This window comes from Paenibacillus periandrae (assembly GCF_022458865.1).
GTDB classification, from domain to species: domain Bacteria; phylum Bacillota; class Bacilli; order Paenibacillales; family NBRC-103111; genus Paenibacillus_S; species Paenibacillus_S periandrae.
In genome coordinates this window covers 115,343-230,685 of sequence record NZ_JAJNMU010000002.1, presented here as the reverse complement: position 1 = coordinate 230,685, position 115,343 = coordinate 115,343, and the positions used below count along the sequence as shown (strand labels likewise).

Below are 115,343 nucleotides of genomic sequence, written 5' to 3'. Positions count from 1 at the left end.
GGTATTTGGGGTTCCCGATCACAAGGACGCACATGGAAGCTCCGCTTACGATGCACATGGAATTGTACAGCAAGCAACACGCCGTATAAAAGAGCTTCAGCCGCAGCTCGTTGTGATTGCTGATACGTGCCTATGTCAATTTACAGATCATGGTCACTGTGGAGTCGTGCATTTTGACGAGCAGAAACAGCGCGCTGATGTGCTTAACGATGAATCGCTTGAATTGCTGGTACGTACTGCGGTTTCACAAGCGGAAGCGGGTGCTGATATTATTGCCCCGTCCAATATGATGGATGGTTTTGTATATGCGATTCGTCAAGGTTTGGACGAGGCTGGATATGATCAAATTCCGATTATGTCCTACTCGGTTAAATTTGCTTCAGCGTTCTATGGTCCTTTCCGGGAGGCAGCTCATTCCGCTCCTCAGTTTGGCGATCGCAAGACGTACCAGATGGATCCCGCTAATGGACGTGAGGCGCTTCGTGAGGCACAGTCCGATGTGCTGGAGGGTGCTGATTTTCTGATGGTGAAGCCAGCCTTGGCTTATATGGACCTCATTCGTCAGCTGCGTGATCAATTCGATCTGCCGCTTGTCGCTTATAACGTAAGCGCCGAGTATTCGATGGTCAAGGCTGCAGCCATGCAGGGCTGGATCGACGAGCGTGCGATCATTATGGAGACGATGATTGGCTTCAAGCGTGCCGGAGCGGATCTTATCATAACTTATTTTGCCAAGGATGTTGCACGCTGGCTGCGTGAATAAAGTACTGTCACGGGTACTACGTACGATCAATAAGGAAGTCAGGAGCTTTTCCCATTCAGCCTCGGTTGTGTGAGAAGGGCTTTCTTTTTTATGAATGAAGTGCGTCCTTGTCATACATTTGTCGGAATCTGAAGGGGCAATCAGTTGTTACATGCTGCTAAATAGGGCATAATATGAGTAGATTAATTAAAGCTTGCGAGGTCAACTTTTCATAAGGAAAGTTCTTGGGAGTATACGGAAATGAGGAAAAGCGGATGAGCTACAAGGATACATTTATCAAGGCTTGTAAAAAGCAGGAGGTAGATACACTGCCGGTATGGTATATGAGGCAGGCAGGACGCTACGATCCGGATTACCGCGTTATTAAGGAAAAGTACAGCTTGCTCGAAATTTGTCAACAGCCGGAACTGGCTGCCGAAGTGACATTGATGCCAGTGAAAAAGCTCGGTGTGGATGCGGCTATATTATATTCAGATATTATGAATCCAGTCGCTTCGATTGGTATTGATTTTGATATTGTCAAAAATATCGGGCCTGTCATCCATAATCCGATTCGTTCTTCTGCTGATGTGGAGAAGCTGCGTCCGATCCAGGTGGAAAAGGACTTATCTCATGTCATTAAAACGATCGAGATTTTGGCTGCTGAACTTAAAGTACCCTTGATTACATTCGCAGGGGCGCCGTTCACAATCGCCAGTTATTTGATAGAAGGCAAGCCATCCAAAAGTTATATTCGGACCAAAGAGCTGATGTACAGCGAGCCTGCGGTCTGGTTTCAATTGATGGATAAGCTGGGCGACATGGTCATTACATACTTGAAGGCCCATATCGCTGCCGGTGCAAAAGCGGTGCAGCTGTTCGACAGCTGGGTCGGTGCTCTATCTCCCAAAGATTTTCAACATTATGTACTGCCTACGATTAAGCGTATTTTTGCCGAGCTTAACCATCTGGATCAACCCAAAATTTATTTTCCGGGCGTTAGCTCGGGCGAGCTCCTGCCTTTTCTGCAAGAGGTAGAGGCTGACGTCATTGGTCTCGACTGGCGTGTATCTGTACCGGAAGGACGTAAGCGTCTGGGATCGAAATTCGCAGTTCAAGGTAATCTGGACCCCTATGTGCTTACTGCGCCTATGTCGGTCATCAAGGAACAAGCCAAGCTTATTATCGATCAGGGCATTCAAGAACCGGGTTATATTTTTAATCTCGGACATGGTTTATTTCCTGAAGCGTCCATTGATAAATTACACGAGCTGACGGAATTTGTTCATTCTTATTCAACATCCGCTTTGGCTGCAGCCAAGCAAGGAAGTGGTGTATAAAAATGTCGCAACAGCGAATTGGTGTATTGGTCATGTCATACGGGACGCCTGAGAGCTTGGATCAGGTGGAGGCGTATTATACACATATCCGCAGAGGAAGACCGCCTACTGCCGAACAGCTCAAGGATTTAACTGATCGCTATGAAGCCATTGTCGGTGGATTTTTTCCGCTCAGAGAAAATACGAATAAGCAGGTAAAGGCACTGGAGGAACGGTTGAACGCTGATCATTCCGATTACTCTTTTGTCTGTTATCAGGGCTTGAAACATGCGGAGCCGTATGTTGAAGATGGTGTAGAGCAGATGGTCAAGGATGGCATTCAGCAGGCTGTCGGTATCGTGCTCGCCCCTCATTACTCTCATATGAGCGTTGGCAGCTATATCAAACGGGCACGAGACAAGGCTGATGAGCTCGGACTTTCTATTCAATTTGTTGAAAGCTACCATCTGCATCCACAGCTTATCCATGCGCTCTCTTTACGTGTCAATGATGCACTGCAGCGTTTTGATGGTATAGAAAAGTCCGATATTCGTGTTGTATTTACAGCACACAGCTTACCTGAAAGCATTCTTGGAACAGGTGACCCTTATACAGAGCAATTGCTTGAAACTGCGCGAGCTGTTGCGGCACAAACAGGTATTACGAATTGGCAGTTTGGCTGGCAAAGCGCGGGTCGTACGGGAGTACCTTGGCTTGGACCGGATATTCTTGATATTTTGCGAACTGTAGTAAAGGAAGAACAGATCCGCAACGTCCTTGTGTGTCCGGTCGGCTTTGTATCTGATCACTTGGAGGTTTTGTACGATCTTGATATTGAGGCCCAACAGGTAGCTCAGGAGCTGGAAATGCATGTGGAGCGTACGGCTTCACTTAATACCGATCCCTTGTATATGGAGACGTTGAGTGATGCGGTTTATTCGCTTTGTGTGAAGAAATAAAGATTAAACCTGGACATATGCACGCAAAAAGCCCGATTCTGAATCGGGCCTTTACTGAAATCATGAATCGATATGTATTTGGCAAGCAAGATCGAAATTCTAGCCTCGCAGCTTGGCAAGATCAAGCTTCATTTCGTTGCCGAGAAAGGTCAATATTTGTCTTTCCTGAAAGTCGCGGATAACCTGCATCAGGATAGGCTTTTGTACACCGGCCATTTGGGAAACCTCATCATAATTAAGCATCATCTTGATCGTTACGATGCTGCCTGAGCGAATACCATTTTTGTTGGCAAGCTTTATGAGGCTTTTGATGACTCTTGACCTTGCATCCAGGAAGGTAAGATCATGAACGTGCTGGTTCGTGTCGCGAAGGCGATTACACAGCTCCTGCATAATACAGAGCGAAATGTCGAAGTTGGATTTTAACATCTCCAAAAAGTTAGGTCCAGAAAGTGCGATCATCACGCTGTCTTCCAAAGTTTCAGCTGAAGCCGAACGCGGCTTGCCATCAATCAATGAGAGCTCTCCAAAGCTATCGCCTGCTTTGAACAGGGAGAGAATCTTTTCTTCACCGGATGCTGCTGCTGTATAAATTTTTACAGAGCCGCTGAAAACAATGTAGAATGCAGAGCCATGCTCTTTTTCATGAAATAAAACAGTATTGGCTTTGAACGTTTTTTTGGAGCAAATATTGGAAATGATCGTTAATTGGGAAGCATTGAGACTGGAAAATAAGGGCACCTTGCGCAAAAAGTCGATCATTGTTTCCCCCCGCTTCGTTTGCCGGAAAATAGTCCGATTTTACTTTCAGTTCGAATAATTATATATCGATTTTTATTGATTTTCAAGACAATTTATCGTAAAGAGAGGGGCATGACATTGAAACCAACCCAACGCGACGATTCACGTTCATCCAAGGCTTTTGCTGAAGCCAAGCAGTTTATTCCGGGAGGCGTTAATAGCCCGGTTCGCGCGTTTAAATCCGTAGGTTTAACCCCGTTGTTTATGGAGCGGGGAGCGGGTTCGAGAGTATTCGATATTGACGGAAATGAGTTTATTGATTATATCGGCTCATGGGGGCCGCTAATTGTTGGCCATAGCCATCCCGAAGTCGTAGAGGCGATTAAAAGCGCTGTTGAATTAGGGACTAGCTTTGGCGCGCCGACCGAGCTGGAAACACGTATGGCCAAGCTGGTCATTGAAAGAATTCCTTCTCTCGACATGGTAAGAATGGTCAACTCCGGTACCGAAGCAACGATGAGTGCTTTGCGGTTAGCCAGAGGCTATACGAACCGTCCGAAGATTTTGAAATTTGAAGGCTGCTATCACGGTCATGCAGATGCGCTGCTGATTAAAGCCGGTTCAGGCGTAGCCACTCTCGGATTGCCCGACAGTCCAGGAGTGCCGGAGAGCGTTGCTGTTAATACCATTACGGTCCCTTACAATGATCTCGATTCCATCCGTCTTGCCTTTGAAAAATACGGTGAGGAAATCGCCGCTGTCATCGTAGAACCGATTGCAGGAAATATGGGGGTTGTACCGCCTCAGCCAGGCTTCCTACAGGGCCTTCGGGATATTACAACGAGTTATGGCAGTCTGCTTATCTTTGATGAAGTCATGACGGGCTTTCGGGTCGGTTTGGGCAGCGCTCAGGGCCTTTATGGAATCAAGCCGGACCTTACCTGTCTGGGCAAAGTCATCGGCGGAGGTTTACCGGTAGGCGCATATGGTGGCAGACGTGATATCATGGAAATGATAGCGCCAAGCGGTCCTATTTATCAGGCTGGAACCTTATCCGGCAACCCGCTAGCTATGGCTGCTGGCTACACTACGCTTCGCTTGTTAGGCCAACCTGGAGTTTATGAGGAGCTGGAGCGCAAAGCGGCTCGATTAGAGGCTGGATTCATCTCCAATGCAAAAGAATTCGGTATAGCCTGCACAATCAATCGTGTCGGTTCGATGATTTGCCCTTTCTTTACAGATCAACAGGTGACGAATTACGAGACAGCCAAGACGTCGGATCTACAGCGATTTAATCGTTACTTTGCTGCTTTACTTGACCATGGGGTGAGTGTGGCACCTTCCCAGTATGAAGGTATGTTTGTGTCAACTGTGCATTCTGACGAAGATATCGAACAGACTATTGCGGCCCATCATGCTATTATGAAACAGCTGTAACTAATATAGCCTAAATAAAAAGGATCAACGCTCGTTGAATGAATGCGAGCGTCGATCCTTTTTTCATTATTTAACAGGTGTTGTAGTGGTTTCTGTTGAACCTCCGGTTGCTCCTCCAGAAGGAGCTGCTGGTGAGGCAGGAGGTGTGCTCACTGGTGTGTTGGTTTTAGTCGATGCATCCCCAGCGGCAGGCGTGTTCTTGGAAGCATCACTTGCTGCAGGTGTGTTCTTGGATGCATCATTTGCTGCAGGTATGTTCTTGGATGCATCATTTGTTGCAGGTGTGTTCTTCGAAGTGTCGTTTGTTGTCGGCGTATTTTTGGAAGCATCGCTTCCAGCAGGTGGAGTCGTATTAGCATTGGGTGCAGAGCTGCCGCCCGTTCCTGATTGGGCTCCTTGCCCCTGTTGATTAGTTCCACCCGTCGCAGGTGATGGATTATTAGAGGCCGGATTCGTTGTGCCTCCAGCAGCTCCTGCTCCTGTCGGATTACTCTCACCTGGCTTAATTGGATCTGTTGTTACCGGATTACCATTACCACCTTGCTGAGTATTAGGATGCGTGGTCGTATCTTTGCCAGTATCCTTGGTACCATGATTAGTAGCAGGAGGTGTTGTTTTGCTGTTGTCTGTGCCTTGTGAAGGCTTGGTCGCATCCGTTTGCGTGTTAGGCTTCGTAGTCTCGTTGGTGCCGGATGGCTTATTGGTTCCAGTATTTGCAGCAGGAGTCTTGGTCTGCTCCGTATCTGTTGTTTTGGCTGGCGTTGGTGTTGTCACAGGTGCCGGATTATTTTTGGCTTTTGCTTTAAGCTCAGCCTGCTCTCTCAAAAAGTCAGGGTGATCGAAAGCACCGCCGGCATTGATTGAAGATAAGCCATCCCAAACCCGGTTGGCTACGGCATCCTCAGGATGATCATAGACGAGAAAAGCGGACGGTAATCTGCGTTCACCGTAACGGCTGGAAGGTTTGGTGACCAACTCGCCGTTCACAACCAGCTCGGAAGAGGCACCCCCATCAAGGAAGCCTGCGTTGACTACATCATCCGCAAGGAACAATTCCTGAATTTCTTTCAACGTCGCTCCAACACTTTGAGTCGAGCGGCCGTCAGCGACGATAAAAATGACGGTTCCATCCGCTTTTTGACCAACTCCGGTCCGTGGCGCACGGCTAATGTCATTGATAGGAAGTGGTTTTCCATTGGCAATAACCCGCGGATAAAAGGAGGCAGCTTCGGATATACCCATTTCTTGTAATTCAAACATATTATATTTACCGACGACGAGTGTACCTTCCTTGGTAAAGCCAACAATATGCTGTGCGACACTGCTATCCTGGTCCGTATAAATCACTTCTCCACCGGAGATAACAGCCCCAATAGCAGCAAAGCCATTACCTAAGCCCTCGGGATCGTCAAAACCTCCGGCATTGACTCCGGCTACAGCGCCAGTGCGTTTTACCATGGAAGAGATTTTTTCACCTTCACCTGGTTTCGCTGGGGTCATGAGACGAATCGATTTGGGATCATACACATACATCCGTTTGCCCTTCCAGAACGTTCCAGAGACGTCTTCTACTTTAATTAACTCATCGATAGTTCGATTCTTGCGAGTGACCGCAGAGGTAGATTGAACTGTAACCATATTAAACTGCTGCTTTTCCTCGGCATTTTCTTCGATAAACTGTCGCATTTTTTGAAGCATGCTGTCACGCTGCTCTGTTCCTACAAATATCCAGGCCCAATCACGATGCTGGGTAATAATGACGGTATTGGCCATCCAGATGCGCATTTCCGTTCCAAGTGGTGTTAAAAACATAAAACTGGAAACCATAAAGGTCAGTATCGTAAATCCCAATAGTGAACGCTTGAACCAACTCCAATCACGAAGCTGCTGTCGGGTGGATTGGAAAAATTGTAGTGCATTACTCAATGTGTAGTCCTCTCCCAAGTTCAAAATAAAATCAATAAATACTATTTATTCTATCATATAATTTGGTGGTTTAATAGAACTCCTCCTATTAATTTGCTACAATGAAATATAAAGTTTTGTGAATTGAGGCGATATTTGCGTGGATAAATACAGTCTGTACGGGATTACACTGGAAACCTTGGTCGTCATGTTTGGTTTTTTACTCGTCTTCGGAGGCCTTGTGGCTTACGGTGTTATTTATATGAAGAAGGTGCGGAAGCCGTGAGGAAGTCTTGGAACAAAAAGGGGGAGTGGCTGGAGCTGTTATTGCCAGAACCTCTGGAAACAGAGCTTGATCTCGGGAATTATATCCGATTGCCCGAGCTTTTTTTGAAAAAGCTGATCAAAAGCGGTGGCATAGCAATAAAAGGACCCCGCGTTCGTCTCAGGCTGTTTCCGAATGAACCCCTACAGGATATGCCGGTATGGGCGCCTTTAGACGTGTTGTATGAGGACGATTTTTGTATGGTTGTCCACAAGCCGGCAGGTATGAGAGTACATGGAGATGGATCAAGGAAAGACAGTGAACAGACGAACTTGGCTGATGCTGTTGCCTTTTACTATGAGAGCACCGGACAGCAGTGCAAGGTGAGGCACATTCATCGTCTGGACGAGGATACGACAGGCCCTGTGCTGTATGCCAAGCATGAATGGGCGCAGCTGATTCTGGATGAAGACATGAGAAATAAATCGATACAGCGCTGCTATGCTGCGATCGTACAAGGACAATCAGCCCTTTTGTCAGGGACTATAGACGAGCCTATCGGTAAAGACCGGCATCATTCAGCACGAAGACGCGTATCCGCGACTGGAGATCGGGCGGTGACCCACTATGAGATTGTTGAGCAATTGGAGCATGGTATGCTTGTCCGACTTCGTCTGGAAACGGGAAGAACTCACCAAATTCGTGTTCATCTCAGCCACATCGGGCTGCCAATATGGGGGGATACCTTATATGGCGGTCCCACTAGTGGAATCAATCGACAGGCTCTGCATGGCGAAAGCTTATCGTTTGAACATCCCCTGACTGGCGAGCACATCAGTGTTACAGCACCCTGGCCGGAAGATTTTCAAAGGCTGTATACGGCACTTCAAAAAATATAGTCATGCTTATCCCCCGAAAACCATATAAATCTAAAGACAACTGAAACTGATTAACCGATGAATACGGTTTGCAAGATTTAGTTTTCGGAGGGAGGACAAGATATTGGCTGAGCAGCAAAATGGATTGCGGTTCGATATTTATGAGCGGGTGCATTTGTCTGAGGGAGTTGCCGGCATTAAACAATTGGAGGATGTGGAGCTGGTTCCCCATATTCAGGTTGTGCCTCAAGGGGATCAGGCTCTTCTAAGAGGTAATTTGCTTCTATCCGGCACCTATGTAGATGAGCAGGATGCCGTGAATCGTACGTTGGAGCACCTGATTCCGGTAGAAATTACATTGCCGTTGAACCGGGTGCATCGTGTTGAGGATATTGCCGTTGAAATTGAGAACTTTGATGTTGATATTCTTTCAGCCCGAAGCCTCAACATTACAGGAGTGTTATCATTGAATGGGCTTGAGGAAGTCATTGTAGCTCCAAGTGCTGATGAGATCTGGAATCATAGTTCGGAGGAGGTGCTTTTTGTACATGAGGCGCCTACACCTGCCAGATCAGAAACCTCCATACCGATAACAACTGAAGCTGATTATACCCAGCCTGCTCAAGAGCGTTCGCCTTCTTCAGCTTACAATGATCCACCGGATGACTTAAGTGGCTTGACGGATGGTGGAGACGAGGAAGAGGAGGTATGGCTCGAGGACGAAAGCGATGAAGCCCTTGATGTATTTCAGAATCAGCAGGCCGATAGCTACGCAAGCAATGCGGCAGAGGAGAAGATAGAGCCAAGAGTTGCTTTTAACGGGAAGACGTCTGACTCGCCTTCTCAACCTGTAAAACCAATCGGTTTGACCTCTTTGCTGCAAAGCTCCTCGTCCGTCAAAGCAGAGCAAAGATTAGCTGAATCGGAGGCAGCACAGAGTGCTCCCCCTCCGAGCGATCGATTGGAATGGAAGAAGCTGCTGCTAAGCTCAACAAGTGAAAAGCAGGAATTCCGCCGCGTTCGGTTGTGTATCGTACAAAAGGAAGAAACCCTGGAAATCATTGCGAAGCGCTATGAATTAAATCCACGTGAAATTGCATTGTTCAATCGACTGGCTGAGCATGAAGTTTCCGTAGGACAAATCGTCTATATACCCAAGTAAATGAAAATGCCCGATCAAACCGGAATAAGGGTTTGAATCGGGCATTTTTGGTTATAATGAGGATAAAACCCTTGGTTTATAGACGGATATGTTATTGACTCCATCGGTAATGTTGTTTATCATAGATGTAATCATATGTTTCAATAACTTGGAAAGGGAATAGTAGGCAGCTAACCCATCAGAGAGCGGAATTGTTACGCTGAGAGGTTCCGTAGGATGTAACTTGCCGAAGTCGCCCTGGAGTTGCAGTATTAAAGGCAGGTCCAAGAGTTCAGTAGTACCATTTCGTATGGTTCATTGAATGCTTGGTTTGCGTATAGATGCTGCCGGTATCAGCCGTTATCTGTTGAAGTGCCGCATAGTGGGCAGTAATTTGTCAGCCCAAGCCTTTTACATATGCGGAATAAAGGTGGTACCACGGAAGCAGATCCTTTCGTCCTTTGCGGCGAAGGGATTTTTTTGTTGCCTATGAAAGTGCAGTGGATGGGTAGAAGGTAAATACTGGCCCAGTCCAGCCTGCAAGTAATGGACGAATAGTATGGATAATGGAGGAACCCGCGATGGAAGAAATAAAAACAACGGAAATGCCGACGACCTACGATCCGAAGGAAGCGGAAAGGAAATGGTACGAGTACTGGTTGAAAGGCGAATATTTTAAAGCAGGGCAGCGTAAGGACGCCGAGACGTATACGATCGTTATTCCCCCGCCGAACGTAACAGGTATGCTGCATATTGGGCACGCGCTGGATTGCACACTGCAGGATATTATGATTCGCACCAAGAGAATGCAAGGCTATGATGCACTCTGGCTGCCTGGATCTGACCATGCCGGGATAGCGACACAAACCAGAGTCGAGCAGAAGCTTCGTGAGGAAGGCATTACCCGCTACGATCTGGGGCGTGAAAAGTTTCTGGAAAAGGTGTGGGAGTGGAAGGAGCATTATGCGGATTCGATTCACCAGCAGTGGGCTAAGATGGGCTTCTCGCTGGATTATTCCCGTGAGCGGTTTACTCTGGATGAAGGGCTGTCTAAGGCAGTTCGTGAAGTATTCGTCAAGCTGTACGAAAAGGGCCTTATTTATCGCGGCAACTATATTATTAACTGGGATCCGGCAGCACGGACCGCTTTATCGGATATTGAAGTTGAACACAAGGAAGTACAGGGTCATCTGTACCATTTGAAATATACAGTCAAGGATAGCGATGAGTTTATTGTCGTTGCCACAACACGTCCGGAAACGATGCTGGGTGATTCTGCTGTTGCCGTGCATCCGGAGGACGAGCGGTATCAGCATTTGATTGGCAAGGTACTCGTCCTGCCGTTTGTCGGTCGCGAGATTCCGATTATTGGCGATGAATATGTGGATAAGGATTTTGGAAGCGGAGCTGTAAAGATTACGCCTGCTCATGATCCGAATGACTTTGAAGTGGGCAAGCGCCATGATTTGCCGCAAATATTGGTCATGGATATTACAGGTACAATGAACGATAAGGCTGGACCTTATCAAGGTTTGGACCGTTTCGAATGCCGTAAGCAAATTGTTGCTGATATGAAGGCATCCGGGGTTTTGGTGAAGATTGAGGATCACGTCCATCAAGTCGGCCACAGTGAGCGCAGCGGAGCTATTGTTGAGCCATACTTGTCCACACAATGGTTTGTAAAAATGAAGCCGCTGGCTGAGCAGGCGATTGCCGCGCAAAATTCGAAAACAGGCGCTAATTTTGTTCCGGAACGCTTCGAAAAAAGTTATTTGCAATGGATCGAAAACGTTCGTGACTGGTGTATTTCCCGTCAGCTGTGGTGGGGTCATCGAATTCCGGCATGGTACAACGATGAAACAGGAGAAATATTCGTATCCCACAGTGAAGCTGAAGCTTCCGTCCGTGCGGGCGGCGGCACGATCCGTCAGGATGAGGATGTACTGGATACCTGGTTCAGCTCTGCGCTGTGGCCATTCTCTACATTGGGCTGGCCGGATGAAACGGAAGATTTGAGCCGCTTTTATCCTACGAGCTTGCTGGTTACGGGTTATGATATTATTCCATTCTGGGTGTCTAGAATGATCTTTACAGCACTCGAATTTACGGATCAAATTCCGTTCAAGGATGTGCTTATCCACGGCTTGGTTCGCGCTGAGGATGGTCAAAAAATGTCCAAATCTTTGGGCAACGGTGTAGACCCGCAGGAAGTTATCGAAAAATACGGTGCTGACGCGATGCGCTTTATGCTGTCAACAGGTTCCACAGCGGGTCAGGATCTGCGTTTCCGTTGGGAGAAGGTCGAGCAGGCGCGTAATTTTGCCAATAAAATTTGGAATGCTTCGCGTTTTGTATTGATGAATTTGACCGGCTTCACGGTAAAGGACATTGATCTGAGCGGTCAATTAGGAACGGCTGATCGCTGGATTCTACACCGCTTGAACGAAACCGTACGCGATGTAACCCGATTGATCGACACCTACGAATTTGGTGAAACCGGGCGTCTGTTAACTAGCTTTATATGGGATGACCTGTGCGATTGGTACATTGAATTCAGTAAGCTGTCCTTATATGGAACTGATGCTGTAGCCAAGAAAAAGACGCAATCCGTACTTGCTTATGTATTGGATCAGACACAGCGCCTGATTCATCCGTTTATGCCTTTCATTTCCGAGGAAATATGGCAGCATCTTCCGCATGAAGGGGAGACCATTACACTAGCTGCATGGCCGCTTTATAATGCGGAGTGGGAAGCCGCTGATGCGGTTCAGGAAATGAACTTGCTTATGGATGTGATCCGTACGGTTCGTAATATTCGAGCTGAGGTTAATGTGCCGATGAGCAAAAAAATCGAATTGCTGATCAAACCGGTAAACGAAGATGCTTTGGTTATCTTGCAGCGTAATGAGGAATATATTCGCAGATTCAGCAACACCTCGCTGTTGGAGATTAGTCTCACTCTGGTGAACCCAGATAAGGCAATGACCGGAATCCTTACAGGTGCCGAGTTGTATCTTCCGCTTGCTGGATTAATCGACATTTCACAGGAACTGGCACGTTTGGAAAAAGAGCTTCAATCCCTTCGTGGTGAAGTGGAGCGGATCGAGAAAAAGCTTGGTAATGAAGGCTTTGTAGCCAAGGCGCCTGCCAAAGTAATTGATGAAGAAAAAGCAAAGCTTGCCGATTATGCAGATAAGCGGGATAAAGTGATCGCTCGTTTAGCAGAGCTAAGGGGATGACTTCGATGAGCAGTACGACGAATAATTCGCAGGTACAATCATCCAATGGTTTTCAGAGTGCGGAAGAAGCGATAGATTGGATCGTCAATTTGGTCAAATTCGGTGTCAGACCTGGGCTTAAGCGTATGGAAAAACTGATGGAGCTGCTTGAGCATCCGGAACGCCGCTTGAAATTTATTCACATTGCTGGCACCAATGGTAAAGGCTCGGTTTGTGCTTACCTGACAGAGGTTCTGAAGCAGAGCGGTTACGGAGTGGGTACCTTTACCTCTCCGTATATCGAGAAATATACAGATCGTATTCGTTATAACGGAGTCAACATCGCGGATGAGGATTTGCTGCTTGTCGTGAACAAGCTGAAGCCGCTTGTCGATCAGGTAGCTGCTTCCGAATTAGGACAGCCAACTATGTTCGAAGTATCCACTGCTGTGGCGATTTATTATTATGCACGAATATCTTGTCCGGATTATGTGGTTTGGGAAACCGGATTAGGGGGAAGACTGGATTCTACGAATATCGTAAAATCTATATTGACAGTAATTACGAATGTTGGCCACGATCATATGGACATTTTGGGAGATACTCTGGAGCTTGTTGCTGCTGAGAAAGCTGCGATTATCAAGGCAGGTGTTCCTGTAGTCAGCGCGGTGAATCAACCGGGTGTGATTGAGGTGGTTGAGCAGGAGGCCAAAGCGAAGAACAGTACGCTATATTTAAGCGGACGCAAATTTCGCTATGAAACCCTCTCAACCAAGGAAAACGAACAGATCTTCAATTTTGATGGACCATTTCGCAAGATCGAACAGGTTGCGATTTCTATGAATGGTGTTCATCAGCTGCAAAATGCCTCGTTAGCGCTAATGACCCTTGAACTGCTGCGTCAATACTATGCGCTGATCGTCGAGGATGAAGTCCTGTTACGCGCAATGAAGGAAACAAGCTGGGCAGGCCGTATGGAAATGGTGTCTACGGAGCCTCGTATTTTAATAGACGGCGCCCACAATCCAGAGGGCGGTGCCGTATTGGCACAAGCACTCCGTGAAACGTACAGCTACAATAAATTGCATTTTGTGATGGGGATGCTGTCCACCAAGAATCATTCTGGTTATTTGCGGCATATACTACCAATGGTGAACACATTAATACTTACGGAACCGGTGTGGCACAAGAAGGAAGAGGCTGCCAAGCTTGCGGAGCTGGCTGCTTCACTTATTCAAGAAATGGGCCTTCCCGATATCGAAATCATTGTAGAGCCTGACTGGAAGGCAGCACTGGAGCTGGTGAAAAACAAAACGACAGAGAATGATCTGGCCGTTGTGTCCGGCACCTTATATTTAATAGGGGACGTCCGATCCTGGATCCTACATCAAACCGATTCTGAAAAAGGCTGGTGAGAGCTGCGTGAATACATCTGAGCACATCCATTTTATCGGTATTGGCGGATATGGCATGAGTGCTATTGCCAAGGTCATGCTTGAAATGGGCTACCGTATATCGGGGTCTGACCTTGCTTCCCAGGAGCTAACGGAAAAGCTCGTTGCCAAGGGAGCAACTGTGTTTATCGGGCATGAGGCAGAGAATGTCAAAGGCGCCGACGTTGTCGTCTATTCGACAGCCCTGTCTAAAGATAATGTGGAAATGGCGGCAGCTGAAGAATGGAATATTCCGATTCTGCACCGTTCGCAAATGCTTGCACGTCTAATGAACGAGAAAAAAGGGATTGCCGTTGCCGGTGCCCATGGCAAGACAACAACCTCCTCGATGATTGCGCTCGTGCTGGAGGAGTGCAAGATGGACCCTACCTTTATCATTGGCGGGGAAATCATGAATGTTGGCAGCAATGCCAAGGCTGGCAAAGGCGAATGGGTCGTTGCGGAAGCCGATGAAAGTGATGGCTCCTTTTTGCAATACAATCCATTGATAGCGCTCGTCAACAACATTGAAGCGGATCATCTGGAAAACTACAATGGTGATTTTGAGAACCTGAAAAAGGCTTATGCGCAGTTTTTGAGTCAGGTGAGCGAAGAAGGCAAGGCTATCGTGTGTAAAGACGATACGTATCTTCAAGAGCTGATACCTGATATAAAAAGCGAAGTCATTACTTACGGTATTGAAAACGATGCCGATTATACAGCCCGCAACATCGAGCTTGGTGATCGCAAGGTAAGCTTTGAAGTCGAACATCAGGGCAGCAGACTTGGATCGATCCAATTGTCTGTACCGGGCACACATAATGTTTATAATGCGATGGCAACATTGATTACCTGCATGGAAGCAGGTTTAAGCTTTAATCAAATTGCGGAAGCCATTACGGATTTCCGGGGAGCTAAGCGTCGTTTTCAAGTGCTGGGCGAAGTGAATGATATTTTGATCATTGATGATTATGCTCATCATCCAACCGAGATTGAAGCTACAATCAGCGCCGCCAAGGCAACTGGCAAAAGGATAGTCGCTGTATTTCAACCTCAAAGATATACGCGCACGTACTTTTTGTTTGACCAATTCAGTCGTGCTTTTTCTGAAGCGGATGAGGTTATCATCACCGATATATATTCACCTGCAGGCGAGCGGCAGATTGAAGGCATAACTTCATCCAAGCTGGTTGAATTGATTCGACAGAACAGCAATCAGAATGTCCGTTATATTCCGAGTAAAGAGGAAGTACAGGCTTTTTTACTTGATCATGTTGAGAGTGGTGATCTGGTAATTACGATGGGTGCCGGGGATATATGGAAGGCTGCCTTAGGCTTAGCACGAGCACTGGATCAACGAGCAGAATCCAAATAAAATAAGACTTAAAAGGAACAAACCGAAGACGTCTGTAATTAGCGTTAAGGTTTGTTTTTTTATTTGGCAGGATGAAGCTGGATGCTGTAAAATAACATTGACATTGATAATGATAACTATTATCATCATATTCAAATGCATACTTGTGAGATAAAGGAGCAGATATGAAAAAAATCAGATACTGCTGTAAAAACTTGAAGCTTGGTTCCAAAAAGGTATACAAATCCATAAAGGAACGGTTTCCCGAAATCAAGCAAAAAAAGCAGGATTGTCTCGGGAACTGCAAGCTGTGCTCCAAGCAATGCTTTGTGATGTTAGGTAAATCCAACGTTATTTATGCTTCGAGTCCTCGTAAATTGTATAAAGAGCTGAAGCAGGTAATAGGTTAAAAAATTACATACGAAAGGACATTTTAACGATGAGCTGGAGCCTATTGTGGATTCTTTCTCCTATTTTGTGTATAGTGGTTGTACTACTCCCACTCTATGTGTGGGGTTTACAACAAAAATAATCCATGGAAGGTGCGTACTCGTATGTTGAATGATTCCTTAAGTACAGCTCTGAACGATCAAATGAATTTCGAATTTTACTCCTCACATGTGTACCTGGCCATGGCTGCTTATTGTTCTGGTGAAAGCTTGGATGGGTTTGCCAACTTCTATATTGTGCAGGCTGAAGAAGAACGATTTCACGCTATGAAAATCTATAAGTTCTTAAATGACCGCGGCAGAAGAGCGGTTGTGATGGGTATGGATAATCCCAAAAATGATTATGTATCCATGTTGGACGTATTTGAGCGTGCTTATGAGCACGAACAGATCGTGACCAAGCGGATTTATGATTTGTCGGATATTGCAATGAATGAACGTGAGCATGCGACAATTCAATTTTTAAAATGGTTTATTGATGAGCAGGTTGAAGAAGAAGCGATGTTTGATACGATCATTAATAAATTGAAGCGTATCGATAAAGACAGTAATGCATTTTTTATGATGGATACCGAGTTTGCAGGTCGAGTGTTTACGCCTCCTGCACCTTAACAATATTTTGGATAAGCACCAGCAGGCAGCTGATTTCCGGACGATCGATTCGTTCAGGAGCCAGCTGTTTTTTTTGTGCCGACGTTTATTGAAAGTCTAGTGTTTTTGTTCTATTCATCTGCTCTCTTTCATAGTCTAATAATACGAATTTGGACAAGGGAGCGAAGTATAATGAGCAAAGCCAAAATGACCTTCCGGTTTGATCAGGAATATAAAAGCAATGTTGGCGTTCCTGAGAGGAAAGCGAAAGAACAGCAGGTAATCCCGCTGCGCCCGGAAGAATACAAGGTCACGCCCGTGGATACGCAGACATTAAACCCATATCCCAATGATTTTGGAGGCTGGGAAAGTTCGTTTGATATGGAAACTAGGCGAGTGGAGAAGCTGATCCGTGAGTCAGGTCCTAGTACTCAGCAGGAGAACAGAAATGAGAATAGCTACAACCTCAAGCATAATTTTGGACGCGAACCCAGATATGAACCGAGACCAGAATCGATAAATGATTCAAATGAACTGAACGTTGAACCGAATCACAGACTGTTGGAAAATGAGGAACTATTGTTCTCGAACGATCCCATACGAGGCGAACCTATAGATCCGATTCGTGATCATCGATGGTATGTGCCGGAGGAGACGTTTTACAGGAGGAGAAAAACAGCCGCCTCATGGTTTAAGGTTGCAGCATCGGTCGTCGGAGCTGTTGCTACGGGTGCGGCATTCGGATTTCTGGTGCTATCAATGTTTTCCCAGGATTCTGGGACCAATAAAACAAACGTAGCAGTGCCTACAGCTGCCAATGTGACGGCTAATAATGCGGCACCGGCCAAAGCAGCACCTACAGATCAAGCTGTCGCGGTGTCTGGAGCAGTGACTCCGTCCAATACTGCTGGCAAAGCAGCAGATCCTGCGGGTTCCATTGCTGCATCGGCATCGATCAGCAGCGGGGCGTTGGCTGTTGTGAACGTGCCTGCAAAAACATTGACCTTCCTGCAAAGCGGTGTATTCTCGACATCACAAGGCGCAGCTGCTGCACAATCGGAGCTAAAGAAAAAAGGTCTTGCTGCGGTAAGCGATGTCGGTGAAAAATTTCCTGTTTATGTAGGCATGGCTTCCAATCGGGATGAAGCTTCAAGGCTCGCTCAACAGTTTCAACAAAAAAATATTGATGTGATCATAAAGAATGTGGATATGCCTGCATTATCGAAAATCAAATGGACAGGCAAGTCAACGGATAACGTGGCGGCCTTTATCACACAAGGCGATAATCTCGTTCAGCAAATAGCCCCACTTACCGTTTCCCATCTAACTGAAGCTAAACTAACGGGAATGGATGCCTCGCAGGTGCAATCCGTCAAAACTGCTCATCAAGCCTGGCTAGGGATGACTTCAGGAGTGAATGAGGGGCTTTCCGAGGAAGGTAAAGCCGCAGTCGCTAAAATCAGCAGCGCAATGAATGCAGCCGTTACATCTTTGGATGAGTATCGCAAAAGCCCATCCGCTGCCACGCTATGGCAAACCCAAAATGCCATCCTGCAGGCTGCGCTCGCTCAAAAGGAATTCAGGCGGGTTATCACGGCATCCTGATGAGGGGGAGGAAGTCCTTCACATCCGACTTTTAAAGCGTATACGTTTAAAGAAAAAACGCCGACCGGCTCAGCTATGGCTGCTGAGGGATTGGCGTTTTTGGTGTGCTTTGAACATACCGATCCAGTAATGATGCTGCTTCGGCACGCGTCATGCCACGGTTCGGCATAAATTGATCGGGTGCAATGCCGTCGATCCAGTTCGCTTGTTGTAAACTATAGATTGATTTGGCTGCCCAATGTTCCAGAGGTACGTCTGCGAACGACGCTGTACCTGCCGTCCCAACGGTTCCAATGGCTGAGGGAAGAGCAAGGCGCTGAAACGTAGCAGCAACCTCTGCACGAGTAATCGGTTGATCGGGACGTAAGGTAGCGTCATCGTAGCCGTTAAGCACATCTGCCATTACGGCTTTGTTCAAGGCGGCATTGGCCCAGTGACCGGTTATATCCATAAACAACGGCAGGGGCGGTTTTACAGGTGCTACACAGCTCTCACCATTCTTATAAACCACACCAGAAACCGTATTGTTGCTGCTGCCGTTTGTACAAACGGAAGGATTCGCTAAAGGCTTCTTAACCGTAGATAAATCGAATATCCGATCCAGCAAAGTCATCCATTCAGCTCGGGTCAGCTCACGGTTAGGTTTGTACAGTCGGCCCACGCCATCCACAATTCCCTGGCTTTTTAATCGAAGTACAGCGTCCCGTGCCCAATGTACACGCATATCGGTGAATACCTCGCTTGGTGTATCCGGTGGCATATAAGATTCAATGCCTTTCTCTATGGCCTGAGCCATAGTCGTTCTTACATCATCGTTTGCGAGTAATGCCGCATCCTGGCGGTTCGAAAGAAAAGCGGTCTCTACGAGTATACTTGGAATGGTGCCCATTCGAACCACATACACAGCGCTTGCCACAAGTCCACGATTTTCTAAGCCAGTAGCATCCACGAAATTGTTCAGAACAACCTTCGCAAACTCTCGACTCTGCGGAGTGAGCTCTGCCATTTCCGGGCTTGCCGGATAGTCTTCCTGTGGATAATTATTATCGTGGTACAATATCAATGCACCGCGAGTTTTGGCATTTCCCGGCATGGCGTTGGCGTGGATCGAGACAAACAAATCAGCTTGCTGCGCATTTGTAAAGTCCACACGTTCTTTAAGTGAAAGAAAAGTATCATCTTCTCTCGATATTGCAGTTTCATAGCCGCGATCTGCAAGCATCTTTCTTAATTTTGTTGCAATATCCAAATTCACATTTTTCTCCAGCAGTCCATTGACACCAACAGCTCCAGAATCCGATCCCCCATGACCAGGGTCAACAACAATTTTTATTGCCCATGACGAAGATGGAGCGGCTAACAAGCAAACAAGCATAAAAATAATAAGAGTATAAGACCGACGCTTCAAACAAGGTTCCTCCTTAAAGTTTTCGTCAGAAAACTGACTACGTAAGCATAACCTCAAAGTTTTCGTCAGAAAACTGACTACGTAAGCATAAACTTAAAGTTTTCGTAAGCAAGGTTAAATGCTTTTTCCAGAGTGTTTTGACTCTTTCATGATGTGTTTTTTTAGTTAGTAGGAAAGAGGCTGTATTTACAGGATAAAGGCTTATGCTATAATACGGTGAGCGCAGTAGCGGCAGCAATTTGACAGCTTCATTTTTTAACATGTAAAGGAAGTGTAGCTATTTATGAAAAAGAATACATTTACTTTCATCTTGCTGCTCATCATAGGATTAGTAGCGGGAAGCCTGGTGGGTCAGCTGCTGGTTTCTGTCCCTGCACTGGCTTTTCTTACAAAGTCGGTTGATCTTACCTGGCAGCCGAAAGCGGATTTGCTGGTGATCAAATATGATCTTCAATTTCAAATGAAGCTTAACTTGATCAGTTTGGTGGGGCTTGTTGCGGCTTTTTGGATTTTTCGCAAATTATAATGAACTTACTTAAACTTTAACCTATTCGAGACAAGGAGTCTATATATGTCGATATTTGACGCAAAAAAAATCATTTTGGCATCGTCCTCGCCGCGCAGGCAGCAATTAATTCAAACGTTGGGTCTTCCTTATGAAATTCGGGTTAGCGATGTTCAAGAGGATACAGAGCCCGGAATGAGCCCAGCTGAAATCGTTGAGCAGCTCTCCGGTCGTAAAGCCGCCGCCGTCTGCGAAATGTTTAAAGCCGAGCAGCGGACAGAAGGAATCGTGATTGGTTCAGACACGATTGTTGTGCTGGGTGATCAGGTGCTGGGCAAGCCGCAGGACCGTAAAGATGCTGCACGTATGCTGGAGGCTCTGCAGGGAAAGGTCCATCATGTTTACAGTGGAGTTGCTTGTATGGATCTGGGTACGGGACGTGAATTGTATGCCCATCGGGTTACAGCAGTTTATATGAAGCCAATGACTTCTTTACAGATTGAAAGGTATATCGATACGAATGAACCGATGGATAAAGCGGGATCCTATGCGATACAGGGGATAGGAGCAACCTTGATTGAACGGATCGAAGGCGATTATTTCAATGTTGTAGGGTTGCCATTATGTCTGCTTGGCGAAATGCTTGGTGAATTGGGCGTAACTGTTCTTTAATCCGGCATCATGCTATAATAAAACTTCTACAAACCTACAATGTCAGGGGGGAACGAATGGAATCGCACAATTTAACATTGCGCGATGTCCCAAACGAAGAACGTCCAAGAGAGCGCATGATGCAGGTTGGGGCTCAAGCATTAAGCAACGCGGAACTTCTGGCAATTTTACTAAGGACTGGTACTTATCAGGAGTCGGCTGTCCATTTGGCACAGCGTATGTTAAGTCATTCCGGTGGATTGCGCAGTCTGGTTGATATGAGCTTGGAGCAGTTAACCGAAATCAAAGGCATTGGTTCGGCTAAAGGACTGCAGATTCAAGCCAGCATTGAATTGGGTCGCAGATTGGCACGCAGTGTGATGAATGAAACCGTTATGGTTCGTTCCCCAAAAGACGTAGCCGATTTAATGATGGAAGAACTGCGTTATTTACAAAAGGAGCATTTTGTATGCTTGTTTTTGAATACTAAAAATCATGTCGTGGGTCAGGAAACACTTTCCATGGGCAGCTTGAATGCAGCTATTGTACATCCAAGGGAAGTATTTCGTGCAGCGATTAAACGAAGCAGCGCTTCGATTATATGTGTACATAACCATCCGAGCGGGGATCCAACCCCGAGCTCTGAAGATATTCAATTGACACAGCGGCTGGTAGAAGCGGGCGAAATTATCGGCATTGAGGTACTGGATCATATTGTTATCGGCGACCAAGCTTTCATCAGCTTGAAAGAGCAGGGGTTGATGTAACAGAATTTAGAAATTGGAACAAACGAAGGGAGTATCAAGCATGTTTGGTGGTTTTACGAAAGATTTGGGCATTGATTTGGGAACTGCTAATACACTCGTCTATGTAAAAGGAAAAGGTATCGTTGTCAGGGAGCCGTCTGTTGTCGCAATCAGGACAGATACGAAAACTATCGAGGCCGTAGGCAATGACGCAAGAAATATGATTGGCCGGACTCCAGGCAATATACGTGCCATCAGACCGATGAAAGATGGCGTCATCGCCGATTTTGATACAACCTCAACCATGATCAAATATTTTATCAGACAAGCGCAAAAGCAGCGTTGGTTGTTTCCGCATCGTCCGAGCGTAATGGTATGTGTGCCTTCAGGGATCACAGCTGTTGAGAAAAGAGCGGTTGAGGATGCAACACGGCAAGCAGGCGCGCGCGACGCGTATACGATTGAAGAGCCTTTTGCCGCAGCTATTGGCGCGGATCTGCCGGTCTGGGAGCCGACAGGCAGTATGGTTGTTGATATTGGCGGAGGCACTACAGAGGTTGCCGTTATCTCATTGGGAGGCATTGTAACGAGCCGCTCGGTTCGCGTTGCGGGAGATGAGATGGACGAAGCCATCACCCAATATATTAAGCGAACCTATAATTTAATGATCGGGGAACGTACGTCCGAGCAAATCAAGATGGAGATCGGCTCGGCCTTGACGATGGACCCTCCGGTTCGTTTTGAAATTCGTGGACGGGATCTGGTTAGCGGTTTACCCAAAACAATGGCGATCACGTCAACTGAAATTACAGAAGCACTTACCGACACTGTGAATAGTATTGTTGAAGCTGTGAAGGTGACATTGGAGAAATGTCCTCCTGAGCTTGCGGCTGATATTATGGATCGTGGTATTGTGCTTACAGGTGGAGGCGGCCTGCTGCTTAATCTGGACAAGCTGTTAGCAAGAGAAACCGGGATGCCTGTGCTTGTTGCCGAGAATCCCCTTGACTGTGTTGCTGTTGGAACAGGCAGAGCACTAGAGCACCTCCATTTATTCAAAATGAGATCAGGCCCAACAAGCAAATCCAGACGATAAATCCAGACGATAAATCCATAAGCGTAAGATTAGAAGGTGGTTATTTTGAAATTACTCGGAAATAAACGATTATTAATATTGCTGCTGGGTTTCATTTGCTTTATCGCATTGATGGGCTTGACGCTTGGAAAGCGGGAGCGAATGAGTTGGCCCGAAAAATTTGTTACCGATACGATCTCCTGGACTCAAGGAATTATTTATAAGCCCGCTGGCTATATAGCGGGTTTCTTTGAGGATATTCGGCAGCTGCGTACGATTTTTGAAGAGAACAAAGTACTGAAGCAAACCTTGACGAAATATGCGCGAGATACGACCAAATTAAATGATCTCGAGCAGACGAACAAAAGGCTGCAGGAGGCTTTAAACTTTACAGAGCGTCAGAAGCAGGCGGGTAACTACACGTTTCGCATTGCAGAGGTTGTGGCCGTTAACCCTGATTTACTCAACAATACAGTAAGTATCAATCTGGGTGAGCAGGACGGTGTCAAGCCGAATATGGCCGTAATGTCTGTCGAGGGATTGGTAGGACGCGTTAAGAAGGTATCTTCTTTTTATTCTACGGTTCAGACCCTTAAAGGCATTGATGATACAGCAAATGAATCCAAAGCGATTTCGGTAACCGTCAAAAATAAGGAAAATGAAAGCTTTGGTGTCATTGTATCCTACGATCCTGGGGAGCAGCTTCTCGTCATGACGATGATCGATCCTAATGACAAGCTGGAAGTTGGGGATACCGTTATTACTTCCGGATTGGGACAGGTTTTCCCTAAAGGGATCGAGATTGGCAAGGTTGTCTCCAGAAAGCAGGGCAACTTCGGCATCTCGCATGAAGCGCTGATTCAGCCGTTTGCTTCCTTTGACCACCTTCGTGAGGTGTTTGTCGTTATCGTCCCGGAGCAGGGGTGAGCTGATCATGCGTAAATGGCTGTGGTTGATCCTGTTGGCTTTGTTTATTTTGGAGGGTACCATACTGCAATGGATCATACCATCGGTATGGCAATCCAAAATCTATGTGGCGCCTCATTTTATCGTTGTGATCGTGATTTATATCGGTCTTTATGTAAATCGGCATACGGCGCTGGTTTACGGTCTTATTTTTGGATTATTGCAGGACTTTATTTATTATTCACCGATGCTCGGTCCGATTTCATTTGCAATGGGCTTGACCGGTTATTTGGCTGGCTTGATGCATCGCCGTCTTCATTCCAACATTATCGTGAGTATGCTCGTTATGGCACTCGGGAATTTGTTTTTCGATTCCATCATTTATGGGCTGTACAGACTGTTCCAAATTAATCATCTGGATCTGCAGTGGGTATTTTTCCATCAGATGCTGCCGACTATGCTGATTAACCTCCTATTCGCGCTTATGGTCTACGTTCCTGTCAGAAAGTTGTTCGAAAGCATGCAGGCTGCAAAGACTGACGCAGAGGAATAATTTTTCATTGAACAAGCAGGAGTTACGTCGAAAAAGGCCGAATTGTATTAGGTGTAGGGAGGTAGGGACGGGGATGGCGGCTGCAAAACATCATGTGATGATTAAAGGTGTAAAAGAAGGTCTCGTATTTCTTCTGGATGACAACTGCGCATTCGAAGAAATTATCGAAGAGCTGCACCATAAACTGGAAAAAACGCATCAAAAAATATTGACGGGACCGATCATTCATGTTCACGTCAAATTGGGTACCCGTACTGCCTCAGCCGAGCAAAAAGATCAAATTCGCAGCATCATAGGTCAAAAGGGAAATTTGTTAATTCAGTCCATCGAGTCTCAGGCGGTGGATCCGGTAGCGATTTTATCCAATACAGGTGATGTGCATTTGGTTAAAGGTATTGTGCGTTCGGGTCAAACGATGGTAAAGGAAGGCAACATTTTGTTTCTGGGTGATGTGAATCCGGGAGGAGAGCTCATTAGCACGGGCAGTATTTATGTGATGGGCTCGCTCCGCGGAATGGCTCACGCCGGTGTGAATGGCAACGATAAATCGATTATCGCAGCTTCTCATTTGAGACCAACCCAGCTGCGCATATCCACTATTATCAGTAGACCTCCGGACGAATGGGGCATGAACGAAGCTTTTATGGAATTTGCTTATGTCAAAGATGGCAAAATGGAAATTGACAAAATCCACCATTTGCATAGATTGGTTATGGAACAGTAACAAGAAGGAGTTGAGCACTATGGGTGAAGCAATTGTCATAACCTCGGGAAAGGGCGGGGTCGGTAAAACGACTACCTCTGCTAATATCGGAACGGCGCTGGCGCTCAATGGCAAAAAGGTTTGTATGGTCGATACCGACATTGGCTTGCGTAATCTGGATGTGGTCATGGGGCTGGAAAATCGGATTATTTATAATTTGATTGATGTTGCTGAAGGACGCTGTCGCTTGGCGCAAGCGCTGGTCAAGGACAAGCGTTTCGATGAGCTGTACATGCTGCCAGCCGCGCAAACTCAAGATAAGAGCGCGATTTCCCCTGAAGCAGTCAGAGAAATTGTTTTGGAGCTCAAACGCGATTTTGAGTATGTCATTATTGACTGCCCTGCTGGTATTGAGCAAGGCTTTAAAAATGCGGTTGCAGGCGCGGACAAGGCTATTGTGGTGACAACACCGGAAAACGCAGCCGTTCGTGATGCTGACAGAATCATCGGTCTTCTGGAAAACGAGAAAATATTTTCGCCCAAGCTGGTCATTAACCGTATTCGTCAAAGTATGGTGAAAAAGGGTGAAATGCTCAGCATTGATGAAATCACCTCCGTTCTGGCGATTGATCTACTCGGTATCGTACCGGACGATGAGTACGTCATCAAAGCGGCTAATATAGGGGAGCCTACGGTTATGAATCCTAATTCTACTGCGGCGATCGCTTATCGTAACATTGCTCGTCGCATTCTGGGAGACACAGTTCCACTCATGCCAATGGAAGAAAAGTCAGGGGTATTGACTAAATTCAAGAAGTTTATCGGGATGGGATGAGCATGTTTTGCTGCAAAAACTAAAAAATATCGATTTGTTGATCGTAGCCATTCTTTTGTCATTCATGGTTATTAGTACGCTGCTTGTTTATAGCGCAACGCTCGATGATCCCAATATCGTGTTCGATATGAAAAAAACGATTACGATTTATATTATTTGCATATTGGCCTTTCTCGGAGTGGCCTTGGTTGATTATCGTGTTTTATTAAAAATATCGCCTTATTTTTATTTGACAGGGCTTGTGTTGCTCATTTTGGTCTATTTATTTGGTATGGAAATCAATGGTGCCAAAAGCTGGTTTCAGCTTCCGGGTAAATTGCTGTTCCAGCCTGCGGAATTTATGAAGCTTATGCTCATTCTTGCTCTAGCCGCGTTCATGGCCAGAAGGCAAGGGGAAAAGCTGCTTTTTTTGACAGACATAGTGCCTATAGGTTTTATCGTACTCATTCCTTTTGTCATGGTGCTGATTCAGCCGGATTTGGGAAATGCTATAATTTTTCTGGTTGTTTTGGTCGGAATGCTGTGGATAGGTAACATTAAGTATACGCACTTTTTAATAGGCATTTTATTGGTGATAGCGGGACTGTTTTTATTTTATTACCTATTCACTCATTTTCATGATCCGATTCAGCAATATTTGAAGATGCAGGGTAAAGGACATTGGGTTACCCGGATTGATACCTTTATAGATCCAGATAATGCTTCCAAGGATCACAGCTTCCAGGTGGTCAATTCGATCAAAGCAATTGGATCGGGAGGCTTGTCAGGGGAACGATATTTGCAAGGTACCTCGGTCCACCGCAATTTCATTCCTTACGCATATTCCGATTCGATATTTGTCGTATTGGCTGAAGAATTCGGATTTGTCGGTTCATCGGTGCTGCTGCTGCTGTATTTTGTGCTTATTTATCGGATGATTCTCATCTCGATTCAATGCCATGATAAAGGCGGAGCTTATGTTATTGTTGGCGTGGTGTCGATGTTCGTGTTTCAAATTTTTGAAAATGTCGGGATGCTGCTGGGCATTATGCCTTTGACAGGGATCACACTCCCGTTTATCAGCTACGGGGGAACATCATTACTTTTGAACATGATGAGTATGGCTGTTGTGGTCAGCATACGGATTCATCAGGAAAAAGAACCTACATTTCGAGCGTAGAAAAAAGCACCTGTAGAGGTGCTTTTTTTGTGCGAACACAACAATTATGTGCAATTCACATGGAGTTTCTTGCTATAATAAAGGCAGGTAAACCATGGGGCGTAGAAGAAGTGGCGAAAGGCTGTGATTTACATCAGGCATATTTTGTTGTCCAAATATTTTTCGCGATTGTTCTGGTACAGCGTATTCATTGTCATATTTCCTGTTATAGTGCTTGGTGGCTTTTCCTACTATAAATCCTCGGGTATTACGCTTCAAAAAGTGAATGAAGGCAATGCGCAGGTTACGCTGCAAACCAAGCTTTAAGCTATGTACAGTGGCCATTAACCGTTCCGGCACCTCAAAGAGCGTTTCGGCACCCGATTCCGCCTGCGGGCAGGGTCAGCGATTTTCCGGCGATTACCGCTAATCGTTTTGGACAGGGAACGGCTTTGTATGTAGCTGCTCCGATTTTTAAAGCGTATTGGAACAACAACCATTTTTGGCTGCGGCGAATTATGAATAACTTGTTGAACCATTATGATACGTCTCAACCCTTTAAGGTTGAAGCGCCGACCACCGTGGAAGCTAATTTGATGGAGAAGGACGGAGTCCGTTATCTTCATTTGATCAATTTTCATAACGGTCACACAGGCAGCCGCAAGCAAGCTTTGTATGATCCTATTGAATCCATTACTCCTGTTCATGATATTAAAGTCACGCTCCACAGCTCTGGAATTACAGAAGTTGTACAGCAGCCGGAAGGGAACGTATTGGAATTGAGACAAGCAGATAAGGGATATGAAGTGACAGTTCCTAGGCTGCATATTCACAGTGTGCTGGAAATCCGCTGATTCGTTTATCAAAGAAATAACATAAAGGCAGCTTTTGCAGAGAGTATGATCTGCAAAGCTGCCTTTTGATATGATAATCCGTTCCAATCTCAGCCTATACGTATTAACCTTTGATGCCCGTAGTAGAGATACCCTCGACAAAGTATTTTTGCGCGAAGAAGAATACGAGGATACAAGGAACCACTGCGACTACCGACATCGCCAGCACCTGATTCCAGGCTACACTGGTCGAATTATCAAGGGCCATACGCAGACCGAGGGCCACGGTGAAATTTTTCACACTGGTAATATAGATCAGCGAGTTGAAGAAATCGTTCCATGTCCATATAAACTGAAAGATCGCCGCCGAAATCAAAGCAGGCATCGCCAGCGGCAGCAGAATACGGACAAGAATGACGAAGGAATTGCAGCCATCCATTTTGGCCGATTCATCCAGCTCCCTTGGCAGTCCGCGGAAAAATTGAATGATCATAAAAATGAAGAACGCACTGGTCGCCAGCATCGCCGGAACGATAAAAGGCAGGTAGCTGTTCAGCCAGCCGAGTTTTTTGAACAAAATATATTTGGGTATAATGACGACGGCATTCGGCAGCATGAGCGTAGAAATCATCAAGGAAAACAACAGCTTCTTCAATGGAAAGTTAAATCTGGCAAAGCCGTAAGCAACGATGGTGCTGGAAATTACCGTAAAGATTACAGTTGGAATCACAAGCTTAAACGTGTTCATGAAGAACAGGCTGAACGAATATTGACCGGAGCCTACCCAACCCTTTGTATAGCCGTCCCACAGGAACTGATTGGGCCAAAGGCTCAGCGAGCCGAATATTTCTTCGTTGGATTTAAAGGAAGCGGTGAACAGCCATATTAATGGATAAATCATAATGAGTCCGAATATGCACATCAGCAGGAACGTAATCGAATTTCTGACTGATTCTGATTTCATCGTTTATCGCCTCCATCTTCATAATGAGCCCATTGGGAGGACGATTTGAACACTAGTGCGGTGAAGAGCATAATGATGGCAAACAATACCCAGGAAAGGGACGAGGCATAGCCCATTTTCAAAAACTTGAAGCCTTCATCGTACAGCTTCATTCCGAACAGATAGGTTGATTTTAAAGGTCCGCCATCCGGTAAAATAACAAATGCACCGGTAAACTCCTGGAAAGCATTGACGATTTGCATGATCATGTTAAACAGCAGGATCGGCGTCAGCAAGGGCAAGGTGACGGAAAAAAACATTCGTACCTTCGAAGCTCCATCGACGCGGCCAACCTCATACAGCTCGCTTGGAACCTGCTTTAAACCCGCCAGGAACAGAACCATTGATGAGCCAAACTGCCATACATTCAGCATGGAGATCGTGTACAGCGCGATATTCGGGCTGCCGAGCCAATCGACACCAGGGATATGGATCGTAGCCAGCAATTGGTTAACGATACCTTCCTTCATGAACAGGAATCTCCACAGAACGGCGATAGCCACACTTCCCCCAAGAATCGAAGGTAAATAATAAACCGTCCGGAATATATTGACGCTGCGCAGCTTGGCAGTCAAAACCACGGCAACAAACAAGGCGAATGCGAGCTTAGCAGGAACGGCAATCACCGCATAGATGAGTGTTACCTTTAAGGATTGGTAGAACATATCGTCCTTGGTGAACATGTCAATGTAATTTTTAAGGCCAATAAATTTGGGCGGATTGATAAGATCAAACGATGTGAAGGAGTAGTAAAAGGACATCAAGAATGGATATAGCTCCAGGCATAAAAAGCCCAGCAACCATGGACTGATGTAAAGCAGGCCGATATATTGGTATTTCCTCTTTATATGAACAGTAGGCTTCGTTGCTGCCATTTCCTCACCCCGTGCATGGTCTATTTGAAGTAGAAATGCCGCTGGTTGTCAGCGGCACTTCCTAAATGTGACATTGAAGCTGTATGTGACAGTTACTTTTTCAATTCTTTCAATTTGTCTGTATACCGTTTGACCAGCTCATCAGCTGCTTGCGCAGGAGTTATTTTGTCGAAAGCGACTTTTTGAATAATATCTTTGCCAATATCTCCAAGCTGAGAATTTTGCGTGATAGCATTATCGGGAACAGCCTGATTTTTAGCAGCAAGATCAACAGCGTCAGCTACATTTTTGTCCAGCTTATTTGCCTCGACAATAGCTTTTTTGGCAGGCTCCAGTGCAGGTACAGCCCGAACATCCCCAAGAATTTTGGCAGCCTCGGTATCGCTCAACAGCCAGTTTGCGAACTTAAGTGCTTCTTCCTGACTCTTCGATTGCTTATTGATACTCAATACCATGGAAGGACGGATAACGGCAGCACCGGTTTTGGAATCCTTGTACGCTGCTGGCAGAACGGATTGGATTTCTGTGCCTTTAGGCAGTGTATCTTTAAATTTGATAACCTCACTGCTCCAGCCTTCAATAGCTACCATTTCCTGATTAATCCATTTTGGATTTTGGTCAGTTTTACCGGAAAATAACTGGCTTTCGCCAAGCGGCTGGAATACACCTGCTTTATACGCTTTTTGAATCCAATCAAAGGCTTCGGTTGCCTGTTCCTTGGTGAAGGCTATTGTATAGTCATCCTTGACCATTGGACTATTGGTTTTTTGTCTGAGCATGGAAGAAAACATAACCTGTACGACACCAAGATCGGAGTTCATCAGATACATTTTGCTATCCTTCTCATGCAGCTTGCGACCTTCCTCCAGCACGCTGTCCCAGGTCCAGGCTTGATCGGCTTTAATACCCAGCTTATCTGCCAGCGTCTTGTTGAAAACTAAGGTTCGCCCGTTCGTACCCATAGGCAAGCCAATGACCTTGTTATTGTAGGTTGTGAAGTTTTTCAGATAAGTGGCGTCAAAGCCTTTGAGATCCAACGATTTTTGATTCGATAAATCTAGCAGAAGCTCGCTGCCGCTGCCAAGCTCAGATAGCCAGGGCTGATCCAATTGGATCAGATCGGGCGCTGTGCCACCGGCCAACTGCGTTTTCATTTTTTGCTCGTAGCCGTCAAAACCGCCATATTCGGCTTCGATGGTCACATTCGGGTTTTTCGTTTTGTACAAGCTAATCGCTTCCAAGGTTGCCTTGTGACGGGAATCGCTTCCCCACCAGGCAAATCTTAAAGTAACCGGTTTGCTGCTGTCGGTTTGACCTGCATCCTTGCCTTGGGATGGACTTGCTGGTTCTGGTGTACAACCGACCATGCTGGCTGAGAGCAAGGATATAGCAACAGCCGAGCCCCATAATTTCTTCATATGATTCATGTTCTGATCCCCTTTATGTTCGATTATTCAGCTTCAAGCAGTTACAGGTCCTATTATAACAACGAGCCTGTCAGCTTTAAATCCATCTGATTTGATAAAAGGTTTGAATATTTGTCTATAATGCTGGTGAAGGCAATAGGATTTGGGGTGCTTGATTTGCTATTAGTTTTCATTATTTGTCATCGTATTGTTTGCAGTTCATCGTTCCTCTATAATAAACCCAACACAATTGGGAGCATTCGAATAGGTAAAACCCCAAGGAGGACTCACATGTACACACTGCTGGTCGTTGATGACGAGACGAAGATACGTAATGGCATATGCAACTATTTCCCATGGAACGAGATCGGCTTCGAAATCATCGGGGAAGCGAAGAATGGACGGCAAGCGTTGGATATGATCCTCAAGCAGCAAGTGGATGTGGTGCTGAGCGATATCAAAATGCCTGTCATGTCAGGCGTAGAGCTGGCCCAGGAATTGTTTAGCAGAGAGATCAGTACCAAAGTTGTGTTTCTGACGGGCTACAAGGAATTCGATTATGCGCAAAAAGCCCTCATGTATGGCGTCAAAAGCTATATTATCAAGCCGACCAAATATGAGGAACTGCTGGCGACCTTTAGTCGAATCAAGGATGAGCTGGATCGCGAAAGACAGCAGGAGTTGACAATGCCTGTACCACTCGCAGCGGATGCAACGGTTCAGCTTGCTGAGGCGCCAGAAGATCCGATAGAGGAACAGGGCTATCATGAAAAGAAAATTGCTGCTATCAAAGCGCACATCATGGAATGCTATCGGGATGTGACCTTAGAGGAAGTCGCGGGCTTGTTCCATATGAATCTGTACTATCTCAGTAAATATTTCAAAAAATGGTCGGGGCAAAATTTCTCGGAGTACGTGATTTCCGTCAAAATGGAGAAGGCCGCGGAGCTTTTAAAGGATTTTTCCTACAAATCCTACGAAATCGGCAGTGCTGTCGGCTACGATAACGCGAAAAATTTTTCAAGAGCCTTTAAGCTCTACTTCGGTAAAAGCCCTCGTGAGTTCCGCGATTCCCCTCCATGATGCTATCCCTTACATGTCAGGGCAAATGATCCGTAAAGAATGGAAGGCGAACACATGAAAAACAAATTTTTTATTAAGCATTTGTCGATGTTCCTGCTTCCTTTGCTCATCCCGCTTACGATTTTGGGAACTTTGTCGCTTCTCATTACGCAAAATTATATTAAGGAAGATATCAATAAAAATTCGGTTAACGTACTCAAGCAAACGAAGGAAAATATAGAATTGATTTTAAGTGAAACCGACCCGATGAGTCTTGTATATGGTTATGATTTGAAGGTCATTGAAGCGTTAAGCTCGATTATGAAAAATAGCTCTTTGACGCATGAAGAGCTGATTTCCTTTGATATTCTGAAAAGCTTTCTGAGTGCCCCGGCTAACGCGCGGCCCTATATCGATTCCTTTTACATTTATATGCCTAATGCCACAGGCCGTTTTATTTCCTCCAAGCAGGGGTTATCCGATTTGCAAACCTATAATGACAAGGAGTGGTATTCGCATTTTATTGAAAAAGACGAGAAGGTCAAGCTGTGGATTGAGCCGCGCAAGGTCAAGCAGTTCGAGTTTGAATCCATGACTACGCCGCTTGTCACCATCTATCAACGGATTGAGTCGACGAACGGGGTTATTGTCCTGAACATTCGCCCGATCTACATTGAAAATGTTTTGAAGTCCTTGTCCACCTTTCCGGAGCAGTGCATTCTGGTAGTGAATGAGAATAATCAAATTATTTTTAGTGATCGCCAGCCTGAATACCTCAAGGAATTGAATATGGAAAGCATCAATAAGTCGAATGAGGCCTTCTATACGATCAAGCTTGCTAATGAATCCTATATCATATCCCAGCTGAATTCAGCCCGCTACGGCTGGAAATATATTTCAATTGTTCCTCAGCGCGCGTTGTACGAGGTGCCGTTCCGAATTATTCAAATCACAATGCTGCTGCTGCTTATTTCGTTCATGCTGGGTCTCGTTCTTGCCTATTATTTGACTAGTAACCGGTATAAGCAAATCGCTAATATTATCGATATTATTGACTCTGCTGAAAAGGGCAACCCGCTGCCCTCACTTCCGGAAGGAGTAAAGGATGAGTACGCATATATTGTACAAAATATCGTAAAAACATTTATAGAGCAAAGCTACCTGAAGGTCCAGCTCTCCGAGCGCAGATACAAGCTGCAGGTAGCCCAGTTCACCGCTTTACAGTCGCAAATCAATCCGCATTTTCTATTTAACACGCTGGAGGCCGTGAACTGGGAAACGATCGCATTAACAGGAAAGCCGAATCAGGTTACGAAAATTATTGACAATTTATCGGAGATCCTCCGCTACTCCTTAACCAATCCGGAAGAACGGGTATCCTTGCAAACCGAAATAAAAAATGTGAAAAGCTATCTGGAAATCCAGAAGTACCGGTATGAGGATAAATTTGATCTGGAATGGGACTACGATCCCAAGGTAATCGGCTTTCGGGTCATGAAGCTGTTGCTGCAGCCTTTAATTGAAAACAGTATTTATCATGGGATCAAAGAAAAGGAAGGACATGGCTTGATCCGAATTAAAATCAGGCTTAAGGAGTCAGCACTGCATATTGCTATTGTGGACAATGGTTTGGGGATGCATAGAGATACGCTTCAGATGCTCAGAAAAAATGTAGAAACCCAGCACGAATATTCGGAGCATATCGGGCTTTTCAATACTAACAAACGGTTGAAATTGGCCTATGGAGAGGCGCACGGTATTACTATACGCAGTAAAGAAGGATGGGGCACAGCCGTTTATCTGAAAATTCCGATGACTCCGGCTAACATGGACTCTAGTGACCATGCAGACTGTTCTTAACATGGTGAGGTTCGAACTTTGGCTCTGTATCTCAGATACAGGGCTTATTTATTGAGGACCCTGCTTGCTTGTTATATTCGAGTGTACAGGCTCATAGGATGAAATATACAAGCCCTATTGGATGCAGGAGGATTATCGACATGAAAACACGGGATAAAATGAGCCATCGGCACATGGAGCAGCTGCGAGAGTCTTCGGAGCGTTGGAATGATCCTGAATATGTGTGGAAACGTAAATGGATGCAGGAATATTCGGAGCAAGCACAAGCAGATCCTGAAGATGGGGGCGGCTGGCCGTTTCGCCCTAATGCCAATTCGATTCGAATCAAGCTGGTGATCAGCTGTGCGCTGTTTGCAGCCGTCTGGGGATTGTTTCAAATAAATCATCCATGGGCCAATATTGCCAAATCTCATATTGAAGCGTCGTTAAATGAATCTTTTGATTTTCATATGGTTACTTTATGGTATGAGAGACAATGGGGAGGGAATCCGTCGCTGCTTCCTGCCTGGATGCCTGGCAAGCAGCAGGAGGCACAGAAGGTGTCGGCTCTTAAAAAGCATTATTTTACTCCAGTGAAAGGAATGGTCATTGCTCCTTATGAATCGAGTCGATTGGGGGTCACGCTTGAAACGAAGGCGGATGCGACGGTAGCGGCTCTGGATACAGGCTTGGTTATTTACAAGGGCAATAAGGATGAGACGGGCTTGACCGTTGTTATACGGCATGCGAATGGCCTTGAGTCTGTGTATGGCTGGATTGAAGCAAAGGTCGAGCTTAACGATTGGATAAAGGGAGGGGAAACGATAGGTAAGGTTTCTGCCAACACCTCCAAGCAGGCCGGCTATCTGTATTTCGCCATTTCCAAGGATAATCGGTATATGAATCCGATGGATGTGGTTGCTTTTGATTAGGTGGAATCGTTGGATCGGTGTGCCTGTTCGTATTCATCCGCTGTTTTCAATTGTCATGCTGCTATCCGTAGCTGGTGGTTATTTTATAGAAATAGCTACTTTGTTCGGAATAGTGCTAGTTCATGAAATGGGTCATGTGGTAGCTGCCAAAGGGTTTGGCTGGCGCATCAAGGAGATACTGCTGCTGCCTTATGGCGGTGAGGCTGTGGTTGAGGAGCTTGGCAATGTACCGGTTTGGCAAGAGGTGATCGTCATCATCGCAGGACCGCTGCAAAATATAGGGATGATGCTGATTGCTTATTTGCTGCAATGGATGGGCCTGGTATCGGAGCAATGGAGTGCCTATTTTATTGAAGCAAATCTGTTTATTGCCTTGTTTAATCTGCTTCCCATCACGCCGCTTGATGGAGGAAAACTGCTGGAATCGCTGATGAGCCTATGGATGCCTTACCATCGTGTCATCACGATCAGCAACTCCTTAAGCCTTGTGCTTAGCCTGCTGGTGACCATTATCTCCATCCTGCATGTAATACGTGGAGGCGGTATTCAGCTGAACCTGCTCATGATTGGCTTATTCCTGCTCTATTCGAACTGGTACAGCTATAAAGGCAGAGCTTACCATTTCATGCGCTTTTTACTGCATCGCGAAACGGCGTTGGTTCGATTAATGGGGGCAGGAACGATGGCTCAACCTATCGTAGTTAATGGGAGTCGACGTATCAAGGATGTCGTTCGTTTATTTATGCGTGAACGATATCATCTGGTTTATGTACTTGACGAATATGGATCCATAAGAGCCGTTGTATCGGAGCAGCCGCTGCTGTATTCCTATTTTAATGAGTCCAAGCGGGGATGTGCGATTTCTGAGCTTTTCATGTAAAATGGAAGGCGAGGTGGAAAAGATGAAGCAAATTCTGGTTCAATGCGGACAAGATCAAATTGAAGTAGCTGTGTTAGAAAATGGCAAGCTGGCTGAGTATGACAACGAGTCTCGTGGAACCGAGCAATTGGCTGGCAATATGTATTTGGGGCGTGTTATGCGTGTGCTGCAAGGTATGCAGGCCGCATTTTTGGATATAGGACTTGAGAAAAATGCTTTTTTGTACATCGACGATATGCTTCCTGCTCATCTGGATAAACAGCCTCAGCAAAAGCCGTTGGTCACCGACCTTGTTCAGGAGGGACAAACCTTGCTGGTTCAAGTGGTGAAGGAGCCGGTTGGAACCAAGGGCGCACGTGTGACGACTCATCATTCGATTCCAGGCAGATGGGGAGTTTATATGCCGGAGGCGGATTATATAGGCGTATCCCGGAAAATTGCCAATGAAGAGGAGCGGCTGCGTCTCAAGCGGGCTGCGGAAAGCAAGGTGCTCCCGGGAGAAGGCTTTATCGTACGAACAGCGGCACAAGGAGTTTCGGAGGCGACGATTGCGGCCGATTTGGAAGAGCTTCGACAACGCTGGCTGGAGGTAGAGAAGCTGGTTGAACAGCCAGGTGTCGTGCCGCGGAAGGTGTACAGCGATTTTGGGCTTCTGTCCAGATGGATTCGGGACGGGTTTAGTGAGGACATCAAAGAGCTTTGGATCGATGATAAAGAAATTCATCAATCCGTCGTTTCACTGCTGCGTACATCAGCTCCTTCGTTGTGTGACCATGTCCGTTTGTATGAGAGCCGGCCAATATCGCTATTTGCGACTTATCATGTGGATGAGCAGCTGCAAAGCGGCTTTAAACGAAAGGTATGGCTTGACAACGGCGGTTATCTGATTGTTGATTACACGGAGGCACTGACGGTCTTTGATGTCAACACGGGCAAATACACGGGTAGTGTCAGCCTAGAGCAGACGGTGTACGATACGAATTTAATGGCAGCCAAGGATATTGCAAGGCTGTTGAGATTACGGGATATCGGTGGATTGATCGTCATCGATTTTATCGACATGGGTCTGGAATCGAATCGACAGCAGGTTTTGGAGCTGCTTGTAGAGGAAACACGCAAGGATCGAACCAAAACGGTCGTTGTCGGTTGGACAAGGCTTGGACTCATGGAGCTGACCCGCAAAAAAATAAAGACAGGTACAGATAAGCTTCCTGTGAGCCGCTGCAAAACTTGTGATGGCAACGGCTGGATTTGGACCAAATGACCGTTATTTTAAGCCAAGAAGTAAGTCTTGCTTTGTTAAGTTCACTGTGATAGAATATTCGAGTATGTTGCAAAACATGCTGTAACCGCGCGAAACGGGTTTAAGTATGTGTAGGAGTAACTACACATCACCTGTGTATAGGCGAGTCTGAGACATGAAGGAGGTGCAATAATATGTACGCAATTATTGAAACAGGTGGTAAGCAATACAAGGTTCAAGCTGGAGATGTTCTTTACATCGAGAAATTGAATGCTGGTGAAGGCGATTCCGTTACTTTTGACAAAGTTTTGGCTGTGTCTAAAGAGTCTGGTTTGGTTCTTGGAGCTCCATTGGTTTCCGGAGCTGCTGTTTCCGCGAAAGTGGAAAAGCACGGTAAAGGTGAGAAAATCATCGTTTACAAATACAAAGCCAAGAAAAACTACCGTCGTAAACAAGGTCATCGTCAACCTTACACTAAAGTTGTGATTGAAGCTATCAACGCTTAAGGATCAGCAGATGATTCGTGTAAAGATTAGACGCAAGCCTGACGGTCGGATCTATTCGTTTCAAGTAAAAGGTCATGCCATGTATGATGAGCCTGGCAAAGATATTGTCTGTGCAGGTGTATCTGCTGTTACGGTAGGTACGGTCAATTCGGTCGAAGCATTGCTCGGAATTCAAATGAAGACGAAAGCCAAGCATGGCTATTTGGATGTTGAGCTTATTGAGCTTGCGGATAACGTAGTGGCTGAAAAGGTACAGATGCTGCTTGAGTCGATGGTTGTCATGCTGCAAACTATTAAACAATCGTACAGTGCGTATATAGATTTGCAAGAAAATACGAAATGAAGGAGGTTGACACCATGTTACAATTAAATCTTCAGATGTTTGCATCCAAGAAGGGTGTAGGTTCCACAAAGAACGGTCGTGACAGTATCGGTAAGCGTCTTGGCGCTAAGCGTGCTGACGGACAAGGAGTTAGTGCTGGAAGCATCTTGTACCGCCAACGCGGAACTAAGATTCATCCGGGAAATAACGTAGGTATCGGTTCTGATGATACGTTATTTGCTCTAATCGAAGGCGTTGTGAAGTTCGAGCGTTATGGTCGTACTCGCAAAAAAGTAAGTGTTTATCCATTTGAAGTCGCTCCGGTGGCTGCAGCTGTAGAAGTATAATACGTCATCGACGATAGCCCCGGCGATTCAGTGTCGCCGGGGATTTTTCTATATTTGGAGTGGATCGGAGAGGTTGGAATGGGTTCGAATCGACCGTTCAACGAAGAATGCTTCAGCAATCAGAGTGACAATGGAGCCTTGTTAATGGGTGACGAGAGAGAATCTGATCAGGATCTCCGATTGATTCGCTTGTTTAACCACTATCGGCATGATTGGATGAATGAGATTCAATTAATATTCGGTTATGTCAAGCTGCGCAAGTATGATAAGCTGGAGAGCTTGATGCAAACCATCAAAGTGAAGGTTCAACGGGAAAGCAACATCTCGAAGCTGGGAGTTCCAGAACTTATCGTGTATATATTCTCGGTACAGGCCGAGGTGAAGGAATTAAAGCTGGAAGTCGAAATGGAGCACGAAATCCATTTAAATGAATTATCGATCGATTGTAAAGAATTGACCCGGTTGCTGATTGCAGTCATTGAAGTTTTTAAAGAGCATGCGGTCGTTCACCATGAGCATGAAAATGGTTTACTTCTAAAGCTGACACAAACCGTTGGCAAGCTGACCATAGATGGTCATTATCCTTGTGACAAGACTGGTAATCAGCTGCTGCCTGCTCTCGAACGAGTCGGGCTCCAATCGGTTATGAATATGACATGGAAAACAAATCAATGGGATGGACATTCTATAGGAGTGAGCATCGAATTACTGTTGAACATATAAAGAGGTGTAGGCATGTTTATCGATAAAGCGAAGATTTATGTTAAGGGCGGCGATGGTGGCGATGGTCTCGTTGCATTCCGCAGAGAAAAGTATGTACCGGATGGAGGGCCTGCCGGAGGCGATGGAGGTAACGGAGGCAATGTTATTTTCCGCGTGGATGAGGGTCTTCGTACATTGGTTGATTTCAGATACCAAAAGCATTTTAAAGCGGATCGTGGAATCAAGGGTCGGAACAAGACAATGCATGGCGCTAATGCTGACGATCTAATCGTAAGAGTACCTCCGGGTACAGTCGTCATTAATGATGATACTCACGAAATTATGGCAGATTTAACGCGTCATGATCAGGAGGTCATCGTAGCCAAGGGTGGTCGCGGAGGTCGTGGTAACGCCAAGTTTGCAACAGCGAACAATCCCGCTCCGGAGATAGCCGAGAATGGGGAAGAGGGCCAGGAGCGTTGGCTTGTGCTTGAGCTTAAGGTTATGGCGGATGTAGGGTTGGTAGGCTTTCCAAGTGTAGGGAAATCAACACTGCTGTCTGTTGTATCTGCAGCCCAGCCTAAGATCGCTGCTTATCATTTTACTACGCTGACTCCGAACCTGGGAGTTGTGGATGTAGGAGATGGTCGGAGCTTTGTGATGGCCGATTTGCCTGGATTAATTGAAGGAGCTCATGAGGGCGTAGGTCTCGGTCATGAATTTCTGCGGCATGTAGAAAGGACGCGAGTTGTTGTTCATATTATCGATATGGCGGCTACGGATGGTCGTGATCCTTTTGATGATTGGCAAAAAATCAACAATGAGCTAACACTTTATAGTGCCAAGCTCGGTGAACGGCCGCAAATTGTTGTCGCTAACAAAATGGACATGCCGGACGCAGAAGTATATCTGGAGGAGTTTACACGGCAGCTTGCTGAAGCCGATCCGTCAATCCGTGTGATCCCTGTATCAGCAATCACCAAAAATGGGGTTCAGGAGCTCTTGTACAAAGTGGCGGACCTGCTGGAAACCATTCCGGATATGCCGCTCTTGGAGGACCTGGTTGATCTGTCTGAGCGTAAAGTGTTCAAGTTTGAAGCGCAGGATGACGAGGAATTCACCATCCGACGTGAGAATGATACGTTTGTTATAGAGAGTCCAAGTATTGAAAAGCTGATCAAAAGAACGAACTTCAGCACACAGGAAGCCGTTGAGCGTTTTGCGCGGATTTTACGTAAAAAAGGTATTGATCAAGCACTTAGAACTCGTGGTGCTGTAGATGGACAGACGATTCAGATTGGTGATTTTGAATTTGAGTTTGTTGAAAAAGAATAGTAAGCACGATAAGAGGAGTTCCACTGCACATGAGTTTGATGTGCTGCTGGCATTTCTCTTATTTTATGTCAACTGCTTATAGATTTTTCGTGAATGTCTGTGTATCATTATGATGTAAGTTAAACTTACATAAAAAAGTTGGAAATGCTTGAAAAGAGAGTGGTTCGGGAGGTATTATAGAATGGAAGCGAAAAATTTTAAAAAATCAGGTCATTTCCCAAGTTTGATGTCAGCATTTCTTTATTTTGATGTTAGCTTTATGATTTGGGTGTTATGCGGTGCGTTGGCTTTATATGTAACCAAGGATTTTGGACTAACGGATGCGCAAAAAGCAACTATGGTTGCGATCCCGACATTGGGCGGTTCAATATTCAGGATTCCGATGGGAATATTGGCTGATCGTATCGGAGCTCGGAAAGCAGGCATTATCGGTATGCTGCTAACGATCCTGCCGCTTCTTTGGGGCTGGCTCGGTGGAACGACCTTTAATCAGGTGTTGGCACTCGGGTTTTTGCTGGGGATAGCAGGAGCAAGCTTTGCCGTTTCTTTATCACTTGCAAGTCGCTGGTACCCGCCGCAGTATCAAGGCTTGGCAATGGGTATTGCCGGTGCAGGCAATAGCGGTACGGCACTGGCAACCTTCTTCGGTCCGCAGCTGGCAGGGAGTATTGGCTGGCACAACGTATTTGGACTTGCGATTATTCCGTTAGTGCTGGTATTGATCGCTTACATGCTGATGGCGAAGGATAGTCCGAATCAACCGGTACCCAAAGGACTTTTTGATTATTTATCAGCATTTAAACATAAGGATACGTGGTGGTTCAGTGTCTTTTATGCAATTACGTTCGGAGGTTTTGTTGGATTTTCCAGTTACTTCAGCATTTTCTTCTATGATGTGTATGGAGAAGGTGTGGTCGCGGGCGGTTTGTCGAGAATTCAAATTGGTTATCTCGTTACGATCACGGTCATTGCCGGCAGTCTTTTTAGGCCTATAGGTGGTTACATAGCAGATAAAGTTGGGGGCATGCGATTTATGCTGATTCTGTATTCCGTCATCTGTGTATGTGCATTTCTTGTGTCGACGATGCCAGACTCCTTTATGGTGATGCTGCTCATTACGAGTGTGATGATGGCTTGTCTGGGCATGGGTAATGGATCTATATTTCAATTGGTGCCGCAGCGCTTCGCCAAAGAAATTGGAGTTGTCACAGGTATTGTCGGTGCCGCAGGCGGGTTAGGTGGATTTCTGCTGCCTAATAATATTTTAGGACCTTTAAAGCAGGCTACCGGATCTCACGTTTCTGGATTTATGGTGGTCGCCTCAATCGTTCTGGTCGTGACGTTAGCGTTCTATGCGGTGTCCCGCAGCTGGCGAAAAGCTTGGGCCAAGTCAGGATCCGGCGTAAATTATTAATGATCAGGGCGATAAGGTGAGTGATCGGAGTGAATGAATTACTAACGGTCTTCTGCTTACGCATTTGGCGTTTTAGTCATTTTTGAGGGAGTTGACACCATGAAGCAATGGATTAAAGCGGTAGGAACCGGACGAACAGGGTCGCGTGATTTGACTTATGATGAGGCGGTAGCTGTGGCTCATGCCATTGCTCGCGGCGAATCTACGGATGCACAAACAGCGGCGTTTTTAATGGCAATGCGGATGAAGGGGGAAGCGGACGAAGAAATGATGGGCTTTGTCGATGTATTTCGCAAGTACTCGCTGCCTTATCGTTCCTTCTCCAATTCTTTGAATTGTGCGGGCCCTTATGATGGCAGACAGTATTTTCCGGTTACGATTCCCGTCAGCCTGCTAATCGCTTCCGTTGGATTTCCACAGGTGCTCCATGGAAGTCAATCTTGGCCTCCAATGTTGGGTAGTTCTTTGAAGGAGCTTCTGGAGGGCATAGGGATCCAGGTGGAGCTGGAAGCCAGAGATTGGGAGGACATCTTCATGAGCCTGCATATTGGTTTCATATGGACAGATCTGATTTGTCCACCCTTTGGACGAGTGAGGCAGGTTCGAGAGCAGATAGGATTGCGAACCTTCTTTAATACCGTGGAAAAAGTAATCAATCCTGTCCATTCACAAAATTTAATGATCGGTGTACACGACAAAACGGCGATGGATCATCTGATACATCTCCTGCCGAGGTCGGGGTTTGAAACGGCCTATATAGTACAAGGTATTGCGGGCTCTGAGGATTTGCCGATTCATAAAAGCAGTGTTGTTCGTAAGGTGACACCTTGGGGTGACGAGTCCAATATTATTGACCCTTTAACATTCGGATTTCGTGGTGACCCGCTAGAGAAATGCGGGAAAGATGAACAAATTGGACTTTTAAATAGGATTATTCAAGGGGATGATTCCGATGATATCCGCAATGAACGTGAGCATGTTGTGTTTAATGCAGGATTGCGCCTGTACTGGTTTGACAAGGTAGGTTCGTATGAAGAAGGCTTTCAGCTCGCTCGCTCCCTGCTGCAGCGCAAAGAGGCATTTAAAATTCTAGTCAAATGGCGGGATCTCAGTCATAAAAGCGAGTTTCGTTCACATGGCTGAGGTCGAAGGCTGCTCTGGAGGAAGTGTCAACAAAAAAACCGTATGGACAGTCAAGTCCAAACGGTTTTTTATCGTTTTTATTTTTGCAGTATTTATAAGTTTGTCAGTTCATTTCGGGATCGACCAAGGCTGTCCAATGAACCTCTGGAGCGGAATGCTGATCAAATCCAGCGGTGCCAACCCAGATATGATCAGTTGGACCATGCTCGAAGTAGTGCTCCAGCAATCGGTGGAAAATAAACGGGATTTCTCGATCAAGTACTTGCTCGCGTGGAATCCAGTGCAGTACCCCTTCCTCGGTCTGGATGACATCCCGGCGGGTGGTATGAGCTGTGTAAATAAATTGCTGGCGAATTTCCTGCTGATTGAGTCGGATCAAAATGTACTGCAGCTTTAGATCGATGATTTCTTCTTCCTGTAAGCCTGTTTCCTCGCATACTTCACGTAAGCAGGCATTGCGCGGAGAACTGATCTCTCCGGGATCGAGATGGCCGCCTACGGCTGCCCACATTCCCGGATTTAATGTACGTGTCGGGGACCTTTTCATCATCAAAAGATCGTTGTCATGAAACAACATGGCAGTTGCCATTATACGTGCACGAATCATCAATTTGCTCCTTTATGGGGTCGTTTCAAAAGTCGTCTTTTTGAACTCCACTATTTTAGATATATGAGAGGCCCAGCGTCATGCTTGTTTATTGATTTTACCAACTTTACCATGAATGCACTTGTTTAGGAAGGCGACAGATGTGGAGACTTTATGAAAAAGACTGGCTATTTGCAAAAGCCTATTGCCTCAAACCGTTGTTTTCGATATAATGTCCACTAGGTAGAAACATTCGTCTTTATGGAGAGGATTTTTACGCTGTCGGATAAAAAAAAGGGTGACACGAAGCCAAATGAGCATGAGCGTTACTATTTGGTCAGGGAAGACATTTTACCTGAGGCCTTGCTCAAAACCGTGCAGGCCAAGGGACTGCTGGCCCGTGGGAAGGTAAGAACGATTCATGAGGCTGTGGAAAAGGTCGAATTAAGCAGAAGCGCCTTTTATAAGTATAAGGACGGAATATTTCCGCTCAGCAAGCTGGATCGGGAACGAATCGTGACGATTTCGATGGATCTGGAGCATCGTTCAGGCATTTTATCCAAAGTGCTGGCGATGATAGCCGGACTTGAGGGTAACGTACTAACGATACATCAAACAATTCCGCTGCAAGGCATTGCCAATGTGGTCATTTCAGTGGAGACTTCATTAATGGAAGAAAATGTAGCGTTTGTGCTGGAGATGCTGCGAGCACAGGAAGGCGTTAGTCGTGCCGCTTTGGTTGGGCAGGGGTAGCGGTAGAAGATTGAAGGTCGAAGGAACGGTTGCAAATATAAGGAGGCTATCATATGAAATCTATTCAAGTAGGGCTGCTCGGTCTTGGGACTGTAGGAACAGGTGTTGTCCGTATTATCAAGGGACACCAACAGGATTTGATGAGCCAAACCGGTGCCTCCATCGAGATATCCAAGATATTGGTTCAGGATAAAAGCAAGCTGCGTGACATTGAGGTCAGCTCTGAGCTATTGACGGAAGATCCACGTGATGTTATTGAAAACCCGGAAATTGATATCGTCATTGAGGTGATGGGCGGTATTGAGCTGGCCAAAGGCTATATTCTTGAGGCACTGGACAGAGGCAAGCACGTTGTTACTGCTAATAAGGATTTAATGGCGCTGCATGGACAGGAGATTTTGGCGAAAGCGTCTGAAAAAGGCTGCGACGTTTTGTATGAAGCAAGTGTGGCAGGCGGGATTCCGATCATTCGGACCTTGGTGGAGGGCTTCTCTTCTGATCGCATTACGAAGATTATGGGAATCGTCAACGGTACGACCAACTATATCCTGTCAAAGATGAGTCAGGAGGGCGCTGCTTATCTTGATGTACTGAAGGAAGCGCAGGATCTCGGCTATGCGGAGTCTGACCCTACCTCAGATGTCGAAGGCTTTGATGCAGCACGCAAAATGACGATTCTTGGCACACTCGGTTTCCATGCCCATGTTTCTTTAAGTGATGTGAAGGTTCGTGGTATCAGTCAAGTATCCAAGGAAGATATCGCTTACGGCAAGCGCCTTGGGTATGAAGTGAAGCTGCTTGGGATCGCCGAGCGCCAGGACGATTATATCAGCATCAGCGTACAACCGACGATGGTGAAGAAATCGCATCCGCTGGCATCAGTGAACGGGGTTTTCAATGCGGTGTATGTCCACGGTGAAGCCGTAGGAGAAACTATGTTCTACGGTCCAGGAGCGGGCGGTATGCCTACAGCAACCTCCATTGTCGCGGATCTTGTGGCGGTAGTTCGCAATTTAAAGCTGGGCATCAACGGCCAGCGTGCGTTGGCTCCATATAAAGAAAAGAAGCTGAAAACCGATGAGCAGATTGCTTCCAAAAACTTCATTTTGCTGCACGTAGAAGACAAGGCAGGTGTGCTTGCCCAAATTACACAAGTGTTCGCCCAGCATGAAGTCAGCCTTGAGTCTGTATTGCAGCATCCGAACGAAACGAATCCGAAAGCGGAAATTATCATTATTACTCATGATGCGAATCAGGCGGCAATGAAAAATGTGTTAAAGCAGTTCGAAGGTATGGACGTGGTTCACGCGATCAAAAGCGTTTATCGGGTGGAAGGCTAATCATATCATTCAAGAAGCTGAAACGGAAAAAGGAGTCGTACGATGGGTATACAAGGCGGTAAGGTACGCGTAAAAGTGCCGGGAAGTACGGCGAATCTGGGCCCTGGATTTGACACGCTCGGTATGGCGCTTGATCTATATACTTGGATAGAAATGAGTACAGCAGCACAAACCAGCATCCATCTGCTCGGAACCGGGATGGAAGGAATTCCTACAGATAAATCAAATCTGATCTATAAGGTTGCGCAGATGGTATTTGACAAAGCCGGAGTCACGCACCCGGAGCTGGAAATTTCGATGTATAGCGATATCCCGCTCACGCGTGGTCTTGGCAGCAGCGCAGCAGCGATTGTAGGCGCGCTGGCATGCGCCAATGCGGTGATTGGCAGTCCACTGTCGGATGACACCTTGTTCCAGATGTCGACGGCACTGGAGCATCATCCCGACAATGTCGGCGCTTCGCTGTTCGGCGGACTTGTCGTCGCCTTCTGGGACGGCGAGCGCGCGGAGTATATCCGCGTCGAGCCGAATGAGCAGCTGGAAGTGCTGGTGGCCATTCCACACTTCCAGCTGTCGACAGAGAAAGCGCGGCATGTCCTGCCGCGCGAGCAAAGCCTGACGAATGCCGTGTTCAACGTCGGCCATTCGTCCGTGCTCGTAGCCGCCCTCTGCACCGGGCGGCTTGACATGATCCCGCGCGCGATGAAAGACGCGCTGCATCAGCCATACCGAGCCCCGCTTGTACCGGGGCTCGCGCACATCCTCGCCGAGGCGACGAACCATGGCGCCCTTGGCGTCGCTTTAAGCGGTGCCGGTCCGACGATGCTTACGCTGGTCGACCGGAGCAGCTCCCGCAAGGCGGAGCTGGAGCAGTTCCTGCAGGGCACGCTGCAAGCCGAAGGGATCGAGGCTACCTTGATGTGGCTGAACCCTGCGTCACATGGCGTGCAGGTGTTGACACACTTTGATGAAGGGTGTACATTATTTGAAAACATCAAAGGAGACGTTCGCACATGAAGCGAATTGCACTTTTGGGTCCCGGTACATACACCGAGGAATCGGCACGCCATTTTTTGGACAGTGCTGTCTGTGAGTACGTTCCTTGCAAGCTGATTGACGATGTGTTCATGTCAACGGTAAACGGAATAACGGACTATAGTGTCATTCCGATCGAGAACACCTTCGACGGCTCGGTCAGCCTTCATCTGGATTGGCTCGTTCACGAGGTGAACCTGCCGATGCAGGCAGAGTGGATTTACCCGATTTCCATACAGCTGATGGCTGTGGATGCACCGGGTGATACGCTGGAAGCAAGCTGCAGCGGCTTGAAAAAAATCGTTTCGCACAGTGTGACGTTAACCCAATGCCGCCAATTTTTGCGTAAGTATTTGCCTCATGTGGAATTGGAGCAGGTTAGCAGCAATGGCGAAGCCGCAAGACTCGTGCAGGAGCTTGGCAGTTCGGAGGTAGCAGCGCTTGCTCCCCGTTCGGCTGGCGCACTGTATGGGCTCCAGACATGGGCACAGGATGTGCAGGACCATCAGAAAAACTTTACCCGATTTGTTCTGGTTGGACAAGACCCGATTGAACTGAAGGACAACTACAGATCTCACAAAACGACAATTCTCGTCACGCTGCCTGAGGATTATCCGGGAGCTTTGCATCAGGTGCTTTCAGCTTTCGCCTGGCGCAGGATCAATCTATCCAAGATCGAATCTCGGCCAACGAAGAAAAAGCTGGGCAATTATTACTTCTATATCGATATTGACGCATCACTGGATTCGGTATTGCTCCCGTCAGCCCTTCAGGAAATTGAAGCGATAGGCTGCCAGGTTCGCATATTGGGTTGCTATCCCACCTATTCTTATAAACCTACACACGCGGAGGTGTAATTGTTGTTATGGCACAAGTCATTTATTTAAACGGCAAGTATGTGAGCAAGGAAGAGGCAACAGTTTCTGTATACGATCATGGATTTTTGTACGGGGACGGTATTTTTGAAGGGATCCGGATTTATAATGGAAATATTTTTAAATGTAAAGAGCATTTGGATCGCTTGTACGATTCGGCCAAATCCATCATGCTCGACATTCCGTTTCCTCAGGAAGAAATGCAGCAGGTACTGATCGAAACCATTCGCAAAAACGAGCTGCAAAACGGATATATTCGTCTTGTCGTCTCCCGTGGTCCCGGTGACCTTGGGCTAGACCCGCGCCGTTCACCGAAAGCGAATGTGATTATTATCGTAGAACAGCTTTCGATTTATCCGGAAGAGGCTTATGTGAATGGATTAAAAACCGTTTCAGTATCCACACGTCGTAACGTGCCCGATGCCTTGAATCCCAAAATCAAATCATTGAACTACCTGAACAATATTTTGGTGAAAATTCAAGCCAATCTGGCTGGCGTAGGCGAGGCCATCATGCTCAATTCCCAAGGCTATGTAGCTGAGGGCTCGTCCGACAATATTTTCATCATCAAAAGAGGGGTTGTTTTCACACCGCCTTGCTACTGTGGCGCACTTGAAGGCATTACCCGTGCTGCTATTATCGAAATTTGCGAAAAGCTGGGCTACAAGGTCAAAGAAGAGCCGTTCACCCTGCATGATGTCTATGTGGCTGACGAGGTGTTCTTTACTGGAACAGCTGCAGAGGTTATTGCCGTTCGCGAGGTGGATGCTAGAACAATTGGCGAAGGCAAAGCAGGCCCTATCACTACGCATCTGCTTAAGGAATTCCGCAAGCTGGTTGATGTCGACGGTGTGAAGGTATACGAATAATTTGTTTTGAAGCAGCTCTCTGTTTCCACTTTTTTAGTGGAGACAGGGGCTTTTTTGTGTGATCCTGCATGGTGGAGGTTGAACATGTGCAGGTAAAGGTGACAAGCCTTCAATTTTTCTTGCGTTTAATCTTAGTTTTTTTCCTTTAATGATGGTCAAATGCCTACTTCGGTGCATAAACTGTAAGGTCATTTTGTTTTGGCACGTGCAGGATCAGGATAACGCCAAGGAGGTTTGTGAATTGAAAATTCATATGGTGAAGAAAGGCGACACGCTCTATGAAATCGCCAAGAAGTACAACGTCGATCTCGACAAGCTGATTGCCAACAACCCGCAAATTGAGGACCCGAATGTGATTGATGTGGGAATGAAGGTGAAAATCCCCAATGCGCCAATGCCAGTCATTCCGCCAACCGATTATTTGCATAAGCATGTGGTTGTGCAAGGGGATACGTTGTGGAAGCTGGGAAAATCATGGAATGTTCCCCTGCAATTGTTGATTACCGCAAATCCGCAGCTGAAAAATCCGAATATTTTGATGACAGGCGAGGTAGTGTACATTCCCAAGGTAAAGCCGCATCACGAATCCCATGATCATGAAAATGATCATCCGCATCAGCCAGAACATGAGGCGCAGCACCATCATGCCCACCCATCCCATCATCTTAACAAACCGAACACAGCCCCCGTCCCAGTACCAGTTCCAATACCTGCACCAGAGCCAATCGCGGTAGCACCCGCACCCGTAGTTGAGCAGCCAGAGGTAGTAAAACCGCCTGTCAAGCCTATTGCGATGCCTGAACCACTCCCCAATATTGAGTTTCAAATGCCGTTAAAGCCACCAGCTCCATACCCGGAATACTTACAACCTGAAGCTCAAGTGCCGCCTGTCAAGCCAATGAAGCCGATGCAGCAAGAACAGCCACAGTTCCTGCAGCCTGAAGCTCAGGCGCCAAATATGAAGCCGATGCAGCAAGAGCAGCCGCAGTTTCTACAGCCTGAAGCTCAGGCGCCAAATATGAAGCCCATGCAGACTAATCAATGGGCTCAGCCGATACAGCAAGAGCAGCCGCAGTTCCTGCAGCCTGCAGCTCAAGCACCGGCTGCAAAGCCGATACAAACTAATCCATGGACAGAGCCGATGCAAACTAATCCATGGACAGAGCCGATGCACTCTAACCCATGGACAGAGCCAATGCAGTCCAACCCTTGGACAGAGCCGATGCAGTCTAATCCATGGACAGAGTCGATGCACTCTAATCCGTGGACAGAGCCGATGCAGTCCAATCCATGGACAGAGTCGATGCACTCTAATCCGTGGGCACAGCCGATGCAGTCTAATCCATGGACAGAACCGATGCACTTTACTCCATGGATGCAGCCGATGGTGGAATCCGCAAACGATTATCCATGCGCAGACAATTATCCGAGTTATGTACAGGGTGCACAAGCACAAGCACCGATGTGGGGGTATCAGCCGCATGATATGAATTTGTTTCATCAATATCAGGAGCCTTCTGCAGAAGTATTTGCTCACGATAACATGAATGCACCCATGCAGCCTATGTGGTCGGCGCCTATGGTTTCTCCTATGGCTGTAGCACCTAATGTGGCGCCTATGGTTTCTCCTATGGCTGTAGCACCCAATGCGGCGCCTATGGTTTCTCCTATGGCTGTAGCACCTAACGCCGCGCCTATGGTTTCCCCTGCGGCTGTAGCGCCTAATTCACCTAACATGCCTGTGGAAGCTGCATTTGGCGGTATGCCGAACTATCCCTTCTACCAACAACCGCAATCGTCTGCAGGTGGTTGTGGTTGCGGCTGCGGAGGTCCTGTGGCCCACACTCAACATCATCAAGTAATGCCTTATTCATATGACATGCCGAATGCGCAAATGCCCTACGGCGCTTGGCCAAATGCTCAAGCACCGGCAGGTTTTGGAGAAATGCCAGGCTATTCTCACGGATATGAACCTATGAGTGTAAATACCGCGGCTGCTAACTCTGCATATCCAGGCTCCGTATATCCGATGTCCATGCATCCACAGATGATTCAGCCTTACGGATGGTCCCCATATGGTGCTGGTGTGCAAGATTGCGGCTGCAACAGCAAGTATGAACTGGAGCAGCTGCTGAGACAACAAAGTGAAGCAGAAGCGAAAGCAAAAGCCGAAATCTCTACGCAATCTGATTCTGTAGACGCAAATAAAGTAACTATTCAAAATACAACTAACAAGAAAAAAGCTTCAGTCTCCTCGAGAACCACGAAGCCAGCGCAAAGAAACCGCAGATCGACCAACAAAACAAGTAAAGCCGCATCGAATTCTCCATGGCTGGTCAGATAACGAATAAATCGATTTCTCGAAACTGCTGCTTGTCACCTAAGAGTGATAAGCGCAGTTTTTTTGTTGCTTCCATCATGAGTAAGGCAATATCAACCCTTAGTGTATAAAGAATGGACTGGAGGGGAAAATAGGTAATAAAAACCTCGCAGGTTCGGATATTTTACAGAAGGGGCGGGTACAGATGGTTATCCTTGCATTCCTCAAAAATCTCAAAAAACGATTGCAAAAAAGCTTGCGCTGGAAGCGTCGTTGGATGAATTTAACGATATTTTGGCTCGTTGTCAGCGCATCCGCTGCTGCTTATGTGTGGCATTATTCAACGCAATCCACAATGTCCTTACAATCGGACGAGCAGTCGCAGATGGTTATGGGCCATACCAGCAGTCAGCCTGAAAAGGAAGTGATGGAGATGATCAGCCAAATCAAAGCTCAACGGGAAGCTTTCACTCAAAAATTATACGTTTGTGGTGAAGAACTGCAGCCGATAGGCATGATGAGTGCAGACGAAATATTGGCATACCATAGGAGCAGTCCTGAGGCAACAGTCAGTATGGATGCGAATGGACGCATTTATTTCAGGGAAACCATAGAGGACTTGTCGCCGCGCTGCAAAGAAAATGCTTATTTTGGAATGGACAGCGGGGGGAATTTATCGTTGTTTGAAGGTGTTCCAGGGGTAGGTGGCGGCAGTGTGATCCAAACCTTCTTTCAATTAAATATTGAGCACCTTAAAAGCAGTCTGCCAAACAGTGCAATCAAAGAGCTTTATCGGGGTATTCAGGTGAGAGATTTATCGGAGTATAACAGTGTTTTGTCAACGTTCAGCGATTACGCGGTCGATGCACCCGGACAAGCTCTCAAGATTTCGCCAGCCCCATAGATAAGCAGCAAAATCACGATATATATAGATTAACAGCACAGTCTGTTCAGTAGTTTTAAGCTGAATGGACTTTTTGGCGTGTTCATTGGAAGCGATATCTGCTATAATGGAACACATATGTTCGCTTTTGGCAGGCTGGGAGTGGGTAAGCGATGCGAATTATGGGAATTGATCCCGGGATTGCAATTGTTGGATTTGGTGTTATTGATAAGCAGGGTAGTCGGCTTGTTCCCGTACAGTATGGCTGTATTCAGACAGAAGCTCATACGGATAGTGCTCTTCGTCTCAAGACCGTTTATGACTCGATGGTCCAATTGATTGATAAATATAAACCGGATGCCGTTGCCATCGAAAAATTGTTTTTTAATCGTAATGTTACGACAGCGATGACAGTCTCACAGGCTCGGGGTGTGCTCATTTTGGCAGCGGTCCAAAAAGGGCTGGAAATTGGCGAATACACACCACTTCAGGTGAAGCAAGCTGTAGTCGGTTACGGCAAGGCCGAAAAAAAACAGGTTCAGGAGATGGTTAAGCTGTTTCTTCATTTGTCAGCTGTACCCAAGCCTGATGATGTGGCGGATGCTTTGGCGATTGCGATTTGTCATGCACATTCGGCTGTACTTTTACAAAAGATAAATGAGGTACGTAAACCATGATCGATTTTTTAAGAGGCATAGTTGTACATAGAGAACCGGATTATTTGGTACTGGATGTTAAAGGTGTAGGCTATCGGGTATTCTGCACGAATCCTTATGCCGTCCAGACGAAGGATGGAGAAGAAACGACTCTGTTTATTCATTATCAGGTCCGCGAGGATGCGCATCTGCTATTTGGCTTCCCTACCCGTGAGGAACAATCGTTGTTTCGCTTGCTTTTGGAGGTGAATGGCATTGGGCCCAAGGTGGCGATCGGGGTACTGGCCGGAGGGAGACCGGATGTTATCGCGGCTATGATCCAACAAGAAAATATTAGCTTTCTGATGAAGCTGCCCGGGATTGGACGTAAAACCGCTCAAAGGATGATCCTCGATTTGAAGGATAAGCTTGGCGTTATTTCGGCTGGCGATGATTCGATGCTGGCCATCACAGGTACAGGTCATCTCGCAGTGCCGTCCCAAGGAGCCAGCGTGTGGAGTGAGGCCAAGACGGCTTTGCTTGGGCTGGGCTACACGGAAGCAGAGGCAGACCGGACAGGTCAGCTTATCAAGGCTAAGCTCAAGGGTGATGAAACCGTTGATATCGTGATCAAGCTTGCGCTGCAGGCTCTGTTCCAGCAGTCATTGCGGTAAAGTTTTTTTTGGCGATGAAAGGAGACACCATGATGGACGACCGGATTATCTCGGCCAATCTGATGATGGAAGAAGAACAAATGATGGAGTACAGCCTGCGTCCGCGCTATTTGGCTGAATACATCGGGCAGACTCAAGCCAAAAACAATCTGAAGATCTACATAGATGCTGCCAAAATGCGTAAAGAAGCGCTGGATCATGTATTGCTGTACGGCCCTCCCGGACTCGGTAAAACCACGTTATCGAACATTATCGCTAATGAGTTGGGCGTAAACATTCGTACGACATCAGGACCGGCAATCGAACGTCCTGGAGATTTGGCCGCGATATTGTCGAATCTGCAGGAAGGCGATGTGCTGTTTATCGACGAAATTCACCGTTTGAACCGAACCGTCGAAGAGGTGCTTTATCCGGCGATGGAGGATTACGCGCTTGATATTATTATCGGTAAAGGACCCAGCGCTCGCACCGTCAGATTGGATTTGCCCGCCTTTACTCTAATCGGCGCAACCACAAGGGCGGGATTATTGTCCGCCCCCTTGCGTGATCGATTTGGTGTTATCAGCAGATTGGAATACTATACGATTGAAGAGCTGACTTTCATTGTGAGCCGGACAGCTGATATTTTGCAGGTGCAGATTATTGGCGAAGCCGCGCGTGAGATTGGAATGCGGTCTCGGGGAACGCCGCGGATTGCTAATCGTCTGTTGAAGCGTGTGCGTGATTTTGCCCAGGTTAAGGGAGATGGCATCATTACAATGGATATCGTAAATGATGCATTGATCAGTATTCAGGTAGATCATCTTGGATTGGATGAAATCGATCACAAGATGCTGCGCGCCATCATTCTCAGCTTTAAAGGCGGACCTGTGGGCTTGGATACGATCGCAGCAACAATAGGAGAAGAAAGTCAAACGATTGAGGATGTGTATGAGCCTTATTTGCTACAGATTGGGTTTCTGCAGCGCACACCACGTGGTCGGATGGCGACACATACTGCTTATCAGCATCTTGGATTGCCTATTCCAAAAAGCTCACCGTAAAAAGGGGGAAACACGGTAATGGGAAAGCACCGGTACCAACTGCATATGAGCGGTTGGGGGAAATCGACACAAAAGCTTCGGTATAAAGCAAGCCTGCTCTTACTTATGAGCTGCACATTGTGGATGCTGGCAGGTCATATGGCTACAGCTTATGCAGCAACCGTCGTACCCAAATTGGATCTGATTAGAATAGCGTTATTTATCGATACAGGAAAATATAGCGCAGCTACGCCGGATGTTACTTTATCGGCAGATAAAGGGCTTGATGTCAGCTTGAGAAATGCTGCGGGTCTGAAGCCGCTATTTGCGACCTCAGATAAAAGCCTGCTGCGCGTGGAGCTTGATTCTTACAGTGTGATGGTGCTGGAAACACCGGATGCGAGTTTGGCCCGTACACTCACCAAAAAGCTGACCGATTTAAAGCTGGATGCAAGTATCAGCGTTCGCACAAAGCTCGGGAAACCAGCATACCAATTGGAGCTGGGCCCTTATACAACCAAGGAGCTGGCGGCCGCTGCGCTCACCAAAGCCAGGACGGTGGCGGATTTGACTGCAGCCAGCAAAGGCTATACAGCAGCAGTAAAGGGGCCTCTGCACTGGATTGCAGGCAGCTACGCAACAGAAGCTGAGGCACAGGCGCAGGCCGCAGTCATCGGACAAGCCGGCTTGGATGCCGACATAGCGTACCTGGATGCAGCCGCAGGTGCACCTGCCTTTGCTGTTCTGGTAGCCGCCGCATTGGATACGACTGAGCTGAATGCTGCCAAGCAGCAGTTCAGTACCGTACCTGGTATTTCCTTGCAGCCTGTCGATGCAGGTCTTACGTATGTGATCACACGAACGCTCGCTGACCCTTCATCCACTACAGGCGGAACGATTCAGCGGCTCCTTTTGGGAGGAACAGGCGTTAAGCTTGCCGTAGCATCGAAATCAGCTGAAACCGTAACTGTCCTGGAACGATCGGAGCGGAGTTACCGGGGGCTGATTGAATTGTCGCGTCTCAACAACAAGCTTGCTGTTATTAATGAGCTGCCTTTCGAGCAATATCTGGTCTCGGTCGTGAGCTCGGAGCTGAGCAAGGAGTGGCCGCTTGAGGCTTTGAAAGCACAGGCGGTTGCTGCGCGAACCTTTGCATTAAAGCAGGGTATCAAATATCAGATTGCCCATCTCACCGATACGACTCTGGACCAGGCTTATAAGGGTGCAGGTGCCGAATTCGCCACTGCCTCGCAAGCTGTCATGGCAACTCAAGGAGAAGTCATCATGGAGCAGGCGGGTTTGATCTCACCTTTGTTTTATTCGAATGCAGGTGGAATGACAGCTGAGTCAATCGAGGTATGGGGGAATAAGGTCAACTATTTGAAAAGCGTTGCTACTCCCGATGAAGGAGCAGAGAAAGGCAAGGCGGTTTGGTATCGGATCGTGCTGCCAAATGGGAATAATGGCTACATTCATTCTTCCTATGCAAGGGATACCGGGCAAAAAAATCCGGCCGGTCTGCCTTACTATGAATCAACGGGTACGGACATTGCCGTACGTCCTGCTCCTTATGTAGATAATACGGCTAATCCTGCTGCCTTCAAGGTTAATATTGGAGACCGTTTCGTTGTGTTTGATCAAGCTGTGGAATCCAATGCTTACTCATGGATCAGAGGTCCCTATGATGCGGACAAGCTAAAGGAAAAAGTGAACACCGTGCTGAAGAAGCCGATTACGGGTGCTCTTGACCGATTGGAAGTGAAAGGACGCGGAGCATCAGGCCGTGTCATTGAAATGACAGCTAATGGCCAGCTTTTGGAGCCTGATTATCCGGATGCGCTGCGTACACTATTTAACGGTCTGCCCAGCACCCGGTTTGAAATTGAGGAAACAGGAAGGTATACTGTATTGGGAGCAGATAGTACGGTACGCAATCAATCGGCTGCCATGCCTAATGTGATGGTTATCGGTGGAACTGGCACTGCGAAGCCTGCTGCTGATACGCAGCTGTTTGTGCTCAGTGGCGACAACAAAGTACGAATGACGAATAAAACATCCCAGTATGTTTTTAAAGGAACCGGTAATGGTCATGGCCTTGGCATGTCCCAATGGGGAGCCAAAGGTTATGCAGAGCTTGGCTATGATTACAAAAAAATATTGCAGACCTACTATGTAGGAGTCTCGATAATCAAGGAATGAAGCGAATATGCAAGTAGATTGGTTCGATTATGAGTTACCGGATTCACTAATAGCACAGACCCCTTTGAAGGATCGTACAGCTTCGCGTTTGTTGACGTTAAATAAAACAACAGGCGCGGTGGATCATACAGCTTTCCCAGCGTTGATTGATTATATGGAAGCCGGGGATGTACTCGTGTTGAACGATACACGGGTGCTGCCAGCACGGCTCTTTGGTGTGAAATCGGGCACAGGCTCAAAAGCGGAGCTGCTGCTCCTGAAGCAGCTGGAGGGTGACCGGTGGGAAGCATTGGTACGCCCGGGTAAAAGGCTCAAAGCAGGGGCTGTTATTCTGTTTGGTGAAGCAGAAGCAGATGGCAAGCCCTTGCTTACGGCTACCATTGAGGAAGAATCAGACATGGGCGGACGTGTGGTGCGTTTTAGCTATGAAGGGATTTTCCCGGAGCTGCTGGACCGGTTAGGTCAAATGCCGCTCCCGCCATATATCAAAGAACAGCTTCCGGAGAAAGAGCGTTATCAAACTGTATATGCCCGAAATGAGGGCTCGGCCGCTGCGCCGACTGCAGGACTTCATTTTACCGAAGCTTACTTGAATAGGCTGGAACAAAAAGGTATACAATTAGCCTATATTACGCTGCATGTAGGACTCGGAACCTTCAGACCCGTTTCTGTAGATGATGTGGAGACACATGAGATGCATGAAGAGTACTATGAGGTGAGTGAAGAGGCGGCAGCCCGTATTAATGCAGCCAAAGCAGGAGGACACAGGGTCATCGCTGTGGGCACCACCTCGGCGAGAACGCTGGAAACGGTAGCCCGCAATAGTGGGCAATCCGGGCGAGTTGAGGCCGGCAGCGGATGGACAGGTATTTTTATTTATCCAGGTTATACCTTTCAAATTGTGGACGCGTTATTAACGAATTTTCATTTACCGAAATCGACGTTGCTTATGCTCATCAGCGCTTTGGCAGGGAGAGAGCAGGTACTGGCCGCATACCGCGAGGCTGTTGATCAGGAATATCGTTTTTTTAGCTTCGGCGATGCAATGTTTATTTATTAGTTCGATATAAGTTCAGCAGGAAGAGTGATTAGAGATGGCAATTACCTACGAGCATATCAAGACATGCAAGCAATCGGGAGCCCGTTTGGGACGCGTTCATACACCTCATGGGATTATCGAGACACCTACGTTTATGCCCGTAGGTACTCAGTCTACCGTAAAGACAATGAGTCCGGAAGAATTAAAAGCGATGGACGCGCATATTATTTTAAGTAACACCTACCACCTGTTCATCAGACCTGGACATGATATCGTTAGACGCGCAGGCGGACTGCATGGTTTTATGAATTGGGATCGTCCGATTTTGACAGACAGCGGTGGCTTTCAAGTATTTAGCCTTAGCAACATGCGAAAAATCACGGAGGAGGGTGTGGCCTTCAAGTCGCATCTGAATGGCGACAAGCTGTTCATTTCTCCTGAGAAATCGATTGAGATACAAAACTCGCTGGGAGCCGATATTATTATGGCTTTTGACGAATGTCCACCGTATCCGGCTGAGCATAGCTATGTAAAGAAGTCATTAGAGCGGACAACCAGGTGGGCGGAACGCTGCTTGCAGAGTCATGCTCGCCCGCACGATCAGGCGTTATTTGCGATTGTACAAGGCGGAATGTACGAGGATCTGCGTAAACAAAGTGCAACTGAGTTGACTTCCATGGATTTCCCGGGTTATGCTATTGGTGGACTGAGTGTTGGTGAATCCAAGCCGCTAATGTATGAGATGCTGGATTACACGGTTCCTATCCTGCCTGCGAATAAGCCTCGTTATTTGATGGGTGTCGGTTCTCCAGATGCGCTTATTGAAGGATCTATTCGTGGAATTGATATGTTTGACTGTGTGCTGCCGACTCGTATTGCCCGTAATGGTACGGTTATGACCAGCTCGGGAAGACTGGTGATTCGGAATGCCCAGTACGCAGAGGATTTTGGTCCGCTTGATCCTGAATGCTCTTGCTATACCTGCACTAATTATTCCAGAGCATATATCAGGCATTTGATTAAAGCGGATGAAACATTTGGTATTCGTCTTACGACCTATCATAACCTTCATTTTTTGGTCGAGATGATGCGTCAGGTTCGACAAGCGATTCTTGAGGATCGTCTGCTTGATTTCCGTGATCATTTTTTTGACAAGTATGGATTACATGAGAACGGAAGAGGTTTTTAAACTATAGTTCAAGATAAAAGGGGAGATTGAAATGTCGTTTTTAGTTGCTGCTGATGCTGCTGCTGGAGATCCGGGATTACAAGGGTATTTGGTTACATACGGTCCGCTTGTGCTGATGTTTGTTGTGTTGTACTTTTTATTGATTCGTCCACAGCAAAAACGTCAGAAAACTCGCGGTATGATGTTGAGCAATTTGAAAAAAGGCGATAAAGTCGTAACGATTGGCGGCCTTCATGGTACTATTTTGGAGATTTCCGATGATACGATCATCCTACGAGTTAATGATGTGACGAAGCTTACATTCGAACGCTCAGCAATCAACGCTGTTTCGAACCAACCTGCCGTAGACGAGAAGAAATAGGTTGCTGTAAGGGAAAATGCGAGCCTCCACAGATATGGATGGACTCGCATTTTTGTTGTACGTTATTTTTTGAAGTTAATGCCAAGGATGCCTCCGAGTGCACCTGATACTAGTGTCAGCGCTGTCAGGTACAAGGTTTGTTGAGTAAATCCGGCATCATAAGTCAGAAAACCAATGATCCATATGATACAGGTGTACACCAATCCAAGCATGCCTCCATGATACCAGCCTCTCGTTCCACTTCGTTTTCCCGCTGTCATGCCGCCGATCAGCATGGCTATTCCATGAATGGACATGGTATAGCTGTACAATGAGCTTTCCTGTAAGTTGGTCGCAAGCATCAGCAGCGAGGTCATGAGTGTTCCGAGCAGCATGAATATCATAGCAACCATTAATCCGGATAATATGGGGGATGACTTCATTCCGGCTCTCTTCCTTTCAGATAGAGGTTCTTATCATCATTGTATGGGCCCGTACATAAAATTAGTACAGGTTGATCCGTTCCTGAACAATCAAATATCGGGAATGGCATAATTGTGAGTGAAAGGAAGTGATTGTATGGGTACGGTTCACAACCTTGCCAACTGGCAGGTATTAGCTGCCATTATTATTGCCTTATTCACTTTAATTTGGATTGTCACCGGGCTGATGCACCGCACGTATGCAGCGCTTGGCGCAGGGCTGCTAATGGTCTTATTAGGCATTGTCGAAGCAGGTTCGACCTTTGGGTACCATTTGCCTTGGCAGGCAATCGGGCTTTTGATAGGCCTGATGGTTATGATCGGATTGACAAATCGAACAGGCATATTTGCATATGCGGCAGCCAGAGCGGCGCAGATCTCTAAGGGAAAGCCGTCTGTCCTGCTTATTGCTCTGGCAATGCTAAGTACGGTAACAGCAGCTTGGCTGGATAATTTAACCGCTATTTTATTACTAATTCCTGTTACGATTTCCATCGCCAAGGTGATGAAAGTCAGCGCTGTTCCTTTCGTGACCACTATTATAATAACCGCGAACCTGGGTGGCACCGCGACGATGATTGGCAATCTGCCCAATATGATCATGGGTACGAAGGCGGGACTTACTTTTAATGATTTCTTGATTAATCTTGTACCTCCTGTGATTATCATATGGGTAGTGACGGTAGGGCTATTAAGTCTGTTTTATGCAAAAAGCTGGAGGGCTACACAAACCTCGATGGTTGACCTGATGTCCATACAGCCAAGCTCCTATATTAAGGATAAAGGTTTGGTTGTTAAGGTATTGACGGTATGGGTACTTGTGCTGGCCGCCTTCCTGCTGCATCCGATACTGCACTTTGAGGTGGCTTATGTAGCGTTAGCAGGTGCGGCATTGATGTCACTTGTCAATTACAAAACGTACAGCTGGACTGAGATTTACAGCTCAGTAGATTGGAACACCTTGTTCTACATTTGCGGTTTGTTTATTGTAGTGGGCGGGATCATTGAGGCTGGAATCGTTGAAACCATCGTCATCAAAGCCATGGAGCTTACCTCTGGAAATTTGATGTATGTCTCTATACTTATTATATGGCTAACCGGATTGGTTTCGGCAACGATAGATCATACATTGTTTGTCGCACTAATGATTCCGATCATTCAAGATCTCGGCATTCAAACTCAAGGGGCATTACATCCACTATGGTGGTCCTTAGCTCTTGGGGCTGGATTAGGGGGGAGCGGTACATTAGTTGGGGCCGCAGGCAATCTCATTGCGGCAGGACTCGCCGGTAGAGCCGGACATCCCGTCACCTTCAGTACCTTTTTGAAGGTAGGAGCGCCGATTACACTCGTCTCGCTTTTAATAGCAACCGCTTATGTGAAATATATGTATTATTAGCGCAAGCCTGCTGACAGATTGGCAAACAGCCGTATTCGTTGTTATGACGAATACGGCTGTTTGGGTTTTTCATAACGCAGCTGTGTTTACCATTACACACCTGATTGTGCGCTGTCATCGTGAATGAATTGTTTTTGCTTCCATTTGCGAACCCATACGCCGTGTGTAGGCGAAAACAATAATGCCACAACGAAGAAGCAGCCAGCTATGCTGATCATGCTGCCGGCAATCGAGGCGTCCAGTAGATGAGCGACATAATAGCCAATAATGGAGCAGAAGCAGCCAATGATGACGCTGTATAGGATCATTGTGCTTAATTTCTCAGTGAGCAGATAAGCTGTCGCAGGAGGTATTACGAGCATGCCAACAACGAGGATGGCACCAACACTTTCAAAGGATGCTACGGTACTTATAGAAACGAGTCCCATTAGCAGGTAATGAAACAAAACAACCGGGATTCCTACGGCTGCAGCCATTGCCGGGTCAAACGAGCAAATTTTAAACTGCTTGTAGAACAAGGAGATCACAATAACTGTGAGCAGCAGAGCCAGACCGACTCCCCATACAGCTTTGGGTCCGATGTCGACCCCGCCTATATGAACGGTATTCCAGGGTACATAAGCAATTTCCCCATACAGCACACAGTCGAGATCGAGATCGATATCCTTGGTAAAGATGCTGATCAGAACGACCCCAACCGCGAATAGTGCAGTAAACACAACACCGATGGCTGCATCCGATTGCACACCGCTATGATGGAACAATTGAATCAGAAAAACAGTTATGAGACCAATCGCCGCAGCTCCAAGCATCATAAACAAAGAGTCTCTGGAACCTGTAAGCAGGAAGGCTATCACAATACCAGGAAGTACGGCATGACTGATTGCATCTCCTATCATCGCCATCTTCCGCAGCACCAGGAAGCAGCCTGCAATTCCGCAGGTGCTGGCGACCAAAGCTCCCGTTAGTATTATCCAGAAGGTGCTCATCCTGCTTCACCTCTTTGCTCCATTTGTAGTTTGTTTTCCTCTTGAAGCACATGGCTGCGGACCGAAGCACGAACGAGCAGCTTGGAGATGACGCCTCTCCGGGGAGCAGCTAACAAAGAGAGGACAAAGAGGGCAGTTGCCGCAAGCACAGTCAAGGGTCCTGTCGGCAGATTGTTCCCGCTTGCGCTGATCAAAGTGCCTATGAAACCGCTCAAAGCACCAAACAATCCTGATATCACAATCATCACACCAAGCTTATCGGTCCAATACCTTGCAGATACGGCCGGGGTAATGAGCAGGGCAGCCATTAGAACGACGCCTACCGCCTGGATTCCCACCACGACAGCTATGACTATGAGAAACATAATAAGCTGCTCCAGAAAGGCAACAGGGTAGCCCATACCGCGGGCAAATCCAGGGTCGAAGCTGACAAGCTTGAATTCCTTGAATAATAACGTACTGATGCCTAGCAAAAGCAGACATATGATCGAAATAATAATTACATCCGATCTAACCATCGACGCGGCCTGGCCAAACAGGAATTTATCCAAGCCGCTTTGATTGCCGCTCCCGCTGTGCTGGATCTGCGTGAGCAGCACGATACCGAATCCAAAAAACACAGAGAGTACGATTGCCAGCGCCGAGTCCTGCTTGATTCGGGTATGCCGTGTCACATAGCCTATTCCGAATGTGGCAATAATTCCTGCAATAGCTGCTCCAGCCAGAAAAAGCAGAATGGACTTGGAGCCAGTCAACATAAAAGTAATGCAAATTCCCGGGAGCGCCGCATGTGATAATGCATCTCCCATTAAGGATTGCTTACGCAGGTAGGCAAAGCAACCGATAACCCCGCTGCTTAATCCAAGCAGCATACAGCCGAGAAGTATCCACTGTGTATTCGGATCGAGAAATAATTGAAACCACGAGAACATACCTTTCACCTCGAATCTATGAGTAAAGCCGAGCGGTCATCGTGCTCCAGCATGGTGAGTCTGCCGCCATACGTTTCCTGGAGCTTAGCCGATGTGAAAGCTTGCTCTGTTGGACCGAAGGCAATAATCTGCACATTCAACAGCATGACCCAGTCGAAATATTCCTTCACTGTGGCGATATCATGATGGACGACCAGCACGGTCTTTTTTTGCATTTTCAGTTCATTCAGCAGTGTGATAATAGCTTTTTCCGTAGCTGCATCGACACCAACAAATGGTTCATCCATAAAATACAGCTGAGCATCCTGAGCCAACGCCCTTGCCAAAAAAATCCGCTGCTGCTGTCCACCGGAGAGCTGACTGATTTGCCGATCAGCAAAGTCAGCCATACCGACCTTTTCAAGGCATTCCATGGCGATTTTCTTTTCAGCCTTGCCAGGACGTTTGAACCATCCCAGATGCCCGTAACGTCCCATCATGACAACATCTAGGGCATGGGTAGGGAAATCCCAGTCTACGGATTCACGCTGCGGTACATAGCCGACAAGATTTCTTTGTTCTGCATAAGGACGTCCGTAGATGGATACGTCACCAGTCAGACTTGGAATCAGTCCGAGCGCAGCCTTGATCAGAGTTGATTTTCCAGCTCCATTGGGACCTACAATTCCAATCAGCTTCCCCTCAGGGGCCTCAAAGGTAACATTGCGAAGTACGGGCTTCTTTAAATATGCGACTGACATATTCGTGATTTGCAGCGGTGTGGTGCTCATCGTTCATTCTCCTCCTTAAGCTTATTTTAGGGCTTTAACAATTGTATTGACGTTATGGCGTACCATTCCGAGATAGGTACCCTCCGGCGTACCGTTTTCACCCATAGCATCGGAAAATAACTCACCGCCGATAGTCAGCTCATGGCCTTTTTCCTTGGCTCCTTGAATGACAGCATCGATCGCTTTCCGAGGAACACTGGACTCGATAAACACAGCTTTTATTTTATGTTTGACAAGAAAATCGCGCAGGTCTGTGACATCCTTGGTACCTGCTTCAGACGCCGTACTCATGCCTTGCAGCCCCATCACCTTAACTCCGTAAGCATCTCCAAAGTATCCGAACGCATCGTGTGCAGTAACAAGTACCCGGCTTTGTTCAGGTATCGATTTGATCTGTTCGGTTACCTCCTTATGCAGAACATCCAGCTGCTTGAGATAAGCTTCTGCATTTTTCCTGTAATCCTCGCTGTGTGCTGGATCTTTCTTGATCAGAGTGTCACGGATCGATTCGGCAGCTTGCATCCAGTGCCTGACATCAAACCAGATGTGCGGGTCGAATTCGCTGTCCATTTCGGCACCGGAACGCAGCTTGGCGCGATCGATTTTTTCGGATACGGCGACAGTTGTTTTCTTCTTGGCCATTTTCTCAAAAATCTCACCCATTTTTCCTTCAAGATGTAGACCGTTGTAGAAAATAACGTCGGCATTATCCAGCTTTTGAATGTCACCTTGTGAAGCTTTATACAGATGAGGGTCTACTCCGGGCTTCATCAAACCTGTAACGGCAACATGATCTCCACCGATCTGCTGTACAACATCTGTAATCATCCCGACAGTCGTTGTTACCTTGAGCTTAGTGTCACCGGAAACCGGTTTGTCTGACATATCGAGGGTAGAGCAAGCGGCTATAATGGCCATAAAGCAGATGCTGCTAACAATAATAATGAACCTATGGAGAGCTGAGGATATCTGTTTTTGACTTACCTTCGTCAATGCGATCACTCCTATAAATGTTTTCTTGGTACAAATGTTTTGGTGTAGGGAAACAATTAGGACAAAAAAATAAACCCAAACCTGTAACCGATATGCATTTTATCCTACAGCAAAAATGTTTGCCTTGCAACAATTATTTTCCTTGGGACAAATAGTTTCTTTAGGGAAACTTTTTGGTCTTGTGCTGGCAACAATTCGCAAATCAACTCGAGTATGAGGTGTATGGATAGAGGCCACAATAGGCTTGGAATATGCGCAGGAGGGTCAACCCATATGCTGATGCTTTTTTTTCGTACCATTTTCGTGTACTTAATTGTGTTTGTTACGATGAGAATTATGGGAAAACGAGAAATTGGCAAACTGTCCGTTTTTGATTTGGTGATTTCGATCATGATTGCAGAAATTGCGGTATTTGTGCTTGAGGATATGAATAAGTCGCTTATGGATGGTATTTTGCCGATGTTCACGCTGGTAGGAGTACAACTGATCATTGCCTATTTGTCATTAAAAAATGAAAAGATTCGCAGACTTTTTGAAGGCAAGAGCTCATTGATCATTGAGAATGGAAAACTCAACCGTGAGGAGATGAGACGACAGCGCTATAACCTGGATGACTTATTGCTGCAGCTGCGCCAAAGTAAGGTGATGGACGTAGCCAATGTCGAGTTCGCTATTCTGGAGCCCTCGGGCAAGCTCACTGTCGTCGAGAAAAAGGAGCCTGCCGCTGCACCGGCTGAAGGAAAAAGTCTTTTTCGTTACGAGGGCTTGCCGTTACCGCTCATTATGGATGGCAAGGTGCAGGATGAGAATCTGGAGAAGCTGGGGAAAACGCGGTTTTGGCTTAAGAGTGAGCTTCAGCTGCAAGGAATCAAGGAATTCAAGGATGTATTTTTCTGTACATTTGATCACCGCGGAAAATGGTTTGTGGATCGCCGCAGGTAGTTGTAACTGGAGTCATCCTAATTTTGCAGCTGCGGCTTACTTGATTAGCTTGCGTCCAAGCATGAGTACACGTGTCAGATCAGTGCGGTCAATAAGTCGCAATAGAACTGAACACGATAAGTAGATAATTACACCAGCAATACAAGAGACCGCAAAACGTAAAGCTTCCCCGTCCATCCAATGTGTATACATCAGGATATAGCTGCACCAGCCGGATACGAACATGGCTAAGCCGACCTTGGCAAAGTCCATCATTTGCATTCGAAAATGAAGCAGTCTCACCACACTGTGCCAATGCAGTACCGTCACGAGCATGATATTGATATTGATAGCCATGACAGCCCCGAGAATGCCAAATTGAGGCTGACCTGCAAGTCCAACGATAAGAGCAAGCTTAATCACCGAGCCAATTAACGTATTAACTAACGCTGAGCCGGGGCGATTCAATGCTTGCAGACTGGCTTGCAGGGGGGCCTGAAAATAAATAAAGAGAGCGACCGGGGCCATCATTTTCAGCATTGGGGCGATTTGGCTTTGTCCATACATCAGATCACAAAGCGGCTCGGCCAATACAAACATAATCATGACAAAGGGTGCTCCTGTAACCAAAGCAAGCTTGAGTGATTGATGAAGCCGATTATGAATCGTTTGCATATCGTTACGTGCAGCCGCTTCCGACAACGAAGGAATGAGTGAAACGGATAGGGAGTAGGTCAGCGCGCTTGGAAGCAGCAGTATCGGAATGATCATACCCTGAAGCATCCCATATTGTGCTGTTGCCAGCTTGGTGGCAATCCCTGCCGCGGCAAGGCTGCGAATAATTAGAATCGATTCAAGAAAATAAGAGCAGGAGCCTACCAGCTTACTTCCGGTGATGGGCAAGGCTAGCTTCAAAAGCTGTCTCAAATTTGCCAGACGGCCGACAAGCGGCACGCTTCCGATTTTTGCAATGGGAAAAGGGGTTGTCTGACTGCGACTTCGTCGATAATAAAGGAAAAGCACCAACAGAGCTACAGCTTCGCCTACCATCACTCCAGCCATTGCTCCCGCTGCTGCGTATTCAATACCATACGGAAGCAGGGCATAGGCAAAGGCAAGCACGGTGAAAATACGTATGATTGTTTCTGCAACCTGTGACACTGCAGTCGGGATCATATTTTGTCTGCCTTGAAAGTAACCGCGCAGCACGGAGCCGATTCCGACCAGAATGATAATGGGAGTCATACATAAAAAAGTGTAATATACTCTCGAATCGGTTAGCAGGTGGTTGGCAATCCATTGTGCTCCGAGCAGACTGGCTAGAGTGAACAGGATACCGAGCGACACCGTCAGTGTCATCGCCAGCCGAAGAATACGTCTGATCCGGCTTTCATTATTTTCTGCTTCAGCTTCAGCAATCAGCTTGGCGACAGCAATCGGTATGCCTCCGGTTATTAAGGTTAAAATGACAATCATAAAGGGGAAACCCATTTGGTATAGTCCCACGCCTTCTGCTCCGATGAGTCTGGGCAGCGTAATTCGGGGAATAAAGCCAAGAATACGATTTACAATACCTGCAGCGAGTAATATGAGCGTTCCTTTCAAAAACGATTGTTTGGTCACATCGATTCCTTCTTCCTCCCGAGACTACTAACATGGATATGCAGTACCTGTCCCTACGCATGCACAATATTTAACGCGAAGATCAGGATATAGAAGGAAAATCCTGCTTGGCAGCGAATATGAGTAATGAGGAAGATGGTTGAGGGCAGGAGGTTGTGAAGGTGGAGCATGATGGGCGCAAGGAAGAGCAGGATGCTCAGCATTCAGAAGAACAAACGAAGCAAGAAACTATCGAGCAGGAACAGACTTTTCTTAAACTGACTACGGAAGCCGAGTTGAACGAGACAGCAGCCGATGTGCGGACAGATCCTCTTGTAATTGGACAGGAGGACATTTCTGAGGTAATTATGTCTAATGACGATGTTGGTGACGATGTTGGTGACGATGTCGAGGAGCTTGAAGACGGTGAGGAAGTGGATGCTTTCTCAAGTGAGGCATTTGATGAGGAGCCTGCCGCATTATCGGAAATGGAGCTTAACGAGCTTATTGAGAGCATTTGCACGAGTAAGGCAGAGGAATTTAGAATGATCGGCTATGAGCATGTTACGGGCAGAGAAATCTGGGAATGCGTTAGCGATAAATATCAGAAAACAGGGATGCCTGCGCTTCATCAAATTGTGAATGACATTTTGTCGTTAAAGGTGACGAAATTTATGAACTGGATGACGATGAGTATATATAAAAGCAACCCTTTCGCCTAGAAGGGGTTATTTTTTTGCTGCTGTTGAGGCATGTCGCAAATCATCAAATTGACTCGATTTTAGCAGGTGAGTATAATAGGACTATTGAGATTGGAAGGAGATCGTTACTCATATGAAACGGATTGCAATATTTGTGGCTGTAGTGCTCGTTACATTGGCGCTGGTGGCCTGGACAAGCCCGAGTTTAGTTAACAAAATTAAATTGGGTTTGGACTTAAAAGGTGGTTTCGAAATTCTTTATGTAGCGGAGGCTATTGAGGAAGGTAAGCCCGTTACTGCGGAAGCTTTAAAAGAAACAGCGAACAGTTTAATGAAAAGGGCGGATGAGCTGGGTATTGCAGAACCAGAGATTACGACTGAAGGAAAAGACCGGATTCGTGTACGTTTGGCTGATGTGAAAAATGAAGATGAGGTTCGTAAGGTTATTAAGAAGCCGGCCGAGCTCACTTTCCGCGGTCCAGATGGAACGAAAGAAATGCTGGGCAGTGATTTTGTGGAAAACGCAGCCAAAATTGGCTTCGACCAAACTAATCGTCCGCAGATCAATATCAAGGTCAAGGATCCTGAGAAATTTAAAAAAGTAACCGAGAAGCTTGTAGGCAAGCCTTTGGCTATTTATCTGGACGAGCGTCAATTGTCAGCACCGGTAGTTAATACGGTCATTACAGATGGCAGTGCGACGATCTCCGGTAACTATACGTTTGAGGAAGCTACTGAACTCGCATCAACCATCAATTTGGGTGCACTGCCGTTGAAGCTGACCGAAAAGTATACACAGGTCGTGGGAGCTTCATTGGGTAAAGCTTCGCTGGATCAAACCGTAAGAGCGGGCTTGATCGGTTCCATCCTGATTTTAATATTCATGGTTATTTTTTATCGTTTACCGGGTTTTGTTGCAGCCATCTCCCTGATCACCTACACATGGTTGTTGTTAGTCGTATTTGACTGGATGAATGCAACCTTGACACTTCCTGGTATTGCGGCTTTTGTTCTGGGTATAGGGATGGCTGTTGATGCCAATATCATCACCTATGAACGGATTAAGGAAGAAATTCGCAGTGGAAAAAGCTTGCTGTCGTCCTTGAAATCAGGCTCCAAGCACTCCTTCCGGACGATTATGGATGCTAACATTACGAATATCATCTCAGCCGGTGTGCTTTACTATGTAGGTAATGGTGCCATTCGTGGGTTTGCGCTTACGACCATTATGAGTATTGTGCTCAGTGTTCTGACCAACATATTTTTCTCAAGAATGTTATTGTACTTAATTATTAAAAGTAACAAGTTCAAGAAACCTTCTTATTACGGTGTAAAGGAGGCGGAAATTCGTGGATTATAGAGACCATTTTGATTTTATGAAAAACCGCAACAAATTTTTTACCATATCTATCGTTTTATTGATTGTAGGATTTATTGTCACAGCGATTTTCGGCTTGAATTTCGGTGTTGACTTTAAAGCCGGGACGGGACTTGATATTAACGTAGGTCAAGCCGTAACGAAGGAAAAAGCGGAAGAGGTCTTTAACGGAATCAATCTGAAGCCTTCGGTTGTATCCATAGGCGGGAATAATGATCATATCGCCGCCAGATTTGATATAATACTTACAGACGACCAGATCAAACAAATTAATACAGCTATGGTTTCCGCCTTTGGGGATACGGTTTCTCAGGAGGTCAACACGGTTTCTCCGGATATTGCACAAGAATTAGGTCTTAAGGCGATCTATGCCGTAGCTATTGCAAGTATCGCGATTTGTATCTATGTAAGTATTCGATTTGAGTGGCGTTTTGCTCTTGCTGCCATTCTTGCGATTCTGCATGATGCTTGTGTCGTTATTGCGATGTTTGCGATTTTCCGTTTAGAAGTCAATCTGCCGTTTCTGGCAGCAGTTTTAACCACCATCGGATATTCAATCAATGATAAAATCGTTATTTTTGACCGTGTTCGTGAGAACCTTCGTTTCTCCAAAATTAAAACTACACAGGATCTTTCCAATTTGCTGAATAATAGTATTTGGCAGACGATGAGAAGAAATGTTTACACAGTTCTTACTGTATTGCTCGCAGCAATTTGTTTATTTGTTTTTGGTAGCGAATCAATCAAGCTTTTTGCACTTGCCAAAATTATCGGATTAACATCCGGAGCTTATTCTTCGATTTGCATAGCCAGCCCATTGTGGTATTTACTGAAAAACAAATCATTGAGTTCTAAACCAAGAGCAACTGCAGTAAAAGAATAATAGCTGGCCGCGTGAACTGAACGGTTCCGCGGCCTTTCTATCAATTTTTAGGGAGTGGCTCTTTTGACAGAGGAACGTTTTCAAAAAACGGAATTCGCCTACTGGATCGGAATCATTGGAAATATATTTCTTGCTGCCCTGAAAGGTGTATTCGGTTATATTTCAGGAAGCAAGGCGCTCATTGCGGATGCCTTGCATTCAGTTTCAACTGCTGGACATTCATGTGCGATGCTGATGGGACTGCGTGCCGCCAAACAATCTGATGGAAATCCTCATTATAAGCAGGGGAAGGCTGAATCCATTGCTGCCATCATTGTGTCCGTATTGTTATTGGTTATTGGCATCGAGATTTGTTTTTCATCCGTCAAGACGATTTATTATGGAGTGGATTCGCCTCCGAAAGCTACAGCACTTATTGCAATTGTGTTATCAATCATTATTAAAGAAACGATGTTTCAATATAAATACCGTCTAGGGAAAAAAATGTCGAATCAAGATCTGATTGAGAGCGCCCGCAAGCACCGGTTAGGCATGTATTCTTCATTTGTCGTGTTGATAGGAATATTGGGCGCGTTATCAGGTAATTACCTGGGAAATAATTATTTATATTATCTGGATCCGATTGCAGGCTTATTGGTAGCTTTACTTGTTGTCAGAATGGGCTACCGTCTTGTAATGGAATCGATTCACCATACCTTAGAACACACGCTTCATGATGAGGATGTAGCAGAGCTGATGCGTACGGTGCAGGTAATTAAAGGGGTAATTGCTGTCGAACATTTGCGTGCAAGGGAACAGGGACATTATGTAATAGTGGATATCAAAATCAGTGTAAATCCAAGAATAAGTGTGCTTGAAGGCCATGATATTGCAAAAACGGTCAAACAAGCCTTAATGAAGCGGCATATTCATGTCGCAGAGGTATATATTCATGTCAATCCATATGATGCGGGATATCCCTATAAAAATAACATCGATTTGGAGCAGGACCAATTTTCTTCGATGCTTCATTAGGAAAGCTAAGTAGATGCTTACGAAGCTAGTTTTGCAGCGCAAAACACAGTAGATGCTTACGTAGTAAGCTTTCCGCAGGAAAGCTCTCAGGAGGGTAAAAGATGCTTCACGCAAAGGCAAAATGGAACATAACTGAAGCGGATGACGATCAAGTGGAAAAGCTGGCGCAGGAGCTTCAGATAGAACCATTGCTTGCTCGTCTGCTTATTGCCCGAGGCATGACGAATATTGAACAAGCCAAAGCTTTTCTTGACGAAGGAACGGATTGGAATCATGATCCGTTCTTTTTGGATGGAATGGGAGAAGCAGTCGCCCGTATTCGTTTGGCTATAGAACAAGGTGAAAAGATTCGCATCTACGGTGATTATGATGCTGACGGGATCAGCAGCACGGTTTTGATGATTCATTTGCTGAATCAAATGCAGGCAGTTTTTGATTATTACATACCGCACCGGATTCACGAAGGTTATGGGTTAAATAACAAAGCTCTGGATTTAGCCTTGCAGCAGGGAGTTCACTTAATCATTACGGTTGACACAGGTATTAGCGCGGTCGAGGAAATTGCTTATGCCAGGCAGCTGGGTCTTGAAGTAATTGTGACGGATCATCACGAACCGCCGGAGCAATTGCCGCAGGATTGCATCATAATAAATCCCAAAAAGCCAGGATGTCCTTATCCGTTCAAGCAGTTGGCTGGTGTTGGTGTAGCCTTCAAGCTGGCTCAAGCGCTGCTGGGTCGTTGGCCATCGGAGCTGCTGGAATTTGCAGCCATTGGTACGGTTGCCGATTTGATGCCTTTATTGAATGAGAACCGGATGATCGTTAAGCAAGGACTTAAACGCATGCAGTCTTCGTCTAACCCTGGGATACGCGCTCTGTTTGACGCGGCGGGAATTAATTTGAAGGATGTCAATTCAACGCATATCGGCTTTACTCTGGCCCCTCGAATCAATGCCAGTGGAAGGCTTGAGCATGCCGACGATGCCGTTCGTCTACTTACTACCGATAATCAGCAGGATGCCGAACAGATGGCGTATCAGCTCGATCAGCTAAACAAAGAACGGCAAAGAATTGTTGAAGAGATGACCAAGCAAGCCTATGAGATTGTTCAGGAAAGCCAATCAGCGCCGCTCAAGCAGGTGCTGGTCGTTGCCCAAGAGGACTGGAATGTAGGTGTGGTGGGCATTGTTGCTTCCAAGCTGGTTGACAAATATTATCGTCCCACGCTTGTGTTAAGTATTGATAAAGAAACGGGCTTGGCCAAAGGCTCTGCACGATCTATAGAGGGCTATGATTTATATCAGGCCTTAAGTCATTGTCAAGAGCTGCTCGATCATTACGGAGGACATCAGGCTGCCGCAGGATTGACTCTTTCCCGAGAGCATCTGCCTGAGCTGGAAAGACGTTTGAACCTACTGGCAGAAGAATGGCTGTGTGCTGACGATTTTACTCCCTACATGAATGTAGATATGGTATGCTCGCTACAGGAAATTGGAGTGACGACTGTTCAACAGCTCGAGCTTCTAGGGCCTTTCGGAATGGGGAATCCCACGCCCAAGGTCATTATTAGCAATGCTGCATATAAAGAGCTTCGTACCATTGGTAAAGAACAGCAGCATATGAAAATAACTTTAAAGACCATCAAAGATGAAAGTGCCGCCACCCTTGATGCCGTAGGCTTTCATAAAAGCGCGCTGCTGCCCTGGATTTCTTCTACCGCAGCCATGGATGTTCTTGGTGAGCTTTCCATAAATGAATGGAACGGTATCCGCAAGCCTCAGGTGATGATTCAGGATTTACGCATTGCTCATATGCAGCTTTTTGATTGGCGGGGAATTGCCAAGATAGAGCCTAAGCTTACCGAGCTGGCGGAACGGGTTCATGAACGAAGCTTCGGTGGGGAGGCACGTGCAGGCATTCTCATGTTTCATGCCCATAATAAAAGTATGCTCGGCTCTATCGCTGACAAGCTTCCCGTGTGGGTGATGACGAGGGAGAATCGCTACAGCGTGATGCCTTTGAACGAGCTGGCTAGACAGAGCAATCTGTCCACAGTGACTGATATGATTCTTTTCGATCTTCCCTCAGACTTATCAAGCCTCGGTGCAGCAGTCACTCCAGCAGCAGGTATGGAACGAATTTATGCGATATTTTATCAGGGCGGGACCGTTTATGAAGGTGCATTGCCATCGCGAGATATGTTTAAGACTGTGTATGGAGCTGTTCAACAGCAGACAGCAGCGAGTCCGTCGGCAGCTTTTATAGCGAGTTTGTCAAAGCGCTCTGGCCTTTCTTCCAGTCTTATTCAATTTATGCTGGATGTGTTTACTGAGCTGGGCTTAATTACACAAAATGCAGGAAGCTATAAGCTAGTAGCCAAGCCTGACAAAAAAGATCTCACTCAATCTCAAATTTACCAAAATCGACAGCTTCATGTCGAGGTAGAGCAAGCCCTGCTTTATTCAAGTACTCAGGAGCTGCATGAATGGCTGCTGCAGTCAAAACGATCAAACAAACCATTATTGGAGGGTATTATATGAATTTCAAACCGTATATCCGTGTTATAGAAGATTTCCCGCAGCCTGGCATCAGCTTTAAAGACATCACGACCTTATTGCAAAATGGTCCCGTGTATCGGGAAGTTATTAATGAGCTGGCGCGTCAGCTAAAGGAAGTCGAAATTGACTGTATCGCCGGACCGGAAGCAAGAGGGTTTGTTATCGGAGCGCCGCTCGCTATCGCATTGGGAGTTGGTTTTGTACCGATTCGAAAAAGCGGCAAGCTTCCGGGACATACCATTGAAGCGGATTATGCTTTGGAATACGGCAAGGATAAGCTTGCCATGCATCAAGATGCGATTGGGCCGGGACAAAAGGTGCTGATTGCAGATGATCTCCTAGCTACTGGGGGAACCATTGCAACCTCGATCAATCTGATTGAGCAGTTAGGTGGACAAGTGGTCGGAGCTGCTTTTTTAATTGAGCTGTTAGAGCTGAATGGACGCGAAAAGCTGGGTCCGATAGATATTATTTCATTGGTAACCTACTAAAAGGTACGCTTTGAAACAAAACCCGGAGCCTTTGTCCGGGTTTTGTTTTCGACAAAATATGTCGAAATGTCGTAAATAAGTTGACGTATTGCCTATGAAAAATGCATAATGGACTAAAATCGATTTAAGGGAATGGGTAAACGAATGGGGATTGAGCAGCTTCTTGAAAAGGCGTCGGAGTTTATAAAAGAACATGATTTGAAGCGTATCAGGGAAGCATACGAATTTGCCGAGCAGGCCCATTCCGGGCAAGTTCGCAAGTCGGGCGAGCCCTATATTTTACATCCATTAGCGGTTGCTGATATTGTTGTCAACATGCAGATGGATGCAACTTCAATCATCGCCGCGCTGCTCCATGACGTAGTTGAGGATACAACCGTTTCGCTTGACATTGTGAATGCCAAGTTCGGTAAAACCTGTGCCATGATTGTCGATGGTTTGACCAAGCTGGAGAAAATTAAATTCAAGAGCAAGGAAGAGCATCAAAACGAAAATTACCGCAAAATGTTTGTCGCGATGGCTCAGGATATTCGCGTTATTCTTATTAAATTAGCCGATCGCTTGCACAATATGCGTACCTTAAAATATCAGTCCGAGGAAAGCCAGCGGCGTATTGCTGATGAAACCTTGGAAATATTTTGTCCAATTGCCCACAGACTGGGGATCTCTGCGATTAAGTGGGAAATGGAGGACATCGCCCTTCGTTACCTGAATCCGCAGCAGTATTACCGGATTGTCAATTTGATGCAAAAAAAGCGGGTCGAACGTGAGCAATACATTGAGGACGTTGTGCATACGGTCAGCGAAAAGCTCTCCGAGATGGGGATTGAGCCGGATATTTCCGGGCGTCCCAAGCACATTTACAGCATTTATAAAAAGATGACAGCTCGCAATAAGCAGTTTAATGAAATATATGACCTGCTTGCGCTTCGAATCATCGTGGACAATATAAAAGATTGCTATGCTACACTTGGTATCATTCATACGCTCTGGAAGCCTATGCCAGGACGGTTTAAAGACTATATCGCTATGCCCAAATCGAATATGTACCAGTCTCTGCATACGACAGTCATTGGCCCTAAAGGGGAGCCGCTAGAGGTTCAGATCCGGACAGGCGAAATGCACAGAACCTCCGAATACGGAGTAGCCGCGCACTGGGCTTATAAAGAGGGTAGTGTTGTACCGTCTGGGAGCTTTGAAGATAAGATGAGCTGGTTCCGTGAAATACTGGAGCTTCAGCAGGATGCCGAGGATGCTTCTGAATTTGTTGAGTCATTAAAGATGGATTTTTTCTCTGATCTTGTATTTGTGTTTACGCCAAAAGGCGAGGTTATCGAGCTTCCAGCGGGTTCAGTCCCGCTTGATTTTGCATATCGTATTCATACCGAGATCGGTAACCGCACTATTGGCGCCAAAGTGAATGGTCGAATCGTTTCTCTGGATTATCGTCTGAAAACCGGAGATATCATAGAAATATTGACCTCCAAGCATTCCTATGGACCGAGTCAGGACTGGATCAAGCTGGCCCAATCCTCGCATGCCCGCAGCAAAATTAGGCAGTGGTTCAAGAAGGAAAAGCGTGAGGAAAATGTGGAAAAAGGCAAAGAAGCGATTGAACGCGAGCTGAAGCGACTGGGTCACGAGCCATCGGCTCTGATGAAAGATAATGAACTGTTGGAGGTTGCCAAAAAGTTCAACTTCCATGAAGTCGAGGACATGTTCTCGGCGGTTGGCTTTAGTGGCATTACTGCTGCGCAAATCGTTACCCGTCTTACCGATAAATTGCGTAAAGAAGCGGAAGAAGCACAGCAGCAAGCACTTCAGCTTACCAACGAGATTAAAGAAGTCAAGGGAGTCACAGCCGAGAAGAAAAGTCGGCCTACACACGGAGTTCGAGTTAAAGGCGTGGACAATTTGCTCGTTCGTTTTGCACGCTGCTGCAATCCCGTTCCAGGAGATGTTATTGTTGGTTACATTACCCGGGGTCGAGGCGTTTCGGTGCATCGCGAGGATTGTACGAATATTCCTGCAGACGATGGGAGCGAAGAAGGCAATCGCCTGATCGAGGTGGAGTGGGTAGATTCGGTTGAAGCGAGCTATAACGTTGAGATTGAAATTGCGGGACATGATCGTATGGGCTTGTTAAATGAAGTCTTGCAGGCTGTTTCAGAAAGCAAAACGATAATGTCGGCCGTCTCCGGTCGTTCGGACAAGAATAAGATGGCGGTCATTCATATGTCGATCATGATTCGCAATATTGAACATTTGCATTCTGTCGTAGAAAAAATCAAACGAATCCGTGATATCTACTCGGTTCATCGGATTATGCAGACATAAACTTAATTGAGGTGTGCGCAAGGTGCGTATTGTTGTTCAACGTAGTAAGCAGGCCAGCGTTGTGGTAGATGGAGTAACGGTCGGTTCAATTCGGAACGGTCTTGTGCTGTTGGTTGGAGTTACTCATGAGGATACTGAACAGGATGCTCGGTATGCTGCTGAGAAAATATCCGGGCTGCGCATATTTGAGGACGAAACAGGGAAAATGAATCTGTCCATCACCGAGACAGCTGGCCAAATCTTGTCGGTTTCACAGTTTACACTTTATGGGGATTGTCGTAAAGGCAGACGTCCCAACTTTATGGCTGCAGCCAGGCCGGAGCAAGCAGAGCCCTTATATGAACAATTCAATGAGCATCTTCGCAGGCTTGGTTTGCAGGTGGAAACCGGAGTGTTCGGTGCAATGATGGATGTAGCTTTAGTTAATGACGGTCCAGTCACCTTAATTATCGAAAGCAGATAGCTGGCATACGGATAAATGCATATTAATGTGGAAATAATAAGTTCAGCAGTGAACGAGCATCAACTCGGTCAGCTAGTACTGAAAAGGAGCTTGTTTCCTATGCACAAGTCTGTAAATCAAAATATCGTTTATCGGCCTGAACAGCAGCTGCTGTCCTGTGGCTTGGGGGAGTCAGTTGGAATGGTTGCCGCCAGCTTGAATGGCAATGAAGTCACCGCAGACTATTCTTCTGTTACAGAGCAGTTAAAGCAGCAGCCTCGCCGAACCTATCGCTAACCATATGTAGATTAAGTAAATCGTCAGGGTACGCTCTGGCGGTTTTTTCTTTTGTCTGTTCCTCACCTGTGATACACTAAGTCTAGTTTTGGGTTTATTCAAAGGTCAATTGGTAGGGGACAAGCATTAAATTATGATCATTTGTTGAATTTTGGCGAACATTTGCAACCATTGTCACCTATAAATCGTATTTAGAAGGTGCGGGTAATGTGGACTCACAATTTTATCGAATTATAAAAAATGATACTTACGAGGTGCAGGATGGGGAAAGCAGGTTATTCAACTGGAAATAGTAAGGGATGGCAGCTGGTAGTGTTTGCTATACTGCTGGTGGCCGTAATAGGAGCAGGTACATATTTAGTAGCTACCAAAATGTCTTCAACTGGAGGACCTGGTAAGCCGCAGCAGCTAATGGAAGTAAAAAGCACCAAAGTTATTAAAAGCAGCTATGATCTCATCGTAGTGGGAACCGATCCTGAAGGCTTGGCTGCAGCCATATCGGCATCACGCAACGGTCTCAAAACACTTTTGGTGGATGGGTATGATCGTGAAATCCTGGGAGGATTAATGACACTGGGCTGGTTGAACAGCCTAGACATGAATTACGAGCCCAGCAAAGGCTTATTGTCGAATCATGACATTCTGAATAAAGGAATATTCAGCGAATGGTACGGTCGTATCGAAGGGGATTCCTTTGATGTGGTAACAGCGGCTAATGTATTTAATGATATGGTGAGCAAAGAAGCCAATATCGATCTGCTGTTAAAAACAAAGAAGATCGAGCCGCAGGTGGCTTCGGCAGGAGTTGGAGCGCTTGCCCGTGTAACAGGCATAGTCGTTACCAAATCAGATGGCAGCAGGGTTGCTATCGAAGCGAAGGCTGTTATTGATGCAACACAGGATGGAGACATAGCAGCAGCAGCAGGTGTCCCTTATACAGTGGGACGCGAAGATTTGATGGATCCCAAAAGCCGAATGGCAGTTACAGCCGTATTCAGACTTAACAATATTACACCTGAACGCTGGGCCAGCTTCAGCAAACCTATACAAGCTGAGGACAAGGGGCTGGGTGTATACGGAATCAACGAAATGAGTCTGTGGGGATTAACGAAAATGCAGGATTACCCTGCTGTTAATAAAGAAAAGGTAAGAATGCGTGGTCTGAACGGCGGGCGCCAAAATGATAACACGATGCTTGTTAATGCGCTGCAAATTTTTGGGGTCGATCCTTTTGATCCTAAATCAAGGCAGGAAGCGTTCCAGATTGCCAAGGACGAGCTTCCTAACGTTCTGGCATATTTGAAGGAGCAATACCCTGAATTTGAAGGTGTAGAGCTGGCAGGAATTGCACCTGAGCTGTACGTGCGCGAATCACGACATATGCAGGGCGAATACAGGCTGTCCATTATTGATTTACTGGAAAACCGTGATCAATGGGACCGTATCGCATTTGGCGGATATCCGGTTGATATTCAGCGGACAAGCCCAAAGGATAGTGGCACAGTTGTCATTGATCCGGATAAATATGCGGTTCCTTATCGCAGCATTGTACCTCTTAAGGTAGACGGATTGCTCGTTGTGGGTCGAGCAGCAAGCTATGATACACTTCCACATGGCAGCGCGAGAGTTGTACCCGTAGGTATGGCCGAAGGCGAGGCTGCCGGGGCATCGGTGAAGATCGCAATTGAACAAAATATGAGCTTCCGACAGCTATCGGCATCCAAAGAATCCATTGCCAAGCTGCATACGATGCTGAATGATCAAGGAATGGACTTAAAGCCATTTAGTCTCAAACCTGCCCCTTACATGGAGCATAAATCGTATGAGGGGTTAAAGACTGCTGTAAGCCTGGGACTTGCCAGCGGCAGTTACAGAAATGAATTCGATTTGGATAAATCCTCCAATCAGCAGCGGATGGTGAACATGCTGGAAGGCATGCGCAAGTTCAAACCGGCAGCGATGTCAGGCAGTGCTTCTGCGGTCATCTCCAAGGCTAATGAACCATCCAAGCAAGCATTGACGTTGGATTTAGCCGCGCAAATGATAGCATCCTTGCTGAAGCAGGATGCTGCTCCAGCAAATGCTTTGAGCAATTTGCAGACTAAGGGAATCCTGAGCAAAGAGACCGTAGACGGGATTACCAAAAAACAGGAATTGTCGAATGGGGATACTTATATGCTCATCAATGATGTATATAAGCATGTTAAAGCGGCAAAATAATCTTAATGAACGCAGTGCTTAAAGGCAATAATGCACAATATCAAGCAAATAACTTGACTTTGCCAAAATTCGCTATTACAATAATGGTTAATGAATAGGATTATTTATATATCCGTTGATGGGATCAAGTACTTCGTACCCTCGCATAGCCAGAGAGGGAAGCTCAAGCTGCAAGCTTCCTTATGTGAAACGAACGAACAGACCTCCCGGAGGACAATCGGGGAACCACAGTAAATGGATGCTGTGCAGTAGTCGAATTGCGTATTGCGGGCGTTAACCGCTTTGAGTGTGTGTCTTGATGATTAGATGTTAAGATGCAAATCGTGGGTGGTACCGCGGGAAGACTTCGTCGATAAGTCTCTCGTCCCTGACAAATTAATGTCGGGGGCGGGAGCTTTTTTAATTTCCGTCCATATCCGGCAATAGAAGAAAGGAGCAGCCTTATATGAGTATTCAGAAACCGAAGGGGACCCAGGATCTGCTTCCTGGAGAAATTGAAAAATGGCAGTATGTAGAATCCAAAGCACGTGAATTGTGCCAACGATTCAATTATCGTGAAATTCGCACTCCGATCTTTGAGAACACCGAGCTATTTCAACGGGGTGTTGGTGAAACAACAGATATCGTGGAAAAGGAAATGTATACGTTTGAAGCTAAAGGTGATCGCAACAAGCCGCTAAGCTTCTCGCTGCGTCCGGAAGGAACAGCTGGTGTTGTCCGCGCCTATGTGGAAAATAAGCTGTTTGGTGAGCCAGACGTCAGCAAGCTGTTTTATATCGGACCGATGTTCCGTTATGAGCAGCCGCAGGCTGGACGTTATCGCCAGTTTCATCAGTTTGGCATAGAAGCCTTCGGATCTGTGGACCCGAGTATGGATGCGGAAGTAATCGCGCTGGGATACACATTTTATAATGAGCTTGGCATCAAGGATGTGACCGTTGATATTAACTCGGTTGGCACTATTGCTTGTCGAGACGTATTCAAGCAGAAGCTGCAGGAGTTTTTTGCCCCGGTAAAAGACCAGCTGTGCTCTGATTGCCAATCCCGTTATGATCGAAATCCGATGCGGATTCTGGACTGCAAGGTAGATCAAAAGTTTTGCGAGGGCGCCCCGACCATTCTGGAATATTTGGACGAGGAATGTACAGCTCATTTTGCGGCGGTCCAAGAGCATCTGGGTGCCATGAACATACCGTACCGTATTAATCCGCGCTTGGTACGCGGACTTGATTACTACACGCATACGGCATTTGAGTATAAGGCGGCAGGTATTGGAGCTATTGATACTATAGGCGGCGGCGGCCGTTATAACGGACTTGTAGGCCAAATTGGCGGCGGCAGCAACGATCAGCCTGGTGTTGGCCTTGGACTGGGTCTGGAACGTACTCTGCTCATCCTGCAGGCGCAAAATGTGGAGCTCCCTGCTGTGAAGCTGCTCGATATTTATCTGGTCGGTCTGGGAGAAGCTGCAGAGAAGGAAGTTACCAAGCAATTGCAGTGGCTTCGACTGGCTGGCCTGAAGGCAGAAAAAGATTATCTGGGCCGTAAAATCAAAGCGCAAATGAAATCGGCTGATCGTTACAAAGCTTCCTATGTTGCAATTCTCGGTGATGATGAGCTTGAACGCGGTGAGATCACGATCAAATCGATGGTGAGTGGCGAGCAGCAAACCGTGAAGCTGGACCAATTTGTAGCCCATATGAAGTCTATAAAGCTGAACTAACAATTTTTATCTAATTTTATCTAACAAAACCTGGAGGTTGATGAGAGTCATGTTGTTGAAAACCCATCATTGTGGAGCGTTAACGAAAGCGAATGTAGGAGAGACCGTTATTCTGAACGGCTGGGTACAAAGAAGACGCGATCTGGGCGGCGTATTGTTCATTGATTTGCGTGACCGCAGCGGTTTGGTACAAATCGTATTCAATCCTGATTTTTCAGGTGAAGCCTTAACAATAGGTGACCGTGCACGTAATGAATACGTACTGGCCGTTAGCGGAAAAGTGGTTGAGCGTGATGCAGCTACGATTAATGCCAACCTGCAAACGGGCGAAATCGAAATCCAGGTTACGGAGATTGAAATCCTGAATGCTGCCAAAAACCCGCCATTCTTCATCGAGGACGGCATCGAAATCGACGAGTCCTTACGTTTGAAATATCGTTACCTGGACCTGCGTCGTCCGGAAATGCAGCGTACGCTGATGGTACGTTCCAAGGCTGCCAAAGTATTCCGTGACTTCCTTGATGCCAATGGATTTTTGGAAGTAGAAACGCCGATTTTGACTAAAAGCACGCCTGAAGGAGCGCGTGATTATTTGGTGCCAAGCCGTGTGCATCCGGGTGAATTTTTTGCTTTACCGCAATCACCACAAATCTTCAAGCAGCTGCTTATGGTAGGCGGCTTGGAGCGTTATTACCAGATTGCACGCTGTTTCCGTGATGAAGATTTGCGTTCGGACCGTCAGCCTGAATTTACACAAGTCGACATCGAGACTTCCTTCCTGTCGCAGGATCAATTGCTGGATATGATGGAGGAGCTTACTGTTGAGCTGTTCAGAGTGACCACTGGCACCGAGCTTGCACGTCCGTTCCAGCGTATCAGCTATGCTGACGCTATGGGCAAATACGGCTCGGATAAGCCGGATTTGCGTTTCGGTCTTGAACTCAAGGATGTATCCGATATCGTAGTAAACTCCGGTGTTAAAGTATTTGCTTCCGTTGTCGAAAAAGGCGGTCAAGTCAAAGCGCTTAATGCCAAAGGCTGCGGCAGCTGGAGTCGTAAGGAAATTGATGACCTCGGTGTATTCGCTGGACGCTATGGCGCTAAAGGTCTTGCTTGGGTAGTGCTCAAGGAAGGCGAAATGAAAGGCCCGATCGTTAAATTCTTCTCCGAAGAAGAGCTTGCCACGTTAAAGACTCGTCTGGAAGCAGAAGAGGGAGATTTGCTATTATTCTCGGCAGACAGCAAAAAGGTTGTTGCTGATGTATTAGGTAATCTTCGTTTGAAAATCGGACGCGACCTTGGTCTGATCGACGAGAACGAATTCAAATTCGCCTGGGTTATGGACTTCCCGCTGTTGGGCTATGATGAAGAAGCCAAACGTTATGTTGCCGAGCACCATCCGTTCACCCGTCCTAATGAAGAAGATGTGCATTTCTTCGATACCGACCCAGGCAAGATCAGAGCGCAAGCTTATGACTTGGTACTAAACGGCTATGAAGTTGGCGGCGGCTCCATGCGGATCTACAAGCGTGAGGTTCAAGAGCAAATGTTCAAGGCACTTGGTTTCAGCAAAGAAGAATCGCAAGAAAAATTCGGCTTCCTGCTGGAAGCTTTTGAATACGGAACTCCTCCACACGGCGGAATTGCCTTCGGCTTTGACCGTCTGGTAATGTTAATTACGAAACGCACTAACCTGCGTGAAACGATTGCGTTCCCTAAAACCGCAAGTGCTACCGACTTGTTAACAGATGCACCAGGTCCAGTAGACGACAAACAGCTGGAACAATTGTCAATCCGCTTAGCCCTTAAGCAGCCCGCTGCAAAAGCGTAAGTTTTGTTCTGCACCAACAGTCAAGCTTGTCCCGTAGGGGCCAAAGCGGCCCGAGAAATCACAGTCTCTCAATCAAGCACCACACGAGCAGTCAAGCTTGTCCCGAAGGTGCCAAAGCGACCCGAGAACTCGCAGTTTCGCAAACCAAGCACCACATGAGCAGTCAAGCTTGACCCGAAGGGGCCAAAGCGGCCCGAGAACTCGCAGTCTCGCATACAAGCATCACACCAACAGTCAAGCGTGTCCCGCAGGGACGAAAGCGACCCGAGAACCTAAACCGTCTGCGCACAAAAAAGGGAGTCCAGAGGGCATAGCCCTTTGGGGCCCTCCCTATAGGGAGGGTTTGGGAGGGTCACCGAAAGGAGGATTTGTTTCATGCTGCACCAGTTTTCAAGAACGGAGCTTGCTATCGGACCGGAAGGACTGGAGGTCCTGCGTAACAGCTGCGTAGCAGTATTGGGGATCGGCGGCGTAGGCGGAATGGCTGCAGAAGCGTTAGCCCGCACAGGGATAGGCCGGCTCGTACTGATCGATAAGGATGTAGTCGACATTACAAATATTAACCGTCAGGTGCATGCCCTGATGTCGACGGTTGGTCAGCCCAAGGCCGATTTGATGCGTGACCGCATTCTGCAAATCAATCCAGAATGCGATGTCGTTTCCTTGCGAATGTTTTATACGGAAGAAACGTACGAGCAGTTGTTTGCCTATCCTTTGGATTATGTAGTAGATGCTTCAGATACAATCAGCTACAAAATTCACTTGATCAAACAATGTCTGGAGCGCAAAATACCGATCATTTCGAGTATGGGCGCGGCTAACAAAATGGATCCTACCAAATTTCAGGTTGCCGATATTTCCAAAACCTCCATGGATCCATTAGCCCGTGTCATCAGAAACAAGCTGCGTAAGGATGGAATCAAAAAGGGAGTTAAGGTCGTCTTTTCGACGGAAGCCCCCCTAAAGCCGAGAGTCGATGTTACGCAGAAAATCGTTCCCGAAAATGCGCCTGAAATTCGTAAGGCCAAGCAGCCACCGGCCAGCAATGCCTTCGTGCCACCTGTAGCGGGTTTGATTGCAGTCAGTGTGGTAGTGAAGGATTTACTGGAAAAATCGAATCAGGACTGAGGATATTGGAGCGAAGTGAGCACTAATGTGACCACATTTTGTAAATGCCTAAAATGTCCTTTATAATGTAAAGCATAGGGAATGCTCCGCAAGGAGTGCTTCCTGTGCTTTTTTACTTTAGGAGGTTGTTCAAAAGTCCCCATTTGATCACGAAGTCTCACAAGAGGCTTACTCGACATCGAATCTTGCATTCAGGCTTGAAGTGCGGTGCTCATTTAGGTTTTGCCTAAACTCCGCTCCTCCTCCTTCACCTTCTTGCAACCTTCTCGGTGCTGAAAAGTCGACTTTTTGAACTCTTATTATTTGAAAACTAGATTCGAATACGATAGAGGTTGTGAATGAAGGATGGATTTATTTTCATTAGCCGAGGAAAAAAGTCCTGCTGGGAAGCTGCTCGCAGATCGGATGCGACCCATTACGCTGGATGAATATATTGGTCAGGAACAGATCGTCGGTCCCGGAAAGCTGCTGAGAAGAGCTATAGAAGCGGATCAGGTGTCATCGATACTGTTATACGGTCCACCAGGTACTGGAAAAACGACGCTTGCAAACATTATTTCGCATGCTACACAAGGCATATTTATCAAATTGAATGCGGTGGATGCAACCGTCAAAGATGTGCGTGAGGTCATAGAACAGGCCAAAGACAATAAAACGCTGTACGGTCGCAAAACCATTTTGTTTCTGGACGAGGTGCATCGCTTCAATACGTCTCGTCAGGATGCGCTTCTCCCAGCTGTCGAGCAAGGTATTATCGTGCTGATTGGGGCTACGACCGAAAATCCATTTCATCATGTGAATGGCGCACTCTTGTCAAGATCCACACTGTTTGAGCTTCAGGCTTTAACTCAAGAGCACTCGCTTGTGGCGCTGCGCCGAGCGCTTGCTGATCAAGAGCGCGGCCTTGGCTCGCTGCCGATTGCAGCCTCAGAGGAAGCGCTTGCGCATATTGCTCGCATGGCTGGGGGCGATATTCGCCGCGCATTGAATGCGCTTGAGCTAGCAGCGCTAACGACTCCGCCGAACAGGAACGGAGAGGTACACATAACGCTGGAGGTGGCAGAGGAGTCGATACGAAGACCTACCGTCAAAGCAGATGAGTCGACCCAATATGATGTGCTCTCAGCGTTCCACAAGAGCATCCGCGGCTCCAGTGACGCGGCACTGTTCTGGTTCCTCTATGCCGTAGAGAAGCTGGGTATGGACCCGATGACCTTTTTGCGCCGCCTGATTGTAGCGAGCAGTGAGGATATCGGTTTGGCTAACCCGCAGGCGATGCTGCAATCCGTAACGGCGATGGATGCCTATCATAAGATCGGCTGGCCGGAATCGAAATATGTAATTGCACAAGCCATTTTGTTTGCAGTTGAAAGTCCTAAATCGAATGCGATTCCCATCGCTATTGGCAAAGTCATGGGAGCCTTTGAGCTTCTGGGCGCTGCCGAGGTTCCTTTGCATTTGCGTGATGCACATTACAAAGGTTCGGAGAAGCTTGGGCATGTCGGTTATCAATATCCTCATAATTTTCCTGGTCACTATGTGGACCAGCAGTACTTACCGGACAAGCTCAATGAGCAGGCCTTCTACGAGGCGACCGAGCAGGGCATGGAGGATAAAATAAGGCTGAATCAAGAGCGCAGAAACGGGCATAAGCAGCGAAAACGGCGATAATAGGTCAGGCTGGCTCATTTTAGCCTCATTTAAGGCTAATTCTCGGTATAAGTTGAATTGATCAAGCTTTTTGACTGATTTGTTTAATTTTTAAGCATAGCCCACGGTTTGACTGTATAGTTTAATCATATATAATTTAATTATAGAGTTATATTATGCACGTAAAAGGATGACGAAGGCTTCTTAACTAAGCATCGAAACACTTTTTTGCATATTATACCCATATTTATGTTGATAAGCTCTCACATATATCAGCTTCAAATGTCTCAAAAAATTGTGAATTTAGGGGAGGTGTACCTATTCATCTCGAACGAGGAGAATAGGAAATTAATTGAGTAGTGACCCATTACCGATACTTTGGAATTTAAGTTTAGTTTTGCTTTTGGTATTCTTAAACGGCTTTTTTGTGGCAGCAGAGTTTGCATTGGTTAAGGTTCGTCATAGCCGCATTGATGTGCTGGCTAAGGAAGGAAACCGCAATGCCAAGTTTGCTCAAATCATCATGAGAAACCTTAACGGATACTTATCAGCCTGCCAATTGGGAATTACGCTTGCTTCACTGGGGCTTGGTTGGATTGGTGAACCAGCAATAGCTAAACTGCTCCAACCGGTGTTGCAGCCGCTGCAAATCCCTGAAACGATCCAGCATACGATTTCGTTTGTTATTGCTTTTACGATCATCACCTCTTTTCATATCACACTTGGGGAACAGTTTCCCAAGACCTACGCGATTCGTATGCCAGAGAAAATTACGCTGATGTCTGCGGGACCGATGATCCTGTTTTACAAAATCATGTTTCCATTTATTTGGTTTCTGAATGGTACTTCCAACTGGATGCTGCGCAAATCTGGAATAGAGCCAACAGACGAGCATGAGACAGCACATACGGAGCAGGAAATTCGCGGCTTGATGAAGGAAAGCAATAAAAGTGGACTTATTGATAATACTGAATTAACTTTAATGGATAATATTTTTGAGTTTTCAGAAACGAATGCCCGTGAAATTATGATCCCGCGTACCGAAATGATTTGTTTATATGCTAATCTATCCTACGAGGAAAATCGACAAATTGCAGTAACCGAAATGCACACCCGATATCCAGTTTGTGATCCCGATAAGGATAATGTCATCGGCTTTGTGCATATCAAGGATTTGTTGAAGTCAGACCGCGGTATCGGTAATATCAAAAAAATTATTCGTCCCATCACGAAAGTTCCCGAGTCGATGCAAATCAGTGCGCTGCTGAAGCTGATGCAAAAAAGAAAAACGCAAATGGCGCTGCTCATAGATGAGTATGGCGGCACTTCGGGATTAGTCACTTTTGAAGATATTATAGAAGAAATTGTCGGCGAGGTTCAGGATGAATTCGATGAAGAGCGTCCGCAGATCGAAAAGCGTGATGATTCAACACATTCCATTGACGGGCGGATGCTGATTGAAGAAGTAAACAGCTATTTTGGCGTAGAGATCGAATCCGATGATTACGACACGATTGGCGGTTGGATTTATGCTCAGGTAGAGATGCCCCCTAAACGAAGCCAACGCATTGATTACAATAATGAATATGAATTTGTTATTGATGAAACCGATCATTTGCGGATCTCGCGGATTTTGGTCATTAAACGCAGTGAGCAAGGCGAACAAGAGGATACGCTCCCAATGAGCATGTAAACAAAAAAGCGGATATCTGCATGCGGCATGTACTCTTACACAGAGTGGCTGCATCGGATAGTCCGCTTTTTTGTATCTATTGTGAAGCTCTTAGCCGAAAGCATAATGTTTAGAATGTTTAGGATATAACCGTATCGATGATAGCACCGCCAAGACAAAGCTCGCCATCATAAAATACGACCGATTGACCCGGTGTGACCGCCTTTTGCGGCTTGTCAAAAGTAACCTCGCAGGTACGCTCTTTCTCGTTAAACGTGACGCTAACCCCTTGATCCGGCTGACGATAACGGAACTTGGCTGTACAGCGGTATTCCTGCTTAGGCAGCGTTCCGCTGATCCAATTTAGATCTGTCGCTCTCAGTCCCGAGGAATATAGGCTTGGATGCTGCTCACCCTGCACGACATATAAGACATTGGTTTCGAGGTTTTTGCCTGAAACAAACCAGGGCTCCCCACTTCCTGCACCGCCACCGATACCAAGACCCTGCCGCTGTCCTAAAGTGTAATACATCAATCCATCATGGCGTCCTTTGACTTCTCCTTCCAAGGTTTGCATATCGCCAGGCTTGGCCGGCAAATAACCGCTTAGAAATTCCTTGAAGTCCCGTTCTCCAATGAAGCATACACCTGTACTGTCCTTCTTCTTCGCAGTGGCAAGACCTGCCCGCTCTGCTATTGCTCTCACTTCCGGCTTTGGCAGATGCCCGATCGGGAACATCGCTTTGGATAATTGGTATTGATTGAGAGCATTCAAAAAATACGTTTGATCCTTGTTGCCATCAACACCCCGCCGTAAGCGGTATATACCATCCTGCTGATCTACTTGCGCGTAGTGACCGGTGGCAATGTAGTCTGCGCCCAGCTCAAGCGCTTTGTTCAGAAACTCCCCGAATTTAATTTCACGATTACACATTACATCCGGATTCGGTGTTCTGCCCTTGCGATATTCATCCAGAAAGTATTGAAATACCTTATCCATGTATTGTTTCTCAAAATTTACCGTATAATAGGGAATGCCGATTTGGTCGCATACTCTGCGGACATCCTCGGAATCTTCTTCAGCGGTGCAGTGGCCCCACTCATCGGTGTCATCCCAATTTTTCATAAAAACACCGATAACCTCGTATCCTTGCTCCTTTAAAAGCAGAGCTGACACGGAGGAATCGACACCGCCGGACATACCTAGAACGACTCGTGTTTGCTTATTCATTATGGATTTTCTCTCCTTGCTGCTTTACGTTTATCTTGTATTATACATGGGTTATACTGAATAATAAATATTTCATCAATATGACACGGTTTTTCTCCCAAATTACAAGGATTTATGATACCATATATACGATACCAACATGTATTGAAATGTAAATGAGGTGCTTGACTTGAAAATTTCTACCAAAGGCCGATATGGATTAACAATTATGATGGAACTGGCGTCCAAGTACGGAGAAGGACCCACCTCATTAAAAAGTATTGCCGAGAAGCATCAGCTTTCCGAACACTACTTGGAGCAATTGGTAGCCCCATTGCGTAATGCAGGTTTAGTTAAAAGTATTCGAGGAGCCTATGGAGGCTATATTTTGTCCAAGCTGGCAGAAGATATTTCTGCGGGCGACGTGATTCGGGTACTGGAAGGACCGATCAGCCCTGTTGATTTCACCGAAGAGGATGATCCAGCCAAACGCGACCTGTGGGTGCGTATCCGGGATAGCATTGCAACAGTGCTGGATTCTACCACATTGAAGGATTTAATTAACTTCAAGGGTGAAGGCGTCAGCGATAGCTACATGTTCTATATTTAATTCAGATGAAGGTAATGGAGTTATCATGACGATCTATTTGGACCATGCAGCAACAACCCCGGTTCATCCCGAGGTTCTCGAAACGATGCTGCCAATTTACACACATTACTATGGAAATGCCTCCAGTACGCATAGCGCAGGTAGAGAAGCACGTTCTGTTGTTCAACGATCAAGAGATTCGATAGCTTCTTTACTTGGTTGTGCGGCCTCGCAGCTTGTATTTACAAGCGGAGGTACCGAAAGCAATAATATGTCTATATTAGGTGCTGCCGCTGCGCGCTCCTCTTTGGGCAAGCATATTATAACGGTTCAGACTGAGCATCATGCTGTATTGCATACATGCCAATATCTCGAAAAGCTGGGCTTTGAGGTTACTTATTTACCTGTAGATACGAATGGACAGCTTGAACTGAATCAGCTTGAACAAGCGATTCGCACTGATACTATTTTGATCACTGTAATGTATGGCAATAACGAAGTAGGGACGATTCAACCGATTATGGAGATCGGGGAGCTGGCCAGAAGCAAAGGGATCTGGTTTCATGTCGATGCTGTTCAGGCACTAGGAGCCATCGAGCTTAGTCTGAATAGTCTCCCTATTGATTTAATGAGCTTTTCTGCGCACAAAATTCAGGGACCCAAAGGAATCGGAGCCCTTTATATAGCTAAACAAATTCAGCTAGAGCCGATTTTGCATGGTGGCGCTCAAGAAAGAAAGCGGCGTGCAGGCACTGAAAATGTACCGGGAATTGCAGGTTTTGCAAAAGCGTTACAAATTTTTATCGAACATAGGTATGAAATGCAACAAAAGATGGAAAAACTACGTATAGAGATGGTAACAAGGCTGCAAGAGCAACTGGGAAGTGAGCAAGTGGTAATTAATGGACATCCTACAGCGTATTTGCCGCACATACTCAACCTCAGTTTTCCTGGCATTTCATCGGAAACGATGCTGATGAACCTCGATATGGAGGGGATCGCTGCTGCCAGCGGCTCTGCTTGTACATCGGGCTCGTTGGAAGTATCCCATGTGCTTCAAGCCATGAAGCTGCCTGAGCCGGTAACTGCATCAGCTGTGCGATTCAGCTTTGGATCCGGGAGCCATTTGCAAGATATTGTGACTTGTACAGAGAAAATTGTAACCATTGTAAATCGTATACGTAATAATTATTAGTAAGAAGTGTTTCATTCATTTGCAGCTATTGCATCGGGAGGATACAGCGCTTGAAAAAAGCTCGTGATGTGATAGGATTACCGATACTTTGTGTGCAAACAGGTAAACAGGTCGGTACAGTCAAAGATTTATTACTGGATGAAGCCTGGCAGATTGAGCTTGTACTACTGGAGAACAGGCATTGGTTTTCAGTGTCCAACTGTGTTGCCTGGAAGGATGTCATTGCTCTGGGTGAAGATGCTATAACCATTCACAACGAAGAGGCTGTCTTCCCGTTGGATGCGCAGGATCAAGTGTACATCTCTTTACTGAATGGTGATCATAAGGTGAAGGGAATGCCTGTTGTAACCGTCAATGGTCAGCATCTGGGTATTGTGGATGATGTTTATCTGGACCCCGAGCAGGGTAAAAAAGTAATAGGCTACGAATTGACCGAGGGTTTTATTTCTGATCTGAAAGAGGGGCGCAAATGGCTGCCCTTACCGGATTCTGTAACAATGGGTGAGGATGCAATTATAGTCCCCGTTCACTGCAATGAATGGTTGACTGAAATAGTCAAATCAAATGAGGAATAGGGTGATACCAAATGTTACGTTGTCCGAATTGTAATTCAAAGGATATTGGCAAAATAGGCTCGCATCAGTTTTACTGCTGGGGCTGCTTTATCGAACTTAGTGTGAACGGTGAGAAAATGTCTGTATATCAAGTTGAAGAAGACGGTACTTTAAGCTCACTGGACGATCTGTTTTTTGAAGAAGAAATGCCGCATATTCATGCAAACTGATAAATTACCGAATCAGATGTATGTTGAATCGCATTCGCCCTAACCGCTTGAATCATGCAGCGGTTGGAAGCGAATGCGATTTTTTGTGTTATTCAAGGGGATTAAGATGCAGGGTTGTACATATACTTATAATGGTTGAGTGATTTGGACAGGGAACTGAGGCGGTGAGAACGCATGAATCATTTTTACAAAAGCAGAGTATTTTCAATTATGATCTACATCCTGCTGGGTCTGCTGATCCTGCTGGTTTTGTTGAAAATTCGTCCGATCTGGATCGGAATTTATCATTTTCTGCTTGAGATTCTGGCTCCTTTTATTATCGCAATGATCATCTCTTATGTATTGAATCCTGTCGTATCCCTGCTCAACGCCCGCAAGGTGCCGAGGACAGTGGCTGTACTTCTGATTTATGCCGTATTTATTGTGTCCACAACGGTAGTATTGATGAACTTGATCCCGATGTTTATTAATCAATTAAATGAATTTAATGAGCATATTCCACAGCTTGAAATGAAAGCTCAAGGCGTTGTCGATACGATGAAAAGTATGCAATTTGTGCCGGACACCATCCGTACCGGCATCAATCAGTCTCTCATGAAGCTGGAAAACGGCGTATCACATGCCATATCGAAATATATTGACGGAATAGGCAGTACGATCAATATGATATTCATCGCTTTCATCGTACCTTTTTTGGCTTTTTACATGCTTAAGGATTTTCAACTGATAGAAAAAACCGTACTGGCTACGGTACCTAAAGCAAAGCGCAAACAGGTTTACAAGCTGCTAATGGATATCGATACGGCTCTTGGTAATTATATTCGCGGACAGTTTTTAGTATGTGTCATTATTGGAATCCTGGCGTATTTGGGTTATTGGCTGATTGGAATGCCGTACGCGCTGCTGCTTGCTTGTCTGGTTGCCGTGTTTAATATTATCCCATATCTCGGCCCTTTCTTTGGGGCGGCTCCGGCTCTTATAATGGCCTCGACGATTTCCTTTAAGATGGTACTGATGGTCGCTGTGGTGAATACAGTCTGTCAAATTCTCGAAGGCAATGTGATTTCACCTCAGGTCGTAGGTCGCTCGTTAAAGATGCATCCGCTCCTGATTATATTTGCTCTGCTAGCGGGCGGGGAAATTGCGGGTGTGATCGGCTTGATTCTGGCAGTTCCGGTGTTTGCGGTTATAAAGGTCATTGTGCAGCATGTTTTCCAATATTATGTACATCGGAGAACAACATAAACAAGGAGATCGAGTTGTTCACGAAACGCATCTCCCTGATCGTGCTGTATGGCCGCCTTGTTGACATTCCTTTCAAAAAACGTATATAATCGTATACAAGTATATAACTGAAAGCGTTGATGAAATTAAGTAAACCATAGCCCATTATCCAGAGAATAGGTTATAGCCCGCTGCTGCTTGCATTAGGCTAGCTGAGAGAACCTTACTAATGAAGGATGGTTGAAAGCTCATTTCGGAGTGCGGAACAAATCCGCCGGATGGACTCGTTACAAGTCTTGTTCAAGGAGATTGTACAGCAGGCTTGCGTCTTGATTGACAGCTGTACAGTAACCAGGGTGGTACCGCGATCAATTCGTCCCTGTCAGCAGGGGCGTTTTTCTGTTTAAAAGGGGTTTTGGGGAGTGGAATCGAGGTTTTGCTTGGCTTGCGGAGAAGTAAAGTTCAAGAGCAAGGAATTTATGCAAATGATGCGGCCCCTGCGTGCGCAAGGGATGTGCCTTCAGCCGCTGTTGAACCTGGATGATCTTGATTAGACGAAGTGGTAATCATCCAGGTTCAAAGGCGGCCCGTAAACTCTACGGCACAATCCCTTGCTCCCTCGGGAGCCCATTTGCACAAATTCTTTCCTGCGGATGAACTTTACCTGCTTCGCCTGGGGCAAAACTCCTACTCCATCCCCAATTGGGGGGTGGAGTAGTGAACCCCACGCTGCGCGAAGCTTTCAGTAACAAACACAAAAGCACCAACCTGAGCGTGTCCCGCAGGGACGATGCGGCTCCAGAACACAACAGCAGCACCCAGCAAGCACCCGCCCTTGCCCTTGCACCGTACTTGAACTTGCACTTGCTCAAGCACCAAAGTCAAGCGTGTCCCGCATGGGACGAAAGCGGCCCGAGCACACGCATGAACTCAAAAGGCATAGCACCACAGTCGAGCGTGTCCCTGAGGGACATAGCGGCCCGAGAACAACACAGTCCGCCACGCTCCCACGGGAGTCCAGAGGGCAAAGCCCTTTGGGGCCCTCCCTATAGGGAGGGTTTGGGAGGGTAAAAAAACCACCGGAGGTATCTATATGAAAGCCAGTGAAATCCGTTCCAAATGGCTCGCATTTTTTGAAAGTAAAGGACACCGCATTGAGCCGAGCGCGCCGCTCGTTCCGCACAACGATCCATCCTTACTGTGGATCAACGCAGGAATGGCACCGCTTAAAGCGTATTTTGACGGACGTATTGTTCCTGAAAATCCGCGGATTGCCAATTCGCAAAAATGTATTCGTACCAATGACATTGAAAATGTCGGCAAAACACGCCGTCATCATACTTTCTTTGAAATGCTCGGTAACTTTTCAATCGGTGACTATTTTAAAGAAGAGGTTATTACCTGGGCATGGGAATTTCTGACGAGCCCCGAGTGGATCGGCTTTGATCCGGACCGTTTGTCGGTGACGGTGTATCCTGAGGATACCGAAGCTTTTGAATTTTGGAACAAAAAAATCGGGCTTCCGGAAGAGCGCATCTATAAGCTTGAGGAAAACTTTTGGGATATTGGCGAAGGGCCTTGCGGACCTTGTACCGAAATTTTTTATGACCGTGGCGATGCGTATGGGGACTTGAGTGATCCAGAGTGCTGGCCAGGTGGTGAGAATGAACGTTTCCTGGAAGTGTGGAACCTGGTGTTCTCCCAGTTCAACCATAACAAAGACGGCAGCTATACACCATTGCCTAATAAAAATATCGATACAGGAGCAGGTCTGGAGCGCTTTGCTTCGATTTTGCAAAATGTGGACTCCAACTTTGATACGGATTTGTTCATGCCGATTATTGAGCAAACCGCCAAGCTTGCTGGCGTGACGTATCATGAAAAGACAGAAACGGATGTAGCATTGAAGGTTATTGCCGATCATATCCGTACGGTTGCCTTTTCCGTAGGTGACGGTGTGCTTCCTTCCAATGAAGGACGCGGTTATGTCATTCGTCGTTTGCTGCGTCGTGCCGTACGTTACGGGAAAGTAATCGGTCTCGATAAACCGTTCCTGCACACGCTGACACCGATTGTTGGTGAAATTATGGGCGTGTACTACACAGAGGTTGTCGACAAACGCGAGTTTATCGAGAAGGTAATTCGCACCGAAGAGGAGCGTTTCCATGAAACCTTGTCCGATGGTTTGGCTATACTTGCTGAATTAACGGAAAAAGCCACCTCCGAGGGCCGAACACAGATCAGCGGCGCGGATGCCTTCAAGCTGTATGACACATACGGGTTCCCATTTGATTTAACAGAGGATTTTGCTTCAGAAAAAGGTTTGACAGTGGATCGTGAAGGGTTTGACAGCTCGATGCAGGAGCAGCGTAATCGTGCCCGGGCAGCGCGTCAGGACTCGGACAGTATGAAGGTGCAGGGCGGACCACTTGCTGAGCTGACGGTTAAAAGTGAGTTTGTTGGTTATACTGAATTGGTAACTACTGCTAAAGTGATTGCTGTGGTGCATGAGAATCAATTTGTCGATTTGGTTGGTTTGGGCGAGACGTGTCAGGTGGTGCTGGATGTCACTCCTTTCTATGCGGAAAGTGGTGGACAGGTGAGCGATCACGGCTATCTTGCTTCAGGTGATGTCCGTTTAAAAGTAGTGGATGTCAGCAAAGCACCGCATGGTCAGCATGTGCATACTGTTGTAGTTGAATCCGGTGTGCTGCGCAAGGGTGATACCGTGCAGGCGGCGGTCAGTGAAGAAATGCGCGAGGATATTATCAAAAATCATACGGCCACTCACTTGCTGCACAAAGCTTTGAAAGATGTACTGGGTGAGCACGTGAATCAGGCAGGCTCATCGGTAGCTCCAGAAAGATTGCGTTTTGACTTCTCGCATTTTGGCAGCATTACGGCTGAAGAGCTGCAGGATGTCGAAAAACGGGTTAACCAGCAAATCTGGAAAAGCACGCAGGTTTCGATTACACTTAAACCAATTGCGGATGCCAAGGCAATGGGGGCGATGGCTTTATTTGGTGAGAAATACGGCGATGTTGTCCGTGTAGTTCAGGTAGGCAGCTACAGCCTGGAGTTATGCGGCGGCTGTCATGTGGCCAATACGAGCCAGATAGGTTTGTTCAAAATCGTCAGTGAATCAGGTATCGGTTCTGGTGTTCGCCGGATTGAAGCCGTGACGGGCCGTAATGCTTATTTGTATATAGATCAACAGCTGCAGCTGCTGCGCGATTCATCAGGGCTGCTGAAATCCAACATTCAAGAGGTTCCCAAACGAATCGAGGGGCTGTTTGTTCAACTGAAGGAATTGGCTAGAGAGAATGAATCCTTGAAGTCGAAGCTTGGCAAAATCGAGGCCGGTTCTTTAACAGACCAGTTGAAACCCATTGCAGGAGTACCCGTGCTAGCTGCACAGGTTAATGCCGGGGATATGGATTCGCTTCGCAGTATTGTGGATCAAATGAAGGCTAAGCTGGGTTCGGCAATTATTGTGCTGGGCGCGATTGCGGATGACAAAGTGAATCTGGTAGCAGCCGTAACACCGGATCTGGTGGCTCAAGGCTTTCATGCTGGTAAGCTGATCAAGGAAACAGCGGCAATTGTCGGTGGCAGCGGTGGCGGCCGTCCCGATATGGCTCAAGCAGGAGGCAAGGATGCTTCTCAATTGTCGGCGGCTCTGGAGCAGGTAGGACATATTGTAGAAAATCAAGCGAAGCTGAAAAAATAAATTTGTACTGTCAAGAGGAATTTTTCGACAAATAGCGAATATCTAAGAAGGTAACGTGTTTTGTAAGCTACTATTCATCATTTTTGTTTCTAGGGGGTGTAGGGATGAGCTCGATGGATAAAACGATGAAGTTCAATGTGAAAGCGGAAGAAATCGAAACATCACCCAAGGAAGTTATTTTGGCGGTATATGACGCGCTGCAGGAAAAAGGCTATAATCCGATTAATCAAATTGTAGGCTACCTTTTATCCGGCGACCCGGCTTATATTCCACGCCATAATAATGCTAGGAGCATCATTCGCAAGCGCGAACGTGACGAGTTGATTGAAGAGCTGGTCAGATCGTATTTGCAGCAGCATAAATCATAAGATGCAGGGCAGGAAATACTAGATATGACAAGATTGCCTGCCGTTGGGAGTTTAGTATACGATGGAACGTTTAATGGGTTTGGATTACGGAGACAAAACGATCGGTATCGCCCTTAGTGACGAATTGGGCTGGACAGCTCAAGGTCTTGAGGTCATCCGGAGAACAAGCTCAGAGAAGGATATGGCAAGACTTCGTGAATTGATAGCGCAGTATAGCGTTCACGAACTTGTCGTAGGCTTGCCCAAGAATATGAACAATACCATAGGTCCTCGTGCAGAGCTGTGCATCGCTTTTGCCGAGTCTCTGCGAGAAGTTTTCGGACTGCCCGTACATCTATGGGATGAACGACTGACAACAGCCTCTGCACAGCGTGTGCTGATAGATGCTGATGTCAGCCGCAAGAAAAGAAAGCAAGTCATCGATAAGATGGCAGCTGCGCTCATTTTGCAAAATTATATGGATTCCAATACGAAGAGGTGATTGGCGTGACTAAAGAAGAACAACTTCAAGAAGAAGAACCGGAAATTATTTATATCCCGGATGAAGAAGGTAATGAGGAAGAGTTTGAAGTCATTATGAAGTTCGAGGTTGACGGTTCCGATAAAAAGTATATGATGGTTGTGCCGGTCGACGCGGAAGAGGAATCCGATGAGGTGTATGCTTTCCGTTATGAGGAAGACGGAGATGACCTGCAGTTGTTTACGATCGATAACGAGGAAGAATGGAATATTGTCGAAGAAACCTTTAATACATTGATGGATGAGGAAGTCGAAGAGGAAGAAGACTCCAATTAATGGAAACGATAACGGGAGGCGTTCTTTTTGTTCACATTAAAGGATGTAAAATTAATAAGTCAGTTGCGCAGCACCTACGGAGATGATATTATCTTGTATGATGATAATGAACAATCCGTAGTTTACAAGCTGCTCACTGAGTTTCAGCTGGGTGATCAGAGCTATGCGGTTGTGAAGCAGGATCAGCCTGTAATCGGAGAACCTGAGGTTTTTCGGGTTATAACTGGCCCAGACGGAGAGCTCGAGCTGGAAACCATAGATGATGATGACGAATGGGAAAACGTGACTGAGCTGTATGATGAGATGACGTTTTCCGAGGATAGTGCGTTGTAAACAGGATGTTGGTTTCAAACGGAGTGAGCGGAGACAATCCGCTCTTTTTCGTTGTTTATGCGTACTTGGTCGAAAGGAGTAGTAGTGGCACCGTTTAGTAGAGTAAAAAAGCTTGTAGTATCCTTAATTGTGATAGTTATAGTTGTAGTCGTATTAGCTTCGATCGGTTTGGGTTTGTATGTGAAGCAAGCCTTACAGCCTGTTGCTGAATCCTCTCAGCCGCAAACGATTATGATCCCGCCAGGCATGAGTCCGCTCTCTATTGCGGAGCTGTTGGAAAGCAAAGGTTTGATTCGCAATGCGCGAGTTTTTACTTATTATTTAAAATATGCTCATCAGGGCAGTAAATTTCAGGCAGGCGAATATGAAATGCTTCCCGGGATGACCAATGATGCCATTATTGATACCTTTAATAAAGGTTTAACAGTTAAAGAGCAGGGAATCAAGCTTACCGTGCCCGAGGGTTATACCGTAAGGCAGATCGCGGATAAGGTGCAACAGCAATTTGGAATCGATCCGGGATTATTCATTGAGAAGGCACAGCAGGACAATCATTTTACGGCCCATGTATTCTCGAAAATGGCTAATCAGACTCAGCTGCGGAGCAGGCTGGAGGGTTATTTATTTCCTGAGACTTACGAATGGAGCAAAGACATTAAGGTCGAGGATATGCTGAATAATATGATGCTGGAGCTCGACAGGAAGCTGGAGCAGCTTCCGGACAATTGGCCGCAAGCGATGGCGGACCGCGGGCAAAGCTTTCACGAGATGCTGACCATTGCTTCATTGATCGAACGTGAGGCTGTATTGGATGAAGAGCGTCCTCTCGTTAGCGGTGTCATTCACAATCGATTGCGCAAGAAGATGGAGCTGCAAATCGATGCCACTGTTCAATACTTGTTTGATAAGCCGAAGGATCGTTTATTTGAAAAGGATTTGCAAACGGAAAGTCCGTATAACACTTATTTGCACAAAGGCTTGCCACCTGGTCCTATTGCGAGTCCAAGTCTTTCATCGATTAAAGCGGCGATATACCCGGCAGACAACAACTTCCTGTACTATGTAACGAAAAAGGATGGTACCAAGGCGCATTACTTTGGGGAAACCTTTGATCAGCACCAAAAAAATATTGCAGTCAGCAAGAAAAACGAAAGCACGCTTAAAAAGTAATTTTTTTATTGAAGGGTGAGAGTACAATGAAAAAACCAGAGCTGTACATTTCTGCCGGAACAGCAGAAGAAGCACGGCGTTATGTAGAGGCCGGAGCCGATGCGGTATCGGTCGGTGAGCATCGTTATGGCATGCGGTTATCTGGAGAGGTCCTCCTGGACGAATTAAGCGAGTTAATTCCCTGGTGCCATGAGCGTGGAGCCAAGGTATACGTAATGGTTAACAAAATTATCGATAACGAGATGCTTGCTCTGCTTCCGAATTATTTGCAGCGTGTGCAGCAATTGGAGGCCGATGCGGTTGTATTCGGGGATCCGGCCGTATTGATAGCAATGCGCCAGGCTGCACCAGGTTTGCCGCTGCATTGGAATGCCGAAATGACTTCGACGAATTATGAAACAGCCAATTATTGGGGCTCCAAGGGATCGAAGCGGGTCGTATTGGCCCGGGAACTGAACATGGATGAAACCCTTGAAATAAAAAGCAAGCTGCCGCACATGGAAGTACAGGTGCAGGTGCACGGTATTACGAATATTTACCATTCCAAACGCAGCCTGGTAACCAATTACGAGGACCATCAGGGACGCGAACAAGGCGCATCCAAAGGACTTGGGGATGGGCTGTTTCTGATCGAGCAGGAGCGTAAGGATGAACGTTATCCGCTGTACGAGGACGAGAATGGTACGCATATTATGAGCTCTGATGATATTTGTATGCTTGAAAACCTGCATGAGCTGATTGAAGGTCATCTCGATAGCCTGAAGATTGAAGGCTTATTAAAATCACCTGAATACAACGAAGCAGTAATTAAAAGTTATCGACTGGCGATTGATACCTTCTGCTCTGACCCGGAAAACTACGTATTCGAAGAACAATGGCTGGATGCAATTCGGGAGCTGCAGGACCCAAGACGTGAGCTGACGTTCGGCTTTTTCTTTAAAGAGCAAGTGTATTGAACTAGAATTGGATAGGTAAAAGGAGTGATCGTGATGACGTTGATACAGCAGCAGCTTCTTGGCAAGCGAGTACGTCTGGATAAACCGGAGCTGTTGGCCCCGGCTGGTAATCTGGAAAAACTGAAATTTGCTGTCCATTATGGAGCTGACGCCGTCTATATTGGGGGCCAGCAGTATGGACTGCGTTCCAATGCGGACAATTTTTCATTCGATGAAATGCGCGAAGGTGTGGAATTTGCTGAACGTTACGGAGCCAAAGTATTTGTAGCTACCAATATTTATGCTCATAATGAAGATATCGAGGGGTTGGAGGCCTATTTACGTGGCATTCAGGATGCGGGTGTAGCAGCGATTATTGTTGCGGACCCGGTTATTATTGAAACCTGTAAGCGGGTTGCTCCCAAGCTTGAAATTCATTTGAGCACCCAGCAGTCTACGATGAACTGGCAGGCCGTGCAATTTTGGAAGGAAGAAGGCATGGACCGGGTAGTGCTTGCACGTGAAGCGAGTATGCAGGAAATCGAAGATATCAAGAAAAACGTCCACGTTGAGATCGAGGTATTCGTGCATGGCGCGATGTGCAGCTCCTATTCAGGGCGATGTGTCTTATCCAACCATTTTACCGACCGTGATTCTAACCGCGGCGGCTGCTCGCAATCCTGTAGATGGAAATATGATTTGTTCACAACGGAGCAGGATCAGCAGGTTGGGATTAAGGAGCTTCCTTTATTTCAGGCTGAGGACGACGCCTTTTCGATGAGCTCCAAGGATTTATCGATGATCGAGCATATTCCAGAGCTGGTACGTTCGGGTGTAGACAGCTTCAAAATCGAAGGCCGGATGAAAAGTGTTCACTATGTGGCTACAGTCGTCAATGCATACCGTCAAGCGATCGATGCGTATTTTGCCGATCCTGAACATTATGAGATGAAGCCTGAATGGCTTTATGAAATTCAGAAGGCTGCTAATCGGCCGTTGAATACAGGATTTTTCTATGAGCACCCGGATCATGAAGACCATATCTTTGAGCCGGAGGATAAAGCAGCGCCTTACGATTTTGTAGGTGTAGTCATAGCCTATGATGCGGATAGCGGCATAGCGACCATTCAGCAGCGTAATCACTTTAAGCCCGGACAAGAGATTGAATTTTTTGGACCGAAGGGAACCTTGTTCAAGCAAAACGTTCCTGCTATCTATGATGAATCGGGTCAAGAGCTTGATGCGGCGCGACATCCTCTTCAATCGATCCGGATGAAGCTGGATCAGCCCGTTCGACCTATGGATATGATGCGTAAAAGAATGCGTAAAGCATAAAAAGCGGATAAAAGAAGCCTCTAGCTTTTGGGGCTTTTTTTGTCTAGGGTCATAATACCCATGGACAGTTATGGAAAAAAGTAATATGATCCAAATGGTCGAAAAAAATGCAAAAATCGCCAAAAAATTTAAAAATGAAGCATTTGGACTATTTTATTTCCAATGAAAGCGATTTATAAAAAGGAAATACAAAAACGATGTCGAATATCATTTCTAATGTTATTATGTCATCACTATCTCGCAGAAGAAACTATATCAGATTAGGTGGTGGTTCCTTTGAAAGGAATACTGTCTGTGCTTAGCGAATGGACAGCAAAAATCGGCAACATTTTTAAAAATCTCGTGTCAAAAAAAGAATCCAACAAAGGAGCTACGAGTTCAGAGCATATGAAAAATTCGATGAGTGGTCTTCGTTTGGAAAATCCAATTAAATCCGTCGGCATGAAATTATTTTTAATTTTTCTCGTGAGCATTCTCTTTTTCGTATTGACAGTAGGATTCACGTCGTACAATATTTCCAAAGGTGTTATTCAGAAAAAGGTAGCAGATGCCTCCGAGCAGACGATCATTCAGGCAGGTCAAAAGCTGGATATCATGTATACGGTCTATGAGGATCTGTCGATGCAAATTTTGCTAGACAACGAGATGAAGACACTGCTTGTTGACTCGGAAGCCGTTAATAAAGGAAGCTATGATTATTTGCAAATGCGCCAAAAAATCAGCGATAAATTAAACGTCTATACATACTCGAACAAAACGATTAAAGCTTTGCATTTATTTCGCCCTACAGGCGAGCCCATCGCTGCTTCGGGAGGGTCTACAAGCAAAGAAACTTTGATTCAGGAGCCGTGGTTCAAAAAAATTACGGATGACAACGGTCGTGCCTCCTGGATCGAAACTAGAACTGGAGGTTTTGTAGATACATCCTCAGGAAACAATACAGCAGCTTTCGCTCTTGGACGTGTATTGAAAAATACTTCCACCAACAGCACACAAGCGGTTCTGCTTATGGAAATTAACGTAGATGCTGTAGGAAAAGAATTAGCTGATATTCAAATGGGTGAAGGCGGACAAACCATTATTATTACCCCAGGTATGAACATAGCTTATTCTACGGATAGAGCTGCTATTGGCAAGCCGACCGTTTTGGATATCACTCCCGATATTCTGAAGGACGAAGCACGCAGTGCAATGAATGGTAAAAAGGACTTGCAGCTTGTGTACTATAAATCGACCAAAACAGGATGGTACCTGCTGGGTGCGATGCCAATTGCCGAGCTTGTTAAGGACGCCCAGGCTATATCCAATATTACATGGATTATGGCACTCGTAGCGGCATTAATTGCGGTCGGTATCGGGATACTGGTAGCCAAAATGATTGGGAAGCCTGTAATTATGCTTCGTAACCTGATGAAAGAAGGGGAACAGGGGAATCTGACTGTTCGGATGAATGTTCAATCACAGGATGAGATCGGCCAATTGGGTCATAGCTTTAATCAGATGATGGAGAAAATTACCGTACTGGTGCAGCAAACCAATCGATCCGCACAAGAAGTATTAGAGACTGCAACGGAGTTATCGGATGCATCCAAGAAAACAGCTACTTCCGCTAAGGAAATCGCGATTGCTACAGAAGAAATAGCTGGAGGAGCTTCGAGCTTAGCGGTTGAATCAGAACGCGGGAATGAGCTGACACACAGTATCGGCATGCAAATGAAAGCTGTTGTCAATTCGAATATTGTTATGGGTACAGCTGCAACCGATGTTCAGAAATCCAGTGAACAAGGTATTCAATACATGTCCGAGCTGATTCTGAAAACGAATGCTACCGAAGAAATGACCAGAAATATGGTTGAGAAAGTCGATAATCTGAAAGAGAGCACGCGCTCGATTCGCAAAATACTTGAAGTATTGAGCAATGTCTCCAAGCAAACGAATATATTGTCCCTTAACGCGACTATCGAAGCTGCTCGTGCGGGTGCTGCTGGTAAAGGCTTCATGGTTGTTGCTGACGAGATCCGCAAGCTTGCTGATCAATCTCGTCAATCAATTGCAATCGTTGGACAAATCACCGAAACGATTCAAAAGGAAATTGATGAAACGGTTAAAGTTCTATCCAATGCGTACCCGATTTTTCAGGAACAAATCTTGTCTGTTAAAGAAGCCGATTTGATATTTAAAGAAGTACAGAATCATATGGGCGGATTTATTGGACAGTTGTCCGAGGTAACAGAATCGATCAGCCAGCTTGATGCGTCCCAATTGGTTCTTAATGATGCGATGACGAATGTCAGCGCTGTTGCAGAGGAATCCTCGGCAACGTCACAGGAAGTAGCATCGCTCAGCTCCGAGCAGTTGAACATTAGCTCCGGCTTGGTTCGTTTGTCCGACAAGCTTGAACAGCTATCCAACTCGCTGCAAGAGTCTCTTTCCAAATTTGATGTTTAATTTAAGCTGATGAAGGCATTCAGCAAAAAACCTCCAACCACTTTAAATGGTCTGGAGGTTTTTCTAAGTTTTAAACTGTATAGGCAGCCTGATAATAATCGCACGTTTCCTGCAAGCCTTGCCGTAAAGTATAAATGGGTTCCCATCCCAGATGCTGTCTGGCAGCCGTGTTATCCAATCGACTGTGAAGAATATCGCCGGCGCGTGGTGATTCGAATTTAGGTGCATAAGGAGTATCACACAGCTCACACATCAACTGGAGCAGCTCAACAACAGTCGTTTGAACGTTCCAGCTAATATTGTAAATTCCCCGGCTCCCATGTGTCAAAGCCGCCATATTGGCCCTAACGATGTCTTTTACGTAGATGAAGTCTCTTGTCTGATCCCCATCTCCGAAAATTAACGGTTGCTGCTTCTGCAGCAGCTTGTCCACGAAAATGGATACGACTCCGCCTTCGCCTTTAGGATCTTGACGAATACCATAGACATTTGCATAGCGCAGGATCGTATAATCCAATCCGAATAAAGCGGAGAAAGCTTCAATATAATGCTCGGGTGTATGCTTCGAGATGCCATAAAATGAAAGTGGTTTTAGGGAATGACGTTCATCAACACCCAAATATTCAGGAGTGCCATAGACAGCTGCCGATGAGGCATAGATCAGCTTTCTTACGCCATGATTACGGCACTGCTCGAGTATGGCAATGGTGCCCAGGATATTAATTCTGGCATCAAGGAGCGGCTGCTGGAGAGAGGTCTGTACATCGATTTGCGCGGCATGATGAATGACAATTTCCGGATGTATCGCTTCAAATAGCTGTGAGAGCTGTCCGTCCAATAAATCAGCCTTATAGAAGGTCGCCTGGGGATTGATGTTGCTTGTTTTGCCTGTAGAGAGGTTATCGAGAATATGTACGTGATGTCCGTCCTCAATCAGCTGATCTACAATGTGAGAAGCGATGAAGCCAGCGCCTCCTGTTACAAGAACATTCATGAGTCAACCTCCAATGATAAATTAGAAGAAATGTCTAATAGAGCTATGGAAACTATTTTAGCAGAGGTACTGTCCAAGATGCATTGTCGATCCAGGTACGGTTGCTGAACTCGCGACCTTTGATAACGACCTGGTGCGGATATACTTCAATATACATACCTTGAGCTAGCGATGACGTTTGTCCTGGCAATGTACTACGGGTACGCCCCACAGATGCATTGTTAAACCAATGGAAGGGGGTTTTCCAGTTGTAGTGATCCTCGCTCTCAAAGCTTCTGTGTGTATGTCCAGATATGACGAATACGTTTTTGTAGGGCTTCAAAATATCGGTAAATTCGTTTGCGCGGATCATTTGATGAGTTCGTCCATCTGTGCCAAGAGCAGGCAGCGGCTGATGAATAAATACGAGTGATGGTTTACCGTCTTCATGAGACTTCATAATATTGCGAAGCCAATTGAGCTGCTCGTCCGAGTACCAGGCTCCTTCACCAACCTCCGGTCTTTCTTCTACATAAGCCTCCTGGGATACCATGATTAGATGAACCCCGTTAATCCAGGCGTCGATATAAGGCTTGTTCCCATAAGCGCCATAAGCGAGAAAGTTCTGGAATCGAGCGCGGGACATGGCATCGGTCTTGCCGTTAGGTACTGTTTCTGTAGAAAATTCTCCCTTGGCTGTAAGCCAGACATCGTAATAATCATGATTGCCCATGTTGCCATAAATCTGTGGCAGCTCGTATTGATTCAAAATCTTTTTGAGTAACAAATAATCGCTTAATCGCCCAAAATCAGTTAAATCCCCCCCAAGCACGATAGCATCGATTTTTGTTTCCCAATTGGTAATATCTTGAAGTGCTAAATGCAGTTTGTCTGACATGGATGATTCATTGATCGTGATATGTAGATCGCTAAGCACGAATAATGAAATTAAGGGTTCATTGGATACAGCTTCGATGAAGCCTGTGGTGGCATCTGCCGCTTCTGCATTGGCGGTGAAGCGACGTACAAAAGGCAGGGAGCCTGCAGCTCCAGCAGATAATAAACCTAAAGAAAGTAAGCCTTTTTTAATGAAATTTCTGCGTGTTATCACAATCGTTCACCCAATCAGTCTAGGGCCTGTATGAAATCTGGTCTGACAGGTCACCCTAAAGTTTGTTTTTATTATGAAGTTTCTCTTCTATTATAACTTTACGCGAGGATGATCTCAATCCAAACAGGAATCAAGTATAAATTAAACTTCCAAATAAACGAGATAAACGGTTGATAAATGATGATATAGTTAGCGCGGTCAGAATGAATACGCTCTTTTGACCTTATTCAGCCTTAAAACCATATTAAACCTAATATTCAAGGAACTGCTGCCACTTTACGGTGAGAGCATTGTGATTGTATTATACATCATGTGTGTATGTAACAGGTTTAAAGTGAACCTAATCAGGGAGAAGAGGAATTCAATCACATGGTAAGTAGAGTAAAACGTCTTTTTATTGGAAGACCTATGAAATCAGAGGAGCTTGGTGAAGAAAAGCTAAGTAAGTTAAAGGCTTTGGCTGTACTGTCATCAGATGCTCTATCCTCGGTAGCTTACGGAACCGAACAAATTCTACTCGTTCTTATGACAGTGGGTGTGGCTGCGCTATGGTATTCGATTCCCATTTCGGTGGCGGTTCTGGGACTGCTGACGATTCTGATTTTATCTTATCGGCAGACGATTTTTAATTATCCTGCAGGCGGGGGAGCTTACATCGTAGCCAAAGATAATTTGGGTCTGTCAACGGGCTTGATGGCAGGTGGTTCTTTGCTTGTGGACTACATTTTAACAGTAGCGGTTAGTTCCTCTGCCGGTACGGATGCCATTACCTCAGCATTCCCTAGTCTTCATGACCATCGTGTATTGATTTCCTTGATTATGATCACTTTTTTGACAGTATTGAACCTGCGCGGCATTTCAGAGTCAGCTTCTGTGCTGGCGCTGCCGGTTTATTTGTTTGTATGCTCTGTTTTTGTTTTGATAGTTTGTGGAATTTATAATTATTTAACGGGCGGGGTCAGTGCGCCACAGCCGGTCTCAGGAATGACGATGTCGGGTGTCGGCTTGTTCCTGCTATTAAAGGCGTTCAGCTCTGGCTGCTCGGCGCTTACGGGGGTCGAGGCGGTGTCCAATGCGATTCCTAACTTCAAAAAGCCTGCTGAGAAAAATGCGGCTGTGACACTTATGATGATGGGTGTTATTCTCGGAAGCATGTTTATCGGAATCAGTCTGCTAGCTTACTGGTACGGGATTCAGCCAACGGAAAAAGAAACAGTTGTTTCACAAATAGCGGCTTCTACCTTTGGCCGGGGAACGCTTTATTATATTATTCAGGGTGTCACTGCCCTTATCCTGTTTTTAGCGGCGAATACAGCCTATTCAGCATTTCCTCTGCTAGCCTTTATGCTGGCCAAGGATAAGTTTATGCCGCATATGTTCATGGTTCGGGGTGATCGGCTCGGATTTTCAAATGGTATTATAATCTTGGGTGTTCTGTCTGCGCTGCTCGTTATTGTATTTCACGGAAATACGGAAAATTTGATTCCACTCTATGCGGTTGGTGTGTTTATTCCGTTTACTTTATCGCAGCTGGGTATGATGATCAAATGGATCAAGCGCAAGCCGAACGGCTGGGTCCTGAAGCTGATCATTAATTCAATCGGGATGCTAACGACACTGGTCATTACTTTTATTTTTATCATAACGAAATTTAGTCAGGTGTGGATGGTCTTTATCTTTTTGCCAGTCGTTATGTTCATTTTCTACAGCATTCACAAGCATTATCTGAATACGGCAGATGAGCTGAGAATTCAAATTGATATCGACAAGCCGGTTATTAAGGGAAGCACGATCGTAATTCCTGTCGCCGGTATTACCCGCGTAGTGCTTAATACGATTAGCTACGCCAAATCATTAACGGATAATGTGGTGGCGGTGTATGTAGGCTTTGATGATGAAGAAATTCAGAAGATGGAGGCCAAATGGGAGGAATGGAATCCGGGTGTACGCCTTATAGTGTTAAGGTCGCGCTATCGGAGTATTATGAAGCCGTTGATCCGATTTATCGATACGGTAGAGTGGAAAACAGCGGATACCGATCATATTACGGTATTGATTCCGCAATTCATTACGAAGTATTGGTGGCAAAATATATTGCATAATCAAACAAGCTTATTGATCCGTGCGTACTTATTTCAACAAAAGGACATCGTAATCGCCACAGTTCCCTTTCATTTGAATCGGTAAGTCAACAATTGTCTTTTCATGGGTGAAAGAATCAGGTAACATGGAATTAAATGGCTTGCAGACGTGTTGATGGGGGATATTTGTACAATGAATCAAATTCACAAGCAGCGTTCTTTTATGAGAGAGCTATTGATCTGGGTTGTGCTGCTTATAGTAGCTCCACTGGTTACCGTATCGATTCTTTTTTATCAACATGAAATGTCCGGAATGAACAAGATTGAGCAAGAGAAATCGATTCTAACGAATCAAACTGCTCAGAAGCTGGTTGAACGTCTGGGAGATACTATTCTCGGGATTACCGTTACAAACGGGTATTGGGAGGATAACCGACAAGCTGTACTGAATAATGATTTGCGATGGATTCAGGACAATGTTGGTGTAGTACCCGATGTAGTGCCCAATATTGATTTTGTTGCGGAAACCGATTTACAGGGCAACGTGCTGGTACAATCCGGGGATGTAGCAGAGTTGAAAACCAAGGTCTTGTACCCTTTTATTCTTGATAAGTTTCAAAAGGAACCGAAGTTTTCCGGGATCGTAAATACGTCCAAGGGACTTGCCGTTGTAGCTGTAGCCCCTGTTACGAGTAATAAGGGAGAAGCGGCCCCCGTAGGTCTTGTCATATTTGGCAGACTGCTTTCCGATGAAATTATAGTTGGTTTAAAGGATACACTGCAAGCCGATATTGCGCTTCTCCTTAACTCTGGACAGTTTCTAACTTCTACAAAAGAGATATCGAATGAGCGGCTGCATACTTATGTGGACACAATGAAAACAGATGGCTTGGAGCATTTCAATCTGGAGCGCCGCGGAGAGCTATTGGTTGCACAATCTGCAGCGCCTCTGCTGGATATGGAAGGGAAAACTATAGGAGCGCTGTACGCAGAGCTGCCGACCCGATCGACGACAGAAGCCGCCGACCGACTTCGCATTCTCGGACTTTGCTCACTTGCCGGCATGCTGCTGCTGCTCGGGCTTGTTATTCTTATGGTAAGACAGCGAATTATTTTGCCATTGCGCCATTTCACGTTAACTCTGGAGGAAGTTGCTGCCGGACGTACGGTTAAAGAGATGCCTAAGCATGTCCTGCATGCAGAAGCACAAATTGTCGGAGCCATTGATAAGATTATGCAGTGGAATCAGGTGCTGGAGCAAACGGTTGCCGAGCGAACGGCCTCGATTCGTTCCTTGTTGGATAATGCCAGACAAGGTTTTATGTCGATTGGACCTGACCTTCGGGTAATGGGAGAACACAGTGTGGAGTGCACACGTATTTTTCAACAGGATATTGCCGGACAGCGATTGGGATCGCTGTTCTATGCAGGCGATGAGCAGGAAGCGGTACTGCTGGAATCGATCCTTGATGAATTTTATAATGAGCCGGACGAGTGGAAGCGGGAATTGATTTTCTCGCTGCTGCCTGAAGAGGTTGTCATACATGGAATGGTCGTCCAGATTGAATTCAAGTACTTGCCCGCTGCAAAATCTGGCGCTTTACAGACGGAGGTGGGCGGGGCTATCATGGTCATGCTTACCGATATTACCGAAACCCGTCGACTGGAAGAGCAAATGAATCGTGAACGCAAAAGACTGCAAATGGTCGTTCATGTGATCACACATTCTGAGGATTATGCGCAAATAACAAGAAGCTTCGAAACCTTTTGCAATACGGAGCTTGTTGAGCTCTCAAGTGGTAATGAATCGGTTGAGGACAAGCTTCTTGAGATCTACAAATCAATTCATACGTTCAAGGGCAGCTTTGCCTTGCTGCAATTTATGCATATCGTACCGCAGCTCCATGAGCTGGAATCGGAACTGATGGAGCTGCTCGGGCGCGAAGTCAAACCGACATGGGAGGAGCTTGAGCAATGGCTTCGCTCGCTGCGGTTAAATGAATGGCTGGACAAGGACAGCCAGCTTCTGAAGGAAGCTCTGGGTGATGCGACATCGGAGATGGGCATGGAATATGAAGTGAAATTGACGAAGGAACAGTGGCAGCACCTGGAACGAGAGTTAAGGATGAGGCTGACCCTGGCGGAGGACAAGCTATGGCTTGCTGAATTAAGAAAATGGCGCTTTAAGCCGTTAAAGGCGCTGATCCAGCATTATCCTGCTTACTTGACGGAGCTTGCTGAGCGTAATGGACTCCTTTTGTATCCAATAGAGCTGAATGGAGCGGACATCCCTGTTGACCCGGAACGTCTGAACGGCTTGACGCAATCGCTCGTTCATATTGTAAGGAATATCGTAATTCATGGTATTGAGTCACCGGAAGAACGCGTCGAGCAAGGCAAGGATGAATATGCAACGGTCAGCTTTTCAATCGAGCAAGTACAGAACGAGCTCACTTTGACGATTTCCGATAATGGCCGTGGCATTGATCTGGAAGCGGTAAGATTACGAGCGGAATCCAGAGGTCTGCTGCCTCCTCATAATGAAGAAAAGCCGTTGTCGAACGAGCATATTGCCAATTTGATTTTCAAAGATCAGCTATCGACGACAAAACATACGACAGAATGGTCGGGTAGAGGAATTGGCCTATCCGCAGTAAAAGCGGAAGCTGAAAAGCTCGGTGGAACGGTTCGGGTATCCACGTCAAAAGGTAGCGGTACTGCATTTATCGTGAAGCTGCCGTACGAAGATATTACGGGTGCAGAAAGGGTCGGATCACTGTGAATCATGAGGAGCAATATTTTCAAGCTTTTACTGCTAAATCGGCAGGATATATAACTGGACTTGGAATTCCAGGCTTGAAGGAGCTTGAGGATCAAGATGAAGGATTATTTTTGGAGGATGTAACGGCCTTTATTCAGCTTAGCGGTGTCATTCAAGGCGGTGTTATACTTACGGTTGATCATTCATTGGCAGGCGCGTTGGCTCACAAATTTATGCTAGAGGAAATTACTGAGGAAGAAGCGGCGCAGTATGGGGTTGAGGTAGTCGCAGAAATTGCGAATGTGATTTCAGGAAATGCTTTGACAGACCGTGATGAACATGATATTTTTTTAGGAGCGCCTTTGGTGATCGTGACCAAAAAAGCGGAGCTGCGATCCAAATTCAGCAATTTTTTCGTAAAAAGATTCCAAACTGATTCAGGTAACTTCTATTGTATATACATTCCTTCGCAAAATAAATCCGAGCTTGCTCGTATACTTGCAATTTAATCTACCTACGTTTGGAGGATTCAAGGCAGTGGCTAACGTTATGATTGTTGACGATTCAACGGTAATGCGCAGAAATATCAAGCTCATTCTTGAACGCGCTGGACATAAAGTAGTGGCAGAGGCCACAGATGGCAGAGAAGTGCTGGCAAGCTACATTAATCATAAGCCGGATTTGGTTACAATGGATATTACGATGATCAATATGGATGGTATTGAGGCGCTGCAAATTTTGCTGAAATCCTTTCCCCAAGCAAAGGTTGTCATGATCAGTGCAGTTGGACAGAAGCAGCAGGTGTTGGAGGCGATCAAGTCCGGTGCCAAATCGTATGTGGTGAAGCCTTTTGAGGCTGATAAGCTGTTGGAAATCATCGGAAAAGTTTTAATAGCCGGTTAAATGCAAAACATACATAGGTATATCCATAACAGCCGTCAACAGAGAGATTCTGAGGATGGCTGTTTGTTTGCGTCTACTGAAGTCAATTAGGGTACTATAGAAAGATAGTACTTCTTTTCCTGGAGGGGTCGGGTATACTTATCAATAGGTAGAGACGATAGTGAATGCTTACGAAGTGAGTTTTCTACGAAAACTTTGAGGTGGTGTGTACACAATGAGCAGAAAATGGCTGGAGCATGAGGGGCCGGAATGGGTCGATAAACGTATTATAACCCGGGAGCAGTATGAACAAATATTGGATCTGTACCGTGATAATAAGCATGCAATTGGGGTTCTGCCGCTGCTCGGCAGCATATTGGTCGGCCTCGGGATATTAAGCTTTATTGCTGCCAATTGGCAGGAGATCCCACAGCTGATTCGACTGATCCTGATTATCGTGCTGATGGTTGCGTTCTATGCAGGTGGAGAACTGTTCCGCAAAAATGACCACGACAGACTTGGGCTTGCCATGACGGCTTTGGGACTCACCTGCTTCGGTGGGGGTATTGTCCTCATTGCACAAATGTTTCATTTGGTCTCCTACGATATTACTTCGTTCATCATCTGGGGTTCGGTGGGTACGCTGCTCACGTATTTGTATCGAAGCAAGCTTTTGTACTTAATGAGTTTGCTGATTTTTACAGTTGCCCAGTGGTATGGCGTTGTTGAGCATCATCAATTCAGTTATGTCTGCTTCGCTATTATGGTTGTCGGATTAGGCTATTACAGCTGGAGGCGTCAGCAGGTTGGTGTGATCTGGTGCTTTGCCGTAAGCTTCGTGCTGCAAGCCTTGATGCTTGTCATCGAACAGGAATGGAAGTTCCTCTGGATATTTGTTCCGGTGATGCTATTATACACGCTGGGTGACTGGATAAAGGATCGGAGCTCAGGATTTGCGCTGCAGTCCGTACCGCTGGCGTCAGCATTTCTGTTTGCCATTGTGATGGTGCTAGCCTTTGATGATTTTACGCGGGGCGACCGTCTGGAATTGCTGGCGCAGACTCCTTATTTCATTGGAGCCTTGTTATTGCTATTCGCTGTATCCTTGTATGGTAAATGGAAGCATAACCGGATCTCGAGCGCTTTTGAATGGATATTGGCAGTACCGTTTATCTATTTACCTTCAGGTATTGCCGTGATGTATTTGCTGGCACTGTTCACCTTTTCCTTCTACGTATTATGGAGAGGGTATATGGAGCAGTGGCGCTTCAAGATTAATTTTGCTACAGTGCTGTTTATTTGTACCACGATGGTAGCTTATTTCAAGTTAACCTGGGACTTTATGGATAAATCGTTGTTTTTTATTATTGGTGGCTTACTACTGCTAACGTTAAGCTGGTTTTTAAACCGCAGGAAAAAAGTTGTTCTCCGGGATGCCAATGAAGGGGGGAACCACAATGAGTGATCAACCGATGGAAAAAAAGCGCCGATTAACATTACTTCTTATTATAGTTGTGCTTCAAGTGTTGTTCCTCGGTGGAATTGCAACCTCCTACTACGCAGTTGGCTGGTTCGGCACCGAAATTAAAATTAAAACCGTACCTGTCGATCCTCGCGACTTTTTATACGGTGACTATGTAACGCTCGGCTACGAGATTAGTACGCTGGATTCTCAATTATGGAGGGAGTCTACGGATAAGCCAGTTCAAGGTGAAGCTGTTTATGTGCTGCTGAAGCCTTCTGGCAACGGGCTGTATGAAGCGGCAGGAATTTATCGCAGTAAACCTAGCACCCAAGAGGGTCAAGCTGTGTTAAAAGGAACCGTCGATTATAGCTGGGATGACAGGGTTCGTATTGAATATGGGCTGGAGCGGTACTATGTGCCGGAGGGTACAGGCAAAGAGCTGGAAAGAGAAGCCCGCAATATGATCGTAAGAGTGAAGATTGCTCCTTGGGGACAGGCAAAAATTAATGGCCTTGAAGAAGTGACACCTTCGTAAGGATGAGTTGGAGATACTGGAAGATTAGCTGTGAACCCAGCTTGTTTCGATGAATTAAGGGTTGTAGTGACGTAAAGGGTTAATGATTATAAGGCAGAAGGAGGCTGTCCCATAAGCTATGAAAATGGCTACGGGACACCTCTTTTCAATTTTTCACAATAAAAAGAAACCGTTCTTTGGTAAAATGGAGGTACCACCCACCCACTCGGCCAATGGTTCCGAAACCAGAGAGTTAATTACATCAAACAACACCGCTTTAGCGTAAGGATTCCAGTTTACCCGAGTTTGAATGAAAAACATTGTCATTATAGGCAAAAGGACGAGATTCCAAGGTATATGTGAAGGAATTAGAGGGACTACAGCTGCTTCAGGTAACCTGCTATGGTATCGAAATGAGCCAGCCATTTGTTGTACTCGGGGGTCCCCGGCGTCGTGACCAAGTTAAAATTCGCTTGCGACATGGAGCTTATGACGCTGTTCCAGCCGACGGCATCCGGTATTCGTCTCTTGCCACGATATCTGGTCAAGCCCGCCTTCCACAATAATCGGTAGCTTGTTCGACAATATTGTCCCGAACTGTACTTAGGTCGGCAAGGCTCGAACGCATGTACCCGAAGTCCGTACCGATCATGGCCGGATATTTCACCGTCCGTCGCGTTCGGATTAGACAGGGTGGCGGCGTATGCCTTGCCTCCACCCATCTGGAGCAAGCAGGGCCATCAGGAATGCAATTACAAGAAAACGATATTTTTATTATTTTGAGGATTGTACGGACGTTTCACTGCGACTTGTATGGATTCGAGCAAACTGAAAGCGCCAATAGAGCCTCCGCGGAATTTTCCGAGAAGAGGCGGAAAGAAGAGGCGATTGTTCAAAAACCAGCGGCAGTCTACGACTTAATTTATTTGTCCACTCACCAGCAACGTAGCTAGTTCCGGAAGCAAGTTGACCGTGGTCGTGAACAACGCTGCTTAGCCTTATTTGGTTATGAATACATTATCGATATAGTAGGTGCCAGTGGCATCTGTGGCAACGCCAACCTTCAAGCGGCTGACATCAACCGCTGCCGTGTTTTTGAAGCTGAATTGATTGGCCTTTTTTGCGCCGTTGACATACAAATCGAACTTTTGGGTTGAGGTATTCATTATGACTTTAATATCATACCATTTTGAATTGGTGATTGGTTCAATGCTCATAAGAGTTGCACCATCATAAACTTTTAAGTAATTTCCCTGAATGCCCGCGTGTAAGGCGGCTTTGCTTGTGCTGTCATAGATAATGAAGTCTTTCCAACTGGCATCCTCTGTACGCAGCGTGGCTTTGAAGGTAACGACACCTGTTTGCGGGGTGAACGTTTTCTCGGCAGTCGCTGCATTCGTTGTGCTTGTTTTGTTGATCTTCATGCTTCGGTCCGGTCCGTTACCTAATCCCACGGTAGGGACGTTCTCCACTGTAACTGTGCCCCCTGTGGCAACGGTCGTCCAGTTTGAAGGGGAAACGCCAGCAGCAGAATAGCCGTTCATGGCATCCTTGAAAATGATCGTTTCCCCTACGATTGTCCTTCCGAACGAAGGCACCTCGTCTCTTGTTATCGTCATAGCATTACTATAAAACGGAGTGATCGAGTAAGTGTTGTTGCCGGGTCCATTTGCACTGGGGTAACCGTAGAACAGATTGTCCGCCCACCCGATAGCCCAGACGAGGAACCAGGTGTAGTCAAAGGTTGTTTGAACCGCAGTTTCAGTCGGGAGCAAACCAACCTCAGACAAGCCGTAACGCTTACTGCCCATGACGGAGGTCAACTCGCTGTTCGCATACCCAAATTTTCCATCCGATCGATTTTGAACATAGACGTCGGCCCCGCCGAGATCCACATAAGAGGATCCTGGGTAATAGTTGCTGTTTATCGCGTTGTTATCATCCCGGGCCGGAGCCCAAACCCAAATCAGGTTGTTCAAACCATGATAATTCGTGTATCGGTCATACATATTCTCCCACAGCTTTTTGTAACTGGCCCCCGTTTTCCCGCCCCACCAGAAGCCGATGTTCATCTCGTGATAAGGTCTCCAAAGAACAACAACACCTTGATCCCGCAGGGATTTCAAATATCCCGCCATTGTATCGATATGTGCTAACCACTTGTTGTATAAAGGGGTCCCAGGGGTCGTGAGCGAGTTGAAATCCGTTTGTGACATCGAACTAATGACGCTGTTCCAGCCGCCGGAATCCGCTGTAGCATCAAGGGGGTTCGTCTGATGCCATGAAATTGTGACAAGTCCGCCTTTCTTCCAATAATCAGTTGCATGGTCGACAATAAAGGAACGCCAATTGCTTAAATCGGAAGCGTTCGTCACGTTGTAATAGAAATCAAATCCAATCATGGCCGGGTATTTGCCACTCGTCAAATTGTAAATGTGGTCGGTTTCCATATAGCCATAATTTTGCCCCCGCACGTACTGCCCGGAGATGATTTGATTATTCGCATGAACCGTATCGAAATAATTCAATACATCGATCACGGCTTGTGTCGCGTTAGGATTAACCGGGGTTGCAGCGGAAGCTTTGGTTCCGCCGATCCATTGAGAGCCGGAAGCCAGCAGGGTCACCATGAGTGTGACGGCTAGCCATTTGGATATCCATTTGTTTAACATTACTAAATTCCTCCTCAATCCATGTTTGTGATCGATTCCGATCATTTATAGCCAACTCTGTCACAAAGAAATAAAACGCTTACATGAATATATCTATAAGTACCCCTCCTCATTAAGTGGATATTTTAATTGTAAAGGTGTGGAGGCGGAGAGAGGTCTAAATTTTTTGGCAAAAAGTTTTTGATCTTCGGTTGGTC

The 115,343-nt window shown here is 46.2% G+C and carries 108 protein-coding genes and 2 other annotated features (1 of these 110 cut by a window edge); of the genes, 89 read left to right on the top strand and 19 right to left on the bottom strand.

What is annotated here, in order from left to right; genetic code table 11:
- The 3 genes from hemB to hemH form a co-directional block, all read left to right on the top strand.
- Positions 1-763: the 3' portion of a porphobilinogen synthase gene (hemB, locus tag LRL21_RS03605; RefSeq protein WP_240414393.1), read on the top strand. The gene continues 230 nt to the left of window position 1, outside the view; only the last 763 of its 993 coding nucleotides appear in the window; its start codon lies beyond the left edge, outside the window; its stop codon occupies positions 761-763.
- A gap of 254 nt (positions 764-1,017) precedes the next feature.
- Positions 1,018-2,082: a uroporphyrinogen decarboxylase gene (hemE, locus tag LRL21_RS03600; RefSeq protein ID WP_240414392.1), complete on the top strand. Its 1,065-nt coding sequence runs from the start codon at positions 1,018-1,020 to the stop codon at positions 2,080-2,082.
- 2 nt (positions 2,083-2,084) lie between these two features.
- A complete protein-coding gene (hemH, locus tag LRL21_RS03595) occupies positions 2,085-3,020 on the top strand; it encodes a ferrochelatase (RefSeq protein ID WP_240414391.1) in 936 nt (311 codons plus the stop codon).
- A 99-nt stretch (positions 3,021-3,119) separates the two neighbouring features.
- Here hemH and LRL21_RS03590 read toward each other — a convergent pair whose 3' ends face one another.
- Positions 3,120-3,782 (bottom strand): Crp/Fnr family transcriptional regulator, encoded by a 663-nt coding sequence (locus LRL21_RS03590; RefSeq protein WP_240414390.1) that lies wholly within the window; start codon positions 3,780-3,782, stop codon positions 3,120-3,122.
- A gap of 111 nt (positions 3,783-3,893) precedes the next feature.
- Between LRL21_RS03590 and hemL the strand changes: the two genes are divergently transcribed.
- A complete protein-coding gene (gene hemL, locus LRL21_RS03585) occupies positions 3,894-5,198 on the top strand; it encodes a glutamate-1-semialdehyde 2,1-aminomutase (protein ID WP_240414389.1) in 1,305 nt (434 codons plus the stop codon).
- A 66-nt stretch (positions 5,199-5,264) separates the two neighbouring features.
- On the opposite strand, the gene LRL21_RS03580 is transcribed toward hemL, so the two are convergent.
- Positions 5,265-7,124 (bottom strand): phosphodiester glycosidase family protein, encoded by a 1,860-nt coding sequence (locus LRL21_RS03580; protein WP_240414388.1) that lies wholly within the window; start codon positions 7,122-7,124, stop codon positions 5,265-5,267.
- A 139-nt stretch (positions 7,125-7,263) separates the two neighbouring features.
- Between LRL21_RS03580 and LRL21_RS45525 the strand changes: the two genes are divergently transcribed.
- The 9 genes from LRL21_RS45525 (at position 7,264) to LRL21_RS03540 (ending at position 18,037) form a co-directional block, all read left to right on the top strand.
- A complete protein-coding gene (locus LRL21_RS45525) occupies positions 7,264-7,389 on the top strand; it encodes a hypothetical protein (RefSeq protein WP_275900578.1) in 126 nt (41 codons plus the stop codon).
- The gene (locus LRL21_RS03575) at positions 7,386-8,267 is read left to right on the top strand and encodes an RluA family pseudouridine synthase (RefSeq protein WP_240414387.1); all 882 of its coding nucleotides are present in this window, start codon (positions 7,386-7,388) and stop codon (positions 8,265-8,267) included. Before LRL21_RS45525 ends, LRL21_RS03575 begins: the two co-directional genes overlap by 4 nt.
- Before the next feature lie 103 nt (positions 8,268-8,370).
- Positions 8,371-9,408, top strand: a complete 1,038-nt coding sequence (locus LRL21_RS03570; RefSeq protein ID WP_240414386.1) for a LysM peptidoglycan-binding domain-containing protein — start codon at positions 8,371-8,373, stop codon at positions 9,406-9,408.
- A 140-nt stretch (positions 9,409-9,548) separates the two neighbouring features.
- Positions 9,549-9,852, top strand: a binding site (T-box leader).
- Positions 9,853-9,968: 116 nt separating this feature from the next.
- Positions 9,969-12,626: a valine--tRNA ligase gene (locus LRL21_RS03565; protein WP_275900577.1), complete on the top strand. Its 2,658-nt coding sequence runs from the start codon at positions 9,969-9,971 to the stop codon at positions 12,624-12,626.
- Positions 12,627-12,631: 5 nt separating this feature from the next.
- Complete coding sequence (locus tag LRL21_RS03560; RefSeq protein WP_240414385.1) at positions 12,632-14,020, top strand: bifunctional folylpolyglutamate synthase/dihydrofolate synthase; 1,389 nt, start codon at positions 12,632-12,634, stop codon at positions 14,018-14,020.
- 7 nt (positions 14,021-14,027) lie between these two features.
- Entirely contained in the window at positions 14,028-15,413 is a 1,386-nt protein-coding gene (gene murC / locus LRL21_RS03555; RefSeq protein ID WP_240414384.1) for a UDP-N-acetylmuramate--L-alanine ligase, read from the top strand.
- Between the two features lie 164 nt (positions 15,414-15,577).
- Positions 15,578-15,802 (top strand): DUF1450 domain-containing protein, encoded by a 225-nt coding sequence (locus LRL21_RS03550; RefSeq protein WP_240414383.1) that lies wholly within the window; start codon positions 15,578-15,580, stop codon positions 15,800-15,802.
- A gap of 144 nt (positions 15,803-15,946) precedes the next feature.
- Positions 15,947-16,453 carry a ferritin gene (locus LRL21_RS03545; protein ID WP_240414382.1) on the top strand — a complete coding sequence of 169 codons (507 nt, stop codon included), beginning with the start codon at positions 15,947-15,949 and terminating at the stop codon, positions 16,451-16,453.
- Positions 16,454-16,624: 171 nt separating this feature from the next.
- Positions 16,625-18,037 (top strand): SPOR domain-containing protein, encoded by a 1,413-nt coding sequence (locus tag LRL21_RS03540; RefSeq protein WP_240414381.1) that lies wholly within the window; start codon positions 16,625-16,627, stop codon positions 18,035-18,037.
- Positions 18,038-18,110: 73 nt separating this feature from the next.
- On the opposite strand, the gene LRL21_RS03535 is transcribed toward LRL21_RS03540, so the two are convergent.
- On the bottom strand, positions 18,111-19,445 hold the full coding sequence (locus LRL21_RS03535; protein ID WP_240414380.1) for an N-acetylmuramoyl-L-alanine amidase: 1,335 nt from the start codon (positions 19,443-19,445) through the stop codon (positions 18,111-18,113).
- Between the two features lie 283 nt (positions 19,446-19,728).
- Here LRL21_RS03535 and LRL21_RS03530 point away from each other — a divergent pair, with 283 nt between their 5' ends.
- From LRL21_RS03530 to LRL21_RS03480, 11 genes are all read left to right on the top strand, one after another.
- Positions 19,729-19,971, top strand: coding sequence for a DUF4321 domain-containing protein (locus LRL21_RS03530; RefSeq protein ID WP_240414379.1), 243 nt, complete (start codon positions 19,729-19,731; stop codon positions 19,969-19,971).
- Between the two features lie 45 nt (positions 19,972-20,016).
- Positions 20,017-20,622, top strand: a complete 606-nt coding sequence (locus tag LRL21_RS03525) for a Maf family protein (RefSeq protein ID WP_240414378.1) — start codon at positions 20,017-20,019, stop codon at positions 20,620-20,622.
- A 56-nt stretch (positions 20,623-20,678) separates the two neighbouring features.
- A complete protein-coding gene (gene radC, locus LRL21_RS03520) occupies positions 20,679-21,368 on the top strand; it encodes a RadC family protein (protein WP_240414377.1) in 690 nt (229 codons plus the stop codon).
- Positions 21,369-21,408: 40 nt separating this feature from the next.
- Positions 21,409-22,443, top strand: coding sequence for a rod shape-determining protein (locus LRL21_RS03515; RefSeq protein ID WP_240414376.1), 1,035 nt, complete (start codon positions 21,409-21,411; stop codon positions 22,441-22,443).
- A gap of 45 nt (positions 22,444-22,488) precedes the next feature.
- The gene (gene mreC / locus LRL21_RS03510; protein WP_240414375.1) at positions 22,489-23,349 is read left to right on the top strand and encodes a rod shape-determining protein MreC; all 861 of its coding nucleotides are present in this window, start codon (positions 22,489-22,491) and stop codon (positions 23,347-23,349) included.
- Between the two features lie 7 nt (positions 23,350-23,356).
- The gene (mreD, locus tag LRL21_RS03505) at positions 23,357-23,881 is read left to right on the top strand and encodes a rod shape-determining protein MreD (RefSeq protein ID WP_240414374.1); all 525 of its coding nucleotides are present in this window, start codon (positions 23,357-23,359) and stop codon (positions 23,879-23,881) included.
- A gap of 73 nt (positions 23,882-23,954) precedes the next feature.
- Positions 23,955-24,605, top strand: a complete 651-nt coding sequence (locus LRL21_RS03500) for a septum site-determining protein MinC (protein ID WP_240414373.1) — start codon at positions 23,955-23,957, stop codon at positions 24,603-24,605.
- Between the two features lie 19 nt (positions 24,606-24,624).
- Entirely contained in the window at positions 24,625-25,419 is a 795-nt protein-coding gene (minD, locus tag LRL21_RS03495) for a septum site-determining protein MinD (protein ID WP_240414372.1), read from the top strand.
- 7 nt (positions 25,420-25,426) lie between these two features.
- Complete coding sequence (locus tag LRL21_RS03490; RefSeq protein WP_240414371.1) at positions 25,427-26,578, top strand: FtsW/RodA/SpoVE family cell cycle protein; 1,152 nt, start codon at positions 25,427-25,429, stop codon at positions 26,576-26,578.
- A gap of 147 nt (positions 26,579-26,725) precedes the next feature.
- On the top strand, positions 26,726-26,884 hold the full coding sequence (locus LRL21_RS03485; protein ID WP_240414370.1) for a hypothetical protein: 159 nt from the start codon (positions 26,726-26,728) through the stop codon (positions 26,882-26,884).
- A gap of 125 nt (positions 26,885-27,009) precedes the next feature.
- Positions 27,010-27,411, top strand: a complete 402-nt coding sequence (locus LRL21_RS03480) for a hypothetical protein (protein WP_240414369.1) — start codon at positions 27,010-27,012, stop codon at positions 27,409-27,411.
- 103 nt (positions 27,412-27,514) lie between these two features.
- On the opposite strand, the gene LRL21_RS03475 is transcribed toward LRL21_RS03480, so the two are convergent.
- The 3 genes from LRL21_RS03475 to LRL21_RS03465 form a co-directional block, all read right to left on the bottom strand.
- Positions 27,515-28,354: a carbohydrate ABC transporter permease gene (locus tag LRL21_RS03475; RefSeq protein ID WP_240414368.1), complete on the bottom strand. Its 840-nt coding sequence runs from the start codon at positions 28,352-28,354 to the stop codon at positions 27,515-27,517.
- Positions 28,351-29,268 (bottom strand): carbohydrate ABC transporter permease, encoded by a 918-nt coding sequence (locus LRL21_RS03470; protein WP_240414367.1) that lies wholly within the window; start codon positions 29,266-29,268, stop codon positions 28,351-28,353. Before LRL21_RS03470 ends, LRL21_RS03475 begins: the two co-directional genes overlap by 4 nt.
- 92 nt (positions 29,269-29,360) lie before the next feature.
- The gene (locus LRL21_RS03465) at positions 29,361-30,695 is read right to left on the bottom strand and encodes an ABC transporter substrate-binding protein (RefSeq protein WP_240414366.1); all 1,335 of its coding nucleotides are present in this window, start codon (positions 30,693-30,695) and stop codon (positions 29,361-29,363) included.
- Between the two features lie 270 nt (positions 30,696-30,965).
- Between LRL21_RS03465 and LRL21_RS03460 the strand changes: the two genes are divergently transcribed.
- From LRL21_RS03460 to LRL21_RS03405, 12 genes are all read left to right on the top strand, one after another.
- Positions 30,966-31,757, top strand: coding sequence for a response regulator transcription factor (locus tag LRL21_RS03460; RefSeq protein ID WP_240414365.1), 792 nt, complete (start codon positions 30,966-30,968; stop codon positions 31,755-31,757).
- A 54-nt stretch (positions 31,758-31,811) separates the two neighbouring features.
- On the top strand, positions 31,812-33,596 hold the full coding sequence (locus LRL21_RS03455) for a sensor histidine kinase (protein WP_240414364.1): 1,785 nt from the start codon (positions 31,812-31,814) through the stop codon (positions 33,594-33,596).
- Between the two features lie 140 nt (positions 33,597-33,736).
- Positions 33,737-34,507 (top strand): M23 family metallopeptidase, encoded by a 771-nt coding sequence (locus tag LRL21_RS03450; RefSeq protein WP_240414363.1) that lies wholly within the window; start codon positions 33,737-33,739, stop codon positions 34,505-34,507.
- Positions 34,500-35,387, top strand: a complete 888-nt coding sequence (locus LRL21_RS03445; protein ID WP_240414362.1) for a site-2 protease family protein — start codon at positions 34,500-34,502, stop codon at positions 35,385-35,387. Before LRL21_RS03450 ends, LRL21_RS03445 begins: the two co-directional genes overlap by 8 nt.
- Positions 35,388-35,409: 22 nt before the next feature.
- Positions 35,410-36,651 carry an Rne/Rng family ribonuclease gene (locus tag LRL21_RS03440; protein ID WP_240414361.1) on the top strand — a complete coding sequence of 414 codons (1,242 nt, stop codon included), beginning with the start codon at positions 35,410-35,412 and terminating at the stop codon, positions 36,649-36,651.
- 73 nt (positions 36,652-36,724) lie between these two features.
- Positions 36,725-36,810, top strand: a sequence feature (ribosomal protein L21 leader region).
- 14 nt (positions 36,811-36,824) lie between these two features.
- Positions 36,825-37,136 (top strand): 50S ribosomal protein L21, encoded by a 312-nt coding sequence (gene rplU, locus LRL21_RS03435; RefSeq protein WP_240414360.1) that lies wholly within the window; start codon positions 36,825-36,827, stop codon positions 37,134-37,136.
- Positions 37,137-37,146: 10 nt separating this feature from the next.
- Complete coding sequence (locus LRL21_RS03430; protein WP_240414645.1) at positions 37,147-37,479, top strand: ribosomal-processing cysteine protease Prp; 333 nt, start codon at positions 37,147-37,149, stop codon at positions 37,477-37,479.
- Between the two features lie 14 nt (positions 37,480-37,493).
- A complete protein-coding gene (rpmA, locus tag LRL21_RS03425; protein ID WP_076231585.1) occupies positions 37,494-37,805 on the top strand; it encodes a 50S ribosomal protein L27 in 312 nt (103 codons plus the stop codon).
- Positions 37,806-37,883: 78 nt separating this feature from the next.
- Positions 37,884-38,528, top strand: coding sequence for a Spo0B domain-containing protein (locus LRL21_RS03420; protein WP_240414359.1), 645 nt, complete (start codon positions 37,884-37,886; stop codon positions 38,526-38,528).
- Between the two features lie 12 nt (positions 38,529-38,540).
- Complete coding sequence (gene obgE, locus LRL21_RS03415; protein WP_240414358.1) at positions 38,541-39,842, top strand: GTPase ObgE; 1,302 nt, start codon at positions 38,541-38,543, stop codon at positions 39,840-39,842.
- A 181-nt stretch (positions 39,843-40,023) separates the two neighbouring features.
- Positions 40,024-41,256, top strand: a complete 1,233-nt coding sequence (locus LRL21_RS03410; RefSeq protein ID WP_240414357.1) for an MFS transporter — start codon at positions 40,024-40,026, stop codon at positions 41,254-41,256.
- 99 nt (positions 41,257-41,355) lie between these two features.
- Complete coding sequence (locus tag LRL21_RS03405; protein WP_240414356.1) at positions 41,356-42,399, top strand: anthranilate phosphoribosyltransferase; 1,044 nt, start codon at positions 41,356-41,358, stop codon at positions 42,397-42,399.
- A gap of 103 nt (positions 42,400-42,502) precedes the next feature.
- On the opposite strand, the gene LRL21_RS03400 is transcribed toward LRL21_RS03405, so the two are convergent.
- Entirely contained in the window at positions 42,503-43,006 is a 504-nt protein-coding gene (locus LRL21_RS03400; RefSeq protein WP_240414355.1) for an NUDIX domain-containing protein, read from the bottom strand.
- 240 nt (positions 43,007-43,246) lie between these two features.
- On the opposite strand from LRL21_RS03400, the gene LRL21_RS03395 reads away from it, so the two are divergent.
- From LRL21_RS03395 to yajC, 14 genes are all read left to right on the top strand, one after another.
- Complete coding sequence (locus tag LRL21_RS03395; RefSeq protein ID WP_240414354.1) at positions 43,247-43,738, top strand: ACT domain-containing protein; 492 nt, start codon at positions 43,247-43,249, stop codon at positions 43,736-43,738.
- A 53-nt stretch (positions 43,739-43,791) separates the two neighbouring features.
- Positions 43,792-45,078 (top strand): homoserine dehydrogenase, encoded by a 1,287-nt coding sequence (locus LRL21_RS03390; RefSeq protein ID WP_240414353.1) that lies wholly within the window; start codon positions 43,792-43,794, stop codon positions 45,076-45,078.
- Positions 45,079-45,120: 42 nt separating this feature from the next.
- On the top strand, positions 45,121-46,095 hold the full coding sequence (thrB, locus tag LRL21_RS03385; protein WP_240414352.1) for a homoserine kinase: 975 nt from the start codon (positions 45,121-45,123) through the stop codon (positions 46,093-46,095).
- A complete protein-coding gene (pheA, locus tag LRL21_RS03380; RefSeq protein ID WP_240414351.1) occupies positions 46,092-46,970 on the top strand; it encodes a prephenate dehydratase in 879 nt (292 codons plus the stop codon). The genes thrB and pheA overlap by 4 nt, the downstream gene beginning before the upstream one ends.
- A gap of 8 nt (positions 46,971-46,978) precedes the next feature.
- The gene (ilvE, locus tag LRL21_RS03375) at positions 46,979-47,857 is read left to right on the top strand and encodes a branched-chain-amino-acid transaminase (protein ID WP_240414350.1); all 879 of its coding nucleotides are present in this window, start codon (positions 46,979-46,981) and stop codon (positions 47,855-47,857) included.
- Positions 47,858-48,098: 241 nt separating this feature from the next.
- The gene (locus tag LRL21_RS03370) at positions 48,099-50,201 is read left to right on the top strand and encodes a LysM peptidoglycan-binding domain-containing protein (protein WP_240414349.1); all 2,103 of its coding nucleotides are present in this window, start codon (positions 48,099-48,101) and stop codon (positions 50,199-50,201) included.
- 181 nt (positions 50,202-50,382) lie between these two features.
- The gene (locus LRL21_RS03365; protein ID WP_240414348.1) at positions 50,383-51,081 is read left to right on the top strand and encodes a BofC C-terminal domain-containing protein; all 699 of its coding nucleotides are present in this window, start codon (positions 50,383-50,385) and stop codon (positions 51,079-51,081) included.
- 152 nt (positions 51,082-51,233) lie between these two features.
- Positions 51,234-51,737 (top strand): crossover junction endodeoxyribonuclease RuvC, encoded by a 504-nt coding sequence (gene ruvC, locus LRL21_RS03360; RefSeq protein ID WP_240414347.1) that lies wholly within the window; start codon positions 51,234-51,236, stop codon positions 51,735-51,737.
- Positions 51,734-52,369, top strand: a complete 636-nt coding sequence (gene ruvA / locus LRL21_RS03355) for a Holliday junction branch migration protein RuvA (protein ID WP_240414346.1) — start codon at positions 51,734-51,736, stop codon at positions 52,367-52,369. Before ruvC ends, ruvA begins: the two co-directional genes overlap by 4 nt.
- 32 nt (positions 52,370-52,401) lie before the next feature.
- Positions 52,402-53,412 (top strand): Holliday junction branch migration DNA helicase RuvB, encoded by a 1,011-nt coding sequence (gene ruvB, locus LRL21_RS03350; protein WP_240414644.1) that lies wholly within the window; start codon positions 52,402-52,404, stop codon positions 53,410-53,412.
- 18 nt (positions 53,413-53,430) lie between these two features.
- Positions 53,431-55,590 (top strand): SpoIID/LytB domain-containing protein, encoded by a 2,160-nt coding sequence (locus LRL21_RS03345; protein ID WP_240414345.1) that lies wholly within the window; start codon positions 53,431-53,433, stop codon positions 55,588-55,590.
- A gap of 7 nt (positions 55,591-55,597) precedes the next feature.
- The gene (queA, locus tag LRL21_RS03340) at positions 55,598-56,650 is read left to right on the top strand and encodes a tRNA preQ1(34) S-adenosylmethionine ribosyltransferase-isomerase QueA (RefSeq protein ID WP_240414344.1); all 1,053 of its coding nucleotides are present in this window, start codon (positions 55,598-55,600) and stop codon (positions 56,648-56,650) included.
- 34 nt (positions 56,651-56,684) lie between these two features.
- The gene (tgt, locus tag LRL21_RS03335) at positions 56,685-57,818 is read left to right on the top strand and encodes a tRNA guanosine(34) transglycosylase Tgt (protein ID WP_240414343.1); all 1,134 of its coding nucleotides are present in this window, start codon (positions 56,685-56,687) and stop codon (positions 57,816-57,818) included.
- A 31-nt stretch (positions 57,819-57,849) separates the two neighbouring features.
- The gene (gene yajC / locus LRL21_RS03330) at positions 57,850-58,179 is read left to right on the top strand and encodes a preprotein translocase subunit YajC (protein ID WP_240414342.1); all 330 of its coding nucleotides are present in this window, start codon (positions 57,850-57,852) and stop codon (positions 58,177-58,179) included.
- Positions 58,180-58,241: 62 nt separating this feature from the next.
- Here the strand turns inward: yajC and LRL21_RS03325 are convergent, their stop codons facing one another.
- Positions 58,242-58,601, bottom strand: a complete 360-nt coding sequence (locus LRL21_RS03325; protein ID WP_240414341.1) for a TIGR04086 family membrane protein — start codon at positions 58,599-58,601, stop codon at positions 58,242-58,244.
- 136 nt (positions 58,602-58,737) lie between these two features.
- Between LRL21_RS03325 and LRL21_RS03320 the strand changes: the two genes are divergently transcribed.
- Complete coding sequence (locus tag LRL21_RS03320; protein ID WP_240414340.1) at positions 58,738-60,039, top strand: SLC13 family permease; 1,302 nt, start codon at positions 58,738-58,740, stop codon at positions 60,037-60,039.
- A gap of 92 nt (positions 60,040-60,131) precedes the next feature.
- Here the strand turns inward: LRL21_RS03320 and LRL21_RS03315 are convergent, their stop codons facing one another.
- Genes LRL21_RS03315 through LRL21_RS03300 form a run of 4 tightly spaced genes read right to left on the bottom strand, consistent with a single transcriptional unit; the run spans position 60,132 to position 63,648 of the window.
- On the bottom strand, positions 60,132-61,028 hold the full coding sequence (locus tag LRL21_RS03315; RefSeq protein WP_240414339.1) for a metal ABC transporter permease: 897 nt from the start codon (positions 61,026-61,028) through the stop codon (positions 60,132-60,134).
- On the bottom strand, positions 61,025-61,960 hold the full coding sequence (locus tag LRL21_RS03310) for a metal ABC transporter permease (RefSeq protein ID WP_240414338.1): 936 nt from the start codon (positions 61,958-61,960) through the stop codon (positions 61,025-61,027). The genes LRL21_RS03315 and LRL21_RS03310 overlap by 4 nt, the downstream gene beginning before the upstream one ends.
- Positions 61,961-61,965: 5 nt before the next feature.
- Complete coding sequence (locus LRL21_RS03305; protein WP_240414337.1) at positions 61,966-62,730, bottom strand: metal ABC transporter ATP-binding protein; 765 nt, start codon at positions 62,728-62,730, stop codon at positions 61,966-61,968.
- 21 nt (positions 62,731-62,751) lie between these two features.
- A complete protein-coding gene (locus tag LRL21_RS03300) occupies positions 62,752-63,648 on the bottom strand; it encodes a metal ABC transporter solute-binding protein, Zn/Mn family (RefSeq protein WP_240414643.1) in 897 nt (298 codons plus the stop codon).
- A gap of 348 nt (positions 63,649-63,996) precedes the next feature.
- Between LRL21_RS03300 and LRL21_RS03295 the strand changes: the two genes are divergently transcribed.
- Positions 63,997-64,665, top strand: a complete 669-nt coding sequence (locus LRL21_RS03295) for a DUF421 domain-containing protein (protein WP_240414336.1) — start codon at positions 63,997-63,999, stop codon at positions 64,663-64,665.
- Between the two features lie 36 nt (positions 64,666-64,701).
- On the opposite strand, the gene spoVB is transcribed toward LRL21_RS03295, so the two are convergent.
- Positions 64,702-66,267, bottom strand: a complete 1,566-nt coding sequence (spoVB, locus tag LRL21_RS03290) for a stage V sporulation protein B (RefSeq protein ID WP_240414335.1) — start codon at positions 66,265-66,267, stop codon at positions 64,702-64,704.
- Between the two features lie 161 nt (positions 66,268-66,428).
- On the opposite strand from spoVB, the gene LRL21_RS46155 reads away from it, so the two are divergent.
- From LRL21_RS46155 to LRL21_RS03215, 15 genes are all read left to right on the top strand, one after another.
- On the top strand, positions 66,429-66,968 hold the full coding sequence (locus LRL21_RS46155; protein WP_338044571.1) for a post-transcriptional regulator: 540 nt from the start codon (positions 66,429-66,431) through the stop codon (positions 66,966-66,968).
- Between the two features lie 112 nt (positions 66,969-67,080).
- Positions 67,081-68,307 carry a protein translocase subunit SecD gene (secD, locus tag LRL21_RS03280; RefSeq protein ID WP_240414334.1) on the top strand — a complete coding sequence of 409 codons (1,227 nt, stop codon included), beginning with the start codon at positions 67,081-67,083 and terminating at the stop codon, positions 68,305-68,307.
- Positions 68,297-69,208 carry a protein translocase subunit SecF gene (secF, locus tag LRL21_RS03275; RefSeq protein WP_240414333.1) on the top strand — a complete coding sequence of 304 codons (912 nt, stop codon included), beginning with the start codon at positions 68,297-68,299 and terminating at the stop codon, positions 69,206-69,208. The genes secD and secF overlap by 11 nt, the downstream gene beginning before the upstream one ends.
- A gap of 54 nt (positions 69,209-69,262) precedes the next feature.
- The gene (locus LRL21_RS03270) at positions 69,263-70,222 is read left to right on the top strand and encodes a cation diffusion facilitator family transporter (RefSeq protein ID WP_338044570.1); all 960 of its coding nucleotides are present in this window, start codon (positions 69,263-69,265) and stop codon (positions 70,220-70,222) included.
- A 101-nt stretch (positions 70,223-70,323) separates the two neighbouring features.
- Complete coding sequence (gene recJ / locus LRL21_RS03265; protein ID WP_240414331.1) at positions 70,324-72,762, top strand: single-stranded-DNA-specific exonuclease RecJ; 2,439 nt, start codon at positions 70,324-70,326, stop codon at positions 72,760-72,762.
- Entirely contained in the window at positions 72,759-73,271 is a 513-nt protein-coding gene (locus tag LRL21_RS03260) for an adenine phosphoribosyltransferase (RefSeq protein ID WP_240414330.1), read from the top strand. Before recJ ends, LRL21_RS03260 begins: the two co-directional genes overlap by 4 nt.
- A 144-nt stretch (positions 73,272-73,415) precedes the next feature.
- The gene (locus LRL21_RS03255) at positions 73,416-75,608 is read left to right on the top strand and encodes a RelA/SpoT family protein (RefSeq protein ID WP_240414642.1); all 2,193 of its coding nucleotides are present in this window, start codon (positions 73,416-73,418) and stop codon (positions 75,606-75,608) included.
- A gap of 22 nt (positions 75,609-75,630) precedes the next feature.
- A complete protein-coding gene (gene dtd, locus LRL21_RS03250; protein ID WP_240414329.1) occupies positions 75,631-76,071 on the top strand; it encodes a D-aminoacyl-tRNA deacylase in 441 nt (146 codons plus the stop codon).
- Between the two features lie 99 nt (positions 76,072-76,170).
- Positions 76,171-76,347 carry a hypothetical protein gene (locus LRL21_RS03245; protein WP_179097493.1) on the top strand — a complete coding sequence of 59 codons (177 nt, stop codon included), beginning with the start codon at positions 76,171-76,173 and terminating at the stop codon, positions 76,345-76,347.
- 261 nt (positions 76,348-76,608) lie between these two features.
- Entirely contained in the window at positions 76,609-78,567 is a 1,959-nt protein-coding gene (locus LRL21_RS03240) for an FAD-dependent oxidoreductase (RefSeq protein WP_240414328.1), read from the top strand.
- 445 nt (positions 78,568-79,012) lie between these two features.
- Positions 79,013-80,290, top strand: a complete 1,278-nt coding sequence (gene hisS / locus LRL21_RS03235) for a histidine--tRNA ligase (protein WP_240414327.1) — start codon at positions 79,013-79,015, stop codon at positions 80,288-80,290.
- Positions 80,291-80,339: 49 nt separating this feature from the next.
- A complete protein-coding gene (gene aspS / locus LRL21_RS03230; RefSeq protein WP_240414326.1) occupies positions 80,340-82,121 on the top strand; it encodes an aspartate--tRNA ligase in 1,782 nt (593 codons plus the stop codon).
- A 375-nt stretch (positions 82,122-82,496) separates the two neighbouring features.
- Positions 82,497-83,249 (top strand): tRNA threonylcarbamoyladenosine dehydratase, encoded by a 753-nt coding sequence (locus LRL21_RS03225; protein WP_240414325.1) that lies wholly within the window; start codon positions 82,497-82,499, stop codon positions 83,247-83,249.
- Positions 83,250-83,594: 345 nt separating this feature from the next.
- The gene (locus LRL21_RS03220) at positions 83,595-84,920 is read left to right on the top strand and encodes a replication-associated recombination protein A (protein ID WP_240414324.1); all 1,326 of its coding nucleotides are present in this window, start codon (positions 83,595-83,597) and stop codon (positions 84,918-84,920) included.
- Between the two features lie 331 nt (positions 84,921-85,251).
- Entirely contained in the window at positions 85,252-86,592 is a 1,341-nt protein-coding gene (locus LRL21_RS03215; protein WP_240414323.1) for a hemolysin family protein, read from the top strand.
- 118 nt (positions 86,593-86,710) lie between these two features.
- On the opposite strand, the gene mnmA is transcribed toward LRL21_RS03215, so the two are convergent.
- Entirely contained in the window at positions 86,711-87,802 is a 1,092-nt protein-coding gene (gene mnmA, locus LRL21_RS03210; RefSeq protein WP_240414322.1) for a tRNA 2-thiouridine(34) synthase MnmA, read from the bottom strand.
- Between the two features lie 169 nt (positions 87,803-87,971).
- Between mnmA and cymR the strand changes: the two genes are divergently transcribed.
- The 6 genes from cymR to LRL21_RS45520 all read left to right on the top strand — a co-directional run bounded on the left by cymR (position 87,972) and on the right by LRL21_RS45520 (position 92,127).
- Entirely contained in the window at positions 87,972-88,391 is a 420-nt protein-coding gene (cymR, locus tag LRL21_RS03205) for a cysteine metabolism transcriptional regulator CymR (protein ID WP_240414321.1), read from the top strand.
- Positions 88,392-88,416: 25 nt separating this feature from the next.
- On the top strand, positions 88,417-89,565 hold the full coding sequence (locus tag LRL21_RS03200; RefSeq protein WP_275900573.1) for a cysteine desulfurase family protein: 1,149 nt from the start codon (positions 88,417-88,419) through the stop codon (positions 89,563-89,565).
- 50 nt (positions 89,566-89,615) lie between these two features.
- Positions 89,616-90,140 (top strand): PRC-barrel domain-containing protein, encoded by a 525-nt coding sequence (locus LRL21_RS03195; protein ID WP_240414320.1) that lies wholly within the window; start codon positions 89,616-89,618, stop codon positions 90,138-90,140.
- Positions 90,141-90,151: 11 nt separating this feature from the next.
- Positions 90,152-90,349, top strand: coding sequence for a hypothetical protein (locus tag LRL21_RS03190; RefSeq protein ID WP_076231682.1), 198 nt, complete (start codon positions 90,152-90,154; stop codon positions 90,347-90,349).
- A gap of 174 nt (positions 90,350-90,523) precedes the next feature.
- The gene (locus tag LRL21_RS03185; RefSeq protein ID WP_240414319.1) at positions 90,524-91,594 is read left to right on the top strand and encodes an AI-2E family transporter; all 1,071 of its coding nucleotides are present in this window, start codon (positions 90,524-90,526) and stop codon (positions 91,592-91,594) included.
- A gap of 401 nt (positions 91,595-91,995) precedes the next feature.
- Positions 91,996-92,127 carry a hypothetical protein gene (locus LRL21_RS45520; RefSeq protein ID WP_275900572.1) on the top strand — a complete coding sequence of 44 codons (132 nt, stop codon included), beginning with the start codon at positions 91,996-91,998 and terminating at the stop codon, positions 92,125-92,127.
- Between the two features lie 133 nt (positions 92,128-92,260).
- Here the strand turns inward: LRL21_RS45520 and LRL21_RS03180 are convergent, their stop codons facing one another.
- Positions 92,261-92,437 (bottom strand): hypothetical protein, encoded by a 177-nt coding sequence (locus LRL21_RS03180; RefSeq protein ID WP_240414318.1) that lies wholly within the window; start codon positions 92,435-92,437, stop codon positions 92,261-92,263.
- A gap of 229 nt (positions 92,438-92,666) precedes the next feature.
- Between LRL21_RS03180 and alaS the strand changes: the two genes are divergently transcribed.
- From alaS to LRL21_RS03135, 9 genes are all read left to right on the top strand, one after another.
- The gene (gene alaS, locus LRL21_RS03175) at positions 92,667-95,303 is read left to right on the top strand and encodes an alanine--tRNA ligase (protein ID WP_240414317.1); all 2,637 of its coding nucleotides are present in this window, start codon (positions 92,667-92,669) and stop codon (positions 95,301-95,303) included.
- 104 nt (positions 95,304-95,407) lie between these two features.
- Positions 95,408-95,671: an IreB family regulatory phosphoprotein gene (locus LRL21_RS03170; RefSeq protein ID WP_076231688.1), complete on the top strand. Its 264-nt coding sequence runs from the start codon at positions 95,408-95,410 to the stop codon at positions 95,669-95,671.
- A 61-nt stretch (positions 95,672-95,732) separates the two neighbouring features.
- Positions 95,733-96,152: a Holliday junction resolvase RuvX gene (ruvX, locus tag LRL21_RS03165; protein ID WP_240414316.1), complete on the top strand. Its 420-nt coding sequence runs from the start codon at positions 95,733-95,735 to the stop codon at positions 96,150-96,152.
- A gap of 5 nt (positions 96,153-96,157) precedes the next feature.
- The gene (locus LRL21_RS03160) at positions 96,158-96,466 is read left to right on the top strand and encodes a DUF1292 domain-containing protein (protein ID WP_240414315.1); all 309 of its coding nucleotides are present in this window, start codon (positions 96,158-96,160) and stop codon (positions 96,464-96,466) included.
- A 27-nt stretch (positions 96,467-96,493) separates the two neighbouring features.
- On the top strand, positions 96,494-96,799 hold the full coding sequence (locus tag LRL21_RS03155; RefSeq protein WP_240414314.1) for a DUF1292 domain-containing protein: 306 nt from the start codon (positions 96,494-96,496) through the stop codon (positions 96,797-96,799).
- A gap of 57 nt (positions 96,800-96,856) precedes the next feature.
- On the top strand, positions 96,857-97,969 hold the full coding sequence (gene mltG / locus LRL21_RS03150; protein WP_275900571.1) for an endolytic transglycosylase MltG: 1,113 nt from the start codon (positions 96,857-96,859) through the stop codon (positions 97,967-97,969).
- Between the two features lie 26 nt (positions 97,970-97,995).
- Entirely contained in the window at positions 97,996-98,925 is a 930-nt protein-coding gene (locus LRL21_RS03145) for a peptidase U32 family protein (RefSeq protein ID WP_240414312.1), read from the top strand.
- Positions 98,926-98,958: 33 nt separating this feature from the next.
- Entirely contained in the window at positions 98,959-100,239 is a 1,281-nt protein-coding gene (locus LRL21_RS03140; protein ID WP_240414311.1) for a peptidase U32 family protein, read from the top strand.
- Between the two features lie 387 nt (positions 100,240-100,626).
- Positions 100,627-102,687, top strand: coding sequence for a methyl-accepting chemotaxis protein (locus tag LRL21_RS03135; RefSeq protein WP_420832425.1), 2,061 nt, complete (start codon positions 100,627-100,629; stop codon positions 102,685-102,687).
- A gap of 70 nt (positions 102,688-102,757) precedes the next feature.
- On the opposite strand, the gene LRL21_RS03130 is transcribed toward LRL21_RS03135, so the two are convergent.
- Both LRL21_RS03130 and LRL21_RS03125 read right to left on the bottom strand, forming a co-directional pair.
- Positions 102,758-103,681, bottom strand: coding sequence for an NAD-dependent epimerase/dehydratase family protein (locus LRL21_RS03130; RefSeq protein WP_240414309.1), 924 nt, complete (start codon positions 103,679-103,681; stop codon positions 102,758-102,760).
- A gap of 52 nt (positions 103,682-103,733) precedes the next feature.
- Entirely contained in the window at positions 103,734-104,771 is a 1,038-nt protein-coding gene (locus LRL21_RS03125) for a metallophosphoesterase family protein (protein ID WP_240414308.1), read from the bottom strand.
- A 369-nt stretch (positions 104,772-105,140) separates the two neighbouring features.
- Between LRL21_RS03125 and LRL21_RS03120 the strand changes: the two genes are divergently transcribed.
- From LRL21_RS03120 to LRL21_RS03090, 7 genes are all read left to right on the top strand, one after another.
- Positions 105,141-106,958, top strand: coding sequence for an APC family permease (locus LRL21_RS03120; protein WP_240414307.1), 1,818 nt, complete (start codon positions 105,141-105,143; stop codon positions 106,956-106,958).
- 87 nt (positions 106,959-107,045) lie between these two features.
- On the top strand, positions 107,046-109,634 hold the full coding sequence (locus LRL21_RS03115; protein ID WP_240414306.1) for an ATP-binding protein: 2,589 nt from the start codon (positions 107,046-107,048) through the stop codon (positions 109,632-109,634).
- Positions 109,631-110,122, top strand: coding sequence for a chemotaxis protein CheX (locus tag LRL21_RS03110; protein ID WP_240414305.1), 492 nt, complete (start codon positions 109,631-109,633; stop codon positions 110,120-110,122). Before LRL21_RS03115 ends, LRL21_RS03110 begins: the two co-directional genes overlap by 4 nt.
- A gap of 28 nt (positions 110,123-110,150) precedes the next feature.
- Positions 110,151-110,516, top strand: a complete 366-nt coding sequence (locus LRL21_RS03105; protein ID WP_338044569.1) for a response regulator — start codon at positions 110,151-110,153, stop codon at positions 110,514-110,516.
- Positions 110,517-110,730: 214 nt separating this feature from the next.
- Positions 110,731-111,960 (top strand): DUF2157 domain-containing protein, encoded by a 1,230-nt coding sequence (locus LRL21_RS03100; RefSeq protein ID WP_240414304.1) that lies wholly within the window; start codon positions 110,731-110,733, stop codon positions 111,958-111,960.
- The gene (locus LRL21_RS03095; RefSeq protein WP_240414303.1) at positions 111,953-112,495 is read left to right on the top strand and encodes a GDYXXLXY domain-containing protein; all 543 of its coding nucleotides are present in this window, start codon (positions 111,953-111,955) and stop codon (positions 112,493-112,495) included. The genes LRL21_RS03100 and LRL21_RS03095 overlap by 8 nt, the downstream gene beginning before the upstream one ends.
- 118 nt (positions 112,496-112,613) lie before the next feature.
- Complete coding sequence (locus LRL21_RS03090; RefSeq protein WP_240414302.1) at positions 112,614-112,760, top strand: hypothetical protein; 147 nt, start codon at positions 112,614-112,616, stop codon at positions 112,758-112,760.
- Between the two features lie 91 nt (positions 112,761-112,851).
- Here LRL21_RS03090 and LRL21_RS03085 read toward each other — a convergent pair whose 3' ends face one another.
- Together LRL21_RS03085 and LRL21_RS03080 are read right to left on the bottom strand one after the other, a co-directional pair.
- Positions 112,852-113,196, bottom strand: coding sequence for a hypothetical protein (locus LRL21_RS03085; protein WP_240414301.1), 345 nt, complete (start codon positions 113,194-113,196; stop codon positions 112,852-112,854).
- A gap of 276 nt (positions 113,197-113,472) precedes the next feature.
- Complete coding sequence (locus tag LRL21_RS03080) at positions 113,473-115,146, bottom strand: glycosyl hydrolase (RefSeq protein WP_240414300.1); 1,674 nt, start codon at positions 115,144-115,146, stop codon at positions 113,473-113,475.
- Between the last annotated feature and the right edge of the window lie 197 nt (positions 115,147-115,343).

Excerpts from the sequence above, each read along its gene's own strand:
- hemE (WP_240414392.1), top strand. The coding sequence starts at position 1,018 with ATGAGCTACAAGGATACATTTATCAAGGCTTGTAAAAAGCAGGAGGTA.
- hemH (WP_240414391.1), top strand. The coding sequence starts at position 2,085 with ATGTCGCAACAGCGAATTGGTGTATTGGTCATGTCATACGGGACGCCT.
- LRL21_RS03590 (WP_240414390.1), bottom strand. The coding sequence starts at position 3,782 with ATGATCGACTTTTTGCGCAAGGTGCCCTTATTTTCCAGTCTCAATGCT.
- hemL (WP_240414389.1), top strand. The coding sequence starts at position 3,894 with ATGACATTGAAACCAACCCAACGCGACGATTCACGTTCATCCAAGGCT.
- LRL21_RS03565 (WP_275900577.1), top strand. The coding sequence starts at position 9,969 with ATGGAAGAAATAAAAACAACGGAAATGCCGACGACCTACGATCCGAAG.
- LRL21_RS03560 (WP_240414385.1), top strand. The coding sequence starts at position 12,632 with ATGAGCAGTACGACGAATAATTCGCAGGTACAATCATCCAATGGTTTT.
- LRL21_RS03550 (WP_240414383.1), top strand. The coding sequence starts at position 15,578 with ATGAAAAAAATCAGATACTGCTGTAAAAACTTGAAGCTTGGTTCCAAA.
- LRL21_RS03545 (WP_240414382.1), top strand. The coding sequence starts at position 15,947 with ATGTTGAATGATTCCTTAAGTACAGCTCTGAACGATCAAATGAATTTC.
- LRL21_RS03540 (WP_240414381.1), top strand. The coding sequence starts at position 16,625 with ATGAGCAAAGCCAAAATGACCTTCCGGTTTGATCAGGAATATAAAAGC.
- LRL21_RS03530 (WP_240414379.1), top strand. The coding sequence starts at position 19,729 with ATGAAAAAGAATACATTTACTTTCATCTTGCTGCTCATCATAGGATTA.
- LRL21_RS03525 (WP_240414378.1), top strand. The coding sequence starts at position 20,017 with ATGTCGATATTTGACGCAAAAAAAATCATTTTGGCATCGTCCTCGCCG.
- radC (WP_240414377.1), top strand. The coding sequence starts at position 20,679 with ATGGAATCGCACAATTTAACATTGCGCGATGTCCCAAACGAAGAACGT.
- LRL21_RS03515 (WP_240414376.1), top strand. The coding sequence starts at position 21,409 with ATGTTTGGTGGTTTTACGAAAGATTTGGGCATTGATTTGGGAACTGCT.
- mreD (WP_240414374.1), top strand. The coding sequence starts at position 23,357 with ATGCGTAAATGGCTGTGGTTGATCCTGTTGGCTTTGTTTATTTTGGAG.
- LRL21_RS03500 (WP_240414373.1), top strand. The coding sequence starts at position 23,955 with ATGGCGGCTGCAAAACATCATGTGATGATTAAAGGTGTAAAAGAAGGT.
- minD (WP_240414372.1), top strand. The coding sequence starts at position 24,625 with ATGGGTGAAGCAATTGTCATAACCTCGGGAAAGGGCGGGGTCGGTAAA.
- LRL21_RS03475 (WP_240414368.1), bottom strand. The coding sequence starts at position 28,354 with ATGAAATCAGAATCAGTCAGAAATTCGATTACGTTCCTGCTGATGTGC.
- LRL21_RS03470 (WP_240414367.1), bottom strand. The coding sequence starts at position 29,268 with ATGGCAGCAACGAAGCCTACTGTTCATATAAAGAGGAAATACCAATAT.
- LRL21_RS03465 (WP_240414366.1), bottom strand. The coding sequence starts at position 30,695 with ATGAATCATATGAAGAAATTATGGGGCTCGGCTGTTGCTATATCCTTG.
- LRL21_RS03460 (WP_240414365.1), top strand. The coding sequence starts at position 30,966 with ATGTACACACTGCTGGTCGTTGATGACGAGACGAAGATACGTAATGGC.
- LRL21_RS03455 (WP_240414364.1), top strand. The coding sequence starts at position 31,812 with ATGAAAAACAAATTTTTTATTAAGCATTTGTCGATGTTCCTGCTTCCT.
- LRL21_RS03450 (WP_240414363.1), top strand. The coding sequence starts at position 33,737 with ATGAAAACACGGGATAAAATGAGCCATCGGCACATGGAGCAGCTGCGA.
- LRL21_RS03440 (WP_240414361.1), top strand. The coding sequence starts at position 35,410 with ATGAAGCAAATTCTGGTTCAATGCGGACAAGATCAAATTGAAGTAGCT.
- rplU (WP_240414360.1), top strand. The coding sequence starts at position 36,825 with ATGTACGCAATTATTGAAACAGGTGGTAAGCAATACAAGGTTCAAGCT.
- LRL21_RS03430 (WP_240414645.1), top strand. The coding sequence starts at position 37,147 with ATGATTCGTGTAAAGATTAGACGCAAGCCTGACGGTCGGATCTATTCG.
- rpmA (WP_076231585.1), top strand. The coding sequence starts at position 37,494 with ATGTTACAATTAAATCTTCAGATGTTTGCATCCAAGAAGGGTGTAGGT.
- LRL21_RS03420 (WP_240414359.1), top strand. The coding sequence starts at position 37,884 with ATGGGTTCGAATCGACCGTTCAACGAAGAATGCTTCAGCAATCAGAGT.
- obgE (WP_240414358.1), top strand. The coding sequence starts at position 38,541 with ATGTTTATCGATAAAGCGAAGATTTATGTTAAGGGCGGCGATGGTGGC.
- LRL21_RS03410 (WP_240414357.1), top strand. The coding sequence starts at position 40,024 with ATGGAAGCGAAAAATTTTAAAAAATCAGGTCATTTCCCAAGTTTGATG.
- LRL21_RS03405 (WP_240414356.1), top strand. The coding sequence starts at position 41,356 with ATGAAGCAATGGATTAAAGCGGTAGGAACCGGACGAACAGGGTCGCGT.
- LRL21_RS03400 (WP_240414355.1), bottom strand. The coding sequence starts at position 43,006 with ATGATTCGTGCACGTATAATGGCAACTGCCATGTTGTTTCATGACAAC.
- LRL21_RS03395 (WP_240414354.1), top strand. The coding sequence starts at position 43,247 with ATGGAGAGGATTTTTACGCTGTCGGATAAAAAAAAGGGTGACACGAAG.
- LRL21_RS03390 (WP_240414353.1), top strand. The coding sequence starts at position 43,792 with ATGAAATCTATTCAAGTAGGGCTGCTCGGTCTTGGGACTGTAGGAACA.
- thrB (WP_240414352.1), top strand. The coding sequence starts at position 45,121 with ATGGGTATACAAGGCGGTAAGGTACGCGTAAAAGTGCCGGGAAGTACG.
- pheA (WP_240414351.1), top strand. The coding sequence starts at position 46,092 with ATGAAGCGAATTGCACTTTTGGGTCCCGGTACATACACCGAGGAATCG.
- ilvE (WP_240414350.1), top strand. The coding sequence starts at position 46,979 with ATGGCACAAGTCATTTATTTAAACGGCAAGTATGTGAGCAAGGAAGAG.
- LRL21_RS03365 (WP_240414348.1), top strand. The coding sequence starts at position 50,383 with ATGGTTATCCTTGCATTCCTCAAAAATCTCAAAAAACGATTGCAAAAA.
- ruvC (WP_240414347.1), top strand. The coding sequence starts at position 51,234 with ATGCGAATTATGGGAATTGATCCCGGGATTGCAATTGTTGGATTTGGT.
- ruvA (WP_240414346.1), top strand. The coding sequence starts at position 51,734 with ATGATCGATTTTTTAAGAGGCATAGTTGTACATAGAGAACCGGATTAT.
- ruvB (WP_240414644.1), top strand. The coding sequence starts at position 52,402 with ATGGACGACCGGATTATCTCGGCCAATCTGATGATGGAAGAAGAACAA.
- LRL21_RS03345 (WP_240414345.1), top strand. The coding sequence starts at position 53,431 with ATGGGAAAGCACCGGTACCAACTGCATATGAGCGGTTGGGGGAAATCG.
- queA (WP_240414344.1), top strand. The coding sequence starts at position 55,598 with ATGCAAGTAGATTGGTTCGATTATGAGTTACCGGATTCACTAATAGCA.
- tgt (WP_240414343.1), top strand. The coding sequence starts at position 56,685 with ATGGCAATTACCTACGAGCATATCAAGACATGCAAGCAATCGGGAGCC.
- yajC (WP_240414342.1), top strand. The coding sequence starts at position 57,850 with ATGTCGTTTTTAGTTGCTGCTGATGCTGCTGCTGGAGATCCGGGATTA.
- LRL21_RS03325 (WP_240414341.1), bottom strand. The coding sequence starts at position 58,601 with ATGAAGTCATCCCCCATATTATCCGGATTAATGGTTGCTATGATATTC.
- LRL21_RS03320 (WP_240414340.1), top strand. The coding sequence starts at position 58,738 with ATGGGTACGGTTCACAACCTTGCCAACTGGCAGGTATTAGCTGCCATT.
- LRL21_RS03315 (WP_240414339.1), bottom strand. The coding sequence starts at position 61,028 with ATGAGCACCTTCTGGATAATACTAACGGGAGCTTTGGTCGCCAGCACC.
- LRL21_RS03310 (WP_240414338.1), bottom strand. The coding sequence starts at position 61,960 with ATGTTCTCGTGGTTTCAATTATTTCTCGATCCGAATACACAGTGGATA.
- LRL21_RS03305 (WP_240414337.1), bottom strand. The coding sequence starts at position 62,730 with ATGAGCACCACACCGCTGCAAATCACGAATATGTCAGTCGCATATTTA.
- LRL21_RS03300 (WP_240414643.1), bottom strand. The coding sequence starts at position 63,648 with ATGGCCATTATAGCCGCTTGCTCTACCCTCGATATGTCAGACAAACCG.
- LRL21_RS03295 (WP_240414336.1), top strand. The coding sequence starts at position 63,997 with ATGCTGATGCTTTTTTTTCGTACCATTTTCGTGTACTTAATTGTGTTT.
- secD (WP_240414334.1), top strand. The coding sequence starts at position 67,081 with ATGAAACGGATTGCAATATTTGTGGCTGTAGTGCTCGTTACATTGGCG.
- recJ (WP_240414331.1), top strand. The coding sequence starts at position 70,324 with ATGCTTCACGCAAAGGCAAAATGGAACATAACTGAAGCGGATGACGAT.
- LRL21_RS03260 (WP_240414330.1), top strand. The coding sequence starts at position 72,759 with ATGAATTTCAAACCGTATATCCGTGTTATAGAAGATTTCCCGCAGCCT.
- LRL21_RS03255 (WP_240414642.1), top strand. The coding sequence starts at position 73,416 with ATGGGGATTGAGCAGCTTCTTGAAAAGGCGTCGGAGTTTATAAAAGAA.
- LRL21_RS03245 (WP_179097493.1), top strand. The coding sequence starts at position 76,171 with ATGCACAAGTCTGTAAATCAAAATATCGTTTATCGGCCTGAACAGCAG.
- LRL21_RS03240 (WP_240414328.1), top strand. The coding sequence starts at position 76,609 with ATGGGGAAAGCAGGTTATTCAACTGGAAATAGTAAGGGATGGCAGCTG.
- hisS (WP_240414327.1), top strand. The coding sequence starts at position 79,013 with ATGAGTATTCAGAAACCGAAGGGGACCCAGGATCTGCTTCCTGGAGAA.
- aspS (WP_240414326.1), top strand. The coding sequence starts at position 80,340 with ATGTTGTTGAAAACCCATCATTGTGGAGCGTTAACGAAAGCGAATGTA.
- LRL21_RS03225 (WP_240414325.1), top strand. The coding sequence starts at position 82,497 with ATGCTGCACCAGTTTTCAAGAACGGAGCTTGCTATCGGACCGGAAGGA.
- LRL21_RS03220 (WP_240414324.1), top strand. The coding sequence starts at position 83,595 with ATGGATTTATTTTCATTAGCCGAGGAAAAAAGTCCTGCTGGGAAGCTG.
- mnmA (WP_240414322.1), bottom strand. The coding sequence starts at position 87,802 with ATGAATAAGCAAACACGAGTCGTTCTAGGTATGTCCGGCGGTGTCGAT.
- LRL21_RS03200 (WP_275900573.1), top strand. The coding sequence starts at position 88,417 with ATGACGATCTATTTGGACCATGCAGCAACAACCCCGGTTCATCCCGAG.
- LRL21_RS03190 (WP_076231682.1), top strand. The coding sequence starts at position 90,152 with ATGTTACGTTGTCCGAATTGTAATTCAAAGGATATTGGCAAAATAGGC.
- LRL21_RS03185 (WP_240414319.1), top strand. The coding sequence starts at position 90,524 with ATGAATCATTTTTACAAAAGCAGAGTATTTTCAATTATGATCTACATC.
- alaS (WP_240414317.1), top strand. The coding sequence starts at position 92,667 with ATGAAAGCCAGTGAAATCCGTTCCAAATGGCTCGCATTTTTTGAAAGT.
- LRL21_RS03170 (WP_076231688.1), top strand. The coding sequence starts at position 95,408 with ATGAGCTCGATGGATAAAACGATGAAGTTCAATGTGAAAGCGGAAGAA.
- ruvX (WP_240414316.1), top strand. The coding sequence starts at position 95,733 with ATGGAACGTTTAATGGGTTTGGATTACGGAGACAAAACGATCGGTATC.
- mltG (WP_275900571.1), top strand. The coding sequence starts at position 96,857 with ATGCGTACTTGGTCGAAAGGAGTAGTAGTGGCACCGTTTAGTAGAGTA.
- LRL21_RS03145 (WP_240414312.1), top strand. The coding sequence starts at position 97,996 with ATGAAAAAACCAGAGCTGTACATTTCTGCCGGAACAGCAGAAGAAGCA.
- LRL21_RS03140 (WP_240414311.1), top strand. The coding sequence starts at position 98,959 with ATGACGTTGATACAGCAGCAGCTTCTTGGCAAGCGAGTACGTCTGGAT.
- LRL21_RS03135 (WP_420832425.1), top strand. The coding sequence starts at position 100,627 with ATGAAAAATTCGATGAGTGGTCTTCGTTTGGAAAATCCAATTAAATCC.
- LRL21_RS03130 (WP_240414309.1), bottom strand. The coding sequence starts at position 103,681 with ATGAATGTTCTTGTAACAGGAGGCGCTGGCTTCATCGCTTCTCACATT.
- LRL21_RS03120 (WP_240414307.1), top strand. The coding sequence starts at position 105,141 with ATGGTAAGTAGAGTAAAACGTCTTTTTATTGGAAGACCTATGAAATCA.
- LRL21_RS03115 (WP_240414306.1), top strand. The coding sequence starts at position 107,046 with ATGAATCAAATTCACAAGCAGCGTTCTTTTATGAGAGAGCTATTGATC.
- LRL21_RS03100 (WP_240414304.1), top strand. The coding sequence starts at position 110,731 with ATGAGCAGAAAATGGCTGGAGCATGAGGGGCCGGAATGGGTCGATAAA.
- LRL21_RS03095 (WP_240414303.1), top strand. The coding sequence starts at position 111,953 with ATGAGTGATCAACCGATGGAAAAAAAGCGCCGATTAACATTACTTCTT.
- LRL21_RS03090 (WP_240414302.1), top strand. The coding sequence starts at position 112,614 with ATGAAAATGGCTACGGGACACCTCTTTTCAATTTTTCACAATAAAAAG.
- LRL21_RS03085 (WP_240414301.1), bottom strand. The coding sequence starts at position 113,196 with ATGGGTGGAGGCAAGGCATACGCCGCCACCCTGTCTAATCCGAACGCG.
- LRL21_RS03080 (WP_240414300.1), bottom strand. The coding sequence starts at position 115,146 with ATGTTAAACAAATGGATATCCAAATGGCTAGCCGTCACACTCATGGTG.